Origin of the sequence: Paenibacillus sp. 8b26 (assembly GCF_050626875.1) — a bacterium.
Taxonomy (GTDB): Bacteria; Bacillota; Bacilli; order Paenibacillales; family Paenibacillaceae; genus Paenibacillus.
In genome coordinates this window covers 5220073-5335415 of record NZ_CP192445.1, presented here as the reverse complement: position 1 = coordinate 5335415, position 115343 = coordinate 5220073, and the positions used below count along the sequence as shown (strand labels likewise).

Sequence of the window (115343 nt, the reverse complement as noted above, 5' to 3'; positions counted from 1 at the left end):
AGATGGGTTTCAGCCACGTTCAGCAAGCAGGCTACAGCAGGTTTGAAATCCTTTGTCCCTTTTAACTGAAAACTGCTCAGCTCCACCACCATCCACTCGTCCGATCTGGCATCCACAGCGGCCTCACATAATGGCGTGCCGATATTACCAGCCACGATCGGCTTCATGCCGGATGCCTCTAACAGCTTACCTACCCAAGTGGTCGTGGTCGTTTTCCCATTCGAGCCTGTAATCCCGATCATCGGCGCTTTGCATAGATGATAGGCGACCTCGACCTCGGTCACGACCTCAATCCCCAGTTCGACAGCTTTCTGCACTGGCGAGGCCGTATAAGGAATACCCGGATTTTTGACAACCAGCTTCACTCCCGGATGAATTAGCCCTTCCGGGTGACTGCCGCATAAAACGGAAATTCCCAAAGCCTCTAATTCAGAAGCTTCGGGACATTGTTCCCTGTCTTTTTTATCATTGACTGTCAGCTTGGCCCCGGCCTGGTGCAGTACCTTGGCGACTTGCACGCCACTTTTGGCCAGGCCTATAATAACGACCTCTTGCTCTCGGTATGTGTCTGGATGATTCATTTGTCTACAACCCCTTGTTGAGATAAAGTCCGAGTCCTGCCAGCAGCAGTCCTACAGCCCAAAATGTAATAACTACGCGCCATTCGGACCAGCCGGAAAGCTCGAAGTGATGATGAATCGGGCTCATTTTAAAAATACGTTTGCCACGTGTTTTAAAGGAAGCTACTTGCAAAACTACGGACAGCATTTCAATTACAAATACACCACCAATAATAATGAACAAAATTTCGCTTTTGGTGACGATAGCGATGGCACCTATAGCGCCTCCGATTCCCAGCGAGCCTGTATCGCCCATAAATACCTTGGCCGGATGTGCGTTGTATACAAGAAAACCAAGTACAGCACCAATCATGGCCGCTGAGCAAACCGCAGCCGGAAGCGAGGTTGCTTGAATAGCTACGATGGCATAAGCACCGAAGGCAATCGCACTGGTACCGGACAGCAGCCCGTCCAGCCCATCTGTGAAGTTGACGGCGTTGCTAATCGCCAGCATCATAATAACGATGAACGGATAATAGAACCAGCCACTCCAATCAAACGACCAGGAAGTTCCCGGAATGCCAATGGCAGTGCTGTGATCGTTACTCATCAGAAGCCAGCACATGATTCCACTGAACAACAATTGCCCGAAAAGCTTTTGACGAGCTGTTAGTCCAAGCGAACGCTTGAATACAATTTTGATATAGTCGTCCAGGAAGCCAATCAGCCCAAAACCCAGCGTAGCAACCAGCAGGACGTAAAAATCCGTATTTTTAATCGCCGAAAACTTAAGAAAGGTCAGCGTAAAAGCCACCAAAATAACGATTCCACCCATAGTAGGCGTACCCGTCTTTTTAAGATGGCTTTGTGGCCCGTCATCCCGGACCTGCTGGCCGAATTTCATTCTCCGCAGCAGCGGAATGAGTATTGGAGCGGCAATGACCGCCAGTATAAACGATACGACGATCGTCAGCAGTAATAATTGAATATCCATGGGAGTCTCCCTCTCGTCTACATCAGTTCTGTAGTGGACCGTTTTTCAGCGCATCCACAATTTCTTCCAGTCGCATCCCTCGGGATGCCTTTACCAGCACGATATCATCGGCACGGAGGTAAGCTTGCAGGTCTTGGATCAGCTTTTGCTTATCTTCATAAGCATGTACGTCATCAGACGGCATGGACGCTTGCGCCCCATGCGCAATGGACGTGCCCAACACACCGTAGGTGAACAGCACGTCTACGTCATGTTTCGCTGCAAAAAGCCCAATTTCCTCGTGGAATTGCTTTTCCTCGGGACCCAGCTCTAGCATATCACCCAGCACGGCGATTTTACGTCCCTTCGTTTCGTAACCGGATAACGTCTGAATTGCAGCTTTCATTGAAGCCGGACTGGCGTTATAAGCATCGTTCAGCACGGTAAGCCCATTGGTGCAGCTCACGACCTCAATGCGCATGCCTGTCAACTTCAAAGCCGACAGCCCTTCGCGCACATGGTCTGCATCCACCCCAAAATGACGCGCTACCGCCAGTGCTGCCAAACCGTTCACAACATTGTGCTGACCAAGCAACGGAAGCCGGAAAGCATCCTTGTCGGATTGGGCCGTCGTGAACAAACTGCCTTCTCCATCCGTAGTTATTCCAGTTGGATAATCATCGTTATCCGCAGACATACCGAACGTGAACAGCTTCAAACCGTCAGGCTTAACCGTTTCGGGCTCCGCGAGCACTTGCGGCAATAGCGGTTCATCTCCATTGTAAATCAGCAAGCCGCCGGGTTTGAGACCGCTGACGATTTCCAGCTTTGCACGTGCAATTTCCGCACGTGAACCGAGCTGGAGCAAATGCGCTTCGCCAATGTTCGTAATGACCGCTACATCAGGCTGGGCAATATCAGTCAGCAGGCGGATCTCCCCGCGTCCACTCATTCCCATTTCCAAAATCAGGATGTCCGTATCCTGCGGCATGGATAGCACCGTTAAAGGCAGACCGATGTGGTTGTTATAATTCCCTTCGGTTTTGTGTACTTTAAAGGTCGTACCCAACAGAGCGTTGACGATGTCTTTTGTCGTCGTTTTGCCATTGCTTCCGGTAATCCCTACGACAGGTACACCCGTCTCCCGCAAATATGCGGCCGCAAGACGCTGGAGGGCCACCAAGGTATCCTCTACTTCAATCGCATTCCCTGCCGGGGGTGTACCGTGATCCTTTTGCCATAAAAAAGCAGCCGCTCCTTCTCCACTCACGATCTGCTGCACATAATCATGTCCGTCAAACCGTTCACCCGCGAGTGGAACGAACAGCCCCTGAGCCTGCGGCTTGCGTGAATCTGTAAAAACGCCCTCAACCATTCGTTCGGCGTCCGCCTCTATGTGAAGCGTTCCCCCGCTCATGGAGGTGATTTGACCGATTGTTCTTTTCATCACTTGGATAAACCCCTTATCGCTTCTTTGGCTACGATGCGGTCATCGAATTCATGCACCGTTTTTCCGATCAACTGGTAGGTCTCATGACCTTTTCCCGCAATCAATACTACATCGTCAGGGCTTGCCATTTCAACAGCTTTATGAATAGCAGCTCTACGATCTACGATCAGCTCGTAGCGTTCTGCGGGTATACCTTCATCAATCAGCCCTTGCTCAATGTCTTTCAAAATAGCTTCCGGGTCCTCTGTCCGCGGATTATCCGAGGTAATAAAAGCATGATCACTGTATTGAGCAGCAATTTTTCCCATCAAAGGACGTTTCGTACGATCCCGATCCCCGCCGCACCCGAATACACACCATACTTTACCAACTGCAAACTCCTTAACGGTGCGGAGCACATTCTCCAGTCCATCCGGTGTATGGGCATAGTCCACGATAACTGCAAATGGCTGACCTGCGTCTACAGGCTCTACCCGTCCGTCTACGCCTGCTATGGACTCCAAGCTGTGCTTGATATCAGGCAGAGACACTCCTTCCAATAAAGCGGCTGTAACGGCTGCCAAAGCGTTATACACATTGAACTTGCCCACCATGCGCAACTCAATATCGGTATCTCCTTTAAAAGTAGAGACATGGAAGGATGTGCCCTTGGCACCTACAGCGATATGGGATGCCTGCACATCCGACTCCTTTTCCACGCCGTATGTAATCACTTGGGCCGCAGTGATAGCCTGAAAATAGGAGGAGGCCGGGTCATCCGCATTCAGAACAGCATATTTACTGTCCGACGCATCCCGCGAAAAGGCATTTCCCAAGCGAGAAAACAACAATCCTTTGGCCGCACGGTACTCCTCCATCGTGTTATGGTAGTCCAGATGATCCTGCGTCAGGTTCGTAAAAATAGCGGTGCGAAAATCAGTTCCTTTCACGCGCCCTTGCTCCAGTGCGTGTGAAGATACCTCCATCGCACAGCATTGGACCCCTTGCTCCGCCATATTTCCAAGATAGCGTTGCAGCTCTACCGCCTCGGGTGTGGTACCGGACATAGGGTAGGACTGACCACCGTAACGCATTTGAATCGTTCCGATCAGTCCAGTGTTCATTCCGGCATCGTTCAAGATTTTTTCAATTAGATAAGTTATAGTTGTTTTGCCATTGGTTCCGGTTATGCCAATCATGCGCATACGGCGGCTCGGTGAATCAAACATATAATCAGCCAAAACCGCCATTGCGTACCGGGCATCCTTGACTATAAGTTGTGGTACAGGTACATTCAATTCCCGTTCCACAACCAAAGCCGCCGCTCCGGACGCAACTGCCTGCTGTGCATAATCGTGTCCGTCAACTGTAAAACCGGGTAGACACAAAAATAAATCTCCCTGCTGTACCCGGCGTGAGTCCGCCCCGATTCCTCGGCAGTCCACTGTACCGTCCCCCACAATGCGGGAGGCGGCCAGCAGTGAAGCCAATTGTTGAAGCTGCATCTTTCATTCCTCCATTGCTCTCTCGTTAATCTTAGTATGGGTATAAAAAGAACCTATCAATCCCCCATATATATACGGATTGTTGATCCCCGCTCCAGCCGGGAGCCTGGCTTTGGTGCCTGACTGACCACCGTCTTGCCTGACCCGGATTTTACGAGCATAAAGTTCATATTCATATCTTCGTATAAATCAGCCACAGTAGCACCTACCAAATCCGGCACCGTATCAATTCGGTTTTCCCCGTACTTGTATTCCTTGGCAATCTGATTGGTGCGAGGTGGTATTTTCAGAGCAAGCAGCGAATCCCGCAAAATATTTTGCACGATTGGCGCAGCGACCACCCCGCCGAATTGAATGCCCTTCGGGTTATCCACAGCGGTATAGACGACAATTTGCGGATCATCCGCCGGGGCAAAACCGATAAAGGATACAATATGCTCCGAGGAAGAGTAACGTCCGTTGATCACCTTTTGCGCTGTACCTGTTTTGCCACCCACCCGGTAACCCTCAATAAAAGCGGGACGGCCTGTACCTTTGGCTACGACGCTCTCCAGCGCTTCCCTCACCTGTCGGGAGGTATCCTCTGAAATGACTCTGCGCACCAGTTCAGGCTCTACTTTTTCCAGCACCTTCCCTGTCTCTGGGCGAATCCAGCCTTTGGTAATGTGCGGTTTATACAGATTGCCGCCGTTGATCGCAGCAGACACGGCCGTCACCTGCTGAATCGGAGTCACAGATACCCCTTGGCCAAAAGCGGTTGTCGCCAGCTCTACCGGTCCTACCTGGGGTAACTTAAATAAGATACCATTTGCTTCACCAATCATGTCAATGCCCGTTTTACTGCCAAACCCGAAATTGCGAATATACTTGAAAAGCGATTCCTTGCCCAGACGCTGACCCAGCGTCACAAAGCCTGGATTACAGGAATTTTCCACGACTTGAAGGAAAGTCTGGCTACCGTGGCCGCCTTTTTTCCAACAGCGCAGGCGGGCCCCGCCAACTTCAATGTACCCCGGGTCGAAAAAGCGATCGTTTTTGAGATCGACCTTCTTCTCCTCCAATGCAGCAGCCAAAGTAATAATCTTAAAAGTGGAGCCTGGCTCGTATGTCATCCAAATCGGCAGATTTCTATTGTAAATTTCAGGTGCATATTGTTTGTATAGCGCAGGCTCATAGCCTGGTCGCCCAGCCATACCCAAGATTTCCCCATTTTTGGGGTTCATTGCGATGGCCAACGCGGAATTAGCCTGGAATTTGACCATGGCCTGGTCAAGCTCCCGCTCCATGATAGACTGTACAGACTTATCAATGGTCAGTTGCAAGTTCAGACCATCCTTGGGTTCAACATACTTCTCAGAAGAGCCGGGCATCAGACGACCGCCTGCATCGGATAGATAGGCAATGCTTCCGTCAATACCGCGAAGCTTGCTATTATTCTTTTTCTCTACACCCGTCAACCCCTGATTGTCAATTCCCGTAAACCCGAGAATATGAGCTGCCAAATCACCATAAGGATAATAGCGTTTGTTGTCTTCAGCAACAACGATACCCGGCAGCTTCAAATCACGAATTTGCTGCGCTTTCTCCATCGTAATTTTTCGTCCGCCGGGCTGAAGTTTTTGGCTTGCTGTTCGTTTGGTAATCAGTTTGAGCACTTTATCCTCGCTCATATCTAGCAAGGGCGCCAGCCTGCGCGCCGCTTCTTCCGGCTCCTTGATCTGCACCGGTATCGCCATGACTGTCGGCGAAGTGACATTATAGGTCAGCGCCGTACCTTGCCGATCCAAAATTTCGCCGCGTTTGGCGGCAAAAGGTATATTTCGGCGCCACGATTCCTCAGCCTTGGCCGAGAGCTCGCCCCCTTTACCCAATTGAACATAGGCGAGCCGGACTGACAAGGCTGTAAACAGTACAAACAATCCCAGCAGCCCCCATACCAGCCTGCGCCGCATGGTCACGTTAGATTTCTTCAAACGCACTCCCCTCCGTTCCTCCAAATACTCATGACATGTCTTACCTCATGAATATTCAAAAAAACAGACGTTAGAACAAGCTATCAGTTATCCTGGCCTTTAATCGCAGCCGCGCTTTTTTCATCGGCTACAGCGGAGACCCCACCCTTGGAAGTATCCCCGTTTGAGCTTGCACTCGCAGTGGTATCGGTTTTTGCATCAGTATTCGTTTTTGCTGTACTGCCTGTTTGGTTAGTTGCTACGCCGGTAGTCGAGTCGGGTATTTCCTCCGGCTTTACTCCGGTTACGGTTTCTTTGGCTGGCTGGAGTATCACACTAACGACCCGCTTGCCACTTACCATTTGCGCCTTTTGCGAGACAACATACCCTTCACCGGTTACCTGAACGCCCACCTTCATGAGCGTCAACACTTGCAGCGTGTCACGCAACGAGACGCCTGTAAAGTCGGGAATAGTCATGTTGGCACTATCCTCGGTCAGCAAATAAATACGTTGTCCCGGCTTCATTTTAACGCCTGCCTCCGGGTACTGACGGACAATTTTGGAGCCTTTGCCGACCGTTTCATAGGCAATCCCCTGTTTGAGCAATGCGTTTTGCGCATCCTTCTTCACCTGACCAGTTAATTGTGGCACCGTCGGTAAATTCACCGTTTTCACAGCAGCACTATCTGATTTATTATTCGCTTTGGCTCCCGTTTTGGGAACCCCCATGTATTGCAGCGACTGGGATACGATTTTCTTGAACACAGGGGCTGCTGCCGTACCGCCGCCTACCGATTTGTTAGGCTCGTCCATTACAACCAGAACAGCTATTTTCGGATCATTCACGGGTGCAAAGCCGATAAAGGACACGACATCCTTCGAGTGGTCGTACACTTTCCCCACGACTTTCGTCGCCGTACCTGTTTTACCAGCAACACGGTATCCATCAATATAAGCAAGACGCCCGGTTCCAATTTCTTGGTCAGACACGACCTGCTCCAGATAGCTGCTGGTCTGTAGGGCCGATTCCTGCGAAATCACCTGGCGGACTTCCTTTGGCTGAATCGTCTGCACTTCCCCTGTATCCGGGTTCGTAATTTCCTTCACCAGATGAGGCTGCATCAGCTTACCGCCGTTAGCAATGGCCGAGATAGCCGCTACCTGCTGGATCGGCGTTACCTGAACACGTCCGTGTCCATATGCAGCCGTTGCGACTTCGGATTTGTATTGGGTGTGGAACGTAATGGCTCCGCTAGACTCACTCGGAAGATCAATCCCTGTTTTCACACCAAATCCGAAGTTGTTAATATATTTCTTCAACCTTTCGCCGCCCAGCTTATCCAGCCCCAGATGAACGAAACCGACGTTACTTGAACGCTTAACCCCTTGAAGATAGGTTAACGTTCCCCAATTTCGACTCACGTCACGAATATCCCATCCCCCAACTCGGATCATACCAGACTGATAGGTTTCATTTGGGTTGAATACCTTTTCCTGAACTGCCGCAGCCAAGGTTACAATCTTAAACGTGGAGCCTGGCTCATAAATGGACTGAGTTGCATTATTGCGGAAAAAATCCATTGAAGATGTGCTCCCGTATGTATTGGGATTAAAATTAGGATAACTCGCCATACCGAGAACGTCCATCGTTTTGGGATCTGCCGCTACAACCGTCATCGTTTTCGGGTTGTATGTTGCAATGGCTTCCTGCATAGCGTCTTCTATATAATACTGAATCGTGTCATCAATCGTCAGCTTTAAATTCTTACCATTTTGTGCTGGTTCATAATTGCTCTCCGATCCCTGAAGAGGAACTCCCTTTAGATCCCGCTGATAAAGAAGCTTTCCGGCCGTGCCCGAGAGTTCTTTATTATAATAGGCTTCCAATCCCATGCCTGCTGTACCGTCTTTCCGGTAATAGCCAAGAACATGAGAAGCCAGCTTATTTTCCGGATAATAGCGTTTGGATTCCTGAACCGTGTCCACAGCTCCAATCACTTTGTACTTGTCCTTTAAATATTCTTTGAACGTATCCACCTGTGCCTTGACCTCAGGGTCTACCTTCCAGCCTCCGTTACGAATCTCACGGTTTTTTAAATAGTTACCGCCTTTGTCCTTGGCCGAGAGATGCTTTCTCAGTTCGTCCTCAGGTGTTTTGAGCAGCTGATGCAGTTTGGCTACGACCTCGTTTTCCAGATCATATTCCTGGATGATGCTCGGATTGACCACTACTGTATAGGCAGGGGCATCTGTAGCCAGTACATTTCCTTTACGATCCGTAATCGTTCCGCGCTTGGGTTGGATCACCTGGTCTTTTTCCACCTGAGTAACTACCTGATTATGCCAGTATTCCCCGCTCACGACCTGAATCCAAAATACCTTAAATAGCAGGACAAGAAAAAAGAGGGTAATACATCCCCCTATCAGCAGTGTGCGAAGCTTTATTCTTTTGACCATAGCTCAACCTCTCTGCAAAAAAATGTACGTCAGAGCATAGCTTAATGCTATGCCCTAACTAACTAATTGGCAGCCTGCTTTTCCACACGAATGGGCTCTCTCGTCGGCTCGATATATCCCTGTTCCTTTGCCGTAGGTACAATCTGATTTTCCAGCCGTTCCTTCTGAATCTTCAGTTGGGCGATATTGGTCTGTAATTTGGAAATGTCCTTGCTCGCTGTATTAATCGAATAATTGATTTGATAAATGTGCGCGTATCTGCCAATCAGCATACCAGCAATGACAATGCACGTTACAAGTGTCAAAAGATACAGCAGCTTTTCCCGAATCGGTAGCTCTCTACGGCGTGTAACGACTTTAGTGGTTTCACGATACCGTTGTTGCTGGACCTGTTCCTGACGGGCTCTTTCTTTTACAGCCAAATTACCGCGTGTATAAGCCATGTCGCCTCTCCTTCTCCATTAAATTTACAATTTTTCGGCAACTCTCAGCTTGGCTGACCGGGACCGTGGATTAAGCTCCAATTCCTGCTCTGACGCCACAATCGGCTTACGATTCACCAGCTTCAGATCCCCTATCATTTTGTCCTCCAAAATAGGCAAATCAGATGGATAGATGCTTTTCGCCAAATACTCCTTGAAAATATGCTTGCATATCCGATCCTCCAGAGAATGGAACGTAATAACCGAAATTCTGCCCCCTGGAGCCAGACATTTTACTGCCTGATGCAAAGTATCTTCCAGTGCACCCAACTCATCATTCACAGCGATTCGCAAAGCCTGAAAGCTGCGTTTGGCCGGATGTCCCCCGGTTCTGCGTGCCGCAGCCGGAATTCCTTCTTTGATAATATCGACAAGTTCCCCTGTTGTGTGAATAGGCTTGTTTTTTCGACGTTCAACCATAATCTTCGCGATCCGGCGTGAAAACTTCTCTTCTCCGTAGTGAAACAAAATACGCGCAATCTCTGCTTCAGACCATTCATTGACAATCTCGTAAGCCGTCAGCGAGCTACTCTGATCCATCCGCATATCAAGCGGCGCATCATGATTGTAGCTGAATCCCCGTTCCCCCTCATCGAACTGGGGCGAGGACACACCCAGATCGAACAAAATACCCTGGACCTGCGGGACGCCGTCTTTTTCGGGCAATCCCAGTTCAGCCAGCCTGTCCTGCAGGTGGCGAAAGTTGGATTTCACCAATGAAATCTTTCCTTCGTAGGCCGACAGCTTCTCGCGCGCATTGTTCAATGCCCAGTCATCCTGATCAAAGGCAATCAGCCTTCCCTCAGGGCCAAGCTGTGACGCAATGACGGAACTGTGTCCTGCCCCTCCCAACGTGCAGTCCACATAGATCCCGTCCTGCCTGATGTTTAGTGCCTGTGTTGCTTCTTCCTTGAGTACGGTAATGTGGTGAAACAAACGGCTGACCTCCTAAATTACAATTCAAAGTTGAAATCAACCAATTTCTCAGCAATGTCGTTAAATGCTTCTTCTGATTGGCTGAAATATTGCTCCCAAGTGTGCTTGCTCCAAATCTCTACCCGGGTGGACACTCCCAATACGACGCACTCTTTGGTAAGCTTGGCGTATTCGCACAAATTCCCCGGTAAATTTACCCTGCCCTGTTTGTCCAATTCGCATTCAGTCGCGCCCGAGAAAAAAAACCGGGTAAACGCCCGCGCATCGGCCTTCATCAAAGGCAGTGCTTTAAGTTTTTTCTCCATGACAGCCCACTCATCCATGGGATACACGAAGAGGCATTGGTCCAGCCCGCGGGTAACTACGAACGAGGCACCGAGAAGTTCACGAAACTTGGCCGGAACAGTAAGCCGACCCTTCTCATCAATGCTATGTTGGAACTCCCCCATAAACATTGGTTTCGTCACCCCTTACCCCATTCTCCCACTTTGGCCCACTTTCCACCACCTAAGCATAATAGATTCGCTTTAAAAAATCAAAGACCTTCTTTACATTTCCAAAAAGTAATAAACAACAAATCCGTACGGTGATGTCAGTTATTGTTGCCACGTATCGTAACACGCCAAAAAGCCCCTTTTTCCATGAAGACGAACTCCCGACAATATGCATCAGGTTTCGAAACAACATGAAAATAAAGGGCTTAGTCTCATTCATCATACCAACCTATACAAACACCTGTGTTACACGTTAAAACCTTTGAACCCGGCCAACGTGACCGGCAATGCTCAAGTTATGCATTCCAGCTATCCAGATAGACCTTTTGGTCTTCTGTTAAAGAATCAATCTTGATTCCCAGGCTATCGAGCTTGAAGCGGGCTACCTGCTCATCAATTTCATAAGGTACATTAATTACGGATTTGCCCAGCTCATTATAACGATCGTTCACATATTTCAAGCCAAGCGCCTGAAGTGCAAACGTGGTATCCATAATTTCCGCAGGATGACCATCCGCCGCAGCCAAATTCACGAGGCGTCCTTCTGCCAGCAAATACATTTTACGTCCATCCTTGAAGCGGTACTCCTCAATGTTGCGACGCACCGTCCGAATGGATTCGGAACGTTTGGCAAGCTCAGGCTTACTAACCTCCACATCAAAATGCCCCGCATTACACAGCACAGCCCCGTCCTTCATGACATCAAAGTGCTCTCCGGTAATTACGGCTTTGTTCCCAGTCACCGTAATGAAAAAGTCACCCAGCTTGGCTGCTTCCACCATTGGCAACACATGGAAACCATCCATATGCGCTTCTACTGCCTTGATTGGATCAACTTCGGTTACGACCACGTTGGCTCCCAGCCCTTTCGCACGCATCGCAACCCCTTTACCACACCAGCCATAACCAACCACGACGACTGTGCTGCCTGCCACAACCAGGTTGGTTGTGCGAATAATACCGTCGAATGCTGACTGCCCAGTACCATAACGATTGTCGAACAAATATTTGCAGTAAGCATCGTTAACGGCCACCATCGGGAAGTGGAGTTGACCCTCTTTTTCGAGCGCCTTCAAGCGGATAATTCCGGTTGTCGTTTCCTCAGCTCCACCACGGATGGTAGAAATCAGATCAGGTCGTTCGGATTGCAACAGAGTAACCAGGTCGCCTCCGTCATCAATAATAAGGTCCGGCTTCGTTTCCAGCGCCTTAATTTGCAGGCTTTTAAACTCAGCCGGGTCCGGATTGTATTTAGCCAATACCGTAACTCCATCTTCAACCAATGCTGCACAAACATCATCCTGTGTGGACAATGGATTACTACCCGTAATCGTGACCTCAGCCCCGCCCGCCTGTACTACTTTAGCCAGATAGGCCGTTTTGGCCTCCAGATGCAGACAAATGGTTACCTTCAGACCCTTAAAAGGCTGCTCCTGCTCGAACTGTTGACGTATACGGTTCAATACCGGCATATGGGCTTCCACCCAATCAATTTTCAGATGGCCCTCAGGTGCCAGATTAATATCGTGAACGATGCTGTTTTGCAAAGAATGCGAAGTCATATTTATTCCTCCTTCATATTGGTTGTTGCTGTTAGCATGCTAAATCATACATAAATGACACGATGCGTACCCGTCAGATCGGTAGGTACATCCATAATCATATCGATCAGGCCAAGACCGTAACGGTTTAGAAAATGATAAATCGTATACACCCGTTCCTGCGGCTGTCCGAACGGAAAAAGTGACCACTCGATACGATCCCATTGACGAAGCGCTGATTCATTTTGCCGGAACAGTGCTTCCTGAACTTTTGCTTCCAGATAGGAAATCTGTTCCAGAATCTTCTCGCGATTGGTCTCTCCCAGCCGGAGTAAACCTTTTTCAATCAAGCCTGAATGCTGTATCAGCGGTTCGTATATACGGACAAAAGCTTCCTTGGCCCCGGCAAACTGCTCCTGCATTCCAAGCTGATCGTGAGTGACAATCCATTGCTTTTTCCGTTCCTCAAGCCCGTCTCTAACTTCGCCAAAGCTCAATTCATACTTCAACATATGCTTTTCCACACCTGGCTCTACCAACGTAAAGGACATCCGTGGCAGCAGTAGTGGCATCTGCATCCCCAGCACGCCGAAGGCATCCCGTGTAATCGCCCAGTAGGCAATTTCTCCTAGTCCCAGCACAGAGGCCAGCACCGGGAATAGTGAGTCCTGCATAAGAGGACGGGTTAGGACATTATTACTAAAAAGTTCCGGGTGCCTGTCTGTCTCTTCGAGTAGTTCTTCGACTGTAAATGCCACCTGACCGCGGCGATCCGTGAACAGCCCGTTTTGCTTGAACAGCAGCAAGCGTTCTTCTTCATGGATATAAAAGAGATTCGCGCCGCCTTCATGGACATCTGCTTGCAAATGATAGCCGTAATCTACAATCCGTGCAGCAGTCGCCCGGTAAGCTTGCTCCAGTTCATCATTGTGCTGAACCAACCGACGGAAAACGGATGCCTCCAGCTTGCGCAACAAAGGATCAGCAGAATCCAGCAGCACTAATCCGTAGGCGCCGAAAAGAAGTCCCAGCAGTTTGGCGAAGCTTTCACTTAGTCCGTATGAGTCATCGAAACCATGCTCAATCATGCGCAAAATATCAGCCTTATGCTCTGAGTCGGGCAAGCTTTGCTCTATATCAGCCATGGCTTGCTTCCACTCTGCGGCATCGACCTTAATGGCACTAACCGAAGAACGACGTTCCGGCTGCTTATTGAGCTTGATTTTGACTGCTTGCGGATCATTCGCCATTACATAGGTATGATTGACTTCATCCCAGTCATGATCCTCACCCGCAATCCAGAAAACGGGAATAACGGGACGCTCCAGCCGTTCTTCCGCTTCCCTGGCCGCCTTAATAATCGTAGCAGCTTTGTAAACGACCAGCATCGGACCTGTGAACAGTCCGCTTTGCTGCCCGCCAGCTACCACCAGAGCGTCTGGTTGCTCCAGCCGATCCAATGAAGCATAAACCGCCTCGTGTGCGTTGTATTGCTCATTGTATATGCGGAGACATGCTACGACATCCTTACGGTTTAATCGCAGATGCTCCGTCTCATCCAGTCGCTTCGCTCGTTGGGCATAAGCATCGGCATGCAGAACATCATATTCATACAAATCGCGTGCGCGTCCTGTACCCTGTATGTAATCTTCTGCCAAAGCCGCCCCTCCGCGAAGCTCTGCCGGAATTATTCTCATGGGTCTGCCTCCTGTCTCCACCAAAACCTTACTGCTTGATTGTACCGAAAGCCCTTGTCCGCGTCAAAGCTTCTCACAAAAAAACCGCCGAGCATACTCGGCGGTTGGTGCATAAAACAACATCAGGCGTAAGGCTCAGCTACAAAATGTCCTTTGGACACTTCGATCAGCTTGGCATTTTCCAGGTTATAAGCTCCTGACTTATTGCCGGATGCATCATTTGTATGAATGGGGCCGGCTTGATCGCCGGGCATAATAATCCGTTTTTTGTTGGCTTCAACTTCCGGATCGGGAATCGGAATCGCCGACAGAAGCATTTTCGTATAAGGGTGGATCGGGTTTGCATACAACTCAGCGCTTTCTGCAAGCTCAACCATTTTACCCATATACATTACGGCTACCCGGTCACTGATATGCTTGACCATCGAGAGATCATGCGCAATAAACAGGTATGTCAGACCAAGACGCTCTTGAAGCTCTTTTAACAGATTGACCACCTGAGCCTGAATAGACACGTCAAGAGCTGAGATCGGCTCATCACAAATGATGAATTTAGGGTTAACTGCCAGCGCGCGGGCAATACCGATACGTTGACGCTGACCACCGGAAAATTCATGCGGATAGCGGGTTGCATGATCCGGGTTCAAACCTACCAGATCCAGTAACTCTTCGATCCGTTTTTTGCGCTCAGCACGGCTGCCTGCCATGTTATGAATATCCAGTGCCTCACCAATAATATCAGAAACCGTAAAACGCGGGTTCAAGGATGCATACGGATCTTGGAAGATCATCTGCATATCACGGCGCATGGCTTTCATTTTACCTGATGATAATTTGTAGATATCCGTACCGTTAAAGCGCACGCTACCTGCTGTAGGCTCATATAAGCGAAGAATGGTACGGCCCGCTGTAGATTTACCACAACCTGATTCACCAACCATACCTAGTGTTTCGCCTTCGCGAATATAAAAATTCAGGTTGTCCACCGCTTTGAGCACACGGTTTTTGCCAACATTAAAATACTTTTTAAGACCTTCAACCTCAATTAAATTGTTGCTACTCACCATGATCTCACCTCCTATTTCTTCAGCTTCGGATCAAGCGCATCACGCAATCCATCACCAAAAAGGTTGAACGCAAGCATAATCAAACTGATCAAACCTGCCGGGAAAAGCATACGCCAAGGATAGTACATCCATCCTGTCAGAGCTGATTCAATCATTGAACCCAGCGACGCTTGAGGAGCCTGTACCCCTAATCCCAAGAAGCTCAGAAAAGCCTCGGAAAAAATAGCACTTGGAACCGTCAAAGTCAATGTGACGATAATCGGGCCCACAGCGTTAGGCAACAGGTGACGGAACAGCAGACGACCTGCACCAGCTCCCATCGAGCGGGAAGCAAGCACAAATTCCCGATTTTTCAGCTGTAGCATTTCACCACGCACAATCCACGACATGTTAATCCACCCGGTCACACAGAGCGCAATAATAATCGTTGTGATACTTGGCTCCAGTACAACCAGCAACAGGATCGTAACAAGCAGATAAGGAATGGAATACAGAATTTCAGAGAATTTATTCATGATTTCATCTACACGGCCACCAAAGTAACCCATAATTCCACCATAAATTACACCAATCAGCAAGTCAATCATTGCTGCGGCCAAACCGATAATCAAGGAAATTCGGGCACCCATCCATGTACGTACAAACATATCACGGCCCAAATCATCTGTTCCGAACCAGTGTTCCGCGGAAGGCGGAAGATTGGTGCTCAACAAATCATTCGTGCGGTCATCATAATTCGAAATTTCCGGACCTATAATAGAAGCGAGTACGATGAGAATCAACACACTCAAGCTCGTCATAGCGAGCTTATTTTTACGAAGTCGCTCCCAAGCATCACGCCAAGCGGACAAGCTTTCGCGCTGAATAACTTCAGACTGCCTCTCATCCGCTCCGATTTTCTGAAAGTCTTCCGGTTTTACCTGAAGTTTCTCCAAATTCACAGCATTGTCTTTCACAGACATAAAGTTATCCCTCCTTCCCGCCGGTCAGCTTAATCCGTGGATCAATAAAACCGTATGCAATATCAGTAATAAAACGTGCCACCATCAGCAAAATGCCGTAAAAAATAGTTACTCCCATGATCATGGTATAGTCACGGGTCGTAATACTGTCTACGAACACTTTACCGATACCACCAATCCCGAAAATACGTTCAATAACGACAGAACCGGTAATAATATTTGCCGTCATCGGCCCCACATAGGTAACAACCGGCAAAATGGCGTTCCGTACAACGTGTTTGAACATTACAGTAACAGGTTTCAAACCTTTGGCTTTGGCAGTCTTGATATAATCCGCATGAAGTACTTCCAGCATGCTGGAACGCGTTAGTCGAGCGATAAACGCAATTGGCGAAGCGGATAAAGCGACAACAGGCAGGACGTAATCCATTGGACCATCAAAGCCCATAACATTAAACCAGCCTAGCTCCTGAGCAAAGTAGAACTGAATCAACGATGCTAGAACAAAGCTGGGAACTGCAATCCCCATAATCGCTAAAATCATTGCTACGTTGTCAATAAGCCTACGATGGTACAAAGCTGCGAGCATACCTAGCAAGAGTCCGACAATAATCGACACAATTATGGCGACAAAGCCCAATTTAAGTGATACCGAAAAAGTTTGTCCGATAATGTCAGTCACACTTTGATTCAGCTTTTTCATAGAAATACCAAAATCACCTGAAGCAATATCACCTAAGTATTTAAAATATTGGACATATACAGGCTTATCCAGCCCATATTGCTCCATTAACCGGGCTTGAATCTCAGGAGAAGTCGCTTTTTCACTCATGAAGGGGTTACCCGGAATTGCTTTCATGAGAAAAAACGTCGCAGAGATCAGAATGAACAAAGAAAGCAGCATATAGAAAAATTTACTGATCAAATAACGCGTCATTGCCCGTTTACACCCCCCATAAATTTTTTTTCGACACCATTCGATTTTATCGAAATAGAATTGGAATGTCCAACCTACTTATTTGCATGGTTACATGATAATGGAAAAGACCATGACACACAAAAAAACGGGATATATATGGTTGTATCCACATATATATCCCGAAGTAACTATCAAACTTCAGAATTGAGCTTCAGTTACTGTGTAATATACGCTCTTGTGAAATCAATCGCTCCACTAAAGTCAAGCGCGATGTCTTTTACATTCGGTTTCGTTAAAGAAACATTTGAATAGTAGTAGATCGGAAGCATAACCATATCGTCTTGAACCAGAATTTTCTCTGCTTTTGCGAAATCTTCCATGCGTTTTGCTGGATCGGTTTCTGTCTTAGCTGCTTGAATCAAAGCATCGTATGCAGGATTAGCGTAGCCAGAATTATTATTAGTGTTGCCTGTTGTCCACATATCCAGGAATGTCATTGGATCATTGTAGTCGGCAGACCAACCACCACGAGCGATTTGGAAATTCAGCTTGTTACGTGTTTGAATAAATACGCCCCACTCTTGGTTTTGGGTTTTGATGTCCACACCAAGGTTTTTCTTCCACATATCAGCGACTGCCAGAGCAACCTTTTGGTGACTTTCACTGGAGTTATACAGCAAGGTTACCGGAGGAAGTGAAGTTACACCTTCTTCTTTCATACCTTCTTGAAGCAATTTTTTCGCTTCAGTGAAGTCTTCTTTGAAGTAATCATCTTTATGCTCAGTACGGAATTCCTGAGAAACTCCTTTGATACCTGGAGGTACAAAACCGTATGCAGGAATTTGACCGCCTAATGTTACTCTTTCAACGATTGGTTGGCGTTGAATAGCCATCGCAAACGCTTTACGGATTTTAACATTGTTAAATGGTTTTTCAGTTACATTAAACAGGTAGTAATACGTACTAGCAATCCCTTTAGCCGCGAATTCGTTAGGCAATTCTTTTTTTACAGCCGGAATTTGGTCGGTAGGAATTTCACCGTTTGGCAAACCTGCATAATCAAGTTGTCCACTTCTGTAAGAAGCCAGCTCAGTTGCACCGCTGTTTACAAGAGACATCGTGATTTTGTTCAGCTTGATTTGGTCTTTACCCCAATAGTTTTCACTCTTGGTCACTTCGATCTTTTGACCGCTGTCCCAAGTTGTTAAAGTGTAAGGTCCATTGGTGATCATCTTGTCTTTCTGTACCGCCCACTTGTCATTGCCCTTAACAGAAGGGTTTACAGGGTAGAAGGTATAGAAAGAAGTCAAGCCCAGGAAGTAAGGAGTTGGGTGATCCAGCTCTACTTGCAATGTATGGTCATCAACTGCTTTGACACCTACATCTTTGAAGTCTGTAATTTTTGTGCCTTTAAATGATTTGGAAGTGCTCAGGTTGTAGCCCTCAGCATTTTTAATATAGTACAATTGGTAAGCATATGGAGGTGCTGGAGCCGTGGAAGGATCCAATACCCGTTGCCAAGCAAATACGAAGTCACTTGCTTTGACCGGGTCGCCATTACTCCATTTTGCAGTATCACGAAGCTTGAACGTATAGGTTTTGCCGTCATCGGAAATTTTCCAGGATTCAGCTACGCCAGGAATTTCTTTGCCATCAGGGCCCATGCGTACAAGACCTTCATACAATGTTTTCAGAACCGTGTTAGTTTGGCTGTCCTGAGCTTGTGCCGGGTCGAATGTTGGCGGCTCGGAGAGCAAATTAATGCGCAAAATCTGTTTGTCTGCCGAAGCCGGTGTAGTTGAGGTATTTTCTTGCGCGCCCTTGCCATTGTTTTCGTTCTTGCTGCTGGAGCCACAACCTGCTAACAGTGCGCCAACTGCAAGAATGAGTGTCAAAAGGACTAAAAAGCTTTTCCTTTTCATCTAGCGTTTTCCCCCTAGTTCTAAAGTGGTATATGTTTATAGATTATACAACCAGCGGTCAAAAAAATCTACATCACATTTCTTTAAATTGAGCTTTTTTTTCAAAAAAACATGATTAATTCATATTTTTTCGGGTTTTCATGTGATGTTATATCACATGTTATTGAATATATTTTTAAATATGCCAACAATAGTTAATAAAATATACGCCAATGTCATTGCTATAAAAGTCAATCTCCAGACTGCTCTACATAATCTTTTGCCATCAACCTTACCCTTTATTCGATTTTGGGCTCCTCCAATTAAACCCAGCGCCAAAAGAAGCAACAATAATATCAAATAAAAACCGAATCGTGATGCAAAAATGACGTTAAAGAGCGCCGCGACGGATAGTATCAGAAAAGCCGTGGTAATGTCCATAGATATAAGCAGCGACTTCTTTTTTTCCATTTTAAGCAGGTAGCGGCAAACCGCAAACACGATCAGAAACGGAAAAAAGGGAAGAATACTAAATGTGATGATGGTACCTTGTATGAGACTCAACTGATCACCCCTCTTTTAGCCGCATGCCCTCAATTAATTGCCATAATACCGCATGGGTTGGTGCAGTAACCCCCGCTTGCTCTCCCATCTGCACCAGCTGTCCGTTAATGGAAGCAACCTCCGTCATGGAATGTGCAAGTACATCGGCCAGCATAGACGAATGATTCTCTGCCGTTGCCTGGCAAACCTTCATAATCTGATCCCACCATACACTGTCCCACCGAATACCATTGGCTTCGTACACTTGAATGCCCTCTTCGTATAGCTTGCGCATCATTTGTATACGACCCGGATCGGAAAGCAACTCTCCATTGGAGATTCGCCATATTGCTGTCAGTGGATTAATCACGGCGTTAATCAGCAACTTGCGGTATATACCGTTCTCGATTTCTTTCGACAAGCAAACGTCAAATCCTGCTGCAAGCAGCCGATTTAACACACATTGTTTGAAACTCCCTGCCTGTACTTCTTCCAGTTCATCCGGACAGCCAATTTCCGTAGCCCCCATCCCGGCATGTACGACGGATGCTACTCCCATTCTCTTGGCTCCTTCGGTCGTTACCGCAGGGTATACCGTAGCTTCAGGACAGACTTGTCTGATTCGTTCTATATGTCCGATACCGTTCTGTAAGCAAATAATTCCGATATCATTTTCGATATTTTCCGCAGGTTTAATCTGCTCCAATACTTCCTCAATCGCCCCCTGTTTGGTCATTATCAAAATCCATCGTGGCGGAACCTGTGAATTCAAGCGTTGCCAATCTGCCAACGGCGCTACCTTCAATGTGTCTCCGATCACTTGAACAGCAACCTGTCCCTCTTTTTCAAGCACAGTAATCCCCTCACATGCAATGATACGTGCCTGCTCAAGCGTTCGTGTCCATAACCTTACTTTCGTGCCTGAGGCTGCCAGCCTCCCGGCAAACAACAATCCGAGCGAACCTGCTCCAATAATATCAATCACCTATGTATCGTCTCGCTTCCATCTTTTTTTCTACTATATCATATGCACTCTAGAGAAATACAAAAAACGCCAACTACGGCAAAGCGCGAGTTGACGTTTTATTTAACATATGCTGCTGTAATTTTGCTACTCAATGCGCTCCAGATTCCCATTGGCGTCCATTTTGAATCTGGATTTAATCTCTTCCTCATCCTCGGTGATTAAAGCCAAGCGACGAGCCCGGTCCATAATCTGAATCAGGGCTTTGTAATCATCATTTACAACACGATAGTCGGTTTGCACCTCGTTAACCTCTTTGGACAGCCGGTCATTAATAGAGCGAAGTTGATTTAATTCCTCTTCCTTTTCACGTAAATCTTTTTCCAGCATTTTAATCTGTCGATTGGTTTCCTGTACAGATCCCTTCCATTGACGCAAAAAGCGGATCACAGCGTCGATGGACAACGTATCCTCACTCGTTCCATCCGCTCTGTATACCCCTTCAGCCATATCAAGCGTGGCAAAAGCCGCCACCTGAGATACACCAACCGGACTCTGCTTGCGAATATAACTGCGTTTTTGACGCTGCGCTTTAGCAATACTGATGGCTTCATCATAACGCTTGCGCACGCAACTGTTCCAGCGGAAGCCACATGCTGCGGAGGTTCTTCCTATTTTTTGCCCAACCTCTTCAAATGCGGCTAGCTGTGTTCCGCCTTCTCGGATATGACGCAATGTCACCTCCGCCAATATCAAATCATCTTCCGCACTCCATGCATCTTGTCTTATTGCAGTCATGCCTCTAGCCCTCCTAACAACATCCTGAAATAACCGTCTTCATGAACCGGTCTTACCGGTATTTGAATAGGGTATAAAAGCTGTTTATTCATTTCTATGCCTCTCGTAGAGTTCATAGAATCTATTTGATACTAAATTGTATTTCCATTTCTATAAGAACTCATACGTGGACAAATATAGTTTCGGGTTTCAAGCATCCTCTGGGTGCTGTACAATAAATCAATGGTTAAAGAATAAGAAAGGAACATATATATTACTGTTAGACTTTTTGCGGGAATACATAAAAGGGGAAAACCAATGAACAGATCCACTCTAAAAATGATAAGTTGTACTCTGCTAACGATCATTTTGATACTAACCACCATGCCTGTACGTCCTGTTCTGGCCGCTCCTTCAGAAGAGGCAAACCGGATTTTGCAAGATAGTCTGTCAATCGTCGAGATTGATCATGAAATTGAGCGGATCAGTCAGGAACAACAGATACTTTTACAACGTCAGCAGGAACTGCGGAGCAATCTCGCCACTCAGCAGGAGCAGATGATCAGGCAAAGGAAACGTGCGAGTTCTGTGCTGCGCTCCTATTATATGGGCGAAAGGGACAAGCTGCTCAGTGTAGTGCTGGGAGCTAAAAATCTTAAACAGCTTCTCTCCCTGTACGATTACTACTTGTTGCTGATTAGCCACGATCAGGATGTGCTCCAGGAATACGAGTCCAATTATCGGAATATGCGAAAAACGGAAGAACAGGTCACACGGGCCTCATCGGATTTGGAAACGGTCAAAACAAACTTGTTGGAACAACGTAAGCGCATTGTTTTGCTTCAGGAGCGTGTAAATGCCGGTGTTAACAACAGCAATGACCCGGATACGCTACGCAAGCTAATCAGCGAAATGACAGCCTATTGGGAGAATGTAGGCGTCTACGAGGTGAATAAGCATTTTAAAGCACTGGCTCAAGCGATGCAGGATTTGCCTCAATTTATTCAACAACAGCAAGGAGCCATGATTACAAACGGCAAAGTCATTACGATAAGCATACGTGAGGAAGATTTTAATCGTTTTCTGAAATCGGAAAATGAATTATTTAATCACTTCAACTTTTCCTTCGGGCAGGATCGTATTGTTGTAGAAGGTCAACAGGGGACCATGAAATTGAGGGTAGAGGGACACTATACGGTTGAGAAAGAACCGCAAAATGCGATTTTGTTCCATGTGGACCGGCTCGTCTTTAACGGACTGGAGCTGCCAGATACGACCCGTAACAAGCTGGAAAAGGATTTTGATCTGGGCTTCTATCCGCAGCAGCTCATTTCTTATGTCAAGGCCACAGAGGTACGCACCATAGCGGGGGTACTTGAGGTTAAGCTAGAACTGAGCCTGAATTAAGCCTTTTTCACCCTTGTATAGCTATCATAAATAATACATGGACAAAAATAAGAGACCCCGGGATGTTCCCGAGGTCTTCTTATTTGCGACAAAATGCTGTGCAGTATATAAAAATTTCGATAGTGAATAGTGATATGAGCTGCTACAGCAAATCTGCTGCCAACTGCGCCAGTTTGGAGCGCTCTCCTTTTTCCAGCATAATATGTCCGCTAATCCCTTCCTGCTTGAAGCGTTCTACTACATATGTCAGCCCGTTACTGGCGGCATCCAGGTAAGGGTGGTCAATTTGCTCCGGGTCTCCCATCAAAATAATTTTACTCCCCTCACCTACACGAGATACGATTGTTTTGATCTCATGTCGGGACAAATTTTGTGCCTCATCAACAATAATAAATTGTCCAGGTATTGAACGCCCGCGAATATAAGTGAGCGCCTCCACCTGAATGCTGCCCAAGCCCATCAAAATTTTATCGATATCGCCTGATTTTTTGGCATCAAACAAATATTCCAGATTGTCGTAGATCGGTTGCATCCACGGGCGAAGCTTTTCTTCTTTTTCTCCTGGTAAATAACCGATATCCTTGCCCATAGGGACGACAGGACGGGCAATGAGCAGCTTCTTGAAGCGATGTTCATCCTCTACTTTGAGCAGACCCGCCGCGAGCGCCAGCAACGTTTTGCCTGTACCTGCTTTTCCGGTAATCGTCACCAACGGGATATCATCATTAAGCAAAAGCTCCAGCGCCATCCGTTGTTGGGCATTACGCGCACTGATCCCCCACACCGATTCATTGCTTAAATACAGAGGCTCCAATCGATCTGCCTCCTGATTCACTTTCAGCAAAGCCGATTTTCCAGTTCCCATTTCATCCTTTAGAATAACGAATTCATGAGGATATAGCGTATAAGACAGCTCCAGTGGTTTGATAGGTAAAAAACGATTGGAATAAAACTCATCTATGATGGACGGATGCACCTGAATTGCCGAGTACCCGGGATATAGCTCACTCAGATCACCGGTTCTGTCGGATAAATAGTCTTCGGTCAGCAGTCCTAACACATCTGCCTTGATTCTCACCAGCACATCTTTACTGACCAGCACGACCGAACGCGGTTCAGGTAGCTCCTGCTCCTCCAACTGATAATTCAAGGCGACCGCCAAAATTCGGTTATCGTTCGAAACCTCCCCGAACATCTCCTGAACTTTCAAAAAGCTCCGGTGATTTAATTCAACCTTGAGCCTCCCACCTTGCGGAAGCGGAACACCACTGTGCAGATGCCCTACTTCCCTCAATCCGTCCAGCAATCGCGATACGTTGCGTGCATTCCGTCCAATCTCATCCGCGTTGCGTTTTTTGGAGTCGATTTCTTCCAGAACAACAGCTGGAATAACCACTTCATGTTCTTTGAAGGTAAAGATGGCTTTCGGATCATGCAGTAGCACATTCGTATCCAGCACAAAAATTTTCTTCATTTAGATCCCCTCCAAAGCGGCGTGGACAATCTCGTGTTTCATACCTATACCTATTCACCGGGTACCCAATACTTGCTGATTCCCTGAAAAAAGACCCCAGAGACAGCGTTAAACAACGAAAAGTTGGTAGGTAATTAGAGCCGTTAGAGCCTGTACACCTTGGGATCAGACACAAAAGGCCCAGTGATTACTCACTGGACCTTACTTATTCCATTCATTTCATTACCAAAAAAGCAAACGATATTTGACAGCAAACGGGTATGAATGTCAAAACCATATACTTGGCGTACTACACATTCAGACATACCTCAACCCCCTTATGCCATATAAGAGCTTTTACTCGCTGCGAGTATAACATAAGAGGGAAGTAAGATACAAACTCAAGAATTGGAAGAAGAGACAGTATTATTGTCACTCGCCTTTTTGGATAATTCCTCTTGCAGTGCTTGTTTGGCCAGATCAAGCTGCTGCTCATCAATATAGACATAAGGACTGCGCCACGTTCCCGCTACCGGTTTGTAATTCACATTTTGCTTGGAAATATTCCAATAGGTCTGTACGAGATTTTTCATTTGCTGAGACTCAATATCCGTCATCATATTCTTATCAACGGATTTAATAATTGCACTAAATTTGCTTAGAGCACTAAAGGACTGCATTTGGTCAATCAAGGAATGAAGCACCTGATTTTGTCGACGGTTGCGGTCAAAATCATCAGATTCAGCTGTTCTCGGGCGACAGTTTGATTTACGGTAACGAACAAAATCAAGGGCCTGATCACCGTCCAAATGTTGTGCTCCTGCCTTCAAGTTAATGTTAGTACCATCTGCACTGTCACGGTAACACATATTTTTGTCGACCGTAACATCTACGCCACCCAAATTATCCACAACATCTCTGAAGCCCTGGAAGTTAATAACCGTCACATAATTGATGTCAATGTTCAAATATTTGCCGATCATCTTCTTCATTTGCTCTTCAGCGACTTCACCAGACTCTTTCTCTCTGGCCTTGAACACCGGATAGTACTCATTCAGCTTACGAGGTTTATATCCATCCAGTTCCAGCCGCGTATCCCTCGGCAACGACACGATTGTAGATGACTTGGTATTCGGATTCAGGGTAGCTACCATAATAACGTCCGACAAATAAGTTGGATGATCAGGGCGGTAATCCGTTCCAAGCAACAAAATGGTCAAAGGCTTGGCCTCGGCCAACTGTGTTTTTGGCACCTCTTTATTGATCCCCGTATCCAAAACATCCTCTACCTGATTGTATAGATAGTAGGTGTAACCGCCAGCCGCCAAGATACCTATAATGAGCAGAAACAGAACAAACTTCATAAACGATCTGAAAAAGCTTTTTTTCTTTTTCGTTTTTTTCGGTTTGGCGGATTTTTTCCCGCTTTGTGTCCGGGGAGGCAATCCGTTAGAAAGATTACTCATGCTTCAACACCTTTTCCTGCGTTTTGAGAAATAAAGCTTTCTCCAAGTTTACAATCCTAAAACAGATACAGCGGCGCATCCCGTTGCCGGGCGTCGCCGCTGTGGCCCAAACCAATCCAATCAATTACGAATTTGCTTGTGCTGTTTTACGCTGTTTTTCTGCACGCTCGCGCTCACTTTTGTTCAAAATCTTTTTGCGCAAACGAATGGCATTCGGTGTAACTTCACAATACTCATCATCATTCAAATACTCGAGCGCCTGTTCCAAAGAGAAGATACGAGGCGTTTTAAGTTTTACGGTATCGTCTTTTGTTGCAGAGCGAACGTTCGTCAATTGCTTCTCTTTACAAATGTTAACAACGATGTCGTTATCACGTGTATGCTCTCCGACGACCATACCTTCATAAATCTCAGTACCCGGCTCCAGGAACAGAATACCGCGATCCTCTACACCCATCATTCCATAGAATGTAGTGCTTCCATTTTCAGTCGAAACGAGTACGCCTTGATGACGTCCACCAACTTGACCGCCAACAAATGGACCATAGCTGTCAAACGCATGGTTCATTACGCCATAACCACGAGTCAAAGTCAGGAAGTTCGTAGTGTAACCAATCAGACCACGTGCAGGGATCAGGAATTCCAAACGAACCTGTCCGGTGCCGTTGTTAATCATGTTGACCATTTCAGCTTTACGGGAGCCGAGACTTTCCATAACTGCGCCCATGCTTTCTTCAGGAATATCAATGAGGAGACGTTCGATAGGCTCCATTTTCTTGCCATCAATTTCCTTCACGATTACTTCCGGTTTGGACACTTGCAACTCATAACCTTCACGACGCATGTTTTCAATCAGGATACCCAGATGCAACTCACCACGTCCAGATACGATAAATGCGTCCGGGCTTTCGGTTTCATCAACACGCAAGCTGACATCCGTTTCAAGTTCTTTCAGAAGACGCTCGCGCAGTTTACGGGATGTGATCCACTTACCTTCGCGACCTGCGAATGGGCTGTTATTAACCAGGAAGGTCATTTGCAGCGTTGGCTCATCAATCTTCAGTACAGGTAAAGCTTCAGGATGATTTGGATCGGCAATCGTTTCGCCAATGTTAATATCCTTGATCCCTGCAATAGCCACAATGTCACCAGCGCCCGCTTGATCGGTTTCGATCCGTTTCAGACCTTGGAAACCAAACAGCTTCTCAATACGCGCTGATTTGCTGCTGCCGTCACGCTGCATAACCGTAACCGCTTGTCCTTGCTTGATAATACCACGGTTTACACGGCCAACTGCAATGCGGCCAAGATATTCGTTATAGTCCATCAGTGTTACGAGGAATTGAAGAGGCTCATCTACTTTCTCCGTTGGAGCGGGGATGTGATCCACAACGGTTTCGTACAATGCCTGCATGTTATCGTCTTGCTTTTCGGCATCCAGACTGGATGTTCCGTTCAGCGCTGAAGCATAAACAACAGGGAATTCCAACTGCTCATCATTCGCACCCAACTCGATGAACAGATCAAGTACTTCATCAATAACTTCGGCCGGACGAGCTGCCGGACGGTCAATTTTGTTAACAACAACGATTGGCGTGAGGTTTTGCTCCAACGCTTTACGCAGTACGAATTTAGTCTGCGGCATACAACCTTCGTAAGCATCAACGACGAGCAAAACACCGTCAACCATTTTCATAATCCGTTCCACTTCGCCGCCAAAGTCGGCGTGTCCCGGTGTATCCACAATGTTGATCAGGTAATCTTTGTACGTAATAGCTGTATTTTTAGCCAAAATCGTAATACCGCGTTCACGCTCCAGATCGTTGGAGTCCATGGCGCGCTCCTGAACAGCCTCGTGGTCTCTAAATGTTCCGGACTGTTGAAGAAGCTTGTCGACAAGCGTCGTTTTGCCGTGGTCGACGTGGGCAATAATAGCAATATTGCGAATGTTCTCTCTTGCATGCATGGTTTGTATCCATATCCTTTCCGTATATCAAAATAGTGTCTCTATCCTGAAAGTAATGCTTATCCAAGGCTAACAATCGTTCTTCAGGCCAGCTCCCTGCCAGCCCTCTGTATATTTCAGGCTTTGTGCAGGCAGCTTCTCTTTCCGATTCGCATGAAAACCTTAAAATAAGCGTCAGAAAACATTCCGACGCTCTTATCATATCCATTATATTATAGTTGAAATATGTCATAAAGCAAGACATTATTGGCTGTTCCGTAATTTACCGCCATAAATTTTGCAATGCTTGTCGTTTCACCATTTACGTTTGGTACGATTGTTAACCATCAGCCATATCCCTGCACCGATCAATACAACTGCAAAAACATAAATAATTCCGGTCCTCAACATGCTAATAATCAGTAGAAGTACCGAAACTAGTCCCAAAATCATGCTCCCTGTATATACAGTGCGAGGCAGAGTTACATCATTAATAGCATATTCCCATAATCCAACCGCCACACCCAGCAGTAACAAAGGCCATAGATAGGCCATCAGATGCCAGCCCCATGTATTACAGAGAAAAAATAAAAAACCGTACACCGACAAAATCCCGGCCGGCAGTAGCATAATGGGAGAAACCTTACGCATCATGTACATCGCATGCAATATAATACCAGGTATTAAAATCAGCAAGGGCCAGAAGTATTGTCCCAAAAAGGAGAAGACCCCCAGTTTTCCTAACAAAATAATCAGTCCTACGGCAATGATGCCCAATCCGATCATACGCTCTTTTCCGGAATTCATCGTGGTCTCCTTTATTTGCTGGATTTGTTTTTTGGTCTCTTAATAAGAATGTTTTCAAGTGTAGATTCCCCGGCTTGCAAAAGCCCTATGTATAGTTTAGCCGATGTTTTCCAAAAAAACTACGTTCAAATGCGGCGGGCTCGCAACTGCTGATATAATCCTGCTATTACAACTACGGTGGCCAGTAATCCCGGTAACCATGAATGTAAAACTTCCCCAGACCCGGCTAACCATGCTCCCAGTTTGGGATCACGCAGTAGCATTTCACCTGCCGTGAAGGCCAGTATTGCAGATCCGAGTAGAACAAGTACAGGGAAACGATGAAGCCAGACTGCAATAACGTTGCTTCCCCACACCACAATTGGAATGCTAATCGCAATACCGATGACAATGATCGCAATGTCTCCATTTGCAAGTGCTGCAATAGCCAATACGTTATCCAGACTCATCACAAAATCCGCTACCAGAATCACTTGTATAGCCTTCCATATGGTCGTTTCTGCTCTTACTCCCATATTATCGTTATTCTCATAAAGCAGCTTAAACGCAATCCATAACAAGAGCAGACCACCTGCTGCCTGAATGAAGGGTATGCCTAGCAAAATGACAGCTGCAAAAGTCAACACACAGCGCAGGGCAACTGCGCCGAGCGCCCCCCACCATATTGCTTGGCTCCGCTGTCTTGCAGGCAAGTTTTTGCTCGCCATGGCTATAACAACCGCATTATCACCGCTTAACACCAAATTGATCATTAATATTTTCAACAGCAAAATGATATGCTCCATGTGTACAAACACCCCCATCCTACTTGTATGCGAAATAGGACGAGGGTATGCTTGTACACCGAGGAATCTAATAATTTTATTAAACATATCCATAATTTATTAAAAATCAACACCTGATTTGTTGAGCATAATCCTTGAAATGATTAGCAAACAGCAATATAATGAATCGTATTTCCGGAAAACGGGTATTAATCATAAACAGAGCATACTGAACTTAGGTTGTTTAATCAGGGAGATGAGAACGATTGACATGTCCGGATTTCAGTTTTTTTGGCTACTGCTTAATGTGATATTTATTGACCTTCTGCTTGCAGGAGATAACGCTATTGTAATTGGGCTTGCCGCCCGAAAGCTACCGCCCGAAACGCAAAAAAAAGCGATACTGTACGGTACCGGAGGTGCTCTACTCATTCGTATAGCCGCCACGATTGTCGTGCTTTGGCTGCTTCAAGTGCCGTGGCTGCTACTCGTCGGAGGAATAATGCTGATCTGGATTGCATACAAGCTGCTGGTAGATCAGGAGGATCACGCCGAAGTCAAAGCCGGCACGAGTTTATGGGGCGCTATACGCACCATCGTTATAGCTGATGCAGCCATGGGACTGGACAATGTGATCGCCGTCGCAGGCGCTGCCCAGCAGCATTTGATACTGGTGGTGCTCGGTCTGCTGATCAGCGTGCCGATTGTCGTATGGGGAAGCACTCTTTTCATCAAGCTTATTAACAAATTCCCATGGATCATCTATTTGGGCTCGGCTGTGCTTGGCTATACCGCCTCCAATATGATTACCGAAGAACGCAAGCTGGAGCCATACTTTACCGCACACCCCGCGCTGCGTGTCCTGTTTATTGCCTCAGTGATGGTTGGTATTTTGCTCACAGGCTATCTTCAAAACCGCAGAGCCATATCCAGTCGAAAAAAAGCTGTTTTGAAATAATTCCTAAGAAAAACCTCGTATATCTTATCTCTAATCTAAAAAGAGGCAGACCCGACAATAGTCGATGGATCTGCCTTTTTATATATCCTTATACGTAACATCATAAAAGATTTTAAAACCAATTCTCTTTTACAACTTCCTCTTGACGTCCCTCTATAGCTCCATCAGCCTCAAGAACAACAGTCTCCGTTGTAGCCACGGCCTGCTCAATCAACGTATTTAAATCCCGAATAGAGGCTTCAATCTTTTGAACAACCCACAGATTCGGATTAGTCGTTGGAGATTTGGGAACAAACAACGTGCAGCAATCCTCATACGGCAGGATAGATAAATCGTATGTGCCAATTTGCTTGGCTATTTCCGTAATTTCCTGTTTATCCATCATCACAAGAGGTCGCAGCAGCGGTAACTCCGTCGAACGACCTATCACATTCATGCTCGATAAAGTTTGGCTGGCTACCTGGCCGAGACTGTCACCCGTCACTAGCGCCAGCGCCCCTTCACGCTCCGCCAGCATCGTTGCAATACGCAGCATAGACCGTCTCATCAGTGTGATGATCAAATTATCCTGTCCGGTACGTGTAAAAGCCGTCTGCACCTCAGTAAAGGGTACAAGATGAATCTTGATGCGTCCCGCGTAACCCGCCAATACCCTCGCCAAGTCAATAACCTTTTCTTTCGCACGCTCACTTGTAAATGGATAGCTGTAAAAATGGACGCATTCGATTTCCAATCCTCTGCGCATGGAGGACCATCCCGCTACCGGACTGTCGATTCCGCCCGAGAGTAGCAGCATAGCTTTGCCGTTTGTACCTAACGGATAGCCTCCTACAGCCGTAATAATATCGCTAAATATATAAGCCGCCTGCTCTCTGACTTCCACCCGTAGCTCGATATCCGGTTGGCGGACATCGACCTTTAACACTGGAAACTCGCGCAGTACCGGCGAACCGATCAAATGATTCATCTCATGAGAGGAATGGGCAAATCCCTTCCACACCCTGCGGGCATTTACCTTGAAAGTCGTTCCTTCCGTTGGGTTCAACTCACGCATCAAGGCTACAGAGGTCTCAATAATCGTGTCAAGCTCAACAGGAGCCATTTTAACAGGACTGATGGTGGTGATACCAAAGACTTTTTGTAGCACCTGAATGATCTGCTCATAAGGCTCTCCTCCGAGAACTACATAAATCCGTCCAAATTCCTTACGCAAAGAAGCGCCTGGAAACGGCTTGAGTAACAGCTTCACATGATTCAGTACCGCCTTTTCAAAACGGGCGCGGTTTTTCCCTTTTAATGTAAATTCACCAAAGCGAAGCAACAACATATCATAATTCATTTTAACGTTTCCACCTTTCAAGGGATTCCAACTGCGCCACAGCCTGGCGAAGCGCGAGAATAAGCTCGTCAATATCCTGTTCCGTATGTTCATCCCCGAAGCTGATCCGAATGCCGCCAGACGCTTCCGCATCATTTCGACCCATCGCCAGCAAAATCCGGCTAGGCTCGGCTAATTTGGAGGAACAAGCCGATTGAGTCGATACCGCAAAGCCCAATTGCTCCAGCGTATGCAGCAGCACCTCTGCCTTCATACCCGGATACGAAAAATGGACAATGTGCGGTGCTTCCTCCCCGCTATTCAGCCGCAATTGGGGGATCGTCTTCACTTCCGCGGCTACCCGATCTCTCCAAGCAGTCATACGCTGCGCCGCCTCTGCTTGCCATTCTCCCGCCAGCCGCACTGCCTTGGACATGCCGACAAGCAGCGGAACATTTTCCGTACCGGCACGAAATCCCTGCTCCTGAGAGCCTCCGCTAAGCAGTGGGAAAAGCTCCACACCTTCCCGAACCACAAGCAGTCCGGCTCCTTTGGGACCGCGCAGCTTATGTGCGGACAGGCTGTACAAATCAGCCTTCCAGCCCCGGATATCTACCGGAAGCTTTCCATAGCCCTGCACACCATCAACATGAAACAGTACACGCGGGAACTGTTCCTTCAGCGCGGCTCCGATATCATGTAGCGGCTGCACCCTTCCCGTCTCATTATTGACATGCATAATGCTGACTAAAATCGTGTCTTTGCGGATAGCTGCACAAACCTGCTCTGCACTGACATGCCCTTCCGCATCAACGGGCAGAAATGTAACCTCAAATCCCACTTTTGCCAACTGTTTGCAAGCCTCATACACAGACGGATGCTCCGTTGATACTGTAACGATATGCTTGCCTCTGGCCTGATACTGCAAGGCCACTCCCTTAATAGCGAGATTATTGCTTTCCGTTGCCCCGGATGTGAACACAATCTCCGCCGGATGTACGCCCAAAGCTGTAGCACAAACCTCCCGGGAACGTTTAAGCAGCTTATCCGCATCTTCCCCGTACCGATGCATTGAGGACGGGTTGCCATAGTGGCGTCTCATCACCTCTGCAATCGTCGTAATCACCTCTTCAAAAGGCGGAGTTGTCGCTGCATAATCAAAATATTTCATGGAGCTCCCCTTTCTGCCCTGCAACCTCTACAACAAAAAAAGACCAAAACAGGGAAAGGTCACTGCATTACACAGTGACACCCTTTCCCCATATTGATCCTGCCTGCGGACCTGTCTGATTAAAATTTTGTTTTTCTTTATAAGCTACAGGGCTTAAATCGTATATTTTTCACGTGCGTTCTGAATTTTGGTAATATACTTTTGCGTTTCTACTGGAAGCTTGTCCAAGACAGCCATCAACTGCTCGTCACTATTCACGCCCAGTCGCTGTACCCGTCCGGGCCCCGCATTATAAGCTGCCAAGGCCATATTTTCCTGTCCGTTAAAGCGTTTGATCTGGTAAGACAAATAACGAACTCCGGCATCAATATTTTGTGCAGGGTCATACGAATCGCTAACTCCCAATCCTTGGGCCGTAGTATCCATAAGCTGCATAAGTCCTTTGGCTCCGGCTGAAGAAGTGACCAGCGGGTTAAACGAAGATTCCGTATCAATGACCGCTTTAATCAGCGACACCGGAACCCCGTATTTATTGCTGGCCTCGTTAATTAGATCATCATAAGCCGTAGGTTTGGTTGGCCCATCGGTTGCTGTGCTGGAAGAAGGATATACCGCCAATGGCGAAGCTGCCCCTCTCGATGGTCCCAATTGGAGCCAGAGCAAACCATTTTCATCCCTTGTAACGTCCCCTGAATTGACACGAGCTGCAGCATCATCTGTCTCCAACTGGCCTGCCTGCTCGAGCAATCCGGAAAAAGCATCCGTTGTTCCCGTTTGTGCTGTAGCACTTATATTATTCAACAACTGCGTATCGATTATGGATTTGGACACGCGCGGATCTATTTGCATGTGGTATTCCCAACTTTCTTTAGTTGTTATATCCCAAACAGCCTATCATTACTGCTTATGATACAACGTTTTGTTATGTACTGCCATACTTTTTAACGAAAAAAAGCTCCGTATCTGTCGAAATGACAGCGGAGCTTCATGGTACTGACTTGATGCAGACAGATCGCTTTAATCATTTCTACTTGGAAAGGCAAGCGATTACCCGGTTTTTCGTGCCTTCATGGAATCAACGTACAAACGGAATAAAAGCAAAGTAGCTTAATGTCGCCAGCGCACCCAGCCCGATCGACCAAATACCTGTTGTTTTGTTCCCATTTACATAAGCAAAAAAACCCAACACTGCAGCAATAGGCCCCAGCACAATAGACCACATAAACAGTGCGGCAATACCTGCGGCTAGACCGATATAGCCTGAGATACGTCCACTTTTGCTTATGACATGCTGCTCATCCTTGTCCTTATGCCGAGTCACGGCTGGTGAGCCGGGAGCTACCTCAGCCGCATATTCCTCTTGATGGTTGCGACGCTTGGCAGAGCGTTCTTGAATACGACGTGGATAATCCACACGGTCGCGGCTAAAATTCTCTTCGTCTCGATGCTTATCAGTTTCATGATCTTCCATAATACACTGCACCTCCAATTACGTAATGATTCGCGGGATGGATTGTTACAGAGACTTTGGTTTAAAGGTGTGACAACAGGTTGCTGCAGAAGTTGCAGCCTGGTCACGTTCGACTGAGCTGAAGCTTTCGCCCGCATATTCTTCATTAAATTTTTTCCCGGCGTGACTGTCAATTTCTATCATGATCAAATCTGCCTTGCACAAGTTGTTTTCTCCCCAATAATGACAATTGGCTACGCTGCATTTGACTATTGGCTTGGCCTCTTGGCTCATGATCATCACCTCGAATTCATTGTCCCCCCGGTATCGTTCACCTATGCGCCACGGCATATGGCAGTTGGTGACATACGAAAAAAGCCGTTTCCGGCACCTCCTCCACACTGGCAGGAAGCAAACAGGAAACGACTTGCTTGTCTCATTTGTTATTGTTTTTAATTGAAAAAATCACCGGGCTAGATACTTATGCATGTGTACGGCGAGTCTGCATCCGGCGCTGGGTCAAATAATCACTTTCATAATAAGCAAGATCATCGCGCAATTCTTCAAAATTTTTCGTAATGTCCATGATCACTTCGCGGGCAGGCGTTACTGGCGTTTTACGGAAGCGTATAGCATCTTGTCCCGTATAAGCGTAGCGTCCGTCCTCTGCGTAAGATTCATTTTTGGGATAAAAAAAGCTGTTCACGCAGTCATGGTAAACGTTATACAATGCCTTTTCCGCAAAATCGACGTCAAAGTTGGCACGGCGCAAAGCCACACCCAGCTTTTCATAAGATACTTCGGAAAAAACAAGGACATGGCGGAGATCTGACAAAAAGCCTTTGTAAAAGAGTACCGACTCCTCACTGCGATCCACAGCCAGCTCCGGCAGTGCATGCTCATTAAGAAATGCTTCCACCCGTTCCACGGCAGATTTCAGTTTCTCCTGCGCCGACTCACATAATTTTTGTACGTTGACTGCTGACATCAATGCAGCTCCCCCTTATTTGTTGCTTGTTCATCAATTTGGTTACCCGAAAATAGATCCTTCTAACCGAAAGAGCTGTAATTTTCAGTATTTATCCTAACACAAATAAGGATTGAAAGGTATAAAAACATGCCAACCTTCTCACGCTAATCATAAATTCATAAACTCCCAAGGAGGACGGTCCCATGTCTCGGCAAAAATGGTTAAAACCCCTGATCGGAGCAGCCGCAGGGGTGCTTGTCATCACCCTGATGCTGCCTTCCCGAGATCACCGCCACACACCACAGCCCGAATATACGGCAAAAATGGTGCCACAGCAGGAACAGCAGCTCAAAAAAGGAATGTTGGCTTTGGACTTGTCCGCTACAGACACCATCACTCGCATGGACGCCAGACAGGATATTGAATACGTAATGCGTGAACTGAATGGTAAAACCAATGATCAGAAAAAGCATTTTGCTCGCAAGTTTCAGCAGTCACACAGTCATCTTCACACGCTACAGTGGATCAATACACGTGACGCGAAGAGCACAACCTACACAGGCAGGAAGACACAATCCCGTCTGCTTAATGATGCTCAAGTCAAAAACAGTCTGACAGCGGCTCGCCGTTCCGTCCTGCAAAACAAATCTTACGAATCCGCAGCCTTTCAGGTCGAGGGTCGAAAATATTTTGTCATGGCAGAGCCAGCGACTGACGGAACATACGGCGTTGCCGCGCTGGTCAGCCAGCAAGTGCTTCATGACGTGGAAAAGCATCAGCGCAAAAACCTGCGCTTGATCCCCTATCCGAAGGAAGGCAGCTACAAAATCGAATCAGTACATCCCGACACACTGCATGATATTACCGTCAAGACGGGTCATGACAATGAAAATGCGAGCCATTATTTTGAAAATGAAATCGTCGTTCGCTTCCGCCACAATCCTGATCAACGGCAATTGCGCGAGATCGCAGCAGATTTGAACTGTGAGCCAGGCCGAAAGCTCGGTTATACGTATGTGTTTCATTCGAATAACATGAACTTCAAAGAGCTAAAGCAATATTTCTCGCAGAAGTGGAACCCGGTATATGCAGAACCTCACTACATGTATCTGACGAATGAAAAGAAACCCGTAAAAGCGTCGGATGTCTCTATTCCGAATGACCTGCTCTTCTCCCGCTATCAGTGGAATCTGCCAGCCACCGAAACCAACCGCGGCTGGGCATTATCCAAAGGCAGCAAAAATGTCGTCGTAGCCGTCGTGGATACGGGAGTGGATATGGACCATCCTGATTTGAAGGGCCAGATCCTCCCGGGACACAACGTAGTCAGCCCGAAAGAAAAACCTTACGATGACGTTGGTCACGGAACGCATGTTGCCGGCATCATATCCGCGCTCGTGAACAACGGAGAGGGAGTTGCCGGCATGACATGGTATAACAAGGTCATGCCTGTCAAGGTACTCGATCAATCCGGGTCCGGGACCACTTATTCCGTGGCAGAGGGTATTATATGGGCTGCAGACCATGGAGCCAAGGTCATTAATCTGAGCCTCGGTAATTATGCACAAGCTGAATTTTTACACGATGCGATTAAATATGCCTATGACAAGGATGTTGTATTAGTCGCAGCCACGGGAAATGATAATACGGAACGGCCAGGCTATCCCGCAGCCTATCCGGAAGTATTTGCCGTATCTGCCACAGATGCGTCCATGCACCGGGCTTCTTTTTCCAACTATGGAGATTATGTTGATGTTATGGCCCCCGGCGCAAGCATAGCAAGCACGTATCCGGGGAACCAATATGCCGCCCTCTCAGGCACTTCGATGGCCAGTCCGCATGTATCAGCGCTCGCGGCCCTTGTCCGTTCCATCAACCCCGACCTGACGAACAAAGAGGTTATGGATTTAATGAGACACAGTGTGATTGATTTGGGTACACCAGGGCATGACAAATATTTTGGATATGGCCAAATCGACGTATATAAGGCGTTGAAAGCAGCTCAACGTCCGTATGTTCCTTTACAGTTCTATCCACAGCATTTGAGTGACAAGATCAAATCCCTTTTGAAGATGCTGGAAACGTAAAAGATTCCGTTTGCAAAAAGCAGCCATGTACAGTCCATGGCTGCTTTGTTTGTAATCCCTTAGCGTTTAGAGCTGCTACGTACCTGACGCATGCCATTACTGCGAGTATGACTGAGGGTATGACAGCAAGGATCAGAAGGGTCTTTTACAGTCACTGGGAATACATGGTGTGGTACAGGTATAATGTGCGCTTGGTTGATAATTTCAATCGGATGAACTACAGGCACCACTTGTGGGAAAAATTGATGATTTACAAATTGGATCGGCGGGCACACGATCGGTTCGTTAGGGCAATGACTCATAATGTGCAACTCCTTTCGGTGAATTAGTACAGCATATTACAAAGGGGTTCCCTGTGATTGGATGATTAACCCCTATTACAAATATCCTTACAAAATAGGCCTTCGTTCCATGATGACCGAGCGGTCAAGCAGTTCTCCCAGCAAGCGGCATAACTTGTGCAATCCTGCTTCGAGTGTGTCCTTGGCCGTGTATGAAAAGGAAATACGAATATGATTACTTTCCATACCACCTGCATAACATACCCTTCCTGGTAAAAAGGATATGCCTTCACGATCAGCTAATCGTCCCAGCTCTGCGATATCAACAGCAGGCGGGAGTTTTATCCATATATTAAGACCACCTTCAGGTGCTTGCCAGGTGACTTCTGCAGGGGCAAAGCGCTGGAGTGTGTGCAAAGCAGTGGTCAGACGGTCCTGCATTTGATCTCTTAACGAGACGAGATGGTTATCCAGCCGATGCCTGATGAAAGGTAACAATGCTTTTTGCGTCAACAAAGGGCTTCCCAGATCCGTAGTTGACTTGGCTGCCACAAGGCGGTCCAGCACACTTCCTGTAGCCACTACACAAGCGATACGGCAGCCGGGAGCGACGGTTTTACTGAAGCTTTTAATATAAATCACATGTCCGGACAGATCATGCGCCTTAATGGGAAGCGGAGGCTTTGTTTTGTAGTACAGATCAGAAAACGGATCATCTTCGACGATCAGACAATGATAACTTTGCGCCAGATCCAGAAGTTGCATGCGTCTGACCGTCGTTAAGGTTATTCCAGTAGGATTATGAAAGGTAGGTATCGTATAGATCAGCTTGGGAGGATGAGTGTCACAGAGGTGTGTCAGAATATCCATGCGCATGCCCTGCTCATCCATCGGAATCATGACCACCTTAGCACCACGGCTGGTAAATACATCAATCGCACCCGTATATGTAGGAGCCTCCATATAGACGATGTCACCGGGGCCAACGAACGTACGCGCCACAAGATCAATCCCCTGCTGGGCACCGCTTGTCACAAGTAGATGTTCCGCTGCAGTACGGATTCCACGTTCGCTCAGGTGAGCTGCAAATACTTCCCTCAGTTCTACATCCCCTTCGAAGGTGCCGTAAACAGCCATCGCATCGGGATCTTCGGAGGATAGACGTTGGGTATCATCAATGATTTCACGAGTGGGAAGAAGCTCTGGCTGAACTGCGGCAATATGAAAGGAATAGGGAACCTGTCGGCTATGGTTAAAGTTTCTCCACAACTGTGCACGCGGCAAGTAATCTATCAGCGACATTTGCCAAGATAAATCCAGCGCTTCCTCACGATGCGAAGATACAGAAGGCTCGGCTACATAGCATCCCTTTCCCTGTGTACACACCACAAGATGTATGGATTCCAGCTCTGCATACGCCTTGCTTACAGTTACAGGGCTAACCGAAAGCAGACTAGACAAATGGCGGACAGAGGGAAGCTTTGTACCCTGAGGCAGCAGTCCGGATTGGATACGGTCCGCCAATGTTTTGGCAATCTGTAGATATAATTTGACACTGCTATTGCGGCTGAGTTCAATATGCATCGGAATCGTCCCTTCAGGATCTGACCATCGGCTTCCATTATAACATTCAATCACTTGGTAGACGACGCGCATCGGCCGAACGAGCTTCTTGTTTTCCCAGATCATCGATCCCAGATAAACGCATTTGCCGTCGCGTTCCTCGCAGCACATACCGTCTTGTTTGGCGATAGCCAGCCAGGTTTCGGGCTGCTCGCGACGCAGGTTGCGCTTGATGATAAAATCCACCTTTGCATCCAGACAGACATTCAGATTTTCTGTCGCATCATTGCCAGCATATGGCGCTGAATGACGCAGAGCAGTTATTTTCAAAATAAGCATGATAACGTTCCTGTGATTTTATTTGTTTCCTATCCATAACACAACCGTAACCTGTCGGTTCGGAAGGCTGCGGGTTTTTGTATGGGCAAAATCGATGGAAGTACAAGTTTGACACTTAAAGCTGTGTATTCAATGTATTCCCGTGAAGATGGTCATGGATGCTTCTTGTATTCCATATTTTCTCGAATTGACTTTTTACCCAGGCGTCATTATTATCTTATAGTATAAGATAAAAGCTAGAAGGTGTTGTGACCATTGGATTATAAGACATTAGCGACAGAACTATTCGAGTATATTGTCAAAAAGCACAAACCGTCATTAGAGGAGCAAGGGCACTACTCACGTGGTGAAATGGGGATTCTCATCTGTCTGAATTTCAATAAGGGTGGGGTTACTTCGGGCCACTTGAGCGAATACTTGTCCGTCAGTACAGGACGGGTAGCAACGGCGCTGAAGAGCCTGGAGAAGAAAGGTTTGGTTGTACGCCGTACCGATGTCACCGACAAACGTAAGGTGATTGTATTCATTACGGATTCAGGCAAGCAATTTATGATTGATAAGTATAATGAAGGAATCGCATGGACCGAGAGCATTCTTCGCAAGCTGGACGAACAGGATGCCAAAGAATTTATCCGACTCATTAAGCTTATTGTCTCTAAAAGTTGAATTCCTAAGCAGGTCGCATGCAGGGTGCATCAAATTGCACCAAACACCTAAGATTTTCAGATAAAAGGAGAGCAACAGAATGCTAAAGATATTCAAATATCTCAAGAAAAATGAATGGATGCTCGTACTTTGCAGCCTGGCTTTCATCGTTGTGCAGGTTTGGCTTGATCTGAAGCTGCCTGATTATATGGCAGAAATTACGACCAAGCTGCAAAGGGAAGGAACGCCTATGTCGGAACTGCTGATTCCCGGCAGTTACATGCTGTTGTGTGCAGTCGGCAGTATGATTGCATCTATTATTGTTGGCTATTTCGCGGCGAAGGTGGCGGCAGGGCTGGCCATGCGTCTGCGTGCGATGGTGTTTGATAAGACCTTGTCCTTTTCAATGGAAGAGATGAACAGCTTTTCGACGGCAAGCCTCATCACCCGCACCACGAACGATGTTACCCAGATTCAAACGATCGTTGCGTTGGGACTGCAGGTGATCGTCAAGGCACCAATTTTGGCCGTGTGGGCTATTGTGAAGATTGCGGATAAAAACTGGCAGTGGACCGCCTCTACAGGAGCGGCCGTGGCTGTTTTGATCCTGATGCTAAGTGTTATTGTTATTTTCGCTCTCCCCAGTTTCCAGCGAATCCAGCGTCTCACCGATAATCTGAACAGGGTGACACGTGAGCATTTGACTGGACTTCGGGTGGTGCGCGCTTATAATGCAGATCAGTATCAGGAGGAAAAGTTTGAGCAGGCCAACATCGAATTGACGAATACAAACCTGTTTGCGAATCGGTTAATGGCGATGATTGGCCCGGGTATGACCTTTATTATGTCGGGTCTGAGTGTCTCTATCTATTGCATCGGCGCTTACCTGATTAACGGGGCGGCCGTGCCGGACCGCATTGCGCTGTTCTCCAATATGGTCGTATTCTCTTCTTATGCGATGCAGGTGGTCATGGCCTTTATGATGGTTAGTATGATTTTCTTCCTGATGCCTCGCGCTTCGATTTCTGCCAAACGGATCATGGAGGTATTGAACACCCAATCCATCATCATGAACGGGCATGAGACGGCTGGAGAAAAAGGCGTTATGGGACAGGTGGAATTTCGTAATGTCAGCTTCAAATATCCGGACGCCGAGGAGCCCGTGCTCCGCGATATTAGCTTTACGGCGAAACGGGGTGAGACAGTTGCCTTCATCGGCGCGACTGGCAGCGGTAAAACCAGCGTAATCAATCTGATTCCCCGTTTCTATGATGTGACCGAGGGAGAAGTGCTCGTGAATGGTGTCAATGTCAAAAACTATAACCAGCATGCACTTCATAACAAAATCGGGTATGTCCCTCAGAAAGCCGTGCTTTTCAGCGGTACAGTGGCATCCAACGTTTCGTACGGCGATAACGGAAGATCAGAGGCTTCGGAGAAACTCATCCAGGCAGCCGTAGGGATTGCCCAAGGCACGGAATTTGTCGAAAAAATGGACGGTCAGTATCAGGGGCGGATTTCACAAGGTGGAACGAACGTATCAGGCGGTCAAAAGCAGCGTCTGTCCATTGCTCGTGCCATCTACCGTCAGCCGGAGATTTATATCTTCGATGATTCCTTTTCAGCACTGGACTACAAAACAGACCGAATTCTGCGCTCGGCTCTCAAAAAAGAAACCGACCATGCTACCACACTCATTGTTGCTCAGCGCATAGGCACCATTAAGGACGCTGACCAAATTATCGTACTGGAACAGGGTGAGATTGTAGGGAGCGGAACACATGATGAGCTGATGGCGAACTGCAGCACCTATCAGGAGATCGCTTATTCGCAGCTTTCAAAGGAGGAACTCGTACATGGATAAGAATGAACACACCGAAGGCAACCAGAGCATGAAAATGAAACAACGAGGTCCCCTGCGTGGAGATCCTGCGGGCGACATGGATGCTGGTAAAAAAGCGAATCATTTTAAAAAGACCCTCAAACAGCTCTTATCCTATAGCAAGTCCTATATACCTATGGTTATGCTCTCTATGGTGCTTGCTCTGGCAGGTTCCATCTTCAACGTAATTGGCCCGGATAAGCTCAGCGATATTGCCAATCTGATCCAGGAAGGAATCGTAACAGGGGTTGATGTGGGTGCTGTCCAGAAGATTGTTCTTGTATTGGCACTTTTGTATGGTCTGGGTCTTATCTTTAACTATTTCCAAGGCTTCATTACGGCAACCGTGTCACAGCGTCTTACAAAGAAGATGCGGACAGAGCTCTCCCGAAAAATCAATCATATGCCTTTGAAGTATTTTGACGCTACGAGCTACGGTAATGTGCTCAGCCGTGTGACCAACGATGTCGATACCATCGGGCAAACGTTAAACAACAGTCTCGGTACGCTTGTCAGCGCGCTGGCAACCTTCGTGGGCGCCTTGATTATGATGCTGTATACAAACTGGATCATGACCGTTACCGGGATTGTAGCTACGCTGATCGGTTTTTCCCTGATGACCGTGATTATGAAGCATTCACAGAAATATTTTGTAGCACAGCAAGCGGAACTTGGCCAGATCAACGGTCATATCGAAGAAACCTATGCCGGTCATAACGTAGTGAAGGTATATAACGGAGAAAAAGCAGCCAAGGAAGAGTTCCATGGCATTAACAGCCGCTTATATACAAATGCATGGAAATCCCAGTTCATGTCTGGCCTAATGATGCCGGTCATGATGTTCATCGGGAATTTCGGTTATGTTGCGGTCTGTGTCGTGGGCGCTTTGCTGGTGAACCAACATGCTATAACGATCGGAACCATTGTGGCCTTCATGGTGTATATTCGTCTGTTTACACAGCCCTTGTCACAGCTGGCACAGGCCGCAACCAATCTGCAATCGGCGGCTGCCGCCAGTGAACGTGTATTCGAATTTCTGGGTGAAGAAGAATTGGCAGATGAGAGCGACAAGACCAAGAAGCTGGACAACGCCAAAGGGGATGTCGAATTCAAACATGTCCGTTTCGGTTATAACGAAGACCGTATGATTATCAAAGACTTCTCCATGAAAGCTGAAGCCGGTCAGAAAATTGCCATTGTTGGTCCGACAGGCGCCGGTAAGACGACGCTCGTGAATTTGCTCATGCGGTTCTATGAGCTGAACGGCGGGGAAATCTACATTGACGGAAACCCGATCAGCCAATTAACACGTGAGAATATTCATCGATTATTCTGTATGGTGCTGCAGGATACCTGGCTGTTTGAAGGAACGATCCGTGAGAATATTGCCTTTTCCAAAGAACATGTTACCGATAAACAGGTGGAAGCCGCATGTAGAGCGGTGGGGCTGCACAGCTTCCTTAAAACACTGCCGCAGGGCTATGATACGATGCTGGACGACAAAGCCAATCTCTCTGCCGGTCAAAAGCAATTGATTACCATTGCAAGAGCCATGATTGAAGATGCACCCATGCTCATTCTGGATGAGGCCACAAGCTCGGTCGATACGCGTACGGAATTGCTGATTCAACAAGCGATGGACCAGCTGACTGTAGGGAAAACCTCCTTTGTGATTGCCCACCGCCTCTCGACGATCAAGAACGCCGATCTGATTCTGGTCATGAAGGACGGTGACATTATCGAAACGGGTAACCATGAGGAATTGCTGGCTAAAGGCGGCTTCTATGCCGATCTATACAACAGTCAGTTTGAACATGCATCCTAAAAAATAACCATTCCCTATTTGAAAAACCATGATAGTAGTCACTAATAGCATATTAGAGTAAAAGAGAGACGTGTCTGGATGATCGCTGCGAAGGGCGATCCAGACACGTTTTTGGTGTGCTCAAAAGCTGTCCGATGTTTGGCGGATCAGCTTGTTTATTATGTTTTTTCATAGCTGCTAGAATTTCCAAAGCCATATTATCGTCTATGCGATAACGTGTTAGGTTTTGTAAGAAAGCTCCATGTAGAATTGTGGGTAACTTTTCTTTGCTGATTTTTATGCACATGTGATTAACCGGATCATTACCAGTGTAACCTTCTAGCGAGAAACCAAGCATTTCAAGCTTGCGCTGAATAATAGCAAGATTTACGCGATAGTGATTGTATGGTCGAATTTCTTCTTGGGATCAGGAATTTTTTCGGCTTTCCATTAGACCACTCAACTGTTATATTCAGACGTTTACTGTTATACTTCATTATTGTTATAATACAATAAATTTCATAGTACAGTATAGAACACAGGAGATGATTGGATTGGAATATAAATTTTCTGGTATGGCTCGTACTCAGGGCTCGTCCATCGTTAGGGACATTTTGAAGCTGACACAGGGAACAGAAGTGTTATCCCTGGCAGGTGGTCTTCCGGCCGATGCCTTTTTTCCCATCGAAGCCGTTGCTCAAGCCTATGAGCGGGTATTCCGTCTGGGCGGTACTACCGCGCTTCAATACGGTCTAACCGATGGATATATTCCTCTACGGGAACGCCTTACAACCATAATGGCATCCCAAGGCATCTCCGTCACCAGAGATAACATCATCATGACGACGGGCTCACAGCAGACTATCGATCTGGTTTCACGCGTTCTGCTCGATCCACAGGACATTGTATTGGTGGAATCCCCTACTTATCTAGCGGCCCTTCAGGTGTTCAAGTCCTACGGCGCCAACATTATAAGTGTAAATACAGACTCCAACGGTATGCAATTAGATGATCTTGAAGCCAAGCTCAAGGAATATCAGCCTAAATTCGTGTATGTCATCCCAACTTTCTCCAACCCATCGGGGAGTGTATGGAGCATGGAACGCAGAGTAGGCGTTGTTGAGCTATGCCGTAAATACGGAACTTTGATTTTTGAGGATGATCCTTACGGACGTCTTAAATTTGACGAAAACCTTAACTTCCCTACCCTTTTATCCATTGACCAGCAGCAAGGTGGAGACAGTCATGTCATGTACACCTCTACGTTCTCCAAAACCGTTGCTCCTGGTGTTCGTTCTGGATGGCTGGTTGCTGAGCAAGCGATTGTCAATAAAGTCTCGAAGGCCAAACAATCTGCTGATCTGCACTCCAGCAGTATCGATCAACGTGCTTTAAATGAGCTCTTGGACTTTTTTGATTTGGATGGACATATTCGCACCGTATCCAGCGAATATCACTCTCGTATGCTACGCCTCACAACGCTGATGAAAGAACGTCAATGGGAAGGCATTACGTGGAATGATGCACTTGGCGGCATGTTTATGTGGGTCACTTTACCCGAAGGCTTCCGTTCCGATCGCTTGCTGGAACTGGCCATTCAGGAAGGGGTCGCATTTGTGCCTGGACAAGTATTTTATGCTGATCTGAGCGGCAGCAATCATATGCGGGTTAACTTCACACATACCGATCCTTCACTGCTTCCTGAAGCGGTTAAACGTTTGGATCGGGCATTGAAGATGTATACAGAGGAAAGATTGGAAAAAAGCGTGCGCTGATGAAGGTTTTCAGGCACCCACGCGAGAACGCTGCGCTTCTCCAGATTCAAATGCTCCGCTACGCTGACTACGTGCCTCATCCCTTAACGTTTTTACAGTATGGGGAATGAGTAGATAAAAAAAACAGAATGAAATAGACCTAAACATACACGTACGCTGCTAAAATACGGTATACAAAAAAGGTCAAGCCTGATTCCCAAAGGAATATGGCTTGACCTTTTTTTGTAATTCATTAAATACATTTGGATTCCATGTTTTCATGCAAACAGTCATTTAAAAGGTTAACATCATACATTTTAAGGTGTTGCAGTGTGGAAAGTTTTCCGTAAGCCGGGTTCTGTGCTATTCGTGGTTCAGACGGGAACTACCCTCCCACTACAAGCGACAATCATCTATCTAGGCCGAATATTGCTATCCGGCTCCAGCGACCAACCTAGACACGCCTCGGGCTAAGGCCGCTTCGCGAAGAAGCTGTGTCCCATTAGGTCTTGCTCCAGATGGGGTTTACCAGGAACGAAGTCACCAGCGTTCCTCGGGGTCTCTTACACCTCGGTTCCATCCTTGCCTGTGCCGCAAACGGCCATCGGCGGTCCATTTCTGTGGCACTATCCTTCAACTCGCGCTGACTGGACGTTATCCAGCATCCTGCCCTATGGAGCCCGGACTTTCCTCTCGCGGTTCACACCGCCAGCGATTGTCTGTTAAACTTTCCGAACAACATTACATAGTATACAGGGAACGCACGCTCGACACAACCCTAAAAATATTGTAAATTTGAGAGCTTCCTTTATTTGTTCAAATAAAACGGGTGTACCTTCTTTTGTAACGTATCATCTGCCACAAAATAAGTAGAACGACCCACGTATAACGGAATATCAAGCTTACTAATATCAGGATATGTTTCCTTCCGCAACGAGATGCCATACATGCCCGGTGATGATCCGATATATGTATGCCAGCCAGAGGACATTATATTCTGCACACCGTCATGGCGGGAAGTAACAACAGCCACCATCCCCGGATAGGCATGGATCGCAGGATCAGCAATTAAAGTTCGCATACAACCTCTCCTCTATGAACTAAAAGTTATAAAACACTTCATCTTCTCATAGAAGTTAAGCTTTTACAAAAATTGAAAAGGCTCGGTATTGACCTCAGATACATGTACTTCCGTAGAGTATCGGCCTTCTTCCAACCGTTTGCGCATCCATTCTGCGGTTTTAGGCTTCATAATCTTCTCTGCGTTATGACCAGGGTCAATGATGGCAATGCCAGCCATAAGGGCATCCTGAGCCGTGTGATAGTCGATATCACCCGTTACTAATACGTCAGCCCCTTTAAAAATCGACTTGTTCACATAGCGGCTGCCAGAGCCTCCGAGTACAGCTGCTTTTTTGATTGTACGGTCCAGGTCGCCCACTACACGTACATGCTCAACGTTGAAGCCTTCTTTCACATCATTGACAAACTCGCGTAACGTGCGGGCTTCCTTGAGCTTCCCCACCCGTCCCAGGCCAAATGTGCGGCCCTGCAAATCCATATGGTACAGGTCATAGGCTACCTCTTCATAAGGATGAGCTTTAAGCATCGCCTGAACGACTTTGTTGCGCACACCCTGTGGCACAACCGTCTCTATGCGTACCTCTTCGCTGCGTTCCATTTTACCCGGCTCACCCAAAAACGGCTGTGTGCCTTCACCCGGCACGAATGTTCCATAGCCATCAATGTTAAAGCTGCAATGGCTGTAATTGCCGATATGTCCGGCTCCCGCACCCAGCACAGCGTCCAACACCCGTTGATGATGTGTTTTCGGTACGAAAACGACGAGCTTGAACAATTGCTCCGTGTGGACATCCTCCAGCGTACCTTCACTTTGAATGCCCAAAGCTTCGGCCATCCAGTCATTCATACCGTCCTCTGCCGTATCCAGATTCGTGTGACTGATGTAGACGGCAATATCGTTCTTGATCAGCTTTTCATACAATCTGCCTGCGGGCTGATCCGTATTCAATGCTTTGAGTGGACGGAATATGATAGCATGATGGGCGATAATGAGGTCGGCCTTTACACGGATCGCCTCTTCAACAACCTCATCATTGACATCCAGAGCTACCAGTATGTTTTTGATTTCCTTTTGCAGGCTGCCAAGCTGAAGCCCGATTCTGTCGTCCGGAACTGCCAAATATTTTGGAGCCAGCTGTTCCATATAGCTAATTACCGTTTGTCCTTTGGCAAACATGCAAGTACCTCCTTTAGCTGTTCAATTTGCTTACGTAATTGCTCCTGCTTTTGCTGCGCCGATTCCTGCTCTGACCGCGCCAACTGTGCAAGCACGTTCTGGAGCTTATGAATTTCTAGCTTCCATTTACGGAAAAAGACTTCATTGGGCTCTCTGACCAGCAACGGTCCAAGCTGTTCCAGCCACTCCTGCGTCAATACTAGTGGGCTGCTGGAAAGAGCTAACGGTCGGTATAGCTCGTCCTGCTTCACAAGGCTATCCGACAGGGGTACAGCCGTCAAAACTTCATATATTTTTCCGTCTTCTTCCATAATATACTCGCCTGTCAATACCCATTGATGCTCGATCAGCCATCGGCGCAAAATATCCTCGCCTACGTTTGGTTGTAAAACAAGCCGCTTCACTGAATCCAACTTGTCTTTCCCCTGCTCCAAAATGGAAGCAATTAAGGCACCGCCCATGCCTGCTATCGTAATAACATCAACCTCATCGGCTGTAATTACGGCCAAGCCGTCGCCTTTTCTAACGGTTATGCGATCAGTCAGACCCGCTTCAGCGACCTGCTTTTGAGCCGCACGCAACGGCCCATCATTGACTTCGCCTGCCACAGCTTGGGTTACCAGACCGCTACGTACCGCGGCCACAGGGAGCAGTCCGTGGTCAGAGCCAATATCCGCTAATCTACTCCCGGCAGGAATTTGTTCCATAATATATTGTAATCGTTGAGAAAGCTTCATGACGTCACCCACGTAATCCATTTTTTTCGAGTCCAAAATAAAATTCCTACAACAATAGCCAACTTCAATAAGCCGTACAATACAACATCACCCGATGCTTGATGACGCAGCACGATCATGTCTGCTTCAGGCATGAAAACCAATGTCATTCCGATAGCAAAATAGACCGAAGCCAGACGTGAAAAGCGGCGATGCACCCACCAGCTTAACCATACCAGCAATGCTGCATGCAAAAACCAAAATCCCTCCAGCATCACGTGAGAAGCCGCAGACCAGTAACGCCCTATAAGAACTGCATATACCAAAAGCAGTGCAATAAAGCCACAATAGTGAAGCAAGATGATACGCAAGGTTAAGCCCACAAGGCACCATACCAGCCCGCACAGACCGACAAGAACCAGAAACCAAAACTTAGGTTCACCCTGATGAAGCTGAATAATCCATACCCCTGAACCCAGCAAAATCACACTGCCCAAGATACTCAGCATAGCGCTCATGCTCTTTTCTGAAGAACGCCAAACTGCAGCTACTCCATAGCAGATCCCGGTTACTGCACATGCCGAGAATATTTGCATTGGCAACGGAAAAGCGGTAAAATAAAAACCGATCAAACAAATGCAGGAAATAATGACAAAACCAAGAAGCCAGGCGATTCCATGCCCGTTTCTAAGATATGTAAGTAGCCCGGTGCTACTGTGGCTTTGGCTCTGTGACGGATTTTCGTCCTCTCGATAGAGATTAGACAAAAAATCGCAATATTGCTCAGGGAGCAGCCGACTTCGCCGCCAATGCTCAATTTCATGTAACAGTATTGCCCGTTTTTTCTCTTGGTCCAAGCTTTTCCCCTCCACCAAGGCTGCCATGGGATAAAAAAAGACCCTCTGCGCGCTCCAAGCCGCAGAAGGTCCGCAATGTTACGCTTCTATTCGAGGAAATCCTTCAGTCGCTTACTGCGGCTTGGATGGCGCAGCTTGCGCAGCGCTTTAGCCTCAATCTGACGAATACGTTCGCGTGTAACACCGAACACTTTACCCACTTCCTCAAGGGTTCTGGTTCTACCGTCGTCCAAACCAAAACGGAGACGCAAGACGTTCTCTTCCCGTTCGGTCAACGTATCCAGTACATCCTCAAGCTGTTCCTTCAGAAGTTCATAGGCAGCCGCATCCGCAGGCGCCAGCGCTTCCTGATCCTCAATGAAATCCCCCAAATGTGAATCATCTTCTTCACCAATTGGCGTCTCCAATGAAACCGGTTCTTGGGCAATTTTCATAATCTCCCGAACTTTCTCCACACTCAGCTCCATCTCTGCAGCTACTTCTTCCGGCGTAGGTTCACGCCCCAGCTCTTGCAACAGTTGACGCGATACGCGAATCAACTTGTTGATCGTTTCCACCATATGCACGGGAATACGAATCGTTCTCGCCTGATCGGCTATGGCACGCGTAATGGCCTGACGAATCCACCAGGTCGCATACGTACTGAATTTAAATCCTTTTTCGTAATCAAATTTTTCTACTGCCTTAATCAGACCCATGTTACCTTCCTGAATCAGATCCAGGAAAAGCATTCCACGGCCAACATAACGCTTGGCAATACTTACAACCAGACGCAAATTCGCCTCTGCAAGTCGACGTTTGGCTTCTTCATCACCGTTGTTGATCCGTTTCGCCAGTTCCACCTCATCATCAGCGGAAAGAAGCGGTACACGGCCGATTTCCTTCAGGTACATCCGGACCGGATCATTGATTTTAATACCGGGAGGCAGGCTCAGATCGTCATCGTAGTTAAAGTCATCCCCGTCGTTGTTTTCCGGGTCGTCGTTTGGACGCAATCTGGTAACTTCTTCGTCGTTGTCATTTACTACCTCAATCCCCAAGTCACCCAGTTGCTCATAAAACTCATCCATTTGCTCGGGGTCCTGATCAAACGACGATAGTTTTTCCATGATATCTTTGTAGTTCAGAGAGGAACTTTTTTTACCCAACTCAATCAATTGATCTTTAACCTGATCCAGTGTCAGTTCCGTCTCCAGTTCAGTATGCTGATCATTCGCCATCTTTCGACTCCCTCCTCCCTAGAAACATCCGACCTCTGTGTGTTCATTGTCTCTCTAGGGCTATAATCTCAATTACAATTTGTGCTGCGCGCAAAGCATCACCAGAACGCTCCGCGGCTCTCATTTCTTCTCTCTTCAAATCCAGTTGCTTCTGCAATGGAAATTTGCACACCTGCTGAATACAATCGTCCAATACGTGTGGCGATACATCTGGAGCATCCATCATCATAATCGAGCTTACGGTTTTCTCCAGACGGTCGTCTTGAAGAGAAGAAATAAATCGGCTCGTATCCGGTAATTTACCTTGTGCATAATAGGCGTATAGATAAGCAGCAATTGCTGCATGATCCTCAATATTAAAGGCATCCCCCAGATGCTTCTCCACATATTGTGCAGTTTCTGCATCCTGCATCATCCAGTGGAGTAATCTACGTTCCGCCACATGATAAGCTGGCATGACATTTGGTTTTGCAATCTGCCCGTTTTTATGCCTACCATTATTCCACCGATTTTCGTTATTATCCCCAAAGTCCTGTTTTTTTTGCAGGGACTGTCGGAGTAAATTGCATTCTTGCTTTAAGGTTTCAAAATCCACCTTGACTTCGGCTGATACTTCGCGCAAATACACTTCCCGCTCGGTCGGGGATGACAGAGGTGCAATGACATTTAATGCTTCGCGGGAATACGCGATTCTTCCTTCTTCCTCTTGCAGTATATGGTTTTTTTTCAGATATATAAGCTTAAATTTCACCGTTGAAACGGCACTTTCGATAATTTGGCGCTGAAACCTTTCCCCGCCGTATTGCCGGATAAAATCATCCGGGTCCATACCGTCGCTGACCAGCGCTACCTTAACGTGAAGCCCCGCATTTTCCAGCAACGGAAAATTTTTGAGCGCAGCAGCTTGTCCTGCTCGGTCACCATCATAGCAAATAATGACCTCGTCGCACAGTCCCTTTAACATCGTGGCATGATGCTCCGTCAAAGCTGTACCCATAGCGGCCACCCCGTTCTGTACACCTGCTTCCCAAGCCGAGATGACATCACCGTATCCTTCAAAAAGAACACTCTGGCGAAGCTTGCGAATCGAATTCTTGGCATGGTGGAGATTGTACAGGGTCCGGCTCTTGTTGAACAGCTTGGTTTCGGGTGAATTCAAATACTTGGGCTGTCCTTCACCCAGTATACGGCCCGCAAAGGCAATTACTTTGCCATTTCGATTCCAAATGGGAAACATAATGCGATCCCTGAACCGATCCACATACCCATCCCCCTCATGTCGGGGAGAAATAAGCCCGCCCTTTTCCATCTCAACAGGATCGAAAGAACGCTTCTCCAGAAACTGGACGATCGTATCCCATCGGTTAGGGGCATAGCCAATTTGAAATTGATCAATGATCTTGTCAGTAAATCCCCGCGACCGCAAATACTCCATAGCCGGTTTGCCATGCTCCGTATTTTTAAGGAGAAAATGGTACATCTTAGATGTTAGCTCGTACGCCTGCAACAACCTGTCCAACTCAGGATGCTGATGCGTTGACTCACGTCCCTGCCATTCGCCGAGAGGGATATGACTTTCTTCCGCCATTGTTCTGACAGCTTCGGGAAAGGATAGTCCTTCGATTTCCATCATAAATTTGATGGCATTGCCTCCCGCGCCGCAGCCGTAGCAGTAAAAAATCTGACGATCCGGTGTCACGGTGAAGGAAGGAGTTTTTTCGGAATGAAAAGGACAGAGCCCTTTCATATACTTCCCCTGCTTGGTCAAATGCACGTACTTGCTTACCGTATCTACGATATCATGATGCTGTAAAACCGACTCAATGATATCGTCCGGTATGTTGCCTTGTCCAGCACTCATGTTAACCACCTTCATCTCTTTAGCACGTAAATATAATTCGATACCGTTATTCATTCTCCTGCAAGCAGAGTAAAAGTTTTGTCAGTTTATGTTGAAAAACTTCACGATCCTCTGATGTAAACGGTTTAGGACCTTTTCCATAACGTCCTTTTTTCCTTTCCTTGGCAGAAGTGTGACGGCGGTCGAGCATAAAATCAATCGAATCGTTTCGATACATCGCTCCGCGAAATGACATAACCTCACAGCCTTTAGCCAAAGCAAGTGCCGCAAGACCGTAATCGTTGGTGGTTACAATGTCTCCCCGACGGATATGATTAGCAATATAGAGATCAGCGCTTTGGTCGCTACGGTCCACTTTTACGATGGTCACGCCTCCGCTGCCCTGGATAAGATGATCATACGAAGATACCATAATAACCTGAACTTGAAAACGGGAAGCTGTATCCGCAATTTCGCTTTTGACAGGACAAGCGTCTCCATCGACAACGATCCGCACATCCGATAAACCCCCGGATATTCCCACAAGCATACCCCATCTCCATCCGGATTCGAGTAAAATACGGAACGGTTGCAAGATCGCTCTTACACCGTTCCGTATATTTATACCCATTTTTTCAAGTTGTTCATACTATTACAGCTACGATTAGCCCACGAGTTTGGAAAAATCAGCAAAACGCTTCAGCTCTGTATCAATGGCGGCCAGCAATGCCAGACGATTATTACGAATCGCATCATCCTCAGCCATAACCATTACGGAATCAAAGAACGCTGTGATCGCAGGAGTAATGGACGAGGCAAGTTCTAAAGCTCGCGTGGCATCGCCTTCCTGCAATGCTGTAAGATAAGATTCATAAACGCCGTACCATGCTTCATAGAGCGCTTTTTCACCCTGTTCCGTAAATTCACCCGTATTAACTGACGCATGAACAGCTTTTGCAGCCAAATTGCCTACACGGTTAAACGACTCTACCGTTGCTTTAAAGACATCTCCTGTTTGTACCGCATTCATCAGAGCAGCTCCACGATTAACGACAGAAGCAACATCATCAAATCCAGCGGCAAGCACAGCGTCAACGACGTCATAACGAAGCGTCTCGGACAACAGCTTTTTCACCCGCAAACCGAAGAATTCATGTAACTCTTTACGAATTTCATCGGCAGAACGTTTCATATTTCCAAGGTTGTCGTGTACGTCAAGTGCAATATTGAACACATCAGACAAAGTTGCTGAAAGATTACGGTCCAATAAAATTTGCACAATACCTGCGGCCTGGCGACGAAGCGCATAAGGGTCCTGTGAGCCTGTCGGAATAATACCGATGGAGAAGCAGCCGGTAATCGTGTCAATTTTGTCAGCGATGCTGACAATAGCCCCTGCGTTCGTGGAAGGAACCGTTTCTCCGGCAAAACGCGGTTGATAATGCTCAAACACCGCTCTCGCCACTTCTTCCTTCTCTCCAGCCTTACGGGCATAGTCTTCACCCATAACCCCTTGCAGCTCCGGAAACTCATACACCATTTGCGTTACCAGGTCGAATTTACAAATATCCGCCGCCCGGCTAACCGACTCCTGTGTATCCGGGGAAACCCGCAGCTTCTCAGCTAAAGCATCGGCAATGCGGCGAATTCGGCGTACCTTGTCTCCAACTGTACCCAATTCCTCATGAAAAACGATGCTTTCCAGCTTGGAGAGCGCATCCTTGATTTCCAGTCTCTGATCTTCCTCATAAAAGAATTTGGCATCAGATAGCCGTGCGCGCAATACTTTTTCGTTCCCTTTGGCGATCACATCCAGTGATTGACTTCCTCCGTTACGTACCGTAACAAAGTATGGCAACAGCTCTCCCTCATGATCCAGAACCGGGAAATAGCGTTGATGCTCACGCATGGAAGTAATCAGCACATCCTTGGGAATGTTCAGGAACGAAGGATCAAAACCTCCGAACAGCACCGTCGGCGTTTCAACCAGATACAGCACTTCCTCCAGCAGATCATCCTTAACCGCGATCGTCCAGTCTTTTTCGGCAGCCAACGCTTCAATCTGCTTCACAATGATGGACTGACGTTCCGCAATATCTACGATAACATGCTGTTTGCGAAGCGCCTCAACATAGTCTGCCGGACTTTCAACAAAAGTATCCTGTCCGAGAAAACGATGTCCTCTTGTGACATTTCCAGATTGAACCCCGGCAATTTCCAGGTTAACAATATCGTTGCCAAACAAGGCGATCAACCAACGGATTGGACGAACAAACTTAAAGTCATAGCTGGCCCAACGCATAAATTTAGGAAAGGTCATAGCATGTAAAATATGCAACAGGCCTTCGGACAGCACTTCCGCTGTCGGTACGCCTATACTGCTCTTGGTTGCGTAAATATACTCTACGCCTCCAAGCTCCTTGAACGTAAATTGCTCAGGATCAACACCTTGGCTACGGGCAAAGCCGAGAGCAGCCTTGCTCCAATTGCCGGCTTCGTCAATTGCGATTTTGCGGGAAGGACCCTTCACTTCTTCGTTAATATCCTCCTGCTTTTCGGCTACTTCCTTAACCAGCACCGCCAGACGACGAGGAGTAGCATAAGCTTCTACATCACCATGAGCAATACGTGAGCTGTCCAGCCATGCCGTCATACGCTCCTTTAACTGCTGAATCGCAGCAGGAATAAAACGGGCGGGCACTTCTTCCAAACCGATTTCAAACAGCAAATCCTTAGACATGTGCCGCACCTCCTTTCTTCAACAACGGGAAGCCCAGCTTCTCGCGTTCCTCCAGATAAGTTGCAGCCACCTGACGGGCCAAATTCCGTACACGCATAATAAATCCGGTTCGTTCCGTTACACTGATTGCACCACGGGCATCCAGCAAGTTGAACGCATGAGAGCATTTCAATACATAATCGTAGGCCGGAAATACAAGATGCTGCGCCATGGCTTTATTCGCTTCTTCTTCATACATATTAAACAGGGTGAAAAGCATTTTGACATCAGATACTTCAAACGTATATTTAGAATGCTCAAATTCAGGCTGGTGGAAAACATCACCATACGTGATGCCATTAACCCACTCGAGATCGAATACGTTCTCCTTGTCCTGAATGTAGGACGCAAGACGCTCCATACCATACGTAATTTCAACCGCAACAGGACTGGCATCGATACCTCCCACTTGCTGAAAATACGTGAATTGGGTAATTTCCATACCGTCCAGCCATACTTCCCAACCTAATCCCCATGCTCCCAGCGTTGGCGCTTCCCAGTTGTCTTCAACAAAGCGAATATCATGTTCCAGAGGATTAATACCAAGGCGGCTCAGGCTCTCCAGATACAATTCCTGAATGTTATCAGGCGATGGCTTCAAAACAACCTGAAACTGGTGATGCTGATACAGACGGTTCGGGTTCTCCCCATAACGACCATCTGCGGGACGGCGGGATGGCTCAACATAAGCTACGTTCCACGGCTCAGGTCCAATCGAACGTAAATACGTCATCGGGTTCATTGTGCCTGCCCCTTTTTCCGTGTCATACGGCTGTACAATAATACAGTTGTGCTCGGCCCAAAATTGTTGCAGTGTCAAAATCATCTGCTGAAAATTCATGGTACACCCTTCCCTTCCAAATTACCTCAAATGGTGGTGATCCTTCCTTATAAAGCTTCTATGTACAGGGCTGCCAACTTCCAACAAGCCTCGCCAGAGACAGCAAAAAGCCCCCGCCTCTACGCCTGTACAGACGTAGGGACGAGAGCTGACTCCCGCGGTTCCACCCTACTTGATTACAGTCCTCCATCACCAGCCAGACCGTAATCCTCTTTTCCGTGTCCAATCAGATGCTCCCGAGTGCCTTGTTCACGAAGATTTCCCGCCAGGCTCACACCATCCCCGACTCGCTTACTCTAGAAAATAAACTCCGCTACTTTCTCGTTCAATGCCTCTGCTCCCAAAGGAGATATATAGTAGGATATTACACGTTTTCAGCAATACAGTCAAGAGAGCAAGTGCTTTCACATATCATACTTGTCGAGCTGATCCAGAAAATTACGGGATTTCAGCTTAACCTCCAGCTGCATGTCCATGAACTGGCGCATGACATGTTTGATTTCCAGCTTGGTTGAGTCCTTCACGTCAATGTTGCCGAGTCGGTTTAGATCCATTCTTGCGAACAAACGTAACAGCTTCAACGTACGCGGTGTGACACTCAATGCAGCAGGATCAAAATGCTTGTAACTTCGACACAAGACCCCGCCCAGCCTCGGACTGATAAACATATCTTCATCAGCACACTGCTGTCCGCTGGAAATACAGGCATCAAGCTGGGGAGCATATCCGGCCGCCTGTAATATTTTAAATTCATAAATGCTCATGACGATCACCGGATCTTTTCCGCTCTCCAACGCTTCCAGACATGCTTTAAGCTGCTTGAACCAAAAGGTGCCCGTTTCCTCATCATGTAGTACCCGGTCAAGCAACTCACAGGCATATGAGGCGTAAGCGGCCTTGGTAATATCCTCGCGCAGTGTATGGTGGGATTGGATAATTTCACCGGCATTCAACGTGCCTAAGCCGGTATTTCGAAAAAATACAAATTCACCATACGTAAACGGCTGCGTTAAAGCGGCATGACGGCTTTTGGGCTTCTTTGCTCCTCTGACCAGCACGCCTGCCTTACCGCCGCTTTCGGTGCAAAGCGTAATAATTTTGTTCCCCTCACCGTAATCCATGCTGCGGATGACGATTCCTTCCACCCTGTAAAGCATGCCTCTTCCCCCAAACATTCGCGAAGAAGCCAGTGGCTTGCACTATTCACGGGCTTCTTCATGCTCGTCCGACTCTCCTTCATCCGCGTCTTGTTCCCATGTCACGGCGCTCTCCCTGTATAACAGATACGCACCGACATCCCCAGTCATCGCAAAATACTTCCACGAAAAATCTCGCAATCGTATTCATCCTTTCTTCGGAAATGACGTTTGCATCTCAAAATTAGGATGATGCGAAGAGAGGTGAAGTATGCGATGAAATAAATGGATTGCGTTAAAAAAGGCTGCTGTATGCGGGGCGGGGTGCCGCTCCGCGAATGATTTGATCTTTCGATCGCTGTTACCCCTGAATTTATTTTATCAAATATGAAAAGGGTTAAATTCAGGGATAAAGGCGAACGCTGGCGCTTCTTCAGATTCAAATCCTTCGCTCCGCTACAGCGTGCATACAGTTACACAACCTTTTTTAAAGCATTCATTTTTTCAGTGCTGGAAATGAGGGTAAGGGTAGGGCAAGAGTTAAGCGCCGCAAAGGCGCGGCGCTTGAATTACCAAAGACACTTTACTTTCTGCCTGTGGTAGTGAATAGACAGTCGGGACGGCTTTTTTATGGTGTCTAAAAGACTAAACGTATTTGGTTTCAAACTTATTAAAACTTAATTTTAAGATCCCTTAGGGAACTAAAGTGTGAATATAACATGTTTTTTAAGCATCTCGGTGGAAGCCGAGGTCACGCAGTACACGATCCTGGTTACGCCAGTCTTTTTTGACCTTTACCCACAGCTCCAGGAAAATTTTGGAACCCAGCAGGTTTTGGATATCTATACGTGCCTGTTTGCCCACTTCCTTGAGCATGGCCCCCTGCTTACCGATAATGATACCCTTCTGAGAATCCCGTTCCACAAAAATGACTGCCATAATATGCACTACACCATTATCCTGCACTTTCATGTCTTCAATCATAACTGCAATAGAATGTGGTACTTCCTCACGCGTCATATGCAAAATCTTTTCCCGTACCAGCTCGGCAATAACGAACTGCTCAGGATGGTCGGTAATTTGGTCATCCGGGTAATATTGTGGACCTTCAGGCAAGTATTTCTGTACCTGCTCCAGCAGACGGTTCACATTGTTGCCCATTTTAGCCGAGATCGGCACGATTTCCGCAAAGTCGTACAGCTTGCGGTATTGCTCAATCAGGGGCAGCAACGCTTCGGGCTCAATACGGTCAATTTTATTCAAAACCAGAATAACTGGCGTTTTTACCTGTTTTAGCTGTTCGGCAATAAAACGATCGCCTCCGCCTAATCCTTCAGAGGCATCAATAAGAAAAAGTACAGCCTCTACTTCGCCCAACGTATTAAAGGCTGTCTGATTCATGTAGTCGCCCAGTTTAGACTGGCGCTTATGAATGCCCGGTGTGTCCAAAAATACAATTTGCGTGTCCTCTGTAGTGAATACCCCATGTATTTTGTTACGTGTGGTTTGGGGCTTGTCTGACATGATGGCGATTTTCTGGCCGATGACATGGTTCATCAGAGTTGATTTTCCTACATTGGGTCTGCCGACAATCGCAACAAAGCCTGATTTAAAGTGTTTCTTAGCCATTTCGTTTCCTCCAGCACTATTAAGCGCCTATTTTTTTGGTTTTTGGGTTAGATCTTTTCTATGGTATATGATTACAAAAATGTGTTTTCCCATTAAAAAAGCTGACTAATCAAGGTCAACAACGGCCTGTAAAACACAAATATACCAATAATTACAGCAAAAACCGCTGCCAGGAGCACGGCTCCGGCGGCGGTGTCTTTAGCCGCTTTGGCCAGCGGATGGATATCAGGCGAGATTAAATCTATCGCCGCTTCAACAGCGGTATTGATCAGCTCGGCTACAATCACCATGGCAATAGCCACAGAAACAAATAACCAATCGAGCCGGGAGATACGCAGGCTTAAGCCTGCTGCGATGACAAGAAACGCCATGACCACATGTATCCGCATATTTATTTGCGTGCGCAGAGCATACATCACGCCTTCAGCGGCATAACGAAAGGTCATTCTCCAAGGCTGACGTCTCATTACCGTGTCAACCCCACTTGAGCCAGTACCGCCTCTTGCTTGCCCATCATTTCAGCTTCACTGGCTTCATCCTGATGATCATAGCCCAGCAAATGCAGAAAGCCGTGAACAAACAAAAATCCGATTTCACGCTCAATGGAATGACCGTACTCCTCACTTTGAGCCTGAGCTGTCTGTACGGAAATAATAATATCCCCCAGCACATCCGGCACATCGTCCAGCGGTCCTTCGTCATCCAGCTCATAGATGATTTCAAGCTCTTCATCCAGTGTTTCCTTCATGGCAAATGACAGCACATCGGTTGGACGATCGATTCCACGATAATCCCTGTTCAGTTCATGGATTTGCTCGTCATTCACGAAAGTGAGGGCAACCTCACCGTCCGTCACCCCTTCCACCTTGCCTGCTTCCTCCAATAGAGTGTTCAGCAAACCAATCAAGGATTCATGGATTACCATATCGTTTTGTTCATTATTCCAAGCTAATTGAAGGCTCATGCCAACCGCTCCTTTTAATTCTAATGCTCCAGCCGCACTTCATGCACAAGCCTATTATGCTTTCCCGTTCTCAGGCTTTGGTCTTTCTTCGGGATATTCAATCCGGGAATGGAAAGTTCCCATCACGGTTTCTTTAAGAGTTTGAGCCACAATATCAAGCTCCCGCATCGTTAGCTCACAATCGTTGAACTGGTGATCATCCAGACGACTTTTGATAATTTTTTCAATCATCGACTCCACCTGATCCACCGTCGGCTTCCGCAGGGAACGAACTGCTGCTTCCACACTATCGGCAATCCCGACTACAGCAGCCTCCTTGGACTGGGCTTTTGGCCCAGGATAGCGAAAATCATCCTCGGTAAAATCCGGCTCTACGCCCTGCTCTTCCGCCTCACGTAGCGCCTTGTGATAAAAATAGTGCAAAAATGTCGTTCCGTGATGCTGCTCGGCAATATCACGAATCGGCTTTGGCAGCTTGTAATCCAATTGCATTTCCACACCGTCACGGGCATGGGCAATAATGATGGACTTACTCAGCTTTGGCTCTATTGTATCATGCGGATTGTCCATGCCATTCTGATTTTCAATGAAGTACGAAGGACGCTTTGTTTTACCAATGTCATGATAATACGAACCAACCCTGCACAACAAGCCGTTAGCGCCTATAGCTTCCGCCGCGGCCTCTGACAGATTACCTACCATTACGCTATGGTGATACGTACCCGGTGTCTCTGTAAGCAGCTTGCGCAGTAGCGGATGATTCGGGTTAGATAACTCAACCAGTTTCAGCGCTGACAAAATGCCAAAGGAAGACTCAAAAAATGGCATAAGCCCAATCACAAGTATCGCTGTAATTAAACCGCCCGCAAAAGCAAAAGCTACCGCATAGAGCGTCGTTGTTTGAGTCCAGTTGCTCTGGTCGATCAGCGCCAGAGTAAAGACGGACATAGAGCCGAACAGGCATACCATAATCGCTCCCTTGAACAGCGTGGAACGCTGACTGGCTCGATGCGTTGAGAAAATCGCCGCAAGACAAACTACAAGGGCAAAAAAGCCAAAGTTAAAATCAAAAATTTGTCCTTGCCGGACATTCAAAATGACACTTGCCAATATACTGAATATAACGGCACAAACGAACGCCAGCGACATATCGAGCAACAGCGTTACGAGCATGGCTCCAAGCGCGATAGGCGCAAGATAGCCGAGATAAGACCGTTCACTGTCCTGCAATATGGCGGTTAACATCATTGCGCCCACCGTGATTACAAAAATCAGCACTAGCATGAGCAATTGTGCATTGTTATACTTGAAACGGCGCGTTCGTGATTGGAACTGGCGAATATACATAAACAGACCCAAGGCCAGCATCGCAGACAGCATCAACAGGCCAAATTGCGGCCAATAGTTGATCTTGTCCTTTAGCAGCTCGTTCTCATCCAGTAAGGTATAAATTTCCTGGGTAATAATCTCGCCTTTCTTGACGAGCACTTCACCCTGTTTGATATAGACTGTTGGTGTATCTTCACGAGCCTGTACCCTGGCATCCTTCGTAGCTGTATCATCATAAAACTTGTTGGCCGTAATCACAAGCCTTGCAAGCTCCTGAACAACTTCACGGGAGGTGCGCTTGGTAAGCGTACTCGTACTGACCCGCTCGGCCACCTTGGCCCGAGCTGTTTGTGCATCCGTAATCTGATCGTTCATCAATCCGGTCACGATTTCACGCGCTACTGGCCGCATCTCGGCAACATCCTCGGACGTGAGACGCGGAATTTTGATAAAGGTTTCCTCCGGAATCCGATAGGTTTGCTCTTTTGTTTTTTGCAGTACTTCATCCAACAGCTTTTCCGGGTAAGCATCCGCGTTACGGCTATTGTTCACAAAATTTTGCACAAATTCCCGCGCACGCTGAGGAATTTCATCCTTGTAAATGGAAATTTTATCGGATCTGGAAACCTGATCGTCCTGATTGAGCCGTTCAATTCGGTCCAGAATACCCGTAATCAGGTTATCGTTGCGAATCGGTACAATCGTATACATGGGCTGTACCCGTTCAGCAGACTCTTCCTGAGCCTTTAACGTCGCTTTGCTATTGGGGAGCTGCATGGGAGCCACAATTTCCTTTTCACTCGGCTGGTTTACCCGAATGTCATAGCGCTCGGGAAGCAGCTTGGACGCAAAACCTACGTAAAAAAGAACCACTAAAAATAAAAACAGAAGATAGCGTGTCGCCACGCTATACTTCCATCCACTCATTCTATGCTGGAACGTTTTGCCCTTAGACAATTCCTTCGAGGTCATCTAAAACAATCCCTCTCCATCATCTTTTTCAAGACAGCTACGCTGCTTATTTTCATACTTCTGATAGCTCCACATTCGTGATATGAAGGCTTATCCCTGATTTTCGGCAACCTGGTCGTAAGCCACGATGATTTTCTGAACCAGAGAATGACGGACAACATCCTCTTGTGCAAAATGTACGAAGCCTATTTCCTCAATTCCCTGCAAAATCGTATTCGCTTCAATCAGACCGGATTTTTTGCCACGAGGCAAATCAATTTGCGTAACATCACCGGTGATGACCATTTTGGAGCCAAAGCCCAGTCGGGTCAAAAACATTTTCATTTGCTCCGGCGTGGTGTTTTGCGCTTCATCCAAAATAATGAACGAATCGTCCAGCGTCCGTCCCCGCATGTAGGCCAGCGGCGCAATTTCAATCAACCCGCGCTCCAGTGCCTTTGCTGTCTGCTCCGGTCCCATAACATCGTACAACGCGTCATACAACGGGCGCAGATACGGATCAACCTTTTCCTGCAAATCCCCTGGCAAAAAGCCCAGATTCTCGCCTGCTTCCACCGCAGGACGGGTCAATACAATTCGCTTGACCGAGCCTTCCTTCAGGGCAGCTACCGCCAGGACCACAGCCAAATACGTTTTACCTGTACCCGCCGGGCCAATTCCAAATACGATATCACGTTTTTTTATCGTGGTTACATAGTGCTTTTGTCCAATCGTTTTGACACGAATCGGCTTGCCACGGAAGGTGGTCGTGATTTCTCCCTTGAACAGATCGAGCAATTGATCGGCACGTAAATCTTTTGCCAATTCAATCGCATAATGGACGTCTCTTTCGGTCAGGATATATCCATTACGAATTAACTGGAGCAGTACATCGAACAATTGTTCGAGCACTTCCACCTCATGGGCGTTACCAAAAATATTGATTTCCGCCTCACGGGAATCCATTTTTGCGGGAACAGCCGCTTCAATCAATTTTAAAAAGGAATCCTGCGGGCCGAACAGCGCCTGTCCTTCTCCCGCATTGTTCAATGCAATTTGTATGCTGCGTTGTTGTTCTGCCAAATAGCCTCATTCTCCTTGGTTATGAACTAGCGGAAGTTCTTCCGCAATATTCTGTTCCACTTCAAAAAGCACTTTCATATAAACTTTACCATTCTCTCTCTTCTCATGCAAAATTTTTTGGCTCATTATTTTCGTTCCTTTGCCGTATTTGGCTAAAATATCGGCTCGTGCCCCTTCTATTCCCCTATTTTGGGCTTCTGCTTCCGTAAGCTTATCCTCATGTATCTTTGTCTCCCTTACGCTTTCGGTCATCCAACCGACGGGAAGACGGAAGGAGCGCCACGTCAGCGGGTCATGCTCAACTGTGGTTTTATGCGCAGAATAAGGGATTTTTCCATATCCCCATAACTGCACCGCATGGTTGCCCAACACCAGATACAAGCGGTCGTGACTGTTTCCAGTATATGTGCTGCTGCGTCGCACCGTGGGACTGCTAATTTCGTACTCATGCCATACGAGGCCCTTAATCTCCCCTTTGGCTACGACCAGTTGCTGATTTTCCTCATCCCCGAGCGTTCCCGAGATAAGTATGGCTCCTTTTTTGACACGTGTATTTTTATGCACAACAGGACGACCCTGCTCGGCAAAAATTTCAGTGACTACCGCATCTGCATTGCTGATGAGATGACGTGGGCTGTAGAGCGGCGCAGGAGCAGGCTGCGAGGCTTCAACGACCTGAATCGTCACCGAAGTACCCTGCTTATCTACGCCGATCCAGGATGCCTCAGGGAGCTTCTGCATGAGTGCACGCGAAAGCTTGTCCTGACTGGAAACACGGAAGCTCCATTGAAACGGATACAGCCCCTCCTGACGGGCAGCTTTGAGTACAGCTTCCGTTGTGAGCTTGTCATTCCCCTTTACTTCAACGTCCCAGACGAGTGAGGACATCAGGAACAGACCTACCCAGAATACAGCCAGTCCAACCAGAAAAAATTTACGTTTGGCCAGCCGCGCAGCGATAAAGGGAATCCCTTGGCGCTTTAAAATATGCATTTTGCAGCCTGTCCTTCTCAGAAGCGGACGCAGCAGGAAGACGTGCGGCAGCAGAAGGTTCATTTCTGCATGTCTTGTACCCATCGGCCGCACGTTCCAAACAGGTATGTGATGCTCCGTGAGCAGATTAATGAACGCTTCCACGCTCTCGCCCTTGACGGTAAGGGTAACCGTGCCACGCAGCTTTGTTAAAGCAGGATGTTTCATGAGCCTTCCTCCGTTCCTTCCAATTGGATATCCGTAATGTGTCCTTCCACACTAACCTGATCAGGCATAATAGATGTGATGACAAGCCCATGCCCCGTCACCCGCAACCTGCCTTGCGCCAGCGCAAGTACTAGCCGATCCGGCGTGAAGTCCACGACGCCCCGGTGATTCTCCACATAAAGCTGGCGGCTGCCAATGAGAGTTAACCGCGGCAGGTCAAATAGAATGTCCTGCGGAAGTTCCAGCGTCTCACTGGCCCACTTTCGCAGTTTGCGGCTCATCCGGCTCATACGAGGGAATCTCCTTTCCTGTCATGAAAACAATTGTTATCAAACGGCTAATTGTTTTTATGGCAGCTACGCTGCTGATTTTCGTCTCCTGTTATTGCCATCCGGTGGATCACAGTCATTTTCATGGCAGCTACGATGCTTTTTTAACCAATGCCGATGCCGCTTAGATATGGGCGTCATTACACCAGCGCCACAGATATCTGTACTGTACACTTTATGATCCAGCCGCCATATTTATGAAACGAAACTAACAATTCATCGTAGCCCTGATTTTGCATAGCAAGAGTCTGGATACTTGCAAAATGCAAAATGAAAAAGACAACCCCGATTCAAGCATCGAAACGAGATTGTCTTTTCCTGATTTTATAGAGTCATTCTGTTATTTTTCGGAATCATGATTCAAAAGAGAGTTTTTTCTGGAATATAGAAAATAAACGGCCAGACCTATAACGAGCCAAATCAGAAAACGGATAAACGTTTGGCTATGTAAATTCAGGATGAGCGCCCCACACGAAATAATAGCCAAAATCGGAATATACGGAACACCCGGACATCGGAAGGCTCTGGGCAGATCCGGCTGTGTTCTTCGCATCACAATCACAGCGACAGAAATCAGTATAAAGGCTGAAAGAGTGCCGATGTTCACCAAACTCGCCAATTCATCCAGTGGAATCAACCCGCCCATTAATGCAGATAATGTACCAAAAAACAATGTGTTAATATACGGAGTTTTGTATTTAGGATGAACCTTGGACAAGACTTTTGGTACCAGACCATCACGTGACATGGCAAACATAATACGGGTTTGGCCATAAAGCATGACCAGCATAACTGTGGTCATCCCTAAAATGGCCCCCACATCCACAATCCCCGCAACCCAGTTCTGACCTGCAACCTGCAAGACGAGTGACACCGGATGGGAAATACCTTCAAACTGCATAAACGGCACAATCCCTGTCATAATCCCGCTGACAATGACGTATAGAAGCGTACATATAATCAGTGAAAAAATAATGCCGCGCGGTAAATCACGAGCCGGATTTTTGCTTTCTTCTGCGGCAGACGAAACAGCATCAAAGCCGATAAAAGCAAAGAATACCAGCGCTGCGGCTCCAAGCACTCCACTGAACCCAAATGGCATAAAAGGCGTCCAGTTATCCGGTTTTACATATTTAAAAGCAACGAAAATAAATAATAAAATCACAACAATTTTTACAATAACCATAGTGTTGTTCATACGTTTCGATTCTTTGATTCCAAAGTAGAGCAAGAAGGTAATCCCCATCAAAATCAAAAAAGCAGGAAGATTAAAATAGGTGGCTTGATCTTTTAAAGCGCCTGGTGCCGCAGTGAATTCAAGGGGAATATGGATACCAAGTCCATTCAAAAATGATACAAAATAACCCGACCAGCCTGCGGAAACTGCACTGGCAGCAAGCATATATTCCAAAATCAAATCCCATCCGATAATAAAAGCCAGAAGTTCTCCCATCGTTGCATATGTAAAAGTATAAACAGATCCGGATACCGGAACGGTGGATGCAAACTCTGCATAAGCCAGTGCTGCAAATAGACAGGCAAGCCCCGCAACCACAAAAGAAATAATCAAACCCGGACCAGCCGTAACCGCTCCCGTGCCAGTCAACACAAAAATCCCCGTTCCGATAATAGCTCCAATGCCAAGCATCGTTAAATCAAAGGCACCAAGCTCTTTTTTAAGTGCTTTTTCACCCCGCGTTGCAGCAAGTAGCTGATCAATGCTCTTTTTTCTGAATAAGCTATTATTCATCCATCCCATCTCCCTAGACATGTAATAAATACTTTTATACCTGGGTCACCTCACCTCGAAATTACGTTTATTTTCTCTAAATTTGGAGTAAATTTTCAGAAACACTATCTTTGAGAACATTATATATAAAAACGAAAAAATGAAAACCATTTTCGGAAAGTTCCATTCATTTTCTTACATTTGATCATTTTGCCTCTGTATTTTTTTCGAAAGTTCAGTATTAAACTAGACACAATGACAGATTTTTTGCTTACAAATGACGTAAGAAAACCTTGCTACTACTGGGTTTATGACATCTTATGTAAGTTCATAAGGGTATTTTCTGCTAAACTGATTTCTATTCTGGACTGGCCTATGTATTAGCAAAAAAATAGTCCGCCACCAGCTAAAGCCGGGGCGGACTAAACCATTCATGCAAACTGCTCAAATAGAACGATAACAGCTCTTGTCTTTTTAACGTCTTCCTCCACTCATATAACGCTTGGAACGCGGAGGACCCAGTATTTCTGCCCAGATCACGCCTCTCCGCAGGTCAGCCGCAGTTACTGTACTACGCTCCTGCGAAGCTCCCTCTGAGGCATCTGTAATCTCTCCCGACTCCCTTGCATTGGATATGCGGTCGAGACGTGCCAAAACCGATCTACGCTCTTCTTCCATGGCCCGGATTCGATCCTCCAGAGTAGAACCGTTATCCAGGGAATCCCGATTCGTCTGTTGCTCCGTTTCCGTCCAATCATTCATTTGTTCTTCCATACGCCGAGCTTCCATAACTACACGTCGTTCATCAGGAAACTGACGCTGCAATTCTCCGGCAGTATCCTGCCTTTGCGGCTGACGTTGCTCCTGTCTGTGTTCCGTAGAGAAAGGTCCGGAGGGTGATGAAGGACCGCGAGAGCCGTGGCCGCCACCAAACGTAGGCATGCCCTTTCCCGGCGGCGCTTTTCTCTCTGTGCTTTTCATGCTTTTGCCCAAAAAAGACACCAACGCAAAGCCGATCACAATCAGGATATACAAATGCTCAAAAATCCAGCTCATAAAGTTCATAACTCACCGCCTTGCTGCCGTAATTCATCGGCTATATCCCGTTGTTAATCCCGGTTTTTGTTGTCATTTCCCGAGTTTTCATTCGGTTTGCCCAAGGAGCCGCGCATTTGCGTATCTGCCTCAATGTTTTTCAAATTCATATAGTCCATAACGCCGAGTTTTCCACCACGCAGCGCCTCAGCCATCGCCAGCGGCACTTCGGACTCGGATTCAACCACACGCGCTCTCATCTCTACGACACGCGCCTTCATTTCCTGCTCCTGAGCCACGGCCATTGCACGCCGTTCTTCCGCTTTCGCCTGCGCAATTCGTTTATCGGCTTCCGCCTGCTCGGTCTGCAGGAAGGCACCAATGTTTTTGCCTACATCAACGTCCGCAATATCAATGGACAAGATTTCAAACGCCGTCCCGGCATCCAAACCTTTGGATAGTACCGTTCTCGAAATGGAATCCGGGTTCTCCAGCACGTCCTTATGCGAATTACTGGAGCCGACAGTCGTAACAATACCTTCACCGACCCGCGCAATAATCGTTTCTTCTCCGGCACCCCCGACGAGTCGATCAATGTTAGCACGCACTGTAACACGAGCCTTAACCTTTACTTCGATACCATCCTTGGCTACCGCAGCGACAGTAGGTGTCTCGATGACACGCGGATTAACGCTCATCTGGACCGCTTGCAGAACATCCCGACCCGCAAGGTCAATCGCAGCTGCGCGTTCAAATTCGAGCGGAATGTTGGCCCGCTGCGCAGCAATCAGCGCATTGATCACTCGGTCTACATTACCACCCGCCAGAAAATGACTTTCCAGTTGGTTGATATTTAAGCCCAGACCAGCCTTGGTTGCCTTAATCAGCGGATTCACAATCCGGCTTGGCGTTACACGACGTAACCGCATAGCTACCAGTGTAATGATACTAATCCGCACCCCTGACGCCAACGCTGAAATCCACAGCATCACCGGGAAAAAACTGAAAAATACACTTAACACAATAATCACTACAACGGCAATCAGCAAAACGCTGACAATACCCGATTCGAACACTCGCATCATCCTCCATTAATCTAGTTCTTCGTTTGTTTTCGCGTTTTAGACGCTGGTGTCCGCCTTGACCACAATGCGTCCACCTTCTACTTTGGATACGACAATAGGCATATCCGTAGCGATAAACTCGCCGTTCGTCACGACGTCCACACGTTCGTCAGCGATAAGCACGGTTCCTGCTGGACGAAGCGGTGTCAGACTCACACCTCTTTGTCCCAATAGCAATTCCCGATTCACTACCGAAGAAAAGCCTTGGTCAGCCGTCAAGCTTTCTTTAAGTATAAAACGGTTCCATATTCCCCGATCCTTGAAAGCAATCCCTATGATCGCCACCACAGCAACGGCAGCAGCAAAGGCTATACCCAATGATATAAAAGCATGCTGCATGTTGTAGGCCGCGCGAACAACTCCGGCGACAAGACTGATGGAACCCAAAATACCCAAAATGCCAAAGCTTGGAATGAACATTTCAAGTATAAGCAAAGCCAGACCGATGATAAACAACAGCCACGTCTCGGAGCCTGCAAAGCCAGCAATATAATTGCCGAAAAAGTACAATCCAAATCCGAGCACGCCTAAAATTCCCGGCACTCCAAAGCCCGGTACGATTAGTTCAATGACAACCCCCGCGATACCGATAAATAAAAGCAATGTCTGCACAATCGGGTTGGTCAATATCTCGGCTGCTTTTTCAGCCCATGTCCGCTCCACATGAAATACATCATCCGTGCTATAGCCCATCCATTGAATAACTTCTTGTTCTGAAGAGGCAATGTGATCCGCATAACCCAGCTTAAGCGCTTCCTCACTGGTTAAAGAAATGATCTGACCTTTTTCTTTATTAAAGTTCAGCTCCGGTATAGCTACAGCAATTTTGGAGTCTACCATACCTCTCGCAATATCCGGGTTACGTCCGCCAGATTCTGCGGCAGATGCCATGCTGCTCTTCCACCAAGCCACTGTTTTCGGGTCAGTGATAGCCTGCCCTCTGCCGTCTACCAGCGCTGCTGCTCCAATAATGCTGCCCGGCTTCATGACAATTTTGTCTGCACTTAACGCAATATAGCTTCCCGCAGAGGCCGCTTCGCCTCTTACATAGGCAACCGTCGGAATCGTGCTGTCTTTAATCAGCTTGCCCAGCTTTTCCGCTGTGTCTACCCGTCCGCCTGGCGTATTAATATCCAGCACAATGAGGCCCGCTTTGGACTCTGCCGCTTCTGCAAAGCCGCGTTCCATAAAGCTGCCCAGTCCCTGTTCAATTTCCTGATCCACCGGTATAACGAACACAGCGCCGCCTTTCACAGCGGCAGCCGCTGATCCCGAATGGAATAATGGCAACAGCAAAACGGATATCATGATCCACATGGTCCAAAAGATCATTTTGCGGCTGGAGTGGTGATGTTCTCTATGCATTACTCTCCCCCCTTTCGATCTTTCTATGTTACAGCATATCAAATTTTGTCAGGTAAACCATACAATTTTCAGGATTTATTGTGAAATTCTTGAGTATGCTGCTATCCTGATGGCTGTCATGTACTTTACGCACCCGATGGACATCACGTTTCAAACGATTATAGATAACGCTTACAAAAAAAGTTCTCCTTATACTATCAGCCTATGACAAACGAGGCAGATACAGAAATAACACCCTCTGTAAACAGAGGGTGTTGCGCTTTCCTGTTTGTCGCAGGTTTATTGCAGAAATTGCTGAACCGCTTGGTTCACGAGCTTACCGTCAGCGCGGCCTTTTACCTTAGGCATCAAGGCCGTCATTACTTTCCCCATCTCGGCTTTCGAAGAAGCACCGGTTTCCTGGATGGTCTGCTGTACAATAACTTTAATTTCTTCTTCAGAAAGTTGTTCGGGAAGGTACTGAGCGATGATCTCTATTTCTGCTTTAGTGCTTGTCGCAAGTTCATCACGACCGGCTTTTTCAAATTCATGGAGGGCATCTTTTCGCTGTTTGATCTCACGACTCAGAATATCAAGCACTTCGTTGTCGTCCAAATCCCGTTTCAAATCTATTTCAAGATTTTTAATCGTAGAACGAACCATTCGAATGGTGGAGAGTTTGAACTTGTCCTTACTCTTCATTGCTTGCTTCATATCTTCGTTCAATCGTTCGCTCAAATTCATGATTGCTTAGATCCTCCTAGAACTTTCTCTTACGAGCAGCCTCGGACTTTTTCTTGCGCTTTACGCTTGGCTTTTCATAATGCTTGCGTTTCTTCACCTCAGCCAATACGCCATCCTTAGCAATGGAACGTTTAAAGCGACGAAGTGCAGCATCAATTGTCTCGTTTTTGCGAACTTTAGTTTCAGACACCAGTTTTCCCTCCCTCCGACCAGACCGTCCAAGAGCAATAACACGGTTCATCAAATTTTATTATAGGTGAAACGGAAACCGGGTGTCAACCTATAAGAAAAAATGAATAAATAATGGATACATATTTCTCCATTCACGCCGTATTACTGAAAGACAAGCACTGTCATTTTTAAGAATGTGAGTCCGAAATACCCGTCAAGGCACCCAATGGGGCACCGCCCAACAGATGATAATGCAGATGTCCAACCGCTTGCCCGCTATCCGGACCGCAGTTGTTAATCAACCGGTAACCCGATTCAGCAACACCCAGTTTTTTCGCCACCTCAACCGCAACACGATGAATCTCCGCAATCAAAGGCAGATCCTCCTCTGTCACAGCATTCATTGAAGGAATATATTTCTTCGGAATAATGAGCACGTGTACTGGCGCCGCAGGCTGGATGTCATGAAATGCGAGCACATTGTCGGTTTCCAGCACTTTTTTGCTGGGGATGGTTCCATCCACAATTTTCAAAAACAGATCGTCCATTCAAAACCCTCCTTTGGCAGTGAGCCGATCATCAGGTTCGAAAGTGCAGAACCCATGCTCTCGGCATTCAAAGTTATGTAATTTCCCCACAACCGAATTGAACATATACAGTTATGGTTTGTTATACCTATGTTTCTATATGTATCATAACGGAAAAAGGGGCTTAATACCAGTTCCCTCTCCCCGCTTCCTCTATAATAGCTTTTACCCCTTCATCAATTTGATCCGACTGGGCACGCGAAATACTGATGCGTAAAAACTTTTCGTGTTCCTTATAATCGGATAAATAAAATCCTTTACCGGATACCACCAGCACCTTCCTCACGGCAAGACGCTGTACCAAACGCTCCATGTTCACCGTCCGGGGTAGCTTCAACTGCATATACACTCCCGAGCTTACAGCCGACACTTCAATCACCCCGTCCTGATTATATCGCTCTACTGCCTGGTTTAAAATGCGAATGCGTTCCGCATACAGGCTGCATATCGTGTGCTTGTGGCGTTCATACATTCCATTTTTAATATAAATATCGAGTGCGGCCTGAGATAAAATGGAGGTGTCGACGTATCTTTTGTATGCGCTGAACCTCTTTAACAGGATTTCCGGCAAAACCACCACGCCTAAGCGCAAGCCTGGGAAAATGATTTTCGAGAAGCTTTTTAAATAAATAACATGGTCTGTCTGATCGTACGCATATATAGGATCAAACAGGTGGTCGATCCCCAAATCAGCCATGTAATCATCCTCCACGATGAACACATCGTATTTGGCAGCTAATGCGGCTATAGCCTTGCGTTCCTCTGTGTTGTATGAGGTCCCCAGGGGATTATGATATCTTGACATGGTATAAAAAAACTTGATGCTCCCGTTCTTAAATTGATGCTCCAATTCCTGCAAATCCATACCTGCCGCTGTTCTGGCGATAGTGCTGACGGGTATACTCTCTCCCTCCAGAAAACGCAAATAAATATCGTAGCTCGGCTGCTCCACCAAAACCGTCTTTTTGCCGTTTGGAAACGGCATTTTTGCAAGGATTTCCAGTGCCTGCTGAACACCAGAAGTGACGATAATCCGCTCCATTTTTGCAAATACCTGATTATCGGCCAAGTGAGAAACGAGCGTATGACGCAATGTCTCCAGTCCTTGAGAATCTCCGTAGGTGAACAGATGATATTTGTACGTATCAATGGCCTGATTCAGACAGTGCTGAAAGTCCAGATACGGAAATACGTTTAAATCCGGGGAGGCCGAAGCAAAATCAATTGAGGCCTGAATATGGCTACGGCTATGACGCAAATCTCCGGAGTTCTCCACCACATAATATCCGCTTTGCGGAATGGAATAGATGGCGTGCTTCTTTTCAAGCTCGGCATATGCCCGCAAAATCGTGCTTTTGCTGCACTGGTACAATTCTGAAGCATCCCGGATAGAAGGCAGCTTTTGACCCGAGTTGTATTGCCCCTCACGGATTTTAAGCTCTATATCCAATAGAATCGAAATATATTTTTTCACAATGATCCTCCTGCCTGCTTATTTTACTTTCTATTTCTGCTACTTCTTTATACGGTTGATGTTAACATGCTTTATATGTAAGCAGAATGCCCCAATTTATAAAATTGTACCGATACAGTTACGATAATTTGATATCCCGCAGGCTCGTCCATTGTTGTACCTTTAGTTCATCGGAGAGGACGTTCGCGAACACGGTCCCGGAAGTATGAATGAGAGGTTGGCATCTTATGGACACCAAAACAAAAGGATTAAAACTGGCTTATTTCTTTGCGGTGCTGAATGCTGCAATTATTGGATTTTCGTTTTTATTTGCTAAAATGGCGTTAGTGCATGCTCATCCCATCGATACGCTGACCTATCGATTTGCAGCTTCTTTTATAGTCCTGTCCATTCCGGTGGCCTTGGGGTGGATCAAGCTGTCTTATCGGGGCAAACCCTTATTTAAAGCACTGTTGCTGGCTCTAATGTACCCGTTGGGATTTTTCACCCTACAAGCATTTGGGTTACAGCACGCAACTTCCGCCGAGGGAGGTATTATGTATGCCTTCACACCCGTTGTAACAATGATCATTGCTTCCCTATTTTTAAAAGAAACAACGACCCTTTTACAGAAGCTGTCGATCTTTTTATCTGTTTTCGGCGTTGTGTTCATCTTTATCATGAAAGGAAGCAGCTTCAACTTGTCCAATTTGGGCGGACTCTCCATGCTTTTCCTGACGTGTGTAGCGTTTGCCGGATACAGCGTTTTGGCACGCTCTCTTTCGAAGCATTTTAGTCCGGCGGAAATTAGTTATTTTATGATGGGTATCGGATTTATTACATTTCTGACCATATCGCTCACTAACCATATTCAAAATGGGACACTGGGCACATTTGTAGCCTTGTCCAGCAACGGTACCTTCGTACTGTCCATTATATATCTTGGCGTGGTGGCCTCGCTTATCACTTCACTGACTGCAAATTATGCTTTGTCGAAAATAGAGGCGTCAAAAATGAGCGTATTTACCAATCTGTCGACCATCGTGTCTATCGCAGCCGGGGCTTTGTTTATTGGAGAAAAGATAACCGTGTATCATCTGATTGGCTCACTACTGATTATAGCCGGGGTGATCGGAACCAATTATTTGGGCCGGAAAAAGACAGTACCGCTTCGTGCAGACACGCTTAAGACGTAATCCCTCATAGAGAAGTGAGCTGGAAAAGAATGATTGTCGAAATAGCAGAGAGCATGTTATAAGGTAGATCGCATGTTGAGATTAGATTTGGAATGACACAGTTAAAAAAAGAGGCTGTTTCTTCTCACCGGAAGAAGCAGCCTTAAGTATGTCATAATGTATGAATGCTTCAGTAAGCCGCTTGTGCTATAGCTGCACATCTAAGAAAGTGACTATGGATGGTTAGAAGAGGACTGAGAGGATACACACTAGGGCGATTAAAGAAATGGGGTTTAATAATAAGGCAGTAGGCTGATCGCGGTCAGCGCAGCAAGCGGCAGAATCAGACGGTTAAAGCGCCGACGTCTATACGGGAATCCATATCCATATCCATAGCCTGGTACCGGAGCAGGGTACGGATATGGTGGGTAGGATGCAAAGCCGCCATAAGCACGGGAACCACAGCCGCAATTGTTAGGCGGATAAGGGAGATTTACGTTCTCCGCTTCGCTCATTGGAACTGCCAAATATATTTTTTCATCATCCACATGCTCCACAATTCCGTCATACATCGTTCCATCCTTCACCCATACGCATACGTAGCGGTGCATATGCTGTTGACATAACGTTTTGGCATCCGTTTTTTCCGGTGCTATCCCTTTTACGTTCGTCAGGCTTTTTTCCATGGTTGTTTCCTCCTAGGCTCTTGCATGTATACCGTATGTTATTCAAAAATGGGCTATGTGTTACATCAAATTGGGCGAATTCCGGCTTGCAAACAAAAAAAGAAGCACCCCGGAGGCTCTTGGTAGAGCCCCTCTGAACGGACGTATGACGGGAAGTTTCCTTCCGCAGCATACGTCCGCCGGGGTGCTGTATGATTAACTTGTCGGCTTAACTGTATTATAACAATACTTTGAAACTGTATCTGTGATCTGTATCACGTCGCTTCAAAATGTTTCCATAACCACGCGGGAGCCGCCTCCGGCCTGCTCTGCGGGAAGAACGACCAGCTTACGCGGCAGACGAGCCCGTAGCTCGGGCACATGGCTGATCACGCCGACTGACAGTTGATCGTGATGCAGTTTTTCCAGCGAGGTGATGACGGTATCCAGCAGTTCAGGGTCCAACGTTCCAAAGCCTTCATCCAGAAAGAAAAATTGCAGCGGGTATTGGCCGCGCAATTGAATCTGGGCCGACAACGCGAGCGCAAGCGACAAGGAGGTCAGGAATGTTTCCCCGCCGGACAAGGTCGATACCGGACGCTTGACTCCGCCGTTGGCATCGTCACTAATGACAAAGCCACCGCTGGAGTCTACCTCTAGCGCATAACGCTGCTTGGTCAGAAAACGTAACCGGCGTGAAGCCGACTGACTGACCTGCATTAGCTGCTCCTCGGCAATGTATTCGACGAAGGCGTTGCCCCGGAAAACGGACTGGAGCTTGGACATCTTTTCTGACTCGCTGCGCAAATGAGCGCGATTGGACTCCAGCTCCATCCAGCGGACATGCCGATGCTGCAAATCCTCCAAATCACGCTCAGCCTTGGCACGATTCTGGAGTGCCTCTTCGTCGCGTGCACGACAATCACGCAGCTGTGCGGCGGCCGATTCCCACTGTTCCTCGGTCACTGTTGCTCCATCCAGCTGTTCTTCCACATGTTTTAAACGGGAGGACAGCTCTTTTTCACGTTCCCGGTGCAGACTCACTTCACGTTCATAACGTGCGACTTCCTCCGGCCCGAGACAGCATTCCACGACCTCTGCTTCCGTAGCAAAAGGGGAGGCTTCCAAACGATTACTCCAGCGGGACTCCGATACCTGCCGTCTTTCTTCTGCCGAATCGGATGCCTGCCGGGCAATTAGCGAAGCATGAACGGCTTGCTGCTTGCGTTCCTCCGCTTCAGCGCGGCGGCGTGCGGCGGTCTCGGCTCCGTTTTTCAGCCCCCGAAGGCGTGAGTTCGCTTCTTCCAGCAAGGAATCCGCATGGTCTTCTCCAACCCACTTGCGGAGCTGCACCATTTTTTCACGCAGCGAATCATCTTTGTTTTGGAGTCCGGTACGACGGGCAATAATGATTTTGTCTTCCTCGATGATGCTCTGCTGGATCTGCTGAACACGCGCCGCCTTCTCTTCGAGGAAGGTCACGCTCGTCTCCAGCCGGGACCGCAGCTCTTCCGCGCACACGTCGCGCTCCTGCATGGAGCGGTAGCGCTCCGCGGCTTCGCCCGGAGCGACGTCCGGCAACTGCGCCGCCCATTCGGCGCGCAATGCCCCGCTGCGCGTGGTGCACGCCTCGCGCTTGCTCCGCGCCTGCGTTAGCGCTGCAACAGCCGCCTCTTGCTCGGCGGCTGCGCGAATACGCCGCTGCTGTCCGGCGGCGTCCGCCTCGCGTAACGCGTGCGCCTCTGCAGGCAGCGCACGCGCACGGGCGGCAAGCTTAGCTGCCGCCTGCTCCAGCGCCGCGCAGCGCTCCGCCCAGGCGGCAGCACCGCGCGGCGCGGCTGGCGCTGCGGTGGACGCGGCCGACTCGCCCGTGGCGGCCGCGCCGCTGGCGTCTGCGGCGGTGGGCTGCGCCAGCAGGCTGCGCTGCTCGTGCAGCTGCTGACGCAGCGTAAGGCGCAGCTCCTGCAAGCCTAGCCGCAGGCGGTGCAGCTCGTCCGGCGCAGCGGCATCCGCGCCGCCGTGGGTCGTGGTGGCGGCGGGCGCGGGGTGGTGCAGCGAGCCGCACACCGCGCACGGCTCGCCCTCGCGCAGCTCGGCGGCGAGGTGCTGCGCGAGGCGGCCCAGCTCCTCGGCGCGAAGCTCATGGCGAAGCCGCTCTTCCTCGGCAGCCAGCGCCGACACATCGGCGGTGACCTCTGCCTCCAGCGTGAGCAGCGTCTCGATGCCCTCAGCAGCCTGTGCGGCAAGGGCGGAACGTCGTACCTCCGCCTCAAGTGTCTCCTGCTCCGTCAGCTTCAGACGTTCGTCAGCCTGGGCAAGCCGTTGCTCCTGCGTGACACACTCCTGTTCTGCTTCGCGCAGCTGCTCATCCGCCGTCTCCAGTTGTTGAAGCCGTTGCACGGCCTCTTGAAGCATTCGTCGTTCATCTGCACGCACTTCATTTTGCTTCAATTCCTGTTGAAGCTCCTGCTGCCGCTTCGATCCTCGCGCTTGCAGCTCTTGTTCCTTGGCAATTCCTTCAGCATATGTAGCAAGGGTTTGCTCACTCTGCGCAAGCTCTGCCGCCAGACGGTTCCGTTCTGTCTGCAATGCTTTCGTATCACGCTCCAGTTGCAGCGCCTGCTCCAATTGATCGATTCGAAGCAACAGCTTCGGCTCCTCTGCACTCAGAGACTGCCGGGCCTGTTCATCGGCTTGCACAGACAAAACCGCAGCCTCCTGCGCCGATGTCGCCTGCACCGCCGCTTCTTCCGCTGCCTTCCGTCGCTTATCCGCTTCAGCAGCAGCTTCCTTCCAATCCGTCAGCGCAGGCAGCAAAGCCTCGGCTGCGGAGGCCTGACGGAGCTTACGCTCCAGCGAAGCAATGTTCGGCTCCCATGCCGCCAGTTGTTCCAGCTCGTTCGCCCGGCGGCTGCGCTCCATAACCAGCTCACGGATTTTGTTCAGTGCCTCCGTCTCGCGCGTCACCCGTTCCAGCTCGCGGCGCGAAACCTCTGCATGGGCCACGGTCTCTTTGAGACGTTGCTTTGCCTGTTCAAGCGCTTCGGCACCTGCATCGCCCAGACCTTGCTGCTCCGCTTCCAGCGCTTTCAATGCAGCGTCATTGTCCTTCACACGACGACTAAGTTTTTGTGCAAGTTGATCTCCGTACTTTTCCAAGTGAAACAAACGCTGTAGCATCTGTCTGCGTTCACTGCCCTTTAATGATAAAAATTCGGCAAACTTCCCCTGTGGCAATACGACAGCACGTGTAAAATCGTCCATTTTCAGGCCGATATACTCCTCCACACAACGGGTCACATCCTGCACCTTGTCAGCAAGCACTTCCTCGCCGTCCTCTGTGAACGCGATAAATCGGCTAAGCGTATTATTCACCGATACGCCTCCAGCCCGTTTGAATCGACGCTCCACACGATAACGACGAGGCCCTTGGGCTGACATCAATTCGAACGTAAACGCGACGGACAGCGTGTCCTCGGCATGATTCATAATGCCCTGTGTCCCATTTACCGCCCGCTCCACCTTGCCGTACATAGCCAGCGTAATCGCGTCCAGCAACGTCGATTTCCCGCTGCCTGTCGGGCCAAAGATTCCAAATAGCCCGGTTTCGGTTAATTCGCCAAAATGGATTTCCTGCGACTCCCGGTAGCTTTGCAACCCCGCCAATTTTAGAAGAATCGGTTTCATACATCCTCCTCCTCGGGCTGGTCCCTTGCATCATCCTGCTCTACCAACTCCAAAAATAGCTGCACTAGTCCGTCATCCGGCTGTGCGCCGCCCGTTTGCCGTTGATAAAAAGCCCGAAACAGTTCGTGTACCGGAAGCTCTGAGCGCTGATGTTCCAGCTGCGCCGCCGCCATTTCAGGATACATCGGACGGATATGAATGATGCCTTCACGGCTTTTACGCAGCCGCTGAATATCTCCCAGAGACATCGCTTCATCCAGCGTAATTTCCAGGTCAATAAAGGCGTCCGCATCCAGCCCTTCGTCCAGCCAGCGATACACCTCTTCCAGACCTCCCCGTGCCCGCCATTTCACTAAAGGCCGTCCACTCGTAATATACAGCTCCTCGACCTGTGCGGGCTTGCCTGCAACCACGTCAATGAGCGTGACCGATTTGGCCTGCCCTGCTTCGGAAAAGCTATAAGCCAGCGGAGATCCGCTATAGCGCATCAGCCCATCGCCCTTCACATATTGAGGACGATGCAAATGCCCCAAAGCCGTATATTGCGCCCCGATGCTTAGTGCAGACGGATCTACTGTATACGCGCCCCCGACCTGAATCGGACGCTCCGAATCCGATTCCAGCCCGCCAAGCACATAAATATGGCTCATGGACAGATTAACGGTGTCAGGCCGAAACGCCGTACCGAGCTGTGCCATCAGCATCCCCACACGACGGCTGTAAGCCTCTCGCAACACCGTTTCGTCTCCGTCCTCGGACAACAGCTCATTCAAGCGGGACTCCGAAGGATAAGGCAAGGCTGCGATACACGCCATTTCTCCTGTACGCGGTGTGCGAATCCGCACCGCTTCCCCGCTGGGCAGCCCCAGCAACGTAATTCCGCGCTGGCTCACCAGCGGCGTAACTGAGGATACCCGTTCCGGCTGATCATGATTACCCGCAATAACGACCAACGGTCTTCCTCCAGCCGTTAAACGGGCAGACGTTTCATAAAATAACTGCTCAGCGGCGGCTGGAGGATTGACCGAGTCATACACATCTCCAGCCATCATAATCAGATCTGCCTGCTGATCGTCAGCCATTTTCGCCAATTCTTCCAGGAACGCCTCCTGCTCCTTCAAACGGCTGCGCCCTTCCAGCGTTCTCCCCAAATGCCAATCTCCCGTATGCAAAATCCGCATGCTGTTCCTCCTCTCTCCCTATCTATTTCGTCCATTAAATATTAAATAGCTACAATCGCACACTTTCCCCAGCCTCCAGAAAATACAACCACTTTTCAGCAACCCTTTGACCTGTAATATCTTCGATCACATGGGCGTACAGCTCCAGTTGAAAACGATATTGTTCCGTTAAATGAGGCACCGTCCTATATTCGGAAACCCGGTCTGTTTTGTAATCAAGCAAAACCAGCCCTTCTGGCCCTTCAAACAGGCAGTCAATAATCCCATTCATCAGCACTCTGTCATCGTGACCAGGCTCTGACGTCATGTTTTCCTCCTGTTGCTCGGGTCCTGGCTCTATTTCCTGTGCAGACAGCATCGATGGCAAGCTGCGGCTCCAAAAATCAGCGGCTCCTATCGTATAGGTGAACGGAAGCTCACGCTGAACGTGGGATGCCTCCAGCAATCTGCGACCCAGCTCGCTGGTGAAAAAGCGCAATATTTTATTCGTATCTAAGGCCTCCGCCTGAACATCCAGCAATAAGTGCTGGTTCAACAGACGAGCCTTCGTTTCCTCAATCACCTCGGCGTTCATCACACCCTCCAGCGGCAAATGGAGAAACAGCGTATGGTACACCGTTCCACGTTCTGTCGGCGTCAATCGCCGATTGCCCATAAATTTGGGTCTGCGCAAGTGTAGTCGATTTCCCCCAGTCTGAGAATCTTCCATCTCCTCTGGTAACTCCGCTACCTGGAAAGAAGACAGATTCAGCCAATCCTCCGATCCAGCTTCTTGCATCGCCAGCCATCTTTTCATTTCGGTGACCGTTGTATTCGCCGCCGTCTTGCTTGCCCGTTCATACGGATAGGACCAGGAAAGCGCAGCGGCAATATCTGAATCAACCCTTGTTGTAATATCCGTTGGACTAACCGATGCGGAGTCGGATGAGAGCCGCCTTGTATCGATCGGCTCGGCATTTTTCAATGCTTCCGTCTTCTCCTGACGCTCTTCATTAACGATCTCCTCGTCAGAGTCCAAATTCAAACGAGAGCCGGAAAGAGTCTCCGAAGCTATGATTCTGAATAGCCAATCCCCGCCCGGCATATATTCCAGCCTGTGATAGTACCCCTCCTGATCCCCTGCCGCTTCTCTAAGTACAGCAGCAGAAGGATGTCGGATCAACGCAGGACCTACCCAGTCCAGATAACTGCGGCCTGCCGCCAGCATATAATCGGGTAAAACTGTCTCCGTATGCTCTTTGGCACGTGCCCAACCCGCTGCGCGTGCAGCGAGATCCTTCACCGTTCCGGTCATAATAAGTTTTTCACGTGGACGCGTAAGCGCCACGTACAGCACCCGCATTTCTTCAGCCAACAGCTCCAGCTGGGAGCGTCGACGGATCGCCAAATTAGGCAGCGTCGGGTAGCTGACCCGATTTTGTTCCTCCACATATTTGGGACCAAACCCCAGCTCCTTATGCATCAGAAACGGCGCATTTAGATCCTGCTGATTGAACATTTTAGCCGTTCCGGCGATGAACACAACAGGAAATTCTAGTCCTTTACTCTTGTGAATCGTCATAATGCGCACAGCCTGATCGGGTTCAGTACCGCCACTGGATGAACCCAAATCACCGCCTCGCTCTCGCAAACGGGAAATAAAGGTCAAAAACCGGAACAGGCCCCGGTTAGAGGTTGAAGTCTCATACTGTCTCGCCCGGTCATACAGCGCCCGTAAATTACTTTGACGTTGAGAGCCGCCAGGCAATCCACCTACCCAATCCAGATATCCCGTTTCCTCCAGCAAACGCCAAATCAATGCACTCAAGCTGCCTTGTCTGGCTTCCTGCCGCCACGCTTCCAAATCGTGCAAGAACGAACGCAGTCGATCAGGCAACGTATTTCCGCTATTCCTGTCATCCATATCCGAGGCATCTATCGAATCTCCAGCGAAAAGATCCAATTCCAGCATGTCGCTGGACGTTCCATTTTCGCTATCCTGTGCAGGGTCAGCCTCAGCCGCCGCAAGCAGAGCGCTATAAAATAATCCATCTGGCTTTTGCAACCTGATTTGTGCCAGCTCATCCTCGGTTAAGCCTACAATCGGTGAACGAAGCACAGATGCCAGCGGGATGTCCTGCTGCGGATTATCAATAATGTGTAGCAGAGACAGCATCACCTCAACTTCCGTTGCTTTGAAAAAGCCTGTCGTCTGCTCCCCGGATGCCGGAATGCTCTCAAGACGCAGTTCCTCTACAATCAGCGGTGCCCATACGCTTGCCGAACGGAGCAAAATGACAATATCACCGAAGACTGCTGGACGCATCGCTTTTAACCCTCTGTCATAAATCAACAACGGTTGGCCTGTATCTCCCGTCAGCTCCTTAATCCGTTGCGCGATTGCGCGAGCTTCCAATTGTGCCGTTTCCAGCTCCGCAAGCTCAGCCATTTCGCCTTCCTGTAAAGCGGACTCATCACCCGTTTCGGACAGCTCCGGAGCCTCCGAAAGACCGCGCCCGCCTTTATCAACTAACAGCAGTTCAGGTGCATATGGGGATGTGGCATCCTTTTGCGTCTGCTCAGGATAAGAAGCACCATGCGCCAGCCATGCCCGTTCATCGTATTCAATTTCCGCCACATCCACGCTCATGATTTGCCGAAACACCAAATTGACCGCATCGACAACTTCCACCCGACTGCGGAAATTACGCGCCAGATCAATTAAAAAGCCCTCTTCCTGTTCCTGCATACCGTATCGCTGGTATTTGTTCAAAAACAGTCCCGGCTCCGCCAACCGAAACCGATAAATACTCTGTTTCACGTCCCCTACCATAAAACGGTTACCCGGCTCTTCACGGGATACCAGCCTGACGATATCCTCCTGTACCGTATTCGTATCCTGATACTCATCCAGCAGTACCTCGTCGAATTGCTCCTTGTATTCAAGCGCAGCGTCTGAAGGCAGCAGTCTGTGCGGAGTGGAGTCGGGATGACGCAATATTTTTAGACAATAGTGCTCCAAATCCCCAAAATCCACCAGCCCTTTGGACTGCTTGTGCTGTTGAAATCGTTCGCCGAATAAAATAACGGTCCCCACTAATTCGTCCATCAGAGGAGCCGCCGCATGCAGTTCCTCCAAATAGGCTTCTGCTCTCCTGCCGAACAGGGATGCCTTCATATCTGTAATCATTTTTTTGGCTGCCTCACGGAGCGCCTTGACCCGTTCCTGTAGTGCAGGCTCAGTCTGATCCTTTTTGACCGGCTTGAGCTTGCCAAAGGCCACTATCTGAAAGTGATCATACAGCGATGCCCACGGCTGTGTCTCCAGCTCCTGCAATAGTCCCTTCACCATCGCCGCATCCTCTTGCAGCGTCACTGCATAGGGTGCAGGGCCGCCGGGCTGCATAGCCGTCTCATACGCCTGTTCCAGCAGGCTTGCTGCTCCGCGCAGCGAAAGTGCCACATCCGCCAAAATACTGCGGACCCAAGGAGTCTCTCCCAAAGCCGCCACATCTTCTACACGGAACGCTGCTGCCGTCTCCCTCAGCCAATGCTCCGGCCAGGGATGACTTTGCGAAAAATCGTACAAGCGCTGAACAAGCACATACATCGCATCATCTGTACGCTCACCGCTAAACCAGTCCACCAGTCTGCGAAACGTGCTGCCTTCATCGTTAGCCTCATACTTTTCCTCAAACAGTTCTTCCAGCAGCTCCTGCCGCAGCAATTCCGTCTCATGCTCATTCATAATCCGAAAACCGGGATCAAGGGGAATGGCCTGATAATGCCTGCGAATGACCTCCATACAAAAAGAGTGGAGCGTCGTTATCGAGGCTCGATTTAGTAGCGATAGCTGGCGACGTACATGCTCACTATCCGGCTCCTGTTCCAGCACACGTTCCAAGGCTTCGCGGATACGTTGGCGCATTTCGGCGGCGGCAGCCTTCGTAAAGGTCGCTACCAGCAGCCGATCCACGCTGAAACCGAGCCGGGGATCGGCGATTTTACGAATAATGCGCTCTACGAGCACCGCTGTTTTACCAGACCCCGCCGCTGCAGCTACCAGCATGTTGTTCCCGGATTCGGAAATCGCACGCCACTGGTCATCACTCCACATACTGCCTTCCGGCTTGGGTATGCCGTTGGTGCCTGATGAACTTATCATGGGTCCATCCCTCCTTTCCCTTCCTGTGTATGACCGAGCAGATTCCAGATCTGATCCTTGCCGGGTTTCCCCCATTGGTTGTAGCCGCTGCCTTCCAGACTGTCGTCAAATTGACAAACCGGTTTGAAAGAACAGAAGGTGCATGCCGTCTCTTGCTGGATACGATAAGGTTCAATCGCCACGTCGCCCTCTGTCATGCGTGTCCCAATCGTTCGGATATTATCGCGTACCGAAGCCAACAGGCTATCCCACTGTTCCGGCGAAGCGACAGACGCACTGCTGTAAAAGCTGCCGTCCGCCTTTACCGCAACTGGCAAAATGGAGGAATGTCCCTTGTCCAGTGCCGTGTCCATTTGTCCAACCACATCACGATCCGCCAGCAACAGCCCTTTCATCTTGAAGCGTTTCAAAAGCTCCTGACGGGCCTGTTCCGCACTAAGACCATTCGGCGACTGCAACATCGGATTGTGGACGTGAAAATACAGCGTACCCGCCGGATAAGCCGTCTCGCCAAGCCATTCCTCCGCCGCATTCAGCAGCACGTCCAGGTATGTGAGCATTTGCAGGGACAAGCCATAGTACACTTCATGAAGCTTGAGGTCCTTTTGGCTGGATTTGTAATCAATGACGCGTAAAAGCAAGCCTTGTTCTCCCTCTGCCACATCCACGCGGTCAATTCGTCCGACGATTTCCATCACCACACCGTTGTCCAGTCGAAAGGTCAAAGGAGGAAGCTTTTCTCCCGGCCCAAAACCCAGCTCCAGCTCCAGTGGCTCAAAGCTGCCCCTACGCGCATGCTCACCCAAAATCAGCGAAGCCCGACTCACAATGTCTTTCAGCTTGCGCAAAATGTACCCGTACCGCTTGGAGCTCATTAAAATCTCGCCTTGCAGGCGGGGAGCCAAACGCTCCACCGTCGATTCCGCCTCTTGTCGGCATTCCTCTGTGCTGAGACTGCCCCAGCTCACGTTTCGTTTGCGTAAATTCATCGCCATCTCTCCGAGCGCCGCATGGAACAGCTGCCCGATATCCGGTGCCTTTAGCCGATACATTTGGCGCTCCTTCAAGCGAAGACCATGGGAAGCAAAATGCGAAAACGGACAAGCGACAAAACGTTCCATACGAGATACGCTGGTACGCAGCTTACTGCCGTACAGACGGCGACTCGTTTCCTTCCGCATTTCGGCATGATTTTCGTAAAAAAGTGAGGTCAGCAACTGACGCAGCTTGTCCCTTTCACGCCCCTGCTGGCGCGCATACCAGTTGTATACCTCCCACCAGGGAGATAAAATCTCTCCACCATGCCGCCATTGCCGGAATTGCGCGATCAGCTGCGGCAATGCCTCGGACGGATGGGAAGCATACTCCCATTGCGTCGTCCACGAGTCCCCAGGCAAAGGATATGCAGCCAACGGGTGCTCTTCCAGAGCAGGGAACAGTTGACGGACATGCCGTACCAACTCTGACGGCAGCAACGACTTGCCCTCTTCGTCGGTCACGGCGTAGCTCATCCACAGACTGCTTCCGGCTGACGTGAGCGCGGTATACGCGAGAAAACGTTCATCCAGCAGACGTCTTGTCATATCCGGCGCCAGTTCCACGCCCCGTTCATTCAAGGCGGTCCGTTCCTGCTCATTCAGCACACCGTCTTCATGAAATACAGCCGGCATTACACCTTCGTTCAAACCCAGCACAAAGGTATGCTGGATTCCCGCTACACGTGTACGGTCCGTGTTTCCGACCAGCACCTGATCCAGAGCTGGCGGAACAAGACCCATGCGGTATTCTATCAGCCCCGTTTCCAGCACACCCGCAAACAAAGAAGTGTCCAACTTCTCGTCACCCATCATTTCGACGATCTGATCCAACAACTCAAGCACCGCATCCCATACCTGACGATGCTCCTTCGCCTGCTCGGGATTTCCCGCTTCCTCAGCCTGATGGATCAAGTCATCCAGCTTATGACCAATTTCCGCATCCTCCAGCAACAAGTACACCGCTTCACACTTCTCAAGTGCAGTACGAGCCTTACCCAGACGTTTCTCAAACGCACGTAAAGGCGTCACGATCACATCGCGGCACAGCTCCATTAGATCCAGTGTTTCGTCCCGTTGACGATTTCGCTCCTGTTCCTCCAGCTCCAGCGAAAGGCTGGGTACCGCCTGCCAAGGCCGTCCGTCAGTCCAGCGACTTCCCTGTATTCCACAGGCCAATGCGTAGTTTTCCAGACGGTCCATATCCTCGCGGCTGACCCGCCCATCCTGGGGCAACAGAAGATCCGTTTTGACCGCACGAAATACATCCTCGTACCGCCAACGCCGCTGAACGATATCCAGCGAAGCTCGAATCATTTCCACCAATGGATGATGCAATACGTTTCTGCGCTGATCCAGAAATACCGGAACCTCATATTGTTTGAATATCGGCTCCACCCACGGCTCATAATCCTCAATCTGGCGTACGAACAGCGCCATTTCCCGATAACGTGCTCCCTCATCCCGGGCCAGACGGCGCATTTCGCGAACGGCCCCCTCCAGCTCCACACGTCGGTTCGCTGCCGCATACAGTTTGATTTCTTCTGGCTGCTTGTCTTTCCATTGCTCCCGCATCTGCTGCTGCGACATAGATCGCTCCTGATTCCGATACCCCGCACGCCGTTCAAAATCTGCCTCCAGATACGCCAACGCCGGACGGTCCTTAAATCTCGGAAGCGGATCAGGTCGCAGCAATTGTGTCTGCGTATCGATCATCAGCTCGTCTGCCATCCCTTTAAGCTTTACATAGGTAGCCGCCGCAGGATGAAACAAATCCAGCTCATGCGGAAGCTGTCCACTCTCGTAGCTCCGATTGCAGGTCAGCGCGACCGTCAACGAAGAAGCGTGTAGCATAAGCTGCTCAACCACCTTGTATTCATGCGGCGTAAACCTGCGGTAGCCATCCATCCAAATATCCGCTCCACGTACAATGGAAGATTCGGCAATCTGCTCCGCCAGCATACGCAGTGTATCCTCGCCGTCAATATATTTAAGCGCCAGCTCTCTTTCAAAATCCTCATAGATCAGACTGATATCCTTGAGCTTGCCGCGCAAAATCGGAGTCGATTCCCCCGCCGCATTCATTCTCTCAAGTTGCTCTGGTACAGGCCGGGTATCATTCCCGTACTGCTTCAGCTCCGTAAACAGCGTATTTAACCGATCCACAAAGCCCAACTGGTCTCCCGAATCCTTAAATAAACTCAGTTCATCCTTGCGACGACGAATAATTTTATATAAAAGCATCTTCTTGCCTTCCTCCGTCACAGGTACCAGCGCCGAACCCCCTGTTTCCTGCATGACCAAATAGGCAAGACGATGAAATCCCATGACCTGTGCACGCACCGTCCCCTGAATACCGTTTCCGGCTTCTGTAAGCAGCGCATGCTCGGAAGCAAATGACGATTGCTCCGGCACAAGTAACAGCATAGGCTTACCTAGCGGTTCCTTGCGTAGCATAGCCGTCATTTCACGACGGATTAACGTGCTTTTTCCGCTGCCTGAGCGGCCAATTAACAAACGGACCGACATGATGCGGCCTCCTCTCCAACGAACAACAATCTATTAAACAGTATAGCATATGAGGCAAGGGAGAAAAGAACGTACGTTTGCCATCTTGTAGCATTTTATCCTCCCTCAAAAAATAAACAGTCCCGCAGGTTTGGCTTGGTGCATGCCTTCTCTACAGGACTGTTTTATGGATAAAACGAGCCTAATCTACTTATTCCGCTACCCCAAAAGGCGGTTAACTGTGTATGAATTCTACAGTTGTGTCCGGCTACGCACCTCAAAAATAGCGAATTTCAAATAATGGCCTTCCTCCACACCCAGAATTTGGGGATGATCCTTGCCAGCCGCTCTCCAATCCACCAGACGGAGGATTTTTCCGGCATCTGCCGCAGCTTCTTTAATCGTGTCCAGAAACAGCTCCGGCCGCATATGGAATGAGCAGCTCGCAGTCACTAAATAGCCGCCCTCATTGACCAGCTTCATCCCGTGCAGGTTAATATCTTTATATCCCCGCGTAGCTCCTTTGACCGCATTCTTGGTTTTGGCAAAGGCTGGCGGATCAAGAATCACCACATCAAAGGTACGTCCGCCCCCTGCTGTCAGCGGCTTGGAAGTATCTCCTTTACCTCCGGCCCGTGCGGTGCGTTCCTCTACACCTTTAACCTGATTGCGCAAATATTGGAAAGCATCGTCCACGACAAACTCCACGCGTTCCTCAAATCCGTTCAGCTTGACATTATCCCGTGCGCTTTCAATCGCGTGCTCGGAAATATCAAGACAAGTTACTTTTTTAGCACCGTATTTGCAGGCATTAAGCGTAAAGCTTCCCGTATGTGAAAAGCACTCCAGTACGGTTGCGCCATCCCAGAATGGAAACTCCACAACCTTGCCGCTTTTGTTCACAGGCTTCATGACCGCTGTGGCAGCGTCACCCTGCTCTGCTGCTACTTCCTGTAGCATAATTCCGCTGCGTCCTCCCCAACCCGTCATCAGCGGCGCAATCGCCGCACGATTCTCACGCTGGTCGAAGAAGTAGCCTGTCTTCTGGCCCTCTACAATATCGACCTTGATACGCAAGCCATTTTCCGTTACCACAACATGACGCGGGCAGTCTCCATATAAAGGCCCTTTGGTCTGTTCCAGTCCTTCCAGCTCACGGATGGATACATCACTGCGCTCATATATACCGACAGGGCCAATCACTTCAACGAGTGCATCCCTGATTGCTTCCCTGCGGCGATCCATGCCGAGCGTTAATAATTGTACAACCAACACGTCGCCAAAACGGTCTACAATCAGCCCGGGTAAAAAATCAGCCTCGCCGTATACCAGCCGATACGCGTCTCCCCCGGTCACAAAACGTTCACGGTGCTCCAGACAATCGCGGAAGCGTTTGGCAAAAAAGCTTTGATCCATCGCTTCCAGCGGCTCGTAGGACATCACACGCACCGTAATTTGTGAGGCCGGATTATAGTAACCCGTTGCCAAATAACGGCCCTGATGGTTCACGATATTGACCAGATCACCTGCCTCCGGTTCACCCTCCACCTTGGCTATTTCATTTTTAAACACCCAGGGGTGTGCGTGCTCCAGCCTTTTTTTGCGGCTGCGTTCCAATATTACTGAAGGCAAAACCCTCACTCCTATTCTTAGGTTACTCAAAGTGTTAAAAGCGTGGTGTTCGATCGGGCGCGGCTCTGCGATTCATTTGATCTTACGATCGCTGTTGCAACGGGATTTTTGGATTTTCTAAATGAATTAGCGGTAAGAATCCCCTTAAGCATATGCTTTCGAAGCAGCTTTCCTTCGGAAAGCTTTCAGCCGAACGCTACCGCTTCTTCAGATTCAAATGAACCGCTCCGCTACTGCCCGCCTTTATATCGACGTCACATTTTAAAGCTTGTGAAGCTACTACAAAATTATCGCTCTAAAAAAACAGCTCGGCCATGCTTGTCATGGCTGTCCTCGTCAGATCATAGGCTGTTACATAAGCGTCCTTGGTCACCAACGTAAAATGGTTTAGAAAGGGGGCTACGCCCGTGTTTATTCATGTTATTTTGCCACTGTGCGGCGGGCTGCTTATTTTTTTGGGCGGAATGAAGCTGATGGAAGCGGCCCTCCGGCATTTGGCGGGCCCTTTCCTCACCCGCTGGCTAAATCGGGCCACCGTTTCCCCTTGGCGGGGCATGCTGTTCAGCTCAGGCATTACCGCCCTGTTGCAAAGCAGCACCGCTGTCACGGTGCTGACCATCGGACTGGTCAACGCCGGGCTGTTGACCTACGGCCGCACGCTCGGCATTATCCTCGGCACCAATATTGGTACCTGTCTGACCACCGAGCTGATGGGGCTCCAGCTAGGCAAACTGGCTGTTCCGCTGCTCTGCGGCTCGCTGCTTTGCTGGAGTGCCGCCATCATGTGGGGCGAGGCTGTCTCCAGCCGCCAGTATGCGTCTGCCGGGCCACCATCCAGCTCCAATCAACTCAGCCGATCACAGGCTGTACAATATATCAGCCTCGCCTTTGCCGGATTTTCGCTGATCCTTGCGGGTATCCGAGTGATGCAAACAGTCGGCCCTTGGATTGAGCAGGCCGGGCTGTTCCGCTGGTTTCTTGACCACGCCGCGGCCAACATGTGGTGGGCCTTCGCCGCCGGAGCATGCCTGACCGCACTGGTTCACAGCAGCGCCGCCGTTATTGGCATGGCGATCAGCCTTGCGGCTGCGGGAGCTTTGCCAGCGGATGTAGGTATCGCCATCGTTATCGGCTCCAATGTCGGCACCTGCGTGACGGCCCTGATTGCCGCTGTTGGCGGCAGCGTATCTGGCAAATTTGTGGCCTGGTCCCATGTACTGCTGAACGTAGGCGGGGCGTTGCTGTTTATGCCGCTGATCCCCGGGCTGGAAATGGCAGCCGCCTGGATATCCGCCGATCCGGGAGCCAAGGTCGCTCATGCCCAAACCCTGTTTAACGTGATCAGCTCTCTGCTTGTCTTGCCAGTCTGCTATTTACCTGTATGGACACGTTTGGAGAATCGTATGTCTCCCAACATCATCAAACGTTAATTCCAAGCATGGACAGCGCCTTGCTCAAAATGACATCATTGTTGTCATATCCGCCTTGGCGCTGGAGACGCCATGCTTCCTCAGGCGTATGCCACGCAACACCTTTAATTTCTTCAATCTGTGCCTGTAAATCCCCATCCAGTGCCTCTACGAGATAATAATGAACTTCCTTGTCCACTTCCCCAAATTCAGGATGCTGATACGTATAAGCAATCATATCTACATGCTGGATAATCCGTCCGTTCAGCCCTGTTTCCTCACGAATTTCACGCAAAGCTGTCTGTTCGATCGTTTCTCCCGGCTCCATCTTGCCTTTAGCCAAGGAGACCTTGCCGTATCGGTCGGTAATCAACTGAATTTCAAGCTGCTCCCCCTGTTTACGGTACACAACACCGCCTGCGGAAATTTCCTTTTTTGCTGCCATCCTGTAATCCCCTTTCCTTGCGCAACAAGGATTCCGTCCTCCCTGTAAGGAAAGGCGAAATCCTTGTTTGCCATCTCTATTGCCTGTTCAGGCTTTTTTTAGTTATTATAGGGCTGTTTGCAGTCCATTCTCCAGCACACGGACCAATTGGCCTTCACTTTCATTAACGCCCGCCTTCGTCAGCTTCACGCGGCACACCTTGCCAACCAGATCCTCAGAACCTTCAAACACCAGTTGAATGTAATTGTCACTGTAACCGTGAAGCATGCCGCTATCTTCGGTCCCTTTCGGCGCAACTTCCGGAATGACCTCCAGCACCTGACCGACAAACTTCTCTGCATAAGCCAACTGCATTTGCTCCGACAGATCAATCAGCTCATGCACACGTGTATTTTTCACGTCCTCGTCCACCTGATCCTCCATACGTGCCGCAGGTGTGCCACTGCGCTTGGAATAAGGGAACACATGCATTTCCGAGAAGCCGATTTTTTTCATCAGCTCATAGCCGTTGCGGTACATTTCGTCCGTCTCCCCAGGGAAGCCAACAATAACATCTGTCGTAATCGCCACATCCGGCATCGCCTTGCGAATCATGAGCATTTTATTGTAAAACTCTTCGGTTGTGTATTTACGGCGCATCCGTTTCAACACAGTGTCGTCTCCCGCCTGAAGCGGTATGTGAAAATGACGCACCAGCTTGGTGGAACGATTCAGCACATCGAGCATTTTTTCATCTATCTGGCTGGCTTCAATCGAGCTGATACGGATACGCTCCAGCCCTTCCACCTTCTCCAGATCCCACAGCAGATCGGACAGGTCATAATTGTCCATGTCGTCACCATAACCGCCTGTATGAATGCCTGTGAGCACAATTTCCTTGTAGCCCGCATGCACCAGTTGACGCGCCTGAGTCATAATGCTCGCGGCATCGCGGCTGCGGGACAAACCACGCGACCACGGAATGATACAGAAGGTGCAGAAATTGTTGCAGCCATCCTGAATTTTCAAAAACGCACGTGTGTGGTTAGCAAAATCAGGCACGTCCATTTCCTCGAACACACGCGTTTTCATAATGTTGCGCACAGCGTTCACAGGTTGACGCGACTCCTGAATCTCCTGAACAAACGGAATAATTTTGTCCCGATCCTGTGTACCAATAACGAGATCGACACCAGGAATATCCATAATTTCGGCAGGAGAAGTCTGGGCGTAACAGCCCGTCACTGCCACAATGGCATCTGGGTTCCGACGAATCGCACGACGAATGATTTGACGACTCTTTTTATCGCCGGTATTCGTAACGGTGCACGTATTAATAAGGTAGACGTCAGCTGTCTGCTCATCAAAATCCACCTGCTCGTAGCCTTCATTTTTGAACAGTTGCCAAATCGCTTCTGTATCATAAAAGTTTACCTTACAGCCCAATGTGTAAAATGCCACTGACGGCATATTAAACCCCTCCCATTTCCCCTGACTCATATAAAATGCAAGCCAATGCAGCCATACCTGCGGTTTCCGCACGCAAAATGCGTCTTCCCAGCCCCGTAGACTGCGCCCCGGCCTGCTCGGCCTCCAGACTCTCCGCTTCGCTGAAGCCGCCTTCCGGACCCACTACTAGCAGAACACGCGGCTTGTCCATCGACGTCCATTGTCCTGCCAAAGGCCGAATCACGTCTCGTAGCTGCCGTCCCTGCTCTTTTTCATAACAATAGCATATCAAATCATACTGTGAAAAAGAAGCCAGCAGCTCCTTCCACGTCATCGGCGCGCTAATTTCCGGAATCCGGTTACGGTGGCTTTGCTCAGCCGCTTCCTTCACAATCTTGCGCCAGCGCTCCAGTCGCTTGCCTTCCTTTTTGACATCATACTGCACAACCGTACGCTCGGACAAAAACGGGACAAACCCCGCTGCTCCGATTTCTGTACATTTTTGCATAACGGTCTCCATCTTGTCTCCCTTGGGAAGACTTTGGGCAATGGTGACCTGCACATGCGGCTCGGAGGTCATCTCTAGCGGCTCGACGATCATCGCCGTCACACGATCTTGTTCTATCGTATCCAGCGCAGCCAGCGCTTCCCTTGATACCCCGTCACTGACTATAATTTTGTCACCACTACGACCGCGCATGACCTTGGCAATATGTCGCGCATCCTCACCCACCACGATCACATGGTCTTCCAAAAACTGCTCTGCCGGAATAAAATAACGCTGCATTGTCTCTCACACCTATTCTGAAAATAACTGTTATCCATTGGCTTTCTGTACAATATCCGAATAAATCACCAAGCACCATCATATCATCTTTTGCGCCCGCATGACCAGTGTGTTGCTGCTTCAATTGTTATACTACCGTCCATACCCGCAAAAAAGGAGCCGTTAGGCTCCAAATAATCCGGTGATGTAAAAAGAGAACTGCAAAAACTGTATATAGATCAACTGGGCCAAGGTGTAAAGAGGTTCAATCGTTACAGCCCGAACCTGCGGAATGACCAGTATAAGCAGAAAAATAAAGATGGACCACTGTTCAAACTGCTGAAGCTTACGGCGCACAGGAGTTGGAGCTACATCTTCCACAATGCGGTATCCATCCAGCGGAGGCAGTGGAATCAAGTTAAAGATAAACAAAAACAGATTCAAATTGATCAGTGCATTGATAAACAAATAGATCGCCTGAGCCACCCGCTGATTCTCCATACCTGGGAGCACTTGAAAATGAAGGAGCGTGGCATAGATCAATGTAGTGACAAATGCAAGCAGCAGATTACTCAGCGGACCGGCAGCCGAAACAATAATGCCCATGAGGCGCGGACGGCTAAAATTGTCACGGTTAACCGGAACAGGCTTGGCCCAGCCAAAGCCCCCGATCAGCAGCAACAGCGTACCCAGCAGATCAATATGCACGGCCGGATTTAGAGTCACGCGCCCAAGCAGCTTGGCTGTGGGGTCGCCAAATTTATTGGCATAATACGCATGTGCAAACTCATGCACCGTAAAAGATATGATCACAGCCAGCAAGTAAAATGGAAGAACATTTAAATTCACACGAAAAATACTTTGTAAAAAATCCATGGTTACCTCTTTCTCGCCACAAACGCCAGCCAATCCTCATCCCGGCACGTTTCGGCAATGTCGAAGCCAGCCGCCTTCAATGCGTTTTCGACAACCTCTTCTTTGTTCTTCCAAATCCCTGAAGCGATATAAATACCACCTGGCTCCAGAGCCTTGTACACATCATCAGTAAACAGCAGAATAATTTCGGCCAAAATATTAGCGACCACCAGCTTGACTGGCAACTGGATACCCAGTGTCGGATCGCTCGCATTCAGTACAGACAGCAGATCGCTCTCCTTAATAGTAATGCGATCCTCCAGTCCGTTCAGATGGGTATTTTCCCGCGCACTGGATACCGCTACGGGATCAAGGTCCAGTGCCAGTACATGCTTCGCTCCCAGTTGCACGGCTCCAATAGCCAAAATGCCGGAGCCTGTGCCCACATCAATAACTTCTTCTCCACCCTTAATCACTGATTCCAACGCTCTCAGGCAAAGTGATGTTGTGGGATGCGCTCCAGTGCCAAAGGCCATGCCGGGGTCCAGCTCAATAATTTTTTCATCTTCACTGGCAGGCTCATAGGCTTCCCAAGTAGGTTTGATCGTTAGACGATCCGACACACGCAAAGGCTTGAAATATTGCTTCCAGGCATTCGCCCAATCATCCTCGTTGACCGTTTTCAGCTCATACCGAACCTCGCCAGGGTCAATATCGAATGTTCTCAATTCTTCGACGCGTGGTTCAATTTGCGCACGGATCCCGTCCATCTCCACTTCTTCAGCAAAATACCCCTTGATGGTCGCTTGTCCCTCGGGAATGTCATTCAAGGGCCGATCATACCACTGTCCGTAAGACGTATCGCGTGGTTTGTTCAGCGAACCGGATTCTTCAATGGAAACCCCTCCCGCACCTGCTTCGTGCAGAAAATTTGAAATCATTTCGACGGCTTCTTCGGTTGTATGTATTGTAATTTCATGCCACAACATGGTTTTCATTTCCTCCTCATTTCACATGCATACTCTATATTGTACTATATACATGCATATGAGTTCAAAAAAGCTAGTATCATCGGAGTGCAAAATGTTTTTGTAGAACTTGTTCATGTTGTCCACTCTTTTAGTCCAAACCCCCTTAACTCTAGTACATACAATATAGTATATTCAAAGAAGGAGTGACTTACTAATGGCCAAAACCGTTTTGGATTATAATGCTACTGTCATCACACCTATTACCAATGGGATTAGTCTTCCGGTTCCTATTTCTCCAGCCGGACTAGGGATTGCTACTGCTTCCGTATTTATCGATCCGGCTATTCCTGGACCTGTTAACAATCGGGTAGAATTAAAGGCATCCATAGGCTTGCGTTTTGTTGGTGCAGGCAACATTAGAACACTTGTACGTATATGGAGAGCCGGCAAGGAAATTTATTACGGACTGCAGACTAATCTGTTTGACGACAACATTATCGTTAATGTCGAAACGGTAGATGTTGCACCTCTGGGCGTGCAAAACTATCAACTGATTATTGAAAATCAAACGCCTGCGACTACCGCTTTCGTCTCCGGTCCCCTTGTTTTTAGCGCAACAGCTTATAGCGGATAATTAAATAGACAAGAGGATAAAACACAAATAAGACGGGCACTCCCACAAATCATATTTAATGATAGGGATGACCCGTCTTATTGAATTCTACTCGCTGTCGTTTATGATGCGCTCCTGACGACGATCAGCTACTTCACCGCGCCGGATCGCTTCCAAATCCTGAGCATCTGCCTGCTCTGCCGAGAACTCAACATCCTCATTTTTAGCAGATTGTGCACGCTTGATTTTCTCGGTTTTGGTCAGCACTTTATCGAACCGTTTGTTTGTGGGCATCTGTCACTGCTCCTTCCAACGTTTTCACAGCATACCACCCGCTTGCTCCACAATAGACATCGCCTGATGATGAATGGATTCATCCACCACAGCGGTCAACAAAATATCGCGGCCTGTCGGTCCACCCTGTCCTCCATCGCTCATTCCGCTGGCAGACGGATCAGCCGCAGCCAGTATTGCCGGGGTTGCATCCGTAAAGTCCACTCCCTGTGTTAGTGAGGACAAGCTGCTAATCTGTCCCGAAAATACAGGTAATCCAGCATTGCCCGTGGACTGTTGCGGATATCGGCTAAATCGGTCTATCGACACATCCGATGCCCGGAGAGCTTCCAGTTTTCTAGCCGCTCCTTGCGCTTCCTCGGGGCTTTTGAAATACGCCAAAATATTTTTTTCACCCATCCCCAAAAACTCCCTGTGTGGTATTGAGCACAACTCCTGTTCAAGAACATAGACAGTTGTGCTTTGCTATATCCTGCTCATTAGTACGGATTTATATTCCCCACGAAAGCGGAACGGAACAGACAGCACCGAGCTTAGTAGGCTGAAACGGTTGGAAGTAGTTTGTGAAGACTATAACTTTTGCGGGTTCAAAGCAGCGATAGGAGCTTTACCTGCCTGGGCTACTCCTGTCTCCCATGCAGCGCGAACGACAGCATCCCGAACCTTAGAGACAACCAGCGGATTAAACACATTGGGTATGATATAAGTTTCACTTAGCTCTTCAGGACTGATCGCATCAGCAATGGCAAGTCCGGCAGCCAGCTTCATTTCTTCATTAATTGTCGAAGCATGGCAGTCCAGGGCACCCCGAAAAATTCCCGGGAAGCACAGCACATTATTAATCTGGTTAGGAAAATCAGAGCGGCCTGTAGCCAGAACGCGTACATAAGGCGCTGCTAAAGCTGGATCAATTTCCGGTTTCGGGTTCGCCATGGCGAAGACAATAGGATCAACGGCCATACTCTGAATATCCTCCACACTCAGTAAATCCGGGCCTGACACACCGATGAACACATCTGCTCCCACAATCACCTCGGATAAACTACCACTCAGATTATGGGGATTGGTCATGTTCGCGTACTCGGTCCAATACGGGTTGCTGTATTCCACGGCACGATGAATGGCTCCCTGACGATCAACGCCAATCAGATTACGCACACCCGCCTTGAGCAGCATACGGGAGCAGGCCATACCGGCCGCTCCGATGCCTGCAAATACAACTTTGACATCCTCCATTTTTTTGCCGCATACCTTCAGTGCATTGACCAACCCCGCTAACACGACGACTGCCGTACCATGCTGATCATCATGAAATACTGGAATGTCCAGCTCCTCTTTTAATCGTCTCTCAATCTCAAAGCAGCGCGGTGAAGAGATATCCTCCAAATTAATACCACCAAAGGCAGGAGCAATCATTTTGACAATTTGAACAATTTCGTCAGGATCCTTCGTATTAAGGCAGATTGGAAATGCATCTACGCCTGCAAATTGTTTGAACAGAACCGCCTTACCTTCCATCACAGGCATAGCCGCCTCTGGTCCGATATCTCCCAACCCTAGCACCGCTGTTCCATCCGATACGACCGCCACTGTATTTTTTTTGATCGTTAATTGATAGGCTTTGGCTGGGTCATTCGCAATTTCCATACAGATTTCAGCTACGCCGGGGGTATAAATCTTGGATAGCTCCTCCATGCTTGCAATCGGCTGCTTCGGTTGGGTCTCCATTTTACCGCCCTCATGTAATTGTCTGATCTCTTCTGTCAAGCTACTCATGCTTCTCTCCATCCTTTCATGTCTGTGTATATTTTTTCTGTACATTTGTTATAGATATCAGGCTTTTGTATAGACTCATCAGCTCCATAAATTGAGTAACAAGGTTGCTAAAATGACTGTGGCTGCCCCGCCAATGCGTGTTGCTATTTGCGCAAAAGGCATTAGCTCCATACGATTCGATGCAGACAGGATCGCTACATCCCCCGTACCGCCCAATCCGCCACGACAACTGGTCACCAACGCAGCTTCCACCGGGTACATGTTAATCCATTTTCCTGTGAAGTATCCAGCAACAATCAATGCAACCACAACGGATGCGCAGGTTATGGCATAAGGAATCGTAAGAATTCCAATCACACTATCCAAAGGCACATACAAAATACCCAATCCCACCATCAACGGCCATGTCAAGCTTGCCGCAATACATTTGTACAAATGAAAAGCTCCCTGCTCTATCTGGGCCGGCATCGCTTGAATACACTTCATTAAAGCCGCAGCCAGAATCATCAGAATCGGGCCAGGAATATGAAGATACGGCTCCAGCAGTTTACCTACAATAAAGAAAGTACAGGCTAGCAGCAGCCCCCCACCCATCAATGGAAACGAGACAGGTTGTTCCAGGCTCACCGAAGATAACTTTTCCCCTTTTTTATCAAGTTTCAACAACTTCCCGTTACCCGAAGTATGAGGATTTTTCTCCGCCATTTTTTTCAAAATACCCGCACCTATGATGGCAACAATATTGCCAATGATGGCAGCCGGGATAAACTGGGATACGAATATCGCTGAATCCTTGCCCAGCACTAATCCATACGAAATGGACAATGGCAGAATGCCTTCTCCGATCCCGCCGGAGATAATCGGGATGATGATGTAAAAAAACGTATGATAGGCGCTGTAGCCAAAAGCCATCCCCACCACCATACCTACTGCTACGGCTGCAATGGAGCCTATTATAATGGGGGCAAAAATTTTGACAATTCCGTTCATCAGCATCTTCCGATCCATACCCAGAATACTTCCGGTGACCAGACAAGCGATATAAAAATAAAGAAAATTCGAGGTTTTCATCAGCGTGTGTACAGCACCCATCGCAGATGGAGGAAACATGTTCCAAAATACCATCAACGATGGAACCATGAGTGACAGAATGGCTGGACCGCCAATATGCTTGAGCAGCGGAAGTTTCGCCCCCAGATCACTGAGCAATATGCCTAAAATCATAATGACAGCAAATCCGCCCAGCAGATCGTTCGGAAGTCTCTGTGTAATCGCAGCTGCGTATACAATCAACGCAATCACGACGTAAAGCGGAAGCGGAATAACCCCCACTTTTATCCTGCCCAGCATCCTGATGCCGTCTGCAGGATTTTTACGCCATTTTTGCCACTTTTGAATGACCGGCTGGTTTGTAGCATTTTCCATAAAGCTCCCTCCTTGTAGTGAAGAATGATGACCATGCTTCCATTCTACACTTTGGAAAACGCTTTATTTGGTTTTTAAACTAATCATTCACTTTTGTAATTAAAGTAATCAAAAAGAGGGCTTAAATATAACCGCTCATAATTTCCTCCGCCTGCGGTAAAATTCGATACTGATAAACAGGTCGTCCAATGGTGCCGTATATGGTTTCCATGGCAAGTGCCTCAATTTCCGTCAAAAAAGCAAGATACTTGCGCATAGATACTCTGGATATCCCTGCACTCTCCGCAATATCCTCGGTGGAAAATAACATCGCTTCATGCTGCCGAATACAGTTCCATATCATGGCCAACGTGGATTTGGTTACTCCTTTGGGTAGCCGGGCCAGCTCTTTGGTCGAGCTTTTATGATAAAGCAGCCGATCCAACTCCTCCTGCGAAAGCAAGCTGCGCTCACGCACGATACTAACATGCTCCCGATAACCCGTGAGCGCCTCCAGAAAACGGTTAAAGTGAAACGGCTTAATCAAATAATCCACCGCGCCGAAATTCATCGCTTTTTTGATACTGTTCATATCGCTTGCAGCCGAAATTACGATGACATCCACATTCACTCCTGTCTCACGAATAAAAGCCAGCAAATCAAGTCCATTGCTTTCCTGCATATACACATCCAGCAAAATCAGATCAATCGCTTGTTCTTCCAGAAATTCCTTGGCATCTTCCACAGAAGCAGCCCAGCCTCCACATCGAAAGCCCTCTACCTGCTCCGTATATTTGCGGTTAAACTCGGCAACCATCGGATCATCTTCTACAATTAAGACATTAATCATGTTCATCATTCCCCATTATGGTGTATGGAATCTTAATCTGAAAACAGCACCCTTGCTCAGCCGGAATCAGCTTTATGGTTCCTTTTAATCTTTTCACACTTTGCGTTACCAGATAAAGCCCCATTCCCCGTGACTCTCCCTTGGTCGAAAATCCCTTTTCAAATATCGCCTCTACGAGAGGTTCCGGTACACCAGGTCCGTTATCACTTATTACACATGTCAGACAGCCGTTCTTCTGATTTACCTCATAATAAAGCGTCAAGGTAATCTGCTTGTGCTCCAAAGATTCCATCGCTTCCACGGCATTATCAAACAGATTCCCCAGTATGGTTATCAGTTCATGAATCGTTTGAGTTCGACCGGTTTCAGGCAAATAGCTGGCCGGAGTCAATTCGAAGCTCACCCCAACCTCTCTGGCCCGGCTTAATTTCCCCAAAACAAAGCCCGCCATCACTGGGTCCCTAATCTGCCGGGTAATCGAGCCAATCTCCACTTGATGATGCTCAACGGCATCCAAGATGTAATGCTCCAGTTTATCGTACATTCGTAAATGTACCATCCCCATAATGACATGCAGCTTGTTCATAAATTCGTGAGCCTGTGCACGCAGCGCCTCCGTATATAGGGAGACTCCTGTCAAACGTTCGGCAAGCTGGTTTACCTCCGTTTTATCCCGAAAAGTTACAATTGCTCCCACAATTCCCCCTTTGACCCGTATCGGAACACTGGTGGTGAGCAAGGTTATCCCCCCCAGCTCCATGTCCTCATCCATTCTTGGAGTGCCTGCCGCCAAAACCTCTTGTAATCGAAAAGCGGACAAATAAGCGGTAATCTCCTGCCCTGAAGACGAGATATCCTCAATTCCCGCTTGCCTGAGCAGACGAATCGCTTCCGCATTCATTAACATAACACGTCCAGATTCATCCACCGCAATGACGCCTTCCTTAATGGACTGCAGCATAGCGTTGCGTTCCTCCAGCAAGCGTGCGATTTCCGGTGGCTCCAGGCCAAACAGCATATTTTTGATTTTACGGGCCAGCACAACAGCCCCTCCGGCACCAATTAACATTCCGACGCCAATGGCGATAGCAATAAGGCGGTAATTGCCTCCCTGAGCCCTCAGTACATCTTGCATGGATATACCAACGACAATCGCGCCCAGTTGCTTCCCCGTCGAGCTGAATACGGGAGAAAAAGCGCGCATGGACAGGCCCAATGTTCCCTTCGCAACAGATACACTCTCATGACCATGAAGTGCAGTGTATTCATCTCCACCAGCAAAGGCTTTGCCGATCATCCTGGGATCCGGATGTGTTTTGCGAATGCCCTTCATGTCCATAACTACGATAAACTGAACATGATTAGTAGATGAAACCTTCTGCACATACTTCTGCATGGAGGAAGACGAATCAGACTGCTGCAAATGCTCAATAATAAGCGGCGTATGGGAAAGTGTACGTGCGATAGACATCGCTTTTTCCTCCAGTCCCATTTCGGTTTCATGCTCAACTCTCTCGGCAAATAACAAAGTTACAGGCAGGAGCACCAGTGCCATAACCAGACAAACCAGCAGCGTAATCAGCCCTCTGAGCTTGAATAGCGGTTTCCCCCGACGCTGCTTAGGCTGTGACTTTTTGATAGAACTCACCCTTTCATGCATCATGCTTAAAGCTAAATAGTCCATATGCTTATACAAAAATGGTTATGTATGTGTTTACGTGAATTTGCATAGTTATAATCTTATACAGCTTCCTTCCACTCTTTCGTATAATAAAAAAGGGAACTACTCCGCAATTGCGGAACAGTTCCCTCCGATTCATGGTTGATGCTCCGCGAGTCTACCCTGGCTTAGTCGCCTCGGAAGGCGCGCTTCACACGGTCAAAAAAGGATTGCTCATTCTCATGTGTCTGCTCACCGCTAAGCGAAGAGAACTGACGCAGCAATTCCTTCTGTTCCTCACTCAGCTTGCTAGGCGTTACCACAACCACCTTAATGTGCTGGTCACCCTGACCTACGCCACGAAGTTTTGGTACACCCTTGCCTTTAAGACGGAAGTATGTTCCTGTTTGCGTACCAGCTGGAACTTTCAGCTTCACTTTCTCGGTCAGCGTCGGAATTTCGACTTCATCTCCCAATGCCGCCTGCGAGAACGTCAGCGGAATTTCGCAGTAAATATCGTCTCCCTCACGCTCAAAGAAGTCATGCGACTTCACACGGAAAACAACATACAGATCACCTGCCGGTCCACCGTTGACACCGCCTTCGCCTTCACCATTGATACGCATTTGCGCGCCGTCATCCACACCCGCCGGAATGCGGATATGAATTTTACGCTGCTTGCGCACACGACCAGAACCGCTACAAGTGGTGCATTTCTCTTTGATGATTTTTCCAGTACCACCACAGTTAGAGCAGGCCCGACGATTAACCATCCGGCCAAACGGTGTATTCTGCACCACTTCTTCTTGTCCGCTACCCTTGCAGACGGAACAGGTTTGTGGTTGAGTACCCTTTTTGGCTCCCGTACCATGACACGAATCACACGTTTCCGTGCGCTCAATGTTAATGTCGGTTTCCTTGCCGAATACAGCTTCCTTGAATTCGATCGTCATTGTATATTGAAGATCATTACCACGCTGCGGTGCATTCGGGTCACGTCGACCATTGCCGCCACCGCCAAAAAACATATCAAAAATGTCGCCAAATCCGCCACCAAAGTCGGCTCCACCACCGAAGCCGCCTCCCATGCCCTGATTCGGGTCTACATGACCGTATTGATCGTATCTTGCCCGCTTCTGACCATCACTGAGAACGTCATAAGCCTCTTTCACTTCTTTAAATTTGGTTTCCGCGTCCGCAGCCTTGTTCACGTCCGGATGATACTGACGCGCCAGCTTACGGTAAGCCTTTTTAACATCTTCATCCGAAGCGCCCTTCGCGACGCCCAGCACCTCATAATAATCGCGCTTATCAGCCAATGTTCCACCCCCATGCCTACAACGTGTCTGCACTACATATAAAAGGAAAGCCAAAGGCACGGGATGACCCGGCTTTGACCTTCCCATCATTTCAAGGCAGTACAACCCGTAATATGCTTATTTATTCTGAAAATAACTGTTACCCATAGGCTAATCGTTATTTATCAAGGCAGCTACGCTGCTTCTTTTCATTCAGTATATTATAACGCACCGGTGTACCGTAATGCTACTACCACTACCCGATCCGTAGCTTAGTCTTTCTTCTTGTCTTCGTCAACAACTTCATAGTCCGCGTCAACCACATTATCGCGGCCTTTGCTGTCTGCTGCGCCGTCTTGAGCTTGTTGAGCCTGTGCTTCTTGAGCAGCTTGCTCATACAGCTTCACGGACAACTGCTGAACGATCTCAGTCAGCTCTTCAGTAGCCTTTTTGATGTCTTCCAGGTTGTCAGTTTCCAGCGTTTTTTGTAGATTTTCTTTAGCTGCATTCGCTTTTTCGACTTCGCCTGCATCCGCTTTTTCGCCCAGATCCTTGATCGTTTTGTCTACGGAGTAAATCAGTTGGTCCGCAGAATTTTTCGCTTCTACCAGATCTTTGCGTTTTTTATCTTCTTCCGCATGCAACTCAGCGTCTTTCATCATACGTTCTACTTCCTCGTCGCTCAAGCCGCTGGAGGATGTGATCGTAATCTTTTGGCTCTTGCCTGTACCTTTATCTGTAGCGGATACGTTCACGATACCGTTGGCATCCAGATCAAAAGTAACTTCGATTTGCGGTACACCACGTGGTGCTGGAGGAATATCTCCCAGTTGGAAACGGCCCAGCGTTTTGTTGCCTGCTGCCATTTCACGTTCACCTTGCAATACGTGGATTTCCACGCTAGGCTGGTTGTCGGCATACGTCGAGAACACCTGAGATTTGCTCGTAGGGATCGTCGTGTTACGCTCGATCATTTTAGTGAATACGCCACCTGCGGTTTCAATACCGAGGGACAGTGGAGTTACGTCGAGGAGAACGACGTCTTTCACATCACCTGTCAGTACGCCTGCTTGAACTGCGGCACCCAAAGCTACCACTTCATCAGGGTTTACACCTTTATGAGGCTCTTTGCCTGTCAGTTTCTTAATCGCTTCCTGTACAGCCGGAATACGTGTGGAACCGCCGACCAGAACGATTTTGTCGATGTCGCTGGCACTCATGCCTGCATCTTTCATCGCTTGACGAGTAGGTCCCAAAGTACGTTCTACCAGACCTTCAGACAATTCCTCAAATTTCGCACGAGTCAGGTTCAACTCCAAATGCTGTGGAACGCCGTCAGCTACCGTAATGAACGGCAGGGAAATCGTCGTTGTCAGTACGCCGGACAGCTCTTTTTTCGCTTTTTCCGCTGCATCTTTCAAACGTTGTACAGCTGCTTTATCTTTGCTCAGGTCGATTCCTTGATCCTTTTTGAACTCCGTTACGAGGTAATCAATAATCACTTGGTCGAAGTCATCGCCGCCCAGCTTGTTGTCGCCGCTTGTCGCTTTAACTTCGAAGAAACCGTCGCCCAGTTCCAGAATGGATACGTCGAATGTACCGCCACCCAGGTCATAAACAAGGATTGTTTGGTCTTCGGATTTTTCCATACCGTATGCCAGTGCAGCTGCTGTTGGCTCGTTGACGATACGCAGCACTTCCAGACCCGCGATTTTACCTGCATCCTTGGTTGCTTGACGTTGGCTGTCATTGAAGTAAGCTGGAACCGTGATAACGGCTTGAGTTACCGTTTGGCCCAGGTAAGCTTCAGCATCGGATTTCAGCTTTTGCAAAATCATAGCGGAAATTTCCTGTGCAGAATATTCCTTGCCGTCGATGCTTTCTTTATGATTTGTACCCATGTGACGCTTGATGGACATAATTGTACGATCCGGGTTCGTGATTGCTTGGCGTTTTGCTGTTTCACCTACAGTACGTTCTCCATCTTTTTTGAAACCAACAACCGAAGGGGTTGTGCGCGCGCCTTCCGGATTTGGAATTACAACGGCTTCGCCGCCCTCCATAACAGCCACACAAGAGTTGGTTGTACCTAAGTCAATACCGATTACTTTACTCATCAGACAATTCCTCCTTCTGTATATGCGAGGCCCTCAGGCCAAAATAGTTAAAGCAAACGATCTATTGCTAATGTATATTAAAAAGCTACATGCTCACTTTTACCATAGCCGGACGAAGCACCTTGTCCTTCAGCATGTATCCTTTTTGCACCTCTTCAACGACGATGCCTTCCTCATGCTCTTCGCTTTCCATCTGCATGATCGCCTGATGGAAATCAGGGTTAAACGGTTGGCCCACCGCATTCATGGCCGTCACTCCCTCAGCCTGAAGCACGCTCTCAAACTGACGGAAGATCATCTCCACACCTTTGGTGAATGACTCAGCCTCCGCTCCTTGCGGTGCTGTAGCCAGCGCACGCTCGAAGTTATCCAGAACAGGCACCAATTCGGTAACCAGTTTCATGGATGCATATTTGGCAAGGTCCTCTTTCTCTTTTAGCGTACGACGGCGAAAATTATCAAAGTCTGCCTGTGCACGTAAAAACCGCTGTTGATTCTCTTCTGCCTCCACGCGAAGCTTAGCCAGCTCTGTATCACCCTCCTGGGCTTCCAGTGCTGCCGCTTCGTTCACCGGCTCTTCCTGCTGGTTCGTCTCAGTGGCTTCCTCTGTGCTTACATTTTGTTGTTTTTCTTCTTGGAACGCTTGTTCTTCCTTCAAAATGTTTCACCTCCTTCAAGTCATAACTACCATTACATTCATATTTGTACATTCAAACTTGTTTGCTGCACTTCATTTCAAATTGCTGTTACTTTGCAAAAACACGCAGCAATGCACCCGCGCAGGATACATGCCGTATCCCGGCGCGGACATGTAGTACCGCAACATGCGCAGTCTTATTCTATTTAAACCGCTGCGTAAGCATTGCGGTCAAATCCTTAGACAGGATACCCAAAATATTAATAACTCTCGCATATTCCATCCGTGTCGGACCCAGTATACCTATTGTGCCCAACGCTTCGCCATCTACCGCATACGTCGCGGTAATCAGACTGCAATTGGCAAATGCTTCATGATCATTTTCTGTGCCGATACGGACTTGAATTTCAGGTGCCCCGGCGACAGGCGTCATCAGCTTGAGCAACGTCGGTGTTTCCTCCAGCAGATCGAGAATATGTTTGACCTTTTCAACGTCCTTAAATTCAGGCTGGTTTAGCATGTTCGTCGCACCGCTCAAATACAAGCGCTGATCCGATTCATTATCCAGTGCTTTATCCAGCACCTTCATAGCGTCCTCAAAATGAGACACATGCTTCTCCATCTCCTGACCAAGCGCAGTGTAAAGACGTGATTTAAGCTGATAAATCGGTACGCCGACCAGTTTACTGTTCAGCAAATTCACAACCTTCTCCATCTCGGAAATCGAAATTCCCGGCGGAATATCCACTGTCTTGTTTTCCACTTGACCGGTATTGGTCACGATAATCGCTACAGCCGTCGTTTCGTTGAGCGGCAATAGCTGAAAATGACGCAATGAAGTATGAAAAACCTCCGGCCCAAGCAGGATGGAAGTATAATTGGTCATATGGGACAAAATACCAGATGCATGCTGGATTACTTGTTCCATTGCATTCAGCTTTTCGGCGTAAAAGGCTTTTAGTTCCCGCGTTTCCATAGGCTTCAGCGTATCCAGTGGTACCAAATGATCCACATAATAGCGGTAGCCTTTATGAGACGGGATGCGTCCCGCAGAAGTATGGGGTTGCTCTAGATAGCCCTGTTCCTCCAAATCCGACATTTCGTTACGGATCGTGGCGGGGCTGAATCCGACATCCTGCCTTTTGGATATGCTGCGGGAACCCACTGGCTCAGCCGAACGAATGTAGTCATCAATAATCGCATTCAAAATGAGTCTCTGACGTTCGGTTAACAAGCGAATCCCCCCTTTTGTTTATCCATAATAGCATGATTGTTCAATGGAATCATTAGCACTCGTTCACGATGAGTGCTAACCGATAATACAAAAATACCAAACCGACCGGATCATTGTCAAGTCAGATCAGTATTTTCAATACCATGATTTCATCCCTGCGGACAACAAAAGCGTTTTTATAAATTTTTCAAGAAAAATATAGAAAATTTACTTCTTATTCTCTATAATATATTGAGCTCTACTTTACAATAAGGAGGAAGCTGGTTGAGAACAAATCGTCGCAGCTTTATTAATGTACTGATTGCACTCTTGCCTACTCTCTGTATGTTTTACCTTTTGATTGAGTTGTTTCCATACACGGGGTTGGGAAGAGTTATTATGCTACCGTTTATTTTTATGATTAACGCTGTCCTTATTGGTTTGACCGTTTTTTTTAATCCGCAAATTTTATAGCGTGTTTTACATTATTATTTTATTGGTCGTAGTCCTGCTTACACTAAGAATTACTATTTCATTGTATCCACAAGAGTTCAGTCCAAGTATCCCCCAGCAAATAAACGATAGTATTGCAGCAATTAACGACTATGATCATTCACTCCCGGCCGATTTGGAGAAACCCTCCTTTAATACCTACCGAACGGGAGCGAAAGAAAAATATGTGATAGCCTTGTATAAATACAGACACGATATTCCTCTGGATGGTTCATTTCACCTTTATAATAACGATAGTGATGAAGATGCAATAAGGAGACTTGAAGATATACCAGCAAAACTTTACCCTCATCACAAGCTGATGTGGCAGTATCTTGAAAAGTTTCAAAAATGATACAAGCAATTACAGCTTATATCTACCACGAGCAGATGCAATCGATCCAATAAAAAAACGAACTGACCTGATATTCTCAGGTCAGTTCAGCATTTTCAACACCGCAATTTCATCACAATTGTTTTGTTTACTACAGTTAATGCAATCAGTCCATACCTTTTCAGGGAAAATCTCTTTGTTTACCACATCAAACCCGTTTTTTATAAAAAAGGAGACCTCGTAAGTCAAAGCCATAATCTTAGGGATACGCTGCCGCCGTGCTTCTATAATAAGGCCCTCTACGAGCTTGGAGCCGATGCCCATACCTTTATGTCCTTCAGATATACCAAGTGAGCGAATCTCTACCAAATCATCACCCAGTTTGCATAAAGAACCACAACCGACGACTTCGCCGTCCACTTCTGCCACAATAAACAGCTCCAGTTGGCGCATAAGCACTTCCCTTGAACGTGGCAGCATTATTCCTCGCTCTGCATAGCCGCTAATCATTTGATATAAAGGCTCCACATCCTCAGGAACCGCACTTCTGCACAATACATCTTTACACACTGAAGCCATCTTGCTCTCCTCCTGCCGCTTGCCGCATATAATGAATAAATATACAACATTACGCATAGAATCGCAATACTCCATTTACCCTGCCGTGACAGAATTGTGTTATAAAATGAATGTCCCCGCTTAAGGTGTGCAAACGTACCGTTTCGAAGCTACGACTTATAAATTTACTGTAATGGAACCGATGAACTCCGCAAATACATCATTTCCGAACAAAATACCACGTTCGCTCAGACGATAACCGTCCTCGACCGGCTCGATCAATCCAGCATTCAGCATTTTTCCGAGAGGGGCCGTAAATGTATCCTCCAGTGACTGACCGAATTGAGCCTCAAAGCGGGACTTCGAGACACCTTCCAGCATTCTCAAACCGACCATGAGAAAATCCTCCATCGCTTCGGCCGCTAGCACCTCAAAGCTATCCAAACGCGGCAGTCCGTTACGGGTAGCCTCCACATAAGGATTAATGCCCTTAATGTTCATATGGCGCTCTCTGCCAACATATCCGTGCGCCCCTGCGCCAAGGCCATAATAGTCCTCATTCCGCCAGTAGGTCATATTGTGCTTGCTCCCCAGACCTGGTTTCGCGAAATTGCTGATCTCGTACTGCTCATAGCCCGCCTCTTTCATGCGACGCATCAGGAGCAAATACATTTCCAGTTCGTCGTCCTCATGTGGAAGCGGAAGCTGATTTTTCTGGTACAGCGTGTGGAATAGCGTATTTTCTTCGACCTTCAAGCTGTAGATGGAGTAATGAGGAAGTCCCAACTCCAGCGCCCGGCTGACACTTTCATGCAGCATTTCTACGGTTTGATTCGGTAAACCAAACATCAGGTCAATCGACAGATTGTCCAATCCGACCTTGCGTGCATTTTCCAAACTACGATAAACGTCATCTGTATTATGAATTCGACCAATACCCGTAAGTAGCTCGTTTTGAAAAGCCTGTACGCCGAAGCTCAGCCGATTTACACCGCCTTCTTTCATCACGGTGAGTTTCTCAAAATCAGTTGTGCCCGGATTGGCTTCCATGGAAAACTCAATATCTTCCGACCAGTTCGGGAAGTAGGTACGAACGCTTTTCAGGAAATATTCCATTTCCTTCGGATTCAGCGTTGTTGGTGTACCGCCCCCGACAAAAATAGTTTTAATCTCACCCGGCGGGTGAAGGCGAACCGTATGCTCCATTTCCCGTTCCAGTGCATACAGGTATTCCATAACAGGCTGATCCTTGAGCACGTAAGAGTTAAAGTCACAGTAAAAGCATTTGTTCGTGCAAAAAGGTATATGCAGATAAACCGCTTGAGGCGCGGGTGAATACTCATGTTTGTGTATGGATGCGGTCATACCGATCCTCCTTGTCAGTGTTGAGGTGAGGTGAAAAAAGGGCGGTTGAGGTGGAAGGTCACTTCGTGCCATTTTTTCACTCCGTCTTGAATAGCTTGCTCAAATAAAGAACGTCCATTCTCCATGCACGGCAAAGGCCACATGAAAGAATGGACGAATACCGCTTGGGAACAAGCGGACCGTAGTATCTTGCGGTGCATCACAGAGTGTGTACCTAAGCTACTACGGGATCATGCTGTTGGTACTTATTCGTATTCAATTCGTACACACAATTGTGATGTACTAAATTGAATACGGTGCTGCTTGTTTCAAGCAGCTTTACTCATCTATTTTCAGTACCGCCATAAATGCTTCCTGTGGTACTTCTACGTTACCTACTTGCTTCATGCGCTTCTTGCCCTCTTTTTGCTTTTCAAGCAGCTTCCGTTTACGGGAAATATCGCCGCCGTAGCATTTGGCCAGGACGTTTTTACGCATTGCCTTAACGGTTTCGCGTGCTACAACCTTCGTCCCGACAGATGCCTGGATGGGCACCTCGAACATTTGGCGTGGGATCAGCTCACGCAGCTTCTCGCAAATAATACGTCCGCGATGGTAAGCGCGATCTCTGTGGACGATGAACGATAACGCATCAACCTGTTCGCCGTTTAACATAATATCCATTTTCACCAAATTAGACTGGCGATAGCCTGAAATTTCGTAATCGAAGGAGGCGTAGCCCTTGGTGCTGGATTTAAGCTGGTCAAAGAAATCGTACACGATTTCGGACAGTGGAATCTGGTACGTAATAGTTACCCGTGTCGTATCCAGATACTCCATGGTCACATACTCACCGCGCTTGGTCTGGCAAAGCTCCATAACCGTACCTACGTAATCATTAGGCACGATAATGCCTGCTCTTACGTATGGCTCCTCCACATGATCAATTCGTCCGATTTCCGGGTAATTTGACGGGTTATCGATCTGGATCGTTTCGCCATTCGTCAGCTTAATGCGGTAAATAACGCTCGGCGCCGTCGTAATCAGCGGGATGTTAAATTCGCGTTCAATCCGTTCCTGAATAACGTCCATATGAAGCAGACCGAGGAAACCACAACGGAATCCGAAGCCCAACGCGCTTGATGTTTCCGGCTCAAAGCTGAGCGAAGCATCGTTCAGTTGTAGCTTTTCAAGTGCCTCACGCAGATCGTTATACTCGGATGTTTCGATCGGATACAGCCCGCAATATACCATCGGATTAATTTTCCGATAGCCTGGCATCGGTTCTGTTGTTGGATTTTTGGCATCCGTCACCGTATCTCCGACACGCGTATCGCCCACATGCTTGATACCGGCAACGATAAAACCAACATCACCGATGTTCAGCTCGTCCACGATGCTCATACGTGGCATGAAGGCTCCTACCTCAATAACCTCAAACGTTTTATCGGTCGCCATCATTTTAATTTTAGAACCAGCCTTGATGCTGCCATCCACGACGCGGACATATACGATAACGCCTTTATATGGATCATAATGCGAATCGAAAATAAGCGCCTTCAGCGGATTATTCGGATTCCCTTGCGGAGCAGGTACGCTTCTGACCACCTGTTCCAAAATTTCCTTGATACCGATTCCAGCTTTGGCCGATGCGTGTACAGTCTCGCTCGTATCCAGGCCGATAACATCCTCGATTTCCTGCTTCACCCGTTCAGGATCGGCACTTGGCAAATCAATTTTGTTAAGCACCGGCAGAATCTCCAAATTATTGTCCAACGCCAAATATACGTTAGCCAATGTCTGTGCTTCAATACCCTGTGCCGCGTCTACAACCAGCAGAGCGCCTTCGCAGGCCGCCAAGCTTCGGGAAACCTCATAGGTAAAATCGACGTGTCCCGGTGTATCAATCAGATTCAAAATGTACTCTTCGCCGTCATCGGCCTTATAAGTGAGTCGCACTGCCTGAAGCTTGATTGTAATCCCGCGCTCCCGTTCCAGATCCATCTGATCAAGCACTTGCTCCTGCATTTCACGGGATGTGAGTGCACCGGTATATTCCAAAATCCGGTCAGCCAGCGTGGATTTACCGTGGTCTATATGTGCAATGATACTAAAGTTCCGAATTTTACGTTGTCTTGCCAAAATGTCAGTCATGCCTTACCCCCACACAATGCCTAGTGTCAATCAGCTTATTATAGCAGTTGTATAGGGGGTCAGCAATATTTCTATTCCGTTACTCCGTCAAAAACAGACACAACCCAGCGAATCCCCTGTCTTGACAGGTTTTGCAGCAGCCCGGCCGTTTTGTCCGCCATGGTATCCACCGAGGTTTGTTCTGCCTTGACAGCCAATAGTTCACGCGGTGTCTCCTGGCCCTGCAAATTGGCATCCTGTGCTGTCGAATACCACCGGCGAGTTTCTCCTGTGGCTTGGGTCTCACCTCGTTCTTGTGGATTAGCTTTGTAAGTAGCCGCTCCCGTTCCGGAGTCCATTACAACATTCCCATTTCCGTTATATGTGCGGGTATACGCACGAGCATCGGCTGCGGGTGTGTCTTCAATAACCGTCTGCTCATATCCGACAACGTTCTGCTGTACTTTGCTCTGAACCGAGTCCCCGGCCCATTCAGGACCATATACAGAACGCAGTCCAGAGCCTGCCAGTTGCATGCCGAGCAGGACCCCCGCCCCCATCAGAAGTACAAATCCAAGCGCTTTTTTACGAAAATGTCCAGACATTGCATTTCCTCCTTTCCACCGCCTCAATTAATTGCCACCGTTGCTCTTTTTCGTATCGGATACGTTAGTACCAGCTTTCTGTGCTTTCTGATCCTCCCAGTACACCTCACCGATCATATCCGCCAGAACGTCAGAGGTACGTTTCAGTTCCTCTTCGGTATTATCAATCCCACCAATTTCGATCAAAATGCTATGAGAAGATAAGCTCTGATTGTACTCACCGTTGTTGCCTTTACCGCCATCCTTCCCCCATATCCCACGGGAAACGCCGTGATACGACTTTTCCAGCTTCTCATGAATACGAGCGGCGAAAGCTTCATTTTTGCGCCAGTTTTTGTTGTCATGGCCGATAATAAAATACACCTTGGCATAAGAAAGTCCGTTTATCGTTGCTGTCGTTTTGCCGTGACGTTGAGAATCTCTGTGGATATCAAGCAGATAGGTTAAGCTTTTATTTCCAGCCAAAGCTTCCTTGACCGTTTCACGCGAATATTTATAGGAATAATTCCAATTGTAATTTTGAACGATTTTGGCATAGTCCTTGTTCACATGCAAAGTAGATATCCCTTGCTTCTCCAATCTCTTTTTTACAAAATCTCCTACTCTCGACACATTGGCTGATTTAGAGCCAGAATTGGGATTGGAGCTGGTTTTACTGAGCAAAGGGTTATATGCCTCTCTCGGATGAGAATGGTAGATTAATATACGTTTGGCACCTTTGACTGCTGTATCACTCGGATCATCCTCTTGCGCAGGGTCCGTTTCTGGCGTTGTCGGAAGATCTATCGTTGTAGAGCCATTGTTCGGTGGATTGGTAGAATCATCCGGGCCGCCGGGAGCATCCGTTGTTCCCTGATCAGGCTGATAATCAATAGGTGCCTCCACCTTGTTGTTCCCTGAGCCCTTGCGCAACAAAACAGGCGTACCCGCAGACATACCAGGAATTTCGCGAGCTATGAGACTTTTGGGGTCCTGTGGATTAATACCTGTGAGCATTTGGAAAACAAAAGGCGACCATTGTTCACCCGACAACGAAGATTGTTGCTCCTTCTGTGCCAAATGAGGTACTTCCATACCGAGCATGTCCGCAAAAAAACCGCTGGAAACCGAGCCTGCAAATCCTTTCATCGAAGACACCGGAGACGTTTGTAAACGATTTTCCGCCAGTCCTCCCAGCCCCAATACAACAAATAAAAGCGCCGAGCCCATAATAAGCAGCACAAGCGTATGTCCCATAGCCAAAATTTCAAGGCCCTTTCTTCTCCATCTTCCGACGTTCCAGGTTTGAATTTTTTTCATGTGGGTCTTGTCCTCCTTCGTCCCGTCGAAGCCCGCCTCATGTTCAGAACTACCGATTCCTGTCAGCAGCGGAAATCTCTTATACTTCAACTCTATGAACGGAGAACAATTACTAGAACACAAAAAAATCTCCACCCCCAGGTAAATCCCACTCTTTATTACAAGAGATAGGATGCCTGCTAGATAGAGAATTTTGTGTATGAAATATGCTTTTACTACCCCTGATTAATGTGTATAAGCGGCGACGTTGCCAGGATCGACGGCTTCATGCAGGGCAGCGTTCAATCCGGTTGCAATGATATTCGCAATATCTTCGATAAATTCGTCAATCTCCTTAGGTGTCACAATCAGATCATGTCCCAGCGGCTGAAGTACCTCTCTCACCAATCCCAGTCTCTCAGGCTCGGAAATATCATCCAGCATCCCCAGTATTGCTTTCGTAGAAGCCTTTTCCTTGGCAAAATGTGTTTTCATCAGCTCAATTACATTATTTACGATGGTCGAAGCGTAGCATACCGTTGGAACGCCGATGGCAATGCACGGAACACCCATAATATCCTTGGTGATGCCGCGCCGCTTGTTACCAATACCGGAGCCCGGATGGATCCCGATATCTGCCACCTGGATGGTCGTATTGACGCGCTCCAGTGAACGTGATGCCAGAGCGTCAATAGCAATAATCAGCTCCGGCTTCGTGCGATCAACGATACCCTGAACAATTTCGCTCGACTCGATTCCCGTAATGCCAAGAACCCCCGGTGCAATCGCGCTCACATCCCGATAACCCGGATTGATTTGATCAGGTGTCAGTTCAAAAAATTGACGGGTCACCATCAAATTTTCAACGACAAGCGGACCTAGTGAATCGGGAGTGACATTCCAGTTGCCCAGACCTACCACAAGTACGCGTGCCTTACTGGAGATCCCTATTTTTTGTATAAATTGCTCCATCTCCTTAGCGAATGCGATGGCTACCCGTTGCTGGAGCCCGGTGTCACCTTTACGTAAACCGGGCACTTCCAGCGTCACGTAATGCCCCTGAACCCGTCCAATACGGTTAGCACCCTCTTCATTCAGTACATCCAGACGCGTGATTTTAATACCGTTATCTTCCTCCACGTCCTCGTTGATGCCCGCCAGCGGCATTGGCTGATTGCGTTCCGCCAGTTCTCTTGCCTCCAGCGCCAAATCCGTACGTACCGCATACTTCTGCAAATCCAAATCCATCATTTACGCCTCCTTTTATACCATCTCAGGTTATAGTGTGCGAGACACCCGGCAGGTTTATGCACATCCATTTTCATCCTGTAATCTACCCAAGCCCGGAATGTTTTCTTATTGCAATTTGAGGTGTGGCGTGCTAAAATATTTTAAGTTGTGAAACGTTTGTGTTCATAAGTAATGCCTTTACAGGAGGTGAATGTAATGCCAAACATCAAATCCGCTATCAAACGCGTTAAAACAAACGACAAACGCCGTGCGTTGAACGCTTCTCAAAAATCCGCGCTTCGTACAGCAGTAAAAGCTGCCGATACAGCGTTGGTGAATAACGAAGCTGAAAATGCTGCTGCTGCTTTCAAAGTAGCTTCCCAAAAGCTGGACAAGGCTGTAACTAAAGGTCTGATCCACAAAAATGCAGCTGCTCGCAAGAAATCCCGCTTGGCGAAAAAACTTAACGCTCTTACAGCTCAAGCGTAAGCAAGAGCTACTTTTATACGTTAATGAAAAAATCCTGACCAGCCTTGGCTGATCAGGATTTTTTAGTTCACCACGATTGGATTCTGCGATGTTAACTCTCACTTAAAATAAACCGATCGGCAAACGGGCCGGGTTAGACCGAAGCTCCCGCGCCCATTTTCAGCAAAAACATCTCCAGCCCCAACACCTTGTCGACAACTCCGGTTTTCATGCGGTAATCCAGCTCGCCCAAGTCGTAGAGAAGCTGTCGCAACTGCTCAGGACGGAATCTCCGCGCCTGCTCGCCGGCAACTTTCACCCCATATGGATGCAAGCTAAGCTGACTTGCAATTTGCTGCTGGGAATAGCTTTGACCCATCAGCTCCTTGACCTGCAACATAATACGGAACTGTCGCGTGATCAAAGCTGCAATCTTGATCGGTTCCTCTTTTTGCTTAAGCAGCTCATAAAAAATACTGAGTGCCTTATCCAGCCGCAAATTAGCCAAATCCTCGACCATCGCAAACACATTTTGTTCCGTGCTGCGAGGCACAAGTGATTCAATATCGGCTATGGAGATGGTACCCTGCGCT

At 48.1% G+C, this 115343-nt stretch carries 99 protein-coding genes and 1 other RNA gene (2 of these 100 only partly in view); 14 read left to right on the top strand and 86 right to left on the bottom strand.

The genetic code is table 11. The features are described 5' to 3' along the window. The 18 genes from murD to ACQ4MX_RS24695 all read right to left on the bottom strand — a co-directional run. Nucleotides 1–581, bottom strand: the 5' end (the start) of a protein-coding gene (murD, locus tag ACQ4MX_RS24780) for a UDP-N-acetylmuramoyl-L-alanine--D-glutamate ligase (RefSeq protein ID WP_431087835.1). Its footprint begins 841 nt before the window's first position; 581 of the gene's 1422 nt are visible here — the first part of the coding sequence; its start codon is at nucleotides 579–581; the stop codon falls past the left edge of the window. Nucleotides 582–585: 4 nt separating this feature from the next. After that, nucleotides 586–1554 carry a phospho-N-acetylmuramoyl-pentapeptide-transferase gene (gene mraY / locus ACQ4MX_RS24775; RefSeq protein WP_192511870.1) on the bottom strand — a complete coding sequence of 323 codons (969 nt, stop codon included), beginning with the start codon at nucleotides 1552–1554 and terminating at the stop codon, nucleotides 586–588. A gap of 22 nt (nucleotides 1555–1576) precedes the next feature. Next, a complete protein-coding gene (locus ACQ4MX_RS24770) occupies nucleotides 1577–2980 on the bottom strand; it encodes a UDP-N-acetylmuramoyl-tripeptide--D-alanyl-D-alanine ligase (protein ID WP_431091406.1) in 1404 nt (467 codons plus the stop codon). Next, on the bottom strand, nucleotides 2980–4467 hold the full coding sequence (locus ACQ4MX_RS24765; protein ID WP_431087834.1) for a UDP-N-acetylmuramoyl-L-alanyl-D-glutamate--2,6-diaminopimelate ligase: 1488 nt from the start codon (nucleotides 4465–4467) through the stop codon (nucleotides 2980–2982). Before ACQ4MX_RS24765 ends, ACQ4MX_RS24770 begins: the two co-directional genes overlap by 1 nt. A gap of 56 nt (nucleotides 4468–4523) precedes the next feature. After that, entirely contained in the window at nucleotides 4524–6440 is a 1917-nt protein-coding gene (locus ACQ4MX_RS24760; protein WP_431087833.1) for a stage V sporulation protein D, read from the bottom strand. 83 nt (nucleotides 6441–6523) lie between these two features. Further along, nucleotides 6524–8878 (bottom strand): penicillin-binding transpeptidase domain-containing protein, encoded by a 2355-nt coding sequence (locus tag ACQ4MX_RS24755; protein WP_431087832.1) that lies wholly within the window; start codon nucleotides 8876–8878, stop codon nucleotides 6524–6526. Nucleotides 8879–8940: 62 nt separating this feature from the next. Then, complete coding sequence (locus ACQ4MX_RS24750; protein ID WP_025685739.1) at nucleotides 8941–9321, bottom strand: hypothetical protein; 381 nt, start codon at nucleotides 9319–9321, stop codon at nucleotides 8941–8943. A 24-nt stretch (nucleotides 9322–9345) separates the two neighbouring features. Next, nucleotides 9346–10296, bottom strand: a complete 951-nt coding sequence (rsmH, locus tag ACQ4MX_RS24745) for a 16S rRNA (cytosine(1402)-N(4))-methyltransferase RsmH (RefSeq protein ID WP_431087831.1) — start codon at nucleotides 10294–10296, stop codon at nucleotides 9346–9348. Between the two features lie 17 nt (nucleotides 10297–10313). Then, nucleotides 10314–10751, bottom strand: a complete 438-nt coding sequence (gene mraZ / locus ACQ4MX_RS24740) for a division/cell wall cluster transcriptional repressor MraZ (RefSeq protein ID WP_007431201.1) — start codon at nucleotides 10749–10751, stop codon at nucleotides 10314–10316. A gap of 335 nt (nucleotides 10752–11086) precedes the next feature. Continuing rightward, entirely contained in the window at nucleotides 11087–12352 is a 1266-nt protein-coding gene (locus tag ACQ4MX_RS24735; protein WP_431087830.1) for an adenosylhomocysteinase, read from the bottom strand. A gap of 44 nt (nucleotides 12353–12396) precedes the next feature. Further along, nucleotides 12397–14028 carry a bacillithiol biosynthesis cysteine-adding enzyme BshC gene (bshC, locus tag ACQ4MX_RS24730; RefSeq protein ID WP_431087829.1) on the bottom strand — a complete coding sequence of 544 codons (1632 nt, stop codon included), beginning with the start codon at nucleotides 14026–14028 and terminating at the stop codon, nucleotides 12397–12399. Nucleotides 14029–14150: 122 nt separating this feature from the next. Further along, nucleotides 14151–15095: an ABC transporter ATP-binding protein gene (locus ACQ4MX_RS24725; RefSeq protein ID WP_044648186.1), complete on the bottom strand. Its 945-nt coding sequence runs from the start codon at nucleotides 15093–15095 to the stop codon at nucleotides 14151–14153. An 11-nt stretch (nucleotides 15096–15106) separates the two neighbouring features. After that, nucleotides 15107–16057: an ABC transporter permease gene (locus ACQ4MX_RS24720; RefSeq protein WP_149093314.1), complete on the bottom strand. Its 951-nt coding sequence runs from the start codon at nucleotides 16055–16057 to the stop codon at nucleotides 15107–15109. A gap of 4 nt (nucleotides 16058–16061) precedes the next feature. After that, the gene (locus tag ACQ4MX_RS24715; RefSeq protein ID WP_025685745.1) at nucleotides 16062–16994 is read right to left on the bottom strand and encodes an ABC transporter permease; all 933 of its coding nucleotides are present in this window, start codon (nucleotides 16992–16994) and stop codon (nucleotides 16062–16064) included. Between the two features lie 197 nt (nucleotides 16995–17191). Further along, nucleotides 17192–18898, bottom strand: coding sequence for a peptide ABC transporter substrate-binding protein (locus ACQ4MX_RS24710; RefSeq protein WP_431087828.1), 1707 nt, complete (start codon nucleotides 18896–18898; stop codon nucleotides 17192–17194). A gap of 153 nt (nucleotides 18899–19051) precedes the next feature. Beyond that, nucleotides 19052–19441 carry a DUF3397 domain-containing protein gene (locus ACQ4MX_RS24705; RefSeq protein WP_134913479.1) on the bottom strand — a complete coding sequence of 130 codons (390 nt, stop codon included), beginning with the start codon at nucleotides 19439–19441 and terminating at the stop codon, nucleotides 19052–19054. Nucleotides 19442–19445: 4 nt separating this feature from the next. Continuing rightward, the gene (locus ACQ4MX_RS24700; RefSeq protein WP_431087827.1) at nucleotides 19446–20405 is read right to left on the bottom strand and encodes a ketopantoate reductase family protein; all 960 of its coding nucleotides are present in this window, start codon (nucleotides 20403–20405) and stop codon (nucleotides 19446–19448) included. Nucleotides 20406–20531: 126 nt separating this feature from the next. Next, nucleotides 20532–21182, bottom strand: a complete 651-nt coding sequence (locus ACQ4MX_RS24695; protein ID WP_431087826.1) for an RsfA family transcriptional regulator — start codon at nucleotides 21180–21182, stop codon at nucleotides 20532–20534. 297 nt (nucleotides 21183–21479) lie between these two features. Between ACQ4MX_RS24695 and ACQ4MX_RS24690 the strand changes: the two genes are divergently transcribed. Then, nucleotides 21480–22568 (top strand): hypothetical protein, encoded by a 1089-nt coding sequence (locus ACQ4MX_RS24690; RefSeq protein ID WP_134913476.1) that lies wholly within the window; start codon nucleotides 21480–21482, stop codon nucleotides 22566–22568. A 142-nt stretch (nucleotides 22569–22710) separates the two neighbouring features. On the opposite strand, the gene ACQ4MX_RS24685 is transcribed toward ACQ4MX_RS24690, so the two are convergent. From ACQ4MX_RS24685 to ACQ4MX_RS24665, 5 genes are all read right to left on the bottom strand, one after another. Continuing rightward, a complete protein-coding gene (locus ACQ4MX_RS24685) occupies nucleotides 22711–24042 on the bottom strand; it encodes a PhoH family protein (RefSeq protein WP_134913475.1) in 1332 nt (443 codons plus the stop codon). A gap of 380 nt (nucleotides 24043–24422) precedes the next feature. Continuing rightward, nucleotides 24423–25487 (bottom strand): LCP family protein, encoded by a 1065-nt coding sequence (locus ACQ4MX_RS24680; protein WP_431087825.1) that lies wholly within the window; start codon nucleotides 25485–25487, stop codon nucleotides 24423–24425. Between the two features lie 124 nt (nucleotides 25488–25611). Then, nucleotides 25612–27453 carry a translational GTPase TypA gene (gene typA / locus ACQ4MX_RS24675; RefSeq protein WP_431087824.1) on the bottom strand — a complete coding sequence of 614 codons (1842 nt, stop codon included), beginning with the start codon at nucleotides 27451–27453 and terminating at the stop codon, nucleotides 25612–25614. Nucleotides 27454–27747: 294 nt separating this feature from the next. Further along, entirely contained in the window at nucleotides 27748–28239 is a 492-nt protein-coding gene (locus ACQ4MX_RS24670) for a hypothetical protein (RefSeq protein WP_431087823.1), read from the bottom strand. 125 nt (nucleotides 28240–28364) lie between these two features. Beyond that, a complete protein-coding gene (locus ACQ4MX_RS24665; RefSeq protein WP_431087821.1) occupies nucleotides 28365–29024 on the bottom strand; it encodes a TerC family protein in 660 nt (219 codons plus the stop codon). Nucleotides 29025–29274: 250 nt separating this feature from the next. On the opposite strand from ACQ4MX_RS24665, the gene ACQ4MX_RS24660 reads away from it, so the two are divergent. Then, nucleotides 29275–29961, top strand: coding sequence for a TerC family protein (locus tag ACQ4MX_RS24660; protein WP_223264089.1), 687 nt, complete (start codon nucleotides 29275–29277; stop codon nucleotides 29959–29961). A gap of 112 nt (nucleotides 29962–30073) precedes the next feature. On the opposite strand, the gene thiI is transcribed toward ACQ4MX_RS24660, so the two are convergent. The 6 genes from thiI to ACQ4MX_RS24630 form a co-directional block, all read right to left on the bottom strand. Then, nucleotides 30074–31300, bottom strand: a complete 1227-nt coding sequence (thiI, locus tag ACQ4MX_RS24655) for a tRNA uracil 4-sulfurtransferase ThiI (protein WP_431087820.1) — start codon at nucleotides 31298–31300, stop codon at nucleotides 30074–30076. 1 nt (nucleotide 31301) lies between these two features. Beyond that, nucleotides 31302–32450 (bottom strand): cysteine desulfurase family protein, encoded by a 1149-nt coding sequence (locus ACQ4MX_RS24650; protein WP_431087819.1) that lies wholly within the window; start codon nucleotides 32448–32450, stop codon nucleotides 31302–31304. A gap of 153 nt (nucleotides 32451–32603) precedes the next feature. Further along, entirely contained in the window at nucleotides 32604–33299 is a 696-nt protein-coding gene (locus ACQ4MX_RS24645) for a lytic transglycosylase domain-containing protein (protein WP_431087818.1), read from the bottom strand. Nucleotides 33300–33525: 226 nt separating this feature from the next. Further along, complete coding sequence (locus ACQ4MX_RS24640) at nucleotides 33526–33921, bottom strand: hypothetical protein (protein ID WP_431087817.1); 396 nt, start codon at nucleotides 33919–33921, stop codon at nucleotides 33526–33528. A 45-nt stretch (nucleotides 33922–33966) separates the two neighbouring features. Continuing rightward, on the bottom strand, nucleotides 33967–34194 hold the full coding sequence (locus tag ACQ4MX_RS24635; RefSeq protein ID WP_134913465.1) for a DUF1540 domain-containing protein: 228 nt from the start codon (nucleotides 34192–34194) through the stop codon (nucleotides 33967–33969). Nucleotides 34195–34381: 187 nt separating this feature from the next. After that, complete coding sequence (locus tag ACQ4MX_RS24630; protein WP_014282470.1) at nucleotides 34382–34888, bottom strand: YpuI family protein; 507 nt, start codon at nucleotides 34886–34888, stop codon at nucleotides 34382–34384. Nucleotides 34889–35073: 185 nt separating this feature from the next. On the opposite strand from ACQ4MX_RS24630, the gene ACQ4MX_RS24625 reads away from it, so the two are divergent. Then, nucleotides 35074–36957, top strand: a complete 1884-nt coding sequence (locus ACQ4MX_RS24625; RefSeq protein ID WP_431087815.1) for a S8 family peptidase — start codon at nucleotides 35074–35076, stop codon at nucleotides 36955–36957. 59 nt (nucleotides 36958–37016) lie between these two features. Here ACQ4MX_RS24625 and ACQ4MX_RS24620 read toward each other — a convergent pair whose 3' ends face one another. Continuing rightward, nucleotides 37017–37259, bottom strand: a complete 243-nt coding sequence (locus ACQ4MX_RS24620) for a hypothetical protein (protein WP_431087813.1) — start codon at nucleotides 37257–37259, stop codon at nucleotides 37017–37019. 87 nt (nucleotides 37260–37346) lie between these two features. Next, a complete protein-coding gene (locus ACQ4MX_RS24615) occupies nucleotides 37347–38822 on the bottom strand; it encodes a PLP-dependent aminotransferase family protein (RefSeq protein WP_431091405.1) in 1476 nt (491 codons plus the stop codon). Nucleotides 38823–39395: 573 nt separating this feature from the next. Between ACQ4MX_RS24615 and ACQ4MX_RS24610 the strand changes: the two genes are divergently transcribed. The 4 genes from ACQ4MX_RS24610 (at nucleotide 39396) to ACQ4MX_RS24595 (ending at nucleotide 45246) form a co-directional block, all read left to right on the top strand. Next, entirely contained in the window at nucleotides 39396–39806 is a 411-nt protein-coding gene (locus ACQ4MX_RS24610; protein ID WP_134913462.1) for a MarR family winged helix-turn-helix transcriptional regulator, read from the top strand. A gap of 79 nt (nucleotides 39807–39885) precedes the next feature. Further along, a complete protein-coding gene (locus ACQ4MX_RS24605) occupies nucleotides 39886–41649 on the top strand; it encodes an ABC transporter ATP-binding protein (protein WP_431087811.1) in 1764 nt (587 codons plus the stop codon). Next, nucleotides 41642–43492 (top strand): ABC transporter ATP-binding protein, encoded by a 1851-nt coding sequence (locus ACQ4MX_RS24600; protein WP_431087810.1) that lies wholly within the window; start codon nucleotides 41642–41644, stop codon nucleotides 43490–43492. The genes ACQ4MX_RS24605 and ACQ4MX_RS24600 overlap by 8 nt, the downstream gene beginning before the upstream one ends. Before the next feature lie 533 nt (nucleotides 43493–44025). After that, nucleotides 44026–45246, top strand: coding sequence for a PLP-dependent aminotransferase family protein (locus ACQ4MX_RS24595; protein ID WP_431087809.1), 1221 nt, complete (start codon nucleotides 44026–44028; stop codon nucleotides 45244–45246). Between the two features lie 311 nt (nucleotides 45247–45557). Here the strand turns inward: ACQ4MX_RS24595 and rnpB are convergent. From rnpB to yqfC, 19 genes are all read right to left on the bottom strand, one after another. Continuing rightward, nucleotides 45558–45956, bottom strand: an RNA gene (gene rnpB / locus ACQ4MX_RS24590) — RNase P RNA component class A. Between the two features lie 77 nt (nucleotides 45957–46033). Beyond that, nucleotides 46034–46306: a hypothetical protein gene (locus ACQ4MX_RS24585; RefSeq protein ID WP_431087808.1), complete on the bottom strand. Its 273-nt coding sequence runs from the start codon at nucleotides 46304–46306 to the stop codon at nucleotides 46034–46036. Between the two features lie 63 nt (nucleotides 46307–46369). Then, a complete protein-coding gene (locus ACQ4MX_RS24580) occupies nucleotides 46370–47485 on the bottom strand; it encodes a Nif3-like dinuclear metal center hexameric protein (RefSeq protein ID WP_044645073.1) in 1116 nt (371 codons plus the stop codon). Continuing rightward, nucleotides 47461–48222, bottom strand: a complete 762-nt coding sequence (locus ACQ4MX_RS24575) for a tRNA (adenine(22)-N(1))-methyltransferase (RefSeq protein ID WP_431087807.1) — start codon at nucleotides 48220–48222, stop codon at nucleotides 47461–47463. The genes ACQ4MX_RS24580 and ACQ4MX_RS24575 overlap by 25 nt, the downstream gene beginning before the upstream one ends. Beyond that, the gene (locus ACQ4MX_RS24570) at nucleotides 48219–49058 is read right to left on the bottom strand and encodes a hypothetical protein (RefSeq protein ID WP_431087806.1); all 840 of its coding nucleotides are present in this window, start codon (nucleotides 49056–49058) and stop codon (nucleotides 48219–48221) included. Before ACQ4MX_RS24570 ends, ACQ4MX_RS24575 begins: the two co-directional genes overlap by 4 nt. Nucleotides 49059–49144: 86 nt before the next feature. Beyond that, the gene (rpoD, locus tag ACQ4MX_RS24565; RefSeq protein WP_025683256.1) at nucleotides 49145–50278 is read right to left on the bottom strand and encodes an RNA polymerase sigma factor RpoD; all 1134 of its coding nucleotides are present in this window, start codon (nucleotides 50276–50278) and stop codon (nucleotides 49145–49147) included. 43 nt (nucleotides 50279–50321) lie between these two features. Next, nucleotides 50322–52193, bottom strand: coding sequence for a DNA primase (gene dnaG / locus ACQ4MX_RS24560; RefSeq protein WP_025683257.1), 1872 nt, complete (start codon nucleotides 52191–52193; stop codon nucleotides 50322–50324). Further along, nucleotides 52186–52668: a YaiI/YqxD family protein gene (locus ACQ4MX_RS24555; RefSeq protein ID WP_149093292.1), complete on the bottom strand. Its 483-nt coding sequence runs from the start codon at nucleotides 52666–52668 to the stop codon at nucleotides 52186–52188. The genes dnaG and ACQ4MX_RS24555 overlap by 8 nt, the downstream gene beginning before the upstream one ends. A 114-nt stretch (nucleotides 52669–52782) precedes the next feature. Then, the gene (gene glyS, locus ACQ4MX_RS24550; RefSeq protein ID WP_431087805.1) at nucleotides 52783–54858 is read right to left on the bottom strand and encodes a glycine--tRNA ligase subunit beta; all 2076 of its coding nucleotides are present in this window, start codon (nucleotides 54856–54858) and stop codon (nucleotides 52783–52785) included. Beyond that, a complete protein-coding gene (glyQ, locus tag ACQ4MX_RS24545; protein ID WP_014282485.1) occupies nucleotides 54851–55738 on the bottom strand; it encodes a glycine--tRNA ligase subunit alpha in 888 nt (295 codons plus the stop codon). Before glyQ ends, glyS begins: the two co-directional genes overlap by 8 nt. A gap of 404 nt (nucleotides 55739–56142) precedes the next feature. After that, nucleotides 56143–56895, bottom strand: coding sequence for a DNA repair protein RecO (gene recO, locus ACQ4MX_RS24540; protein WP_134913449.1), 753 nt, complete (start codon nucleotides 56893–56895; stop codon nucleotides 56143–56145). 42 nt (nucleotides 56896–56937) lie between these two features. Next, nucleotides 56938–57075: a YqzL family protein gene (locus ACQ4MX_RS24535; protein ID WP_134913448.1), complete on the bottom strand. Its 138-nt coding sequence runs from the start codon at nucleotides 57073–57075 to the stop codon at nucleotides 56938–56940. A gap of 525 nt (nucleotides 57076–57600) precedes the next feature. Continuing rightward, a complete protein-coding gene (gene era / locus ACQ4MX_RS24530; protein ID WP_192511896.1) occupies nucleotides 57601–58503 on the bottom strand; it encodes a GTPase Era in 903 nt (300 codons plus the stop codon). Nucleotides 58504–58595: 92 nt separating this feature from the next. After that, a complete protein-coding gene (locus tag ACQ4MX_RS24525; protein WP_134913446.1) occupies nucleotides 58596–58970 on the bottom strand; it encodes a diacylglycerol kinase family protein in 375 nt (124 codons plus the stop codon). Further along, nucleotides 58970–59467 carry an rRNA maturation RNase YbeY gene (gene ybeY, locus ACQ4MX_RS24520; RefSeq protein WP_354452286.1) on the bottom strand — a complete coding sequence of 166 codons (498 nt, stop codon included), beginning with the start codon at nucleotides 59465–59467 and terminating at the stop codon, nucleotides 58970–58972. The genes ACQ4MX_RS24525 and ybeY overlap by 1 nt, the downstream gene beginning before the upstream one ends. A 54-nt stretch (nucleotides 59468–59521) precedes the next feature. Further along, the gene (locus ACQ4MX_RS24515) at nucleotides 59522–61768 is read right to left on the bottom strand and encodes an HD family phosphohydrolase (RefSeq protein ID WP_431087804.1); all 2247 of its coding nucleotides are present in this window, start codon (nucleotides 61766–61768) and stop codon (nucleotides 59522–59524) included. A 90-nt stretch (nucleotides 61769–61858) separates the two neighbouring features. Then, nucleotides 61859–62830, bottom strand: a complete 972-nt coding sequence (locus tag ACQ4MX_RS24510; RefSeq protein ID WP_134913443.1) for a PhoH family protein — start codon at nucleotides 62828–62830, stop codon at nucleotides 61859–61861. 6 nt (nucleotides 62831–62836) lie between these two features. After that, entirely contained in the window at nucleotides 62837–64030 is a 1194-nt protein-coding gene (yqfD, locus tag ACQ4MX_RS24505; protein WP_431087802.1) for a sporulation protein YqfD, read from the bottom strand. Further along, nucleotides 64027–64320, bottom strand: coding sequence for a sporulation protein YqfC (gene yqfC / locus ACQ4MX_RS24500; RefSeq protein ID WP_431087801.1), 294 nt, complete (start codon nucleotides 64318–64320; stop codon nucleotides 64027–64029). Before yqfC ends, yqfD begins: the two co-directional genes overlap by 4 nt. A gap of 23 nt (nucleotides 64321–64343) precedes the next feature. Between yqfC and ACQ4MX_RS24495 the strand changes: the two genes are divergently transcribed. Then, nucleotides 64344–64487, top strand: a complete 144-nt coding sequence (locus ACQ4MX_RS24495) for a hypothetical protein (protein ID WP_431087800.1) — start codon at nucleotides 64344–64346, stop codon at nucleotides 64485–64487. 212 nt (nucleotides 64488–64699) lie between these two features. On the opposite strand, the gene ACQ4MX_RS24490 is transcribed toward ACQ4MX_RS24495, so the two are convergent. The 8 genes from ACQ4MX_RS24490 to ACQ4MX_RS24455 all read right to left on the bottom strand — a co-directional run bounded on the left by ACQ4MX_RS24490 (nucleotide 64700) and on the right by ACQ4MX_RS24455 (nucleotide 72567). Further along, a complete protein-coding gene (locus tag ACQ4MX_RS24490) occupies nucleotides 64700–66109 on the bottom strand; it encodes an amino acid permease (RefSeq protein ID WP_431087799.1) in 1410 nt (469 codons plus the stop codon). Between the two features lie 453 nt (nucleotides 66110–66562). After that, a complete protein-coding gene (locus ACQ4MX_RS24485) occupies nucleotides 66563–67153 on the bottom strand; it encodes a hypothetical protein (RefSeq protein WP_431087797.1) in 591 nt (196 codons plus the stop codon). Between the two features lie 44 nt (nucleotides 67154–67197). After that, nucleotides 67198–68199, bottom strand: coding sequence for a flotillin-like protein FloA (floA, locus tag ACQ4MX_RS24480; RefSeq protein WP_149093283.1), 1002 nt, complete (start codon nucleotides 68197–68199; stop codon nucleotides 67198–67200). A 45-nt stretch (nucleotides 68200–68244) separates the two neighbouring features. Next, nucleotides 68245–69612, bottom strand: a complete 1368-nt coding sequence (locus ACQ4MX_RS24475) for an NfeD family protein (RefSeq protein WP_431087796.1) — start codon at nucleotides 69610–69612, stop codon at nucleotides 68245–68247. 279 nt (nucleotides 69613–69891) lie between these two features. Beyond that, on the bottom strand, nucleotides 69892–70335 hold the full coding sequence (locus ACQ4MX_RS24470; RefSeq protein WP_013311146.1) for a GatB/YqeY domain-containing protein: 444 nt from the start codon (nucleotides 70333–70335) through the stop codon (nucleotides 69892–69894). A 16-nt stretch (nucleotides 70336–70351) separates the two neighbouring features. Then, on the bottom strand, nucleotides 70352–70525 hold the full coding sequence (gene rpsU / locus ACQ4MX_RS24465; protein WP_005547957.1) for a 30S ribosomal protein S21: 174 nt from the start codon (nucleotides 70523–70525) through the stop codon (nucleotides 70352–70354). A gap of 169 nt (nucleotides 70526–70694) precedes the next feature. After that, nucleotides 70695–71054 carry a histidine triad nucleotide-binding protein gene (locus ACQ4MX_RS24460; RefSeq protein WP_134913438.1) on the bottom strand — a complete coding sequence of 120 codons (360 nt, stop codon included), beginning with the start codon at nucleotides 71052–71054 and terminating at the stop codon, nucleotides 70695–70697. A gap of 163 nt (nucleotides 71055–71217) precedes the next feature. Then, nucleotides 71218–72567, bottom strand: coding sequence for a PLP-dependent aminotransferase family protein (locus ACQ4MX_RS24455; RefSeq protein ID WP_431087794.1), 1350 nt, complete (start codon nucleotides 72565–72567; stop codon nucleotides 71218–71220). Nucleotides 72568–72794: 227 nt separating this feature from the next. Between ACQ4MX_RS24455 and ACQ4MX_RS24450 the strand changes: the two genes are divergently transcribed. Continuing rightward, on the top strand, nucleotides 72795–73742 hold the full coding sequence (locus tag ACQ4MX_RS24450) for a DMT family transporter (protein WP_431087793.1): 948 nt from the start codon (nucleotides 72795–72797) through the stop codon (nucleotides 73740–73742). 272 nt (nucleotides 73743–74014) lie between these two features. On the opposite strand, the gene ACQ4MX_RS24445 is transcribed toward ACQ4MX_RS24450, so the two are convergent. The 6 genes from ACQ4MX_RS24445 to ACQ4MX_RS24420 all read right to left on the bottom strand — a co-directional run bounded on the left by ACQ4MX_RS24445 (nucleotide 74015) and on the right by ACQ4MX_RS24420 (nucleotide 88572). Beyond that, nucleotides 74015–74407: a hypothetical protein gene (locus ACQ4MX_RS24445; RefSeq protein WP_431087792.1), complete on the bottom strand. Its 393-nt coding sequence runs from the start codon at nucleotides 74405–74407 to the stop codon at nucleotides 74015–74017. Nucleotides 74408–74671: 264 nt separating this feature from the next. Next, nucleotides 74672–78073, bottom strand: coding sequence for an AAA family ATPase (locus tag ACQ4MX_RS24440; protein WP_431087791.1), 3402 nt, complete (start codon nucleotides 78071–78073; stop codon nucleotides 74672–74674). After that, nucleotides 78070–79254, bottom strand: a complete 1185-nt coding sequence (locus ACQ4MX_RS24435; RefSeq protein ID WP_431087790.1) for an exonuclease SbcCD subunit D — start codon at nucleotides 79252–79254, stop codon at nucleotides 78070–78072. The genes ACQ4MX_RS24440 and ACQ4MX_RS24435 overlap by 4 nt, the downstream gene beginning before the upstream one ends. 49 nt (nucleotides 79255–79303) lie before the next feature. After that, nucleotides 79304–83398, bottom strand: coding sequence for a helicase-exonuclease AddAB subunit AddA (gene addA, locus ACQ4MX_RS24430; protein ID WP_431087789.1), 4095 nt, complete (start codon nucleotides 83396–83398; stop codon nucleotides 79304–79306). Then, a complete protein-coding gene (gene addB / locus ACQ4MX_RS24425) occupies nucleotides 83395–86961 on the bottom strand; it encodes a helicase-exonuclease AddAB subunit AddB (RefSeq protein ID WP_431087787.1) in 3567 nt (1188 codons plus the stop codon). Before addB ends, addA begins: the two co-directional genes overlap by 4 nt. A 231-nt stretch (nucleotides 86962–87192) precedes the next feature. Beyond that, nucleotides 87193–88572: a class I SAM-dependent rRNA methyltransferase gene (locus ACQ4MX_RS24420; protein ID WP_431087786.1), complete on the bottom strand. Its 1380-nt coding sequence runs from the start codon at nucleotides 88570–88572 to the stop codon at nucleotides 87193–87195. Nucleotides 88573–88979: 407 nt separating this feature from the next. Between ACQ4MX_RS24420 and ACQ4MX_RS24415 the strand changes: the two genes are divergently transcribed. Continuing rightward, on the top strand, nucleotides 88980–90002 hold the full coding sequence (locus ACQ4MX_RS24415) for a Na/Pi cotransporter family protein (RefSeq protein WP_431087785.1): 1023 nt from the start codon (nucleotides 88980–88982) through the stop codon (nucleotides 90000–90002). On the opposite strand, the gene ACQ4MX_RS24410 is transcribed toward ACQ4MX_RS24415, so the two are convergent. The 5 genes from ACQ4MX_RS24410 to prmA form a co-directional block, all read right to left on the bottom strand. Then, nucleotides 89992–90426, bottom strand: a complete 435-nt coding sequence (locus tag ACQ4MX_RS24410) for an NUDIX hydrolase (protein WP_134913429.1) — start codon at nucleotides 90424–90426, stop codon at nucleotides 89992–89994. The genes ACQ4MX_RS24415 and ACQ4MX_RS24410 overlap by 11 nt on opposite strands. A 105-nt stretch (nucleotides 90427–90531) precedes the next feature. Then, nucleotides 90532–91875, bottom strand: a complete 1344-nt coding sequence (mtaB, locus tag ACQ4MX_RS24405) for a tRNA (N(6)-L-threonylcarbamoyladenosine(37)-C(2))-methylthiotransferase MtaB (RefSeq protein WP_431087783.1) — start codon at nucleotides 91873–91875, stop codon at nucleotides 90532–90534. Between the two features lies 1 nt (nucleotide 91876). Continuing rightward, a complete protein-coding gene (locus ACQ4MX_RS24400; RefSeq protein ID WP_431087782.1) occupies nucleotides 91877–92641 on the bottom strand; it encodes a 16S rRNA (uracil(1498)-N(3))-methyltransferase in 765 nt (254 codons plus the stop codon). Nucleotides 92642–92803: 162 nt separating this feature from the next. Beyond that, nucleotides 92804–93496, bottom strand: a complete 693-nt coding sequence (locus ACQ4MX_RS24395; RefSeq protein WP_192513313.1) for a site-2 protease family protein — start codon at nucleotides 93494–93496, stop codon at nucleotides 92804–92806. A gap of 2 nt (nucleotides 93497–93498) precedes the next feature. Next, a complete protein-coding gene (gene prmA / locus ACQ4MX_RS24390; RefSeq protein WP_431087781.1) occupies nucleotides 93499–94464 on the bottom strand; it encodes a 50S ribosomal protein L11 methyltransferase in 966 nt (321 codons plus the stop codon). Nucleotides 94465–94660: 196 nt separating this feature from the next. On the opposite strand from prmA, the gene ACQ4MX_RS24385 reads away from it, so the two are divergent. Further along, the gene (locus tag ACQ4MX_RS24385; protein WP_431087780.1) at nucleotides 94661–95080 is read left to right on the top strand and encodes a hypothetical protein; all 420 of its coding nucleotides are present in this window, start codon (nucleotides 94661–94663) and stop codon (nucleotides 95078–95080) included. Nucleotides 95081–95167: 87 nt separating this feature from the next. On the opposite strand, the gene ACQ4MX_RS24380 is transcribed toward ACQ4MX_RS24385, so the two are convergent. The 10 genes from ACQ4MX_RS24380 to hrcA all read right to left on the bottom strand — a co-directional run bounded on the left by ACQ4MX_RS24380 (nucleotide 95168) and on the right by hrcA (nucleotide 106329). Then, nucleotides 95168–95353, bottom strand: a complete 186-nt coding sequence (locus ACQ4MX_RS24380) for a YfhD family protein (protein WP_044645104.1) — start codon at nucleotides 95351–95353, stop codon at nucleotides 95168–95170. 24 nt (nucleotides 95354–95377) lie between these two features. Further along, the gene (locus ACQ4MX_RS24375) at nucleotides 95378–95752 is read right to left on the bottom strand and encodes a hypothetical protein (protein ID WP_431087779.1); all 375 of its coding nucleotides are present in this window, start codon (nucleotides 95750–95752) and stop codon (nucleotides 95378–95380) included. A gap of 171 nt (nucleotides 95753–95923) precedes the next feature. Next, nucleotides 95924–97129: an NAD(P)-dependent malic enzyme gene (locus tag ACQ4MX_RS24370; protein ID WP_431087778.1), complete on the bottom strand. Its 1206-nt coding sequence runs from the start codon at nucleotides 97127–97129 to the stop codon at nucleotides 95924–95926. 78 nt (nucleotides 97130–97207) lie between these two features. Continuing rightward, the gene (locus ACQ4MX_RS24365; RefSeq protein ID WP_431087777.1) at nucleotides 97208–98554 is read right to left on the bottom strand and encodes a 2-hydroxycarboxylate transporter family protein; all 1347 of its coding nucleotides are present in this window, start codon (nucleotides 98552–98554) and stop codon (nucleotides 97208–97210) included. A 121-nt stretch (nucleotides 98555–98675) separates the two neighbouring features. After that, on the bottom strand, nucleotides 98676–99383 hold the full coding sequence (gene dcuR / locus ACQ4MX_RS24360; protein WP_134913420.1) for a two-component system response regulator DcuR: 708 nt from the start codon (nucleotides 99381–99383) through the stop codon (nucleotides 98676–98678). Further along, complete coding sequence (gene dcuS, locus ACQ4MX_RS24355; RefSeq protein ID WP_431087776.1) at nucleotides 99376–101031, bottom strand: DcuS/MalK family sensor histidine kinase; 1656 nt, start codon at nucleotides 101029–101031, stop codon at nucleotides 99376–99378. The genes dcuR and dcuS overlap by 8 nt, the downstream gene beginning before the upstream one ends. 200 nt (nucleotides 101032–101231) lie before the next feature. Beyond that, entirely contained in the window at nucleotides 101232–102362 is a 1131-nt protein-coding gene (gene dnaJ, locus ACQ4MX_RS24350; protein WP_431087775.1) for a molecular chaperone DnaJ, read from the bottom strand. A gap of 251 nt (nucleotides 102363–102613) precedes the next feature. Then, nucleotides 102614–104458 (bottom strand): molecular chaperone DnaK, encoded by a 1845-nt coding sequence (dnaK, locus tag ACQ4MX_RS24345; RefSeq protein WP_134913419.1) that lies wholly within the window; start codon nucleotides 104456–104458, stop codon nucleotides 102614–102616. An 85-nt stretch (nucleotides 104459–104543) separates the two neighbouring features. Then, nucleotides 104544–105116 (bottom strand): nucleotide exchange factor GrpE, encoded by a 573-nt coding sequence (gene grpE / locus ACQ4MX_RS24340; protein ID WP_431087774.1) that lies wholly within the window; start codon nucleotides 105114–105116, stop codon nucleotides 104544–104546. Nucleotides 105117–105297: 181 nt separating this feature from the next. Beyond that, complete coding sequence (gene hrcA / locus ACQ4MX_RS24335; RefSeq protein ID WP_044645111.1) at nucleotides 105298–106329, bottom strand: heat-inducible transcriptional repressor HrcA; 1032 nt, start codon at nucleotides 106327–106329, stop codon at nucleotides 105298–105300. Nucleotides 106330–106593: 264 nt separating this feature from the next. On the opposite strand from hrcA, the gene ACQ4MX_RS24330 reads away from it, so the two are divergent. Together ACQ4MX_RS24330 and ACQ4MX_RS24325 are read left to right on the top strand one after the other, a co-directional pair. Further along, nucleotides 106594–106782, top strand: coding sequence for a hypothetical protein (locus tag ACQ4MX_RS24330; RefSeq protein WP_431087773.1), 189 nt, complete (start codon nucleotides 106594–106596; stop codon nucleotides 106780–106782). Nucleotides 106783–106843: 61 nt separating this feature from the next. Then, nucleotides 106844–107155: a hypothetical protein gene (locus ACQ4MX_RS24325; RefSeq protein WP_431087772.1), complete on the top strand. Its 312-nt coding sequence runs from the start codon at nucleotides 106844–106846 to the stop codon at nucleotides 107153–107155. Nucleotides 107156–107236: 81 nt separating this feature from the next. On the opposite strand, the gene ACQ4MX_RS24320 is transcribed toward ACQ4MX_RS24325, so the two are convergent. From ACQ4MX_RS24320 to gpr, 6 genes are all read right to left on the bottom strand, one after another. Further along, nucleotides 107237–107713: an N-acetyltransferase gene (locus ACQ4MX_RS24320; protein WP_014282525.1), complete on the bottom strand. Its 477-nt coding sequence runs from the start codon at nucleotides 107711–107713 to the stop codon at nucleotides 107237–107239. 156 nt (nucleotides 107714–107869) lie between these two features. Beyond that, nucleotides 107870–109057: a radical SAM family heme chaperone HemW gene (gene hemW, locus ACQ4MX_RS24315; protein WP_431087771.1), complete on the bottom strand. Its 1188-nt coding sequence runs from the start codon at nucleotides 109055–109057 to the stop codon at nucleotides 107870–107872. Between the two features lie 318 nt (nucleotides 109058–109375). Beyond that, nucleotides 109376–111190, bottom strand: a complete 1815-nt coding sequence (gene lepA / locus ACQ4MX_RS24310; protein WP_044645113.1) for a translation elongation factor 4 — start codon at nucleotides 111188–111190, stop codon at nucleotides 109376–109378. Between the two features lie 71 nt (nucleotides 111191–111261). Beyond that, nucleotides 111262–111774, bottom strand: coding sequence for a hypothetical protein (locus ACQ4MX_RS24305; protein WP_431087770.1), 513 nt, complete (start codon nucleotides 111772–111774; stop codon nucleotides 111262–111264). 27 nt (nucleotides 111775–111801) lie between these two features. Further along, nucleotides 111802–113073 (bottom strand): stage II sporulation protein P, encoded by a 1272-nt coding sequence (locus ACQ4MX_RS24300; protein ID WP_431087769.1) that lies wholly within the window; start codon nucleotides 113071–113073, stop codon nucleotides 111802–111804. A gap of 225 nt (nucleotides 113074–113298) precedes the next feature. Next, nucleotides 113299–114300, bottom strand: coding sequence for a GPR endopeptidase (gpr, locus tag ACQ4MX_RS24295; protein WP_431091404.1), 1002 nt, complete (start codon nucleotides 114298–114300; stop codon nucleotides 113299–113301). Between the two features lie 198 nt (nucleotides 114301–114498). Between gpr and rpsT the strand changes: the two genes are divergently transcribed. Further along, nucleotides 114499–114771: a 30S ribosomal protein S20 gene (rpsT, locus tag ACQ4MX_RS24290; RefSeq protein WP_431087768.1), complete on the top strand. Its 273-nt coding sequence runs from the start codon at nucleotides 114499–114501 to the stop codon at nucleotides 114769–114771. A gap of 133 nt (nucleotides 114772–114904) precedes the next feature. Here rpsT and holA read toward each other — a convergent pair whose 3' ends face one another. After that, on the bottom strand, nucleotides 114905–115343 hold the final stretch of the coding sequence (gene holA / locus ACQ4MX_RS24285) for a DNA polymerase III subunit delta (protein WP_431087767.1). The gene runs 593 nt beyond the window's last position; 439 of the gene's 1032 nt are visible here — the last part of the coding sequence; the start codon falls outside the window, past its right edge; its stop codon occupies nucleotides 114905–114907.

Excerpts from the sequence above, each read along its gene's own strand:
- ACQ4MX_RS24410 (WP_134913429.1), bottom strand. The coding sequence starts at position 90,426 with ATGGCAGCAAAAAAGGAAATTTCCGCAGGCGGTGTTGTGTACCGTAAA.
- ACQ4MX_RS24555 (WP_149093292.1), bottom strand. The coding sequence starts at position 52,668 with ATGCTTGTGGGAATATCCGGGGGTTTATCGGATGTGCGGATCGTTGTC.
- ACQ4MX_RS24720 (WP_149093314.1), bottom strand. The coding sequence starts at position 16,057 with ATGTCTGTGAAAGACAATGCTGTGAATTTGGAGAAACTTCAGGTAAAA.
- ACQ4MX_RS24470 (WP_013311146.1), bottom strand. The coding sequence starts at position 70,335 with ATGAATTTGAGCGAACGATTGAACGAAGATATGAAGCAAGCAATGAAG.
- typA (WP_431087824.1), bottom strand. The coding sequence starts at position 27,453 with ATGCATGCAAGAGAGAACATTCGCAATATTGCTATTATTGCCCACGTC.
- ACQ4MX_RS24580 (WP_044645073.1), bottom strand. The coding sequence starts at position 47,485 with ATGTTTGCCAAAGGACAAACGGTAATTAGCTATATGGAACAGCTGGCT.
- prmA (WP_431087781.1), bottom strand. The coding sequence starts at position 94,464 with ATGTTGTGGCATGAAATTACAATACATACAACCGAAGAAGCCGTCGAA.
- ACQ4MX_RS24515 (WP_431087804.1), bottom strand. The coding sequence starts at position 61,768 with ATGACCTCGAAGGAATTGTCTAAGGGCAAAACGTTCCAGCATAGAATG.
- ACQ4MX_RS24750 (WP_025685739.1), bottom strand. The coding sequence starts at position 9,321 with ATGGCTTATACACGCGGTAATTTGGCTGTAAAAGAAAGAGCCCGTCAG.
- ACQ4MX_RS24620 (WP_431087813.1), bottom strand. The coding sequence starts at position 37,259 with ATGAGTCATTGCCCTAACGAACCGATCGTGTGCCCGCCGATCCAATTT.
- ACQ4MX_RS24365 (WP_431087777.1), bottom strand. The coding sequence starts at position 98,554 with ATGGAAAATGCTACAAACCAGCCGGTCATTCAAAAGTGGCAAAAATGG.
- ACQ4MX_RS24495 (WP_431087800.1), top strand. The coding sequence starts at position 64,344 with ATGAAAACAATTGTTATCAAACGGCTAATTGTTTTTATGGCAGCTACG.
- mraZ (WP_007431201.1), bottom strand. The coding sequence starts at position 10,751 with ATGTTTATGGGGGAGTTCCAACATAGCATTGATGAGAAGGGTCGGCTT.
- ACQ4MX_RS24765 (WP_431087834.1), bottom strand. The coding sequence starts at position 4,467 with ATGCAGCTTCAACAATTGGCTTCACTGCTGGCCGCCTCCCGCATTGTG.
- ACQ4MX_RS24305 (WP_431087770.1), bottom strand. The coding sequence starts at position 111,774 with ATGTCTGGACATTTTCGTAAAAAAGCGCTTGGATTTGTACTTCTGATG.
- ACQ4MX_RS24630 (WP_014282470.1), bottom strand. The coding sequence starts at position 34,888 with ATGTCAGCAGTCAACGTACAAAAATTATGTGAGTCGGCGCAGGAGAAA.
- rpoD (WP_025683256.1), bottom strand. The coding sequence starts at position 50,278 with ATGGCGAATGATCAGCATACTGAACTGGAGACGGAACTGACACTGGAT.
- ACQ4MX_RS24755 (WP_431087832.1), bottom strand. The coding sequence starts at position 8,878 with ATGGTCAAAAGAATAAAGCTTCGCACACTGCTGATAGGGGGATGTATT.
- ACQ4MX_RS24625 (WP_431087815.1), top strand. The coding sequence starts at position 35,074 with ATGTCTCGGCAAAAATGGTTAAAACCCCTGATCGGAGCAGCCGCAGGG.
- yqfD (WP_431087802.1), bottom strand. The coding sequence starts at position 64,030 with ATGAAACATCCTGCTTTAACAAAGCTGCGTGGCACGGTTACCCTTACC.
- gpr (WP_431091404.1), bottom strand. The coding sequence starts at position 114,300 with ATGGATTTGGATTTGCAGAAGTATGCGGTACGTACGGATTTGGCGCTG.
- dcuR (WP_134913420.1), bottom strand. The coding sequence starts at position 99,383 with ATGATTAATGTCTTAATTGTAGAAGATGATCCGATGGTTGCCGAGTTT.
- ACQ4MX_RS24445 (WP_431087792.1), bottom strand. The coding sequence starts at position 74,407 with ATGGAAAAAAGCCTGACGAACGTAAAAGGGATAGCACCGGAAAAAACG.
- ACQ4MX_RS24450 (WP_431087793.1), top strand. The coding sequence starts at position 72,795 with ATGGACACCAAAACAAAAGGATTAAAACTGGCTTATTTCTTTGCGGTG.
- ACQ4MX_RS24695 (WP_431087826.1), bottom strand. The coding sequence starts at position 21,182 with ATGACTGCAATAAGACAAGATGCATGGAGTGCGGAAGATGATTTGATA.
- glyS (WP_431087805.1), bottom strand. The coding sequence starts at position 54,858 with ATGTCTAAGGATTTGCTGTTTGAAATCGGTTTGGAAGAAGTGCCCGCC.
- ACQ4MX_RS24320 (WP_014282525.1), bottom strand. The coding sequence starts at position 107,713 with ATGGCTTCAGTGTGTAAAGATGTATTGTGCAGAAGTGCGGTTCCTGAG.
- ACQ4MX_RS24645 (WP_431087818.1), bottom strand. The coding sequence starts at position 33,299 with ATGCAAATAGATCCGCGCGTGTCCAAATCCATAATCGATACGCAGTTG.
- yqfC (WP_431087801.1), bottom strand. The coding sequence starts at position 64,320 with ATGAGCCGGATGAGCCGCAAACTGCGAAAGTGGGCCAGTGAGACGCTG.
- ACQ4MX_RS24585 (WP_431087808.1), bottom strand. The coding sequence starts at position 46,306 with ATGCGAACTTTAATTGCTGATCCTGCGATCCATGCCTATCCGGGGATG.
- ACQ4MX_RS24525 (WP_134913446.1), bottom strand. The coding sequence starts at position 58,970 with ATGAGACGTCAGCCTTGGAGAATGACCTTTCGTTATGCCGCTGAAGGC.
- ACQ4MX_RS24575 (WP_431087807.1), bottom strand. The coding sequence starts at position 48,222 with ATGAAGCTTTCTCAACGATTACAATATATTATGGAACAAATTCCTGCC.
- ACQ4MX_RS24710 (WP_431087828.1), bottom strand. The coding sequence starts at position 18,898 with ATGAAAAGGAAAAGCTTTTTAGTCCTTTTGACACTCATTCTTGCAGTT.
- ACQ4MX_RS24375 (WP_431087779.1), bottom strand. The coding sequence starts at position 95,752 with ATGGGTGAAAAAAATATTTTGGCGTATTTCAAAAGCCCCGAGGAAGCG.
- ACQ4MX_RS24605 (WP_431087811.1), top strand. The coding sequence starts at position 39,886 with ATGCTAAAGATATTCAAATATCTCAAGAAAAATGAATGGATGCTCGTA.
- addA (WP_431087789.1), bottom strand. The coding sequence starts at position 83,398 with ATGATAAGTTCATCAGGCACCAACGGCATACCCAAGCCGGAAGGCAGT.
- ACQ4MX_RS24460 (WP_134913438.1), bottom strand. The coding sequence starts at position 71,054 with ATGGACGATCTGTTTTTGAAAATTGTGGATGGAACCATCCCCAGCAAA.
- ACQ4MX_RS24600 (WP_431087810.1), top strand. The coding sequence starts at position 41,642 with ATGGATAAGAATGAACACACCGAAGGCAACCAGAGCATGAAAATGAAA.
- ACQ4MX_RS24485 (WP_431087797.1), bottom strand. The coding sequence starts at position 67,153 with ATGAACTTTATGAGCTGGATTTTTGAGCATTTGTATATCCTGATTGTG.
- ACQ4MX_RS24735 (WP_431087830.1), bottom strand. The coding sequence starts at position 12,352 with ATGACTTCGCATTCTTTGCAAAACAGCATCGTTCACGATATTAATCTG.
- ybeY (WP_354452286.1), bottom strand. The coding sequence starts at position 59,467 with ATGAGCCTTCAATTAGCTTGGAATAATGAACAAAACGATATGGTAATC.
- era (WP_192511896.1), bottom strand. The coding sequence starts at position 58,503 with ATGGCTAAGAAACACTTTAAATCAGGCTTTGTTGCGATTGTCGGCAGA.
- ACQ4MX_RS24385 (WP_431087780.1), top strand. The coding sequence starts at position 94,661 with ATGGCCAAAACCGTTTTGGATTATAATGCTACTGTCATCACACCTATT.
- ACQ4MX_RS24685 (WP_134913475.1), bottom strand. The coding sequence starts at position 24,042 with ATGAAGAAAATTTTTGTGCTGGATACGAATGTGCTACTGCATGATCCG.
- rpsT (WP_431087768.1), top strand. The coding sequence starts at position 114,499 with ATGCCAAACATCAAATCCGCTATCAAACGCGTTAAAACAAACGACAAA.
- ACQ4MX_RS24615 (WP_431091405.1), bottom strand. The coding sequence starts at position 38,822 with ATGCATATTGAACTCAGCCGCAATAGCAGTGTCAAATTATATCTACAG.
- ACQ4MX_RS24650 (WP_431087819.1), bottom strand. The coding sequence starts at position 32,450 with ATGAAATATTTTGATTATGCAGCGACAACTCCGCCTTTTGAAGAGGTG.
- hemW (WP_431087771.1), bottom strand. The coding sequence starts at position 109,057 with ATGACCGCATCCATACACAAACATGAGTATTCACCCGCGCCTCAAGCG.
- ACQ4MX_RS24370 (WP_431087778.1), bottom strand. The coding sequence starts at position 97,129 with ATGAGTAGCTTGACAGAAGAGATCAGACAATTACATGAGGGCGGTAAA.
- recO (WP_134913449.1), bottom strand. The coding sequence starts at position 56,895 with ATGCTTTACAGGGTGGAAGGAATCGTCATCCGCAGCATGGATTACGGT.
- ACQ4MX_RS24380 (WP_044645104.1), bottom strand. The coding sequence starts at position 95,353 with ATGCCCACAAACAAACGGTTCGATAAAGTGCTGACCAAAACCGAGAAA.
- mraY (WP_192511870.1), bottom strand. The coding sequence starts at position 1,554 with ATGGATATTCAATTATTACTGCTGACGATCGTCGTATCGTTTATACTG.
- ACQ4MX_RS24490 (WP_431087799.1), bottom strand. The coding sequence starts at position 66,109 with ATGAATAATAGCTTATTCAGAAAAAAGAGCATTGATCAGCTACTTGCT.
- bshC (WP_431087829.1), bottom strand. The coding sequence starts at position 14,028 with ATGAGAATAATTCCGGCAGAGCTTCGCGGAGGGGCGGCTTTGGCAGAA.
- addB (WP_431087787.1), bottom strand. The coding sequence starts at position 86,961 with ATGTCGGTCCGTTTGTTAATTGGCCGCTCAGGCAGCGGAAAAAGCACG.
- thiI (WP_431087820.1), bottom strand. The coding sequence starts at position 31,300 with ATGAATTATGATATGTTGTTGCTTCGCTTTGGTGAATTTACATTAAAA.
- ACQ4MX_RS24640 (WP_431087817.1), bottom strand. The coding sequence starts at position 33,921 with ATGGAAGATCATGAAACTGATAAGCATCGAGACGAAGAGAATTTTAGC.
- ACQ4MX_RS24715 (WP_025685745.1), bottom strand. The coding sequence starts at position 16,994 with ATGACGCGTTATTTGATCAGTAAATTTTTCTATATGCTGCTTTCTTTG.
- ACQ4MX_RS24670 (WP_431087823.1), bottom strand. The coding sequence starts at position 28,239 with ATGAATTCCGGAAAAGAGCGTATGATCGGATTGGGCATCATTGCCGTA.
- mtaB (WP_431087783.1), bottom strand. The coding sequence starts at position 91,875 with ATGCCGTCAGTGGCATTTTACACATTGGGCTGTAAGGTAAACTTTTAT.
- glyQ (WP_014282485.1), bottom strand. The coding sequence starts at position 55,738 with ATGAATTTTCAGCAGATGATTTTGACACTGCAACAATTTTGGGCCGAG.
- ACQ4MX_RS24440 (WP_431087791.1), bottom strand. The coding sequence starts at position 78,073 with ATGAAACCGATTCTTCTAAAATTGGCGGGGTTGCAAAGCTACCGGGAG.
- ACQ4MX_RS24725 (WP_044648186.1), bottom strand. The coding sequence starts at position 15,095 with ATGGTGAGTAGCAACAATTTAATTGAGGTTGAAGGTCTTAAAAAGTAT.
- ACQ4MX_RS24635 (WP_134913465.1), bottom strand. The coding sequence starts at position 34,194 with ATGAGCCAAGAGGCCAAGCCAATAGTCAAATGCAGCGTAGCCAATTGT.
- dnaK (WP_134913419.1), bottom strand. The coding sequence starts at position 104,458 with ATGAGTAAAGTAATCGGTATTGACTTAGGTACAACCAACTCTTGTGTG.
- ACQ4MX_RS24680 (WP_431087825.1), bottom strand. The coding sequence starts at position 25,487 with ATGAGTAATCTTTCTAACGGATTGCCTCCCCGGACACAAAGCGGGAAA.
- ACQ4MX_RS24435 (WP_431087790.1), bottom strand. The coding sequence starts at position 79,254 with ATGCGGATTTTGCATACGGGAGATTGGCATTTGGGGAGAACGCTGGAA.
- dnaG (WP_025683257.1), bottom strand. The coding sequence starts at position 52,193 with ATGAATAACGGTATCGAATTATATTTACGTGCTAAAGAGATGAAGGTG.
- ACQ4MX_RS24300 (WP_431087769.1), bottom strand. The coding sequence starts at position 113,073 with ATGAAAAAAATTCAAACCTGGAACGTCGGAAGATGGAGAAGAAAGGGC.
- ACQ4MX_RS24395 (WP_192513313.1), bottom strand. The coding sequence starts at position 93,496 with ATGGATTTTTTACAAAGTATTTTTCGTGTGAATTTAAATGTTCTTCCA.
- ACQ4MX_RS24665 (WP_431087821.1), bottom strand. The coding sequence starts at position 29,024 with ATGGAGCATATCATTTTGCTGTTGAAAATATTAATGATCAATTTGGTG.
- lepA (WP_044645113.1), bottom strand. The coding sequence starts at position 111,190 with ATGACTGACATTTTGGCAAGACAACGTAAAATTCGGAACTTTAGTATC.
- ACQ4MX_RS24690 (WP_134913476.1), top strand. The coding sequence starts at position 21,480 with ATGAACAGATCCACTCTAAAAATGATAAGTTGTACTCTGCTAACGATC.
- ACQ4MX_RS24770 (WP_431091406.1), bottom strand. The coding sequence starts at position 2,980 with ATGAAAAGAACAATCGGTCAAATCACCTCCATGAGCGGGGGAACGCTT.
- ACQ4MX_RS24660 (WP_223264089.1), top strand. The coding sequence starts at position 29,275 with ATGTCCGGATTTCAGTTTTTTTGGCTACTGCTTAATGTGATATTTATT.
- ACQ4MX_RS24400 (WP_431087782.1), bottom strand. The coding sequence starts at position 92,641 with ATGCAGCGTTATTTTATTCCGGCAGAGCAGTTTTTGGAAGACCATGTG.
- ACQ4MX_RS24475 (WP_431087796.1), bottom strand. The coding sequence starts at position 69,612 with ATGCATAGAGAACATCACCACTCCAGCCGCAAAATGATCTTTTGGACC.